Origin of the sequence: Deferrisoma camini S3R1, from assembly GCF_000526155.1 — a bacterium.
In the GTDB taxonomy this organism is placed as follows: Bacteria; Desulfobacterota; Deferrisomatia; order Deferrisomatales; family Deferrisomataceae; genus Deferrisoma; species Deferrisoma camini.
The window spans coordinates 562,501-677,843 of record NZ_JAFN01000001.1; the positions used below are offsets into that span (position 1 = coordinate 562,501).

General features: G+C 71.6%; 102 protein-coding genes and 1 riboswitch (2 of these 103 only partly in view). Of the genes, 76 read left to right on the forward strand and 26 right to left on the reverse strand.

Features of this window, described 5'->3' with window-relative positions; all coding sequences use genetic code 11:
* Positions 1-73, forward strand: partial view of a DNA integrity scanning protein DisA nucleotide-binding domain protein gene (locus tag DEFCA_RS0102385; protein WP_025321442.1) — the end only. Its footprint begins 866 nt before the window's first position; 73 of the gene's 939 nt are visible here — the last part of the coding sequence; the start codon falls outside the window, past its left edge; its stop codon occupies positions 71-73.
* A 320-nt stretch (positions 74-393) separates the two neighbouring features.
* Here the strand turns inward: DEFCA_RS0102385 and DEFCA_RS0102390 are convergent, their stop codons facing one another.
* A complete protein-coding gene (locus DEFCA_RS0102390; protein ID WP_025321443.1) occupies positions 394-1,620 on the reverse strand; it encodes a uracil-xanthine permease family protein in 1,227 nt (408 codons plus the stop codon).
* Positions 1,621-1,651: 31 nt separating this feature from the next.
* On the reverse strand, positions 1,652-2,278 hold the full coding sequence (gene upp, locus DEFCA_RS0102395) for a uracil phosphoribosyltransferase (RefSeq protein ID WP_025321444.1): 627 nt from the start codon (positions 2,276-2,278) through the stop codon (positions 1,652-1,654).
* A 156-nt stretch (positions 2,279-2,434) separates the two neighbouring features.
* Here upp and DEFCA_RS0102400 point away from each other — a divergent pair, with 156 nt between their 5' ends.
* Positions 2,435-3,415, forward strand: coding sequence for an HDOD domain-containing protein (locus tag DEFCA_RS0102400; protein WP_169709408.1), 981 nt, complete (start codon positions 2,435-2,437; stop codon positions 3,413-3,415).
* On the opposite strand, the gene speB is transcribed toward DEFCA_RS0102400, so the two are convergent.
* Genes speB through DEFCA_RS0102425 form a run of 5 tightly spaced genes read right to left on the reverse strand, consistent with a single transcriptional unit; the run spans position 3,405 to position 6,546 of the window.
* A complete protein-coding gene (gene speB, locus DEFCA_RS0102405; RefSeq protein WP_025321446.1) occupies positions 3,405-4,250 on the reverse strand; it encodes an agmatinase in 846 nt (281 codons plus the stop codon). The two genes, DEFCA_RS0102400 and speB, sit on opposite strands and share 11 nt — an antisense overlap.
* Positions 4,247-5,098, reverse strand: a complete 852-nt coding sequence (gene speE / locus DEFCA_RS0102410) for a polyamine aminopropyltransferase (protein WP_025321447.1) — start codon at positions 5,096-5,098, stop codon at positions 4,247-4,249. The genes speB and speE overlap by 4 nt, the downstream gene beginning before the upstream one ends.
* Positions 5,095-5,571 (reverse strand): pyruvoyl-dependent arginine decarboxylase, encoded by a 477-nt coding sequence (locus tag DEFCA_RS0102415; RefSeq protein ID WP_051463178.1) that lies wholly within the window; start codon positions 5,569-5,571, stop codon positions 5,095-5,097. The genes speE and DEFCA_RS0102415 overlap by 4 nt, the downstream gene beginning before the upstream one ends.
* 5 nt (positions 5,572-5,576) lie before the next feature.
* On the reverse strand, positions 5,577-5,972 hold the full coding sequence (gene speD / locus DEFCA_RS0102420) for an adenosylmethionine decarboxylase (protein ID WP_025321449.1): 396 nt from the start codon (positions 5,970-5,972) through the stop codon (positions 5,577-5,579).
* A gap of 28 nt (positions 5,973-6,000) precedes the next feature.
* Positions 6,001-6,546 (reverse strand): helix-turn-helix domain-containing protein, encoded by a 546-nt coding sequence (locus DEFCA_RS0102425; protein WP_025321450.1) that lies wholly within the window; start codon positions 6,544-6,546, stop codon positions 6,001-6,003.
* Between the two features lie 285 nt (positions 6,547-6,831).
* Here DEFCA_RS0102425 and DEFCA_RS0102430 point away from each other — a divergent pair, with 285 nt between their 5' ends.
* The 23 genes from DEFCA_RS0102430 to DEFCA_RS0102540 all read left to right on the forward strand — a co-directional run bounded on the left by DEFCA_RS0102430 (position 6,832) and on the right by DEFCA_RS0102540 (position 35,343).
* Complete coding sequence (locus DEFCA_RS0102430; RefSeq protein ID WP_169709409.1) at positions 6,832-7,836, forward strand: glucosaminidase domain-containing protein; 1,005 nt, start codon at positions 6,832-6,834, stop codon at positions 7,834-7,836.
* The gene (locus DEFCA_RS0102435; RefSeq protein WP_025321452.1) at positions 7,833-8,921 is read left to right on the forward strand and encodes a polysaccharide deacetylase family protein; all 1,089 of its coding nucleotides are present in this window, start codon (positions 7,833-7,835) and stop codon (positions 8,919-8,921) included. Before DEFCA_RS0102430 ends, DEFCA_RS0102435 begins: the two co-directional genes overlap by 4 nt.
* 431 nt (positions 8,922-9,352) lie before the next feature.
* Positions 9,353-9,937 (forward strand): peptidylprolyl isomerase, encoded by a 585-nt coding sequence (locus tag DEFCA_RS0102440; RefSeq protein WP_025321453.1) that lies wholly within the window; start codon positions 9,353-9,355, stop codon positions 9,935-9,937.
* A gap of 359 nt (positions 9,938-10,296) precedes the next feature.
* Positions 10,297-11,694: a sigma-54-dependent transcriptional regulator gene (locus tag DEFCA_RS0102445; RefSeq protein ID WP_025321454.1), complete on the forward strand. Its 1,398-nt coding sequence runs from the start codon at positions 10,297-10,299 to the stop codon at positions 11,692-11,694.
* A gap of 432 nt (positions 11,695-12,126) precedes the next feature.
* Positions 12,127-12,690 (forward strand): polysaccharide biosynthesis/export family protein, encoded by a 564-nt coding sequence (locus tag DEFCA_RS0102450; RefSeq protein ID WP_025321455.1) that lies wholly within the window; start codon positions 12,127-12,129, stop codon positions 12,688-12,690.
* Complete coding sequence (locus DEFCA_RS0102455; RefSeq protein ID WP_035802867.1) at positions 12,687-14,192, forward strand: porin family protein; 1,506 nt, start codon at positions 12,687-12,689, stop codon at positions 14,190-14,192. The genes DEFCA_RS0102450 and DEFCA_RS0102455 overlap by 4 nt, the downstream gene beginning before the upstream one ends.
* A 29-nt stretch (positions 14,193-14,221) precedes the next feature.
* Complete coding sequence (locus DEFCA_RS0102460) at positions 14,222-15,094, forward strand: CpsD/CapB family tyrosine-protein kinase (protein WP_025321457.1); 873 nt, start codon at positions 14,222-14,224, stop codon at positions 15,092-15,094.
* Between the two features lie 53 nt (positions 15,095-15,147).
* Complete coding sequence (locus tag DEFCA_RS0102465) at positions 15,148-16,530, forward strand: TIGR03013 family XrtA/PEP-CTERM system glycosyltransferase (protein WP_029733428.1); 1,383 nt, start codon at positions 15,148-15,150, stop codon at positions 16,528-16,530.
* Between the two features lie 19 nt (positions 16,531-16,549).
* Positions 16,550-18,226, forward strand: coding sequence for an XrtA/PEP-CTERM system-associated ATPase (locus DEFCA_RS20165; protein WP_025321459.1), 1,677 nt, complete (start codon positions 16,550-16,552; stop codon positions 18,224-18,226).
* A 45-nt stretch (positions 18,227-18,271) separates the two neighbouring features.
* On the forward strand, positions 18,272-19,969 hold the full coding sequence (locus tag DEFCA_RS0102475; protein WP_025321460.1) for a GspE/PulE family protein: 1,698 nt from the start codon (positions 18,272-18,274) through the stop codon (positions 19,967-19,969).
* 46 nt (positions 19,970-20,015) lie between these two features.
* Positions 20,016-20,396, forward strand: a complete 381-nt coding sequence (locus DEFCA_RS0102480) for a four helix bundle protein (protein ID WP_025321461.1) — start codon at positions 20,016-20,018, stop codon at positions 20,394-20,396.
* A 64-nt stretch (positions 20,397-20,460) separates the two neighbouring features.
* Positions 20,461-21,345 (forward strand): XrtA system polysaccharide deacetylase, encoded by an 885-nt coding sequence (locus tag DEFCA_RS0102485; RefSeq protein ID WP_029733430.1) that lies wholly within the window; start codon positions 20,461-20,463, stop codon positions 21,343-21,345.
* 84 nt (positions 21,346-21,429) lie between these two features.
* On the forward strand, positions 21,430-24,141 hold the full coding sequence (locus tag DEFCA_RS0102490; RefSeq protein ID WP_025321463.1) for a 2-oxoglutarate dehydrogenase E1 component: 2,712 nt from the start codon (positions 21,430-21,432) through the stop codon (positions 24,139-24,141).
* 22 nt (positions 24,142-24,163) lie between these two features.
* A complete protein-coding gene (gene odhB, locus DEFCA_RS0102495) occupies positions 24,164-25,429 on the forward strand; it encodes a 2-oxoglutarate dehydrogenase complex dihydrolipoyllysine-residue succinyltransferase (protein ID WP_029733432.1) in 1,266 nt (421 codons plus the stop codon).
* A 1-nt stretch (position 25,430) separates the two neighbouring features.
* The gene (gene lpdA, locus DEFCA_RS0102500) at positions 25,431-26,825 is read left to right on the forward strand and encodes a dihydrolipoyl dehydrogenase (protein ID WP_025321465.1); all 1,395 of its coding nucleotides are present in this window, start codon (positions 25,431-25,433) and stop codon (positions 26,823-26,825) included.
* A 172-nt stretch (positions 26,826-26,997) separates the two neighbouring features.
* Entirely contained in the window at positions 26,998-27,915 is a 918-nt protein-coding gene (locus tag DEFCA_RS0102505; protein WP_025321466.1) for a TIGR01777 family oxidoreductase, read from the forward strand.
* A 186-nt stretch (positions 27,916-28,101) separates the two neighbouring features.
* Positions 28,102-28,290, forward strand: a complete 189-nt coding sequence (locus DEFCA_RS0102510) for a CooT family nickel-binding protein (RefSeq protein WP_025321467.1) — start codon at positions 28,102-28,104, stop codon at positions 28,288-28,290.
* A gap of 7 nt (positions 28,291-28,297) precedes the next feature.
* Positions 28,298-28,402, forward strand: a riboswitch (TPP riboswitch).
* 62 nt (positions 28,403-28,464) lie between these two features.
* Positions 28,465-29,109, forward strand: coding sequence for a thiamine phosphate synthase (locus tag DEFCA_RS18985; RefSeq protein WP_025321468.1), 645 nt, complete (start codon positions 28,465-28,467; stop codon positions 29,107-29,109).
* A gap of 286 nt (positions 29,110-29,395) precedes the next feature.
* Positions 29,396-30,763, forward strand: a complete 1,368-nt coding sequence (gene thiD / locus DEFCA_RS0102520; protein ID WP_029733434.1) for a bifunctional hydroxymethylpyrimidine kinase/phosphomethylpyrimidine kinase — start codon at positions 29,396-29,398, stop codon at positions 30,761-30,763.
* A 3-nt stretch (positions 30,764-30,766) separates the two neighbouring features.
* Positions 30,767-32,047, forward strand: a complete 1,281-nt coding sequence (gene thiC / locus DEFCA_RS0102525; RefSeq protein ID WP_025321470.1) for a phosphomethylpyrimidine synthase ThiC — start codon at positions 30,767-30,769, stop codon at positions 32,045-32,047.
* A gap of 594 nt (positions 32,048-32,641) precedes the next feature.
* A complete protein-coding gene (locus DEFCA_RS0102530) occupies positions 32,642-33,892 on the forward strand; it encodes an MFS transporter (protein ID WP_025321471.1) in 1,251 nt (416 codons plus the stop codon).
* Between the two features lie 156 nt (positions 33,893-34,048).
* Positions 34,049-34,336 carry a hypothetical protein gene (locus tag DEFCA_RS0102535; protein ID WP_025321472.1) on the forward strand — a complete coding sequence of 96 codons (288 nt, stop codon included), beginning with the start codon at positions 34,049-34,051 and terminating at the stop codon, positions 34,334-34,336.
* Positions 34,337-34,797: 461 nt separating this feature from the next.
* Complete coding sequence (locus DEFCA_RS0102540; protein ID WP_025321473.1) at positions 34,798-35,343, forward strand: MaoC family dehydratase; 546 nt, start codon at positions 34,798-34,800, stop codon at positions 35,341-35,343.
* Positions 35,344-35,376: 33 nt separating this feature from the next.
* On the opposite strand, the gene DEFCA_RS0102545 is transcribed toward DEFCA_RS0102540, so the two are convergent.
* The 4 genes from DEFCA_RS0102545 to DEFCA_RS0102560 form a co-directional block, all read right to left on the reverse strand.
* Positions 35,377-36,135, reverse strand: a complete 759-nt coding sequence (locus tag DEFCA_RS0102545) for an SDR family oxidoreductase (protein WP_025321474.1) — start codon at positions 36,133-36,135, stop codon at positions 35,377-35,379.
* Positions 36,136-36,145: 10 nt separating this feature from the next.
* Positions 36,146-37,210, reverse strand: coding sequence for a class III poly(R)-hydroxyalkanoic acid synthase subunit PhaC (gene phaC, locus DEFCA_RS0102550; RefSeq protein WP_025321475.1), 1,065 nt, complete (start codon positions 37,208-37,210; stop codon positions 36,146-36,148).
* Between the two features lie 3 nt (positions 37,211-37,213).
* The gene (gene phaE, locus DEFCA_RS0102555; protein ID WP_025321476.1) at positions 37,214-38,419 is read right to left on the reverse strand and encodes a class III poly(R)-hydroxyalkanoic acid synthase subunit PhaE; all 1,206 of its coding nucleotides are present in this window, start codon (positions 38,417-38,419) and stop codon (positions 37,214-37,216) included.
* A gap of 100 nt (positions 38,420-38,519) precedes the next feature.
* A complete protein-coding gene (locus tag DEFCA_RS0102560) occupies positions 38,520-38,984 on the reverse strand; it encodes a hypothetical protein (protein ID WP_025321477.1) in 465 nt (154 codons plus the stop codon).
* 715 nt (positions 38,985-39,699) lie between these two features.
* Between DEFCA_RS0102560 and miaB the strand changes: the two genes are divergently transcribed.
* The 15 genes from miaB to bamA all read left to right on the forward strand — a co-directional run bounded on the left by miaB (position 39,700) and on the right by bamA (position 65,016).
* Positions 39,700-41,079, forward strand: coding sequence for a tRNA (N6-isopentenyl adenosine(37)-C2)-methylthiotransferase MiaB (miaB, locus tag DEFCA_RS0102565; RefSeq protein WP_025321478.1), 1,380 nt, complete (start codon positions 39,700-39,702; stop codon positions 41,077-41,079).
* Positions 41,064-41,567: a bifunctional nuclease family protein gene (locus DEFCA_RS0102570; protein WP_025321479.1), complete on the forward strand. Its 504-nt coding sequence runs from the start codon at positions 41,064-41,066 to the stop codon at positions 41,565-41,567. The genes miaB and DEFCA_RS0102570 overlap by 16 nt, the downstream gene beginning before the upstream one ends.
* A 19-nt stretch (positions 41,568-41,586) precedes the next feature.
* On the forward strand, positions 41,587-42,579 hold the full coding sequence (locus DEFCA_RS0102575; protein WP_051463179.1) for a methyltransferase domain-containing protein: 993 nt from the start codon (positions 41,587-41,589) through the stop codon (positions 42,577-42,579).
* A 7-nt stretch (positions 42,580-42,586) separates the two neighbouring features.
* A complete protein-coding gene (locus tag DEFCA_RS20170) occupies positions 42,587-43,351 on the forward strand; it encodes an energy-coupling factor transporter transmembrane component T family protein (RefSeq protein ID WP_051463180.1) in 765 nt (254 codons plus the stop codon).
* Entirely contained in the window at positions 43,348-44,121 is a 774-nt protein-coding gene (gene truA, locus DEFCA_RS0102585) for a tRNA pseudouridine(38-40) synthase TruA (RefSeq protein WP_035803152.1), read from the forward strand. The genes DEFCA_RS20170 and truA overlap by 4 nt, the downstream gene beginning before the upstream one ends.
* Positions 44,118-47,075 carry a DUF4175 family protein gene (locus tag DEFCA_RS0102590; protein ID WP_025321480.1) on the forward strand — a complete coding sequence of 986 codons (2,958 nt, stop codon included), beginning with the start codon at positions 44,118-44,120 and terminating at the stop codon, positions 47,073-47,075. Before truA ends, DEFCA_RS0102590 begins: the two co-directional genes overlap by 4 nt.
* A 108-nt stretch (positions 47,076-47,183) precedes the next feature.
* Positions 47,184-48,785, forward strand: a complete 1,602-nt coding sequence (locus tag DEFCA_RS0102595) for a peptidase MA family metallohydrolase (protein ID WP_169709410.1) — start codon at positions 47,184-47,186, stop codon at positions 48,783-48,785.
* Between the two features lie 549 nt (positions 48,786-49,334).
* Complete coding sequence (locus tag DEFCA_RS0102600; protein ID WP_025321482.1) at positions 49,335-50,345, forward strand: AAA family ATPase; 1,011 nt, start codon at positions 49,335-49,337, stop codon at positions 50,343-50,345.
* Entirely contained in the window at positions 50,338-51,252 is a 915-nt protein-coding gene (locus tag DEFCA_RS0102605) for a DUF58 domain-containing protein (protein WP_025321483.1), read from the forward strand. The genes DEFCA_RS0102600 and DEFCA_RS0102605 overlap by 8 nt, the downstream gene beginning before the upstream one ends.
* Positions 51,240-53,261 (forward strand): vWA domain-containing protein, encoded by a 2,022-nt coding sequence (locus DEFCA_RS0102610; protein ID WP_025321484.1) that lies wholly within the window; start codon positions 51,240-51,242, stop codon positions 53,259-53,261. The genes DEFCA_RS0102605 and DEFCA_RS0102610 overlap by 13 nt, the downstream gene beginning before the upstream one ends.
* Positions 53,251-54,018, forward strand: coding sequence for a DUF4159 domain-containing protein (locus DEFCA_RS0102615; protein ID WP_025321485.1), 768 nt, complete (start codon positions 53,251-53,253; stop codon positions 54,016-54,018). Before DEFCA_RS0102610 ends, DEFCA_RS0102615 begins: the two co-directional genes overlap by 11 nt.
* A complete protein-coding gene (locus DEFCA_RS23945; protein WP_025321486.1) occupies positions 54,015-56,222 on the forward strand; it encodes a hypothetical protein in 2,208 nt (735 codons plus the stop codon). Before DEFCA_RS0102615 ends, DEFCA_RS23945 begins: the two co-directional genes overlap by 4 nt.
* A 247-nt stretch (positions 56,223-56,469) precedes the next feature.
* Complete coding sequence (locus DEFCA_RS23950) at positions 56,470-57,510, forward strand: DUF7309 domain-containing protein (RefSeq protein WP_169709411.1); 1,041 nt, start codon at positions 56,470-56,472, stop codon at positions 57,508-57,510.
* A 61-nt stretch (positions 57,511-57,571) separates the two neighbouring features.
* Complete coding sequence (locus DEFCA_RS23955; RefSeq protein ID WP_169709412.1) at positions 57,572-62,314, forward strand: translocation/assembly module TamB domain-containing protein; 4,743 nt, start codon at positions 57,572-57,574, stop codon at positions 62,312-62,314.
* A complete protein-coding gene (bamA, locus tag DEFCA_RS0102635) occupies positions 62,311-65,016 on the forward strand; it encodes an outer membrane protein assembly factor BamA (protein WP_025321489.1) in 2,706 nt (901 codons plus the stop codon). The genes DEFCA_RS23955 and bamA overlap by 4 nt, the downstream gene beginning before the upstream one ends.
* A 34-nt stretch (positions 65,017-65,050) precedes the next feature.
* Here bamA and DEFCA_RS0102640 read toward each other — a convergent pair whose 3' ends face one another.
* Together DEFCA_RS0102640 and DEFCA_RS20180 are read right to left on the reverse strand one after the other, a co-directional pair.
* Entirely contained in the window at positions 65,051-65,449 is a 399-nt protein-coding gene (locus tag DEFCA_RS0102640) for a hypothetical protein (protein ID WP_025321490.1), read from the reverse strand.
* A gap of 104 nt (positions 65,450-65,553) precedes the next feature.
* Positions 65,554-66,429, reverse strand: coding sequence for a helix-turn-helix transcriptional regulator (locus DEFCA_RS20180; RefSeq protein WP_025321491.1), 876 nt, complete (start codon positions 66,427-66,429; stop codon positions 65,554-65,556).
* A gap of 186 nt (positions 66,430-66,615) precedes the next feature.
* On the opposite strand from DEFCA_RS20180, the gene DEFCA_RS0102650 reads away from it, so the two are divergent.
* Positions 66,616-67,074, forward strand: coding sequence for a cytochrome c3 family protein (locus DEFCA_RS0102650; RefSeq protein WP_169709413.1), 459 nt, complete (start codon positions 66,616-66,618; stop codon positions 67,072-67,074).
* A 94-nt stretch (positions 67,075-67,168) separates the two neighbouring features.
* Here the strand turns inward: DEFCA_RS0102650 and DEFCA_RS0102655 are convergent, their stop codons facing one another.
* The 10 genes from DEFCA_RS0102655 to DEFCA_RS0102700 all read right to left on the reverse strand — a co-directional run bounded on the left by DEFCA_RS0102655 (position 67,169) and on the right by DEFCA_RS0102700 (position 78,411).
* Positions 67,169-68,497 (reverse strand): histone deacetylase family protein, encoded by a 1,329-nt coding sequence (locus DEFCA_RS0102655; RefSeq protein ID WP_025321493.1) that lies wholly within the window; start codon positions 68,495-68,497, stop codon positions 67,169-67,171.
* Positions 68,498-68,635: 138 nt separating this feature from the next.
* The gene (locus DEFCA_RS0102660; RefSeq protein WP_051463181.1) at positions 68,636-70,294 is read right to left on the reverse strand and encodes a hydantoinase/oxoprolinase family protein; all 1,659 of its coding nucleotides are present in this window, start codon (positions 70,292-70,294) and stop codon (positions 68,636-68,638) included.
* A complete protein-coding gene (locus DEFCA_RS0102665) occupies positions 70,291-71,412 on the reverse strand; it encodes a DUF362 domain-containing protein (RefSeq protein ID WP_025321495.1) in 1,122 nt (373 codons plus the stop codon). Before DEFCA_RS0102665 ends, DEFCA_RS0102660 begins: the two co-directional genes overlap by 4 nt.
* Positions 71,409-72,266: an aminotransferase class IV gene (locus tag DEFCA_RS0102670; protein ID WP_169709414.1), complete on the reverse strand. Its 858-nt coding sequence runs from the start codon at positions 72,264-72,266 to the stop codon at positions 71,409-71,411. Before DEFCA_RS0102670 ends, DEFCA_RS0102665 begins: the two co-directional genes overlap by 4 nt.
* Positions 72,263-73,651 carry an aminodeoxychorismate synthase component I gene (gene pabB, locus DEFCA_RS0102675; protein WP_025321497.1) on the reverse strand — a complete coding sequence of 463 codons (1,389 nt, stop codon included), beginning with the start codon at positions 73,649-73,651 and terminating at the stop codon, positions 72,263-72,265. The genes DEFCA_RS0102670 and pabB overlap by 4 nt, the downstream gene beginning before the upstream one ends.
* 11 nt (positions 73,652-73,662) lie before the next feature.
* Positions 73,663-75,657, reverse strand: a complete 1,995-nt coding sequence (locus DEFCA_RS0102680; protein ID WP_169709415.1) for a penicillin-binding protein 1A — start codon at positions 75,655-75,657, stop codon at positions 73,663-73,665.
* Positions 75,654-76,637 carry a PhoH family protein gene (locus tag DEFCA_RS0102685; RefSeq protein WP_025321499.1) on the reverse strand — a complete coding sequence of 328 codons (984 nt, stop codon included), beginning with the start codon at positions 76,635-76,637 and terminating at the stop codon, positions 75,654-75,656. The genes DEFCA_RS0102680 and DEFCA_RS0102685 overlap by 4 nt, the downstream gene beginning before the upstream one ends.
* On the reverse strand, positions 76,634-77,071 hold the full coding sequence (locus DEFCA_RS0102690) for a secondary thiamine-phosphate synthase enzyme YjbQ (RefSeq protein WP_025321500.1): 438 nt from the start codon (positions 77,069-77,071) through the stop codon (positions 76,634-76,636). The genes DEFCA_RS0102685 and DEFCA_RS0102690 overlap by 4 nt, the downstream gene beginning before the upstream one ends.
* Before the next feature lie 9 nt (positions 77,072-77,080).
* Positions 77,081-77,929: an HDOD domain-containing protein gene (locus DEFCA_RS0102695; protein WP_025321501.1), complete on the reverse strand. Its 849-nt coding sequence runs from the start codon at positions 77,927-77,929 to the stop codon at positions 77,081-77,083.
* Positions 77,926-78,411, reverse strand: a complete 486-nt coding sequence (locus tag DEFCA_RS0102700) for a chemotaxis protein CheD (protein ID WP_025321502.1) — start codon at positions 78,409-78,411, stop codon at positions 77,926-77,928. Before DEFCA_RS0102700 ends, DEFCA_RS0102695 begins: the two co-directional genes overlap by 4 nt.
* Before the next feature lie 166 nt (positions 78,412-78,577).
* Here DEFCA_RS0102700 and DEFCA_RS0102705 point away from each other — a divergent pair, with 166 nt between their 5' ends.
* From DEFCA_RS0102705 to DEFCA_RS0102720, 4 genes are all read left to right on the forward strand, one after another.
* Positions 78,578-79,282 carry a cytidylate kinase-like family protein gene (locus DEFCA_RS0102705; RefSeq protein ID WP_025321503.1) on the forward strand — a complete coding sequence of 235 codons (705 nt, stop codon included), beginning with the start codon at positions 78,578-78,580 and terminating at the stop codon, positions 79,280-79,282.
* Between the two features lie 98 nt (positions 79,283-79,380).
* Positions 79,381-79,725, forward strand: a complete 345-nt coding sequence (locus DEFCA_RS0102710) for a hypothetical protein (protein WP_025321504.1) — start codon at positions 79,381-79,383, stop codon at positions 79,723-79,725.
* Positions 79,726-80,193: 468 nt separating this feature from the next.
* Positions 80,194-80,808: a transcriptional repressor LexA gene (lexA, locus tag DEFCA_RS0102715; RefSeq protein WP_025321505.1), complete on the forward strand. Its 615-nt coding sequence runs from the start codon at positions 80,194-80,196 to the stop codon at positions 80,806-80,808.
* A gap of 11 nt (positions 80,809-80,819) precedes the next feature.
* Positions 80,820-81,119 (forward strand): hypothetical protein, encoded by a 300-nt coding sequence (locus DEFCA_RS0102720; protein WP_025321506.1) that lies wholly within the window; start codon positions 80,820-80,822, stop codon positions 81,117-81,119.
* On the opposite strand, the gene DEFCA_RS0102725 is transcribed toward DEFCA_RS0102720, so the two are convergent.
* The gene (locus tag DEFCA_RS0102725) at positions 81,096-82,742 is read right to left on the reverse strand and encodes an ATP-binding protein (RefSeq protein WP_025321507.1); all 1,647 of its coding nucleotides are present in this window, start codon (positions 82,740-82,742) and stop codon (positions 81,096-81,098) included. The genes DEFCA_RS0102720 and DEFCA_RS0102725 overlap by 24 nt on opposite strands.
* Positions 82,743-82,745: 3 nt before the next feature.
* On the reverse strand, positions 82,746-83,516 hold the full coding sequence (locus DEFCA_RS0102730) for a substrate-binding periplasmic protein (RefSeq protein WP_025321508.1): 771 nt from the start codon (positions 83,514-83,516) through the stop codon (positions 82,746-82,748).
* Positions 83,517-83,688: 172 nt separating this feature from the next.
* On the opposite strand from DEFCA_RS0102730, the gene DEFCA_RS0102735 reads away from it, so the two are divergent.
* The 31 genes from DEFCA_RS0102735 to rnc all read left to right on the forward strand — a co-directional run bounded on the left by DEFCA_RS0102735 (position 83,689) and on the right by rnc (position 114,586).
* The gene (locus tag DEFCA_RS0102735; RefSeq protein WP_025321509.1) at positions 83,689-84,840 is read left to right on the forward strand and encodes a deoxyguanosinetriphosphate triphosphohydrolase; all 1,152 of its coding nucleotides are present in this window, start codon (positions 83,689-83,691) and stop codon (positions 84,838-84,840) included.
* Position 84,841: 1 nt separating this feature from the next.
* Positions 84,842-85,732: a lysophospholipid acyltransferase family protein gene (locus DEFCA_RS21905; protein ID WP_025321510.1), complete on the forward strand. Its 891-nt coding sequence runs from the start codon at positions 84,842-84,844 to the stop codon at positions 85,730-85,732.
* Positions 85,729-86,289 carry a D-glycero-alpha-D-manno-heptose-1,7-bisphosphate 7-phosphatase gene (locus DEFCA_RS21910; RefSeq protein ID WP_169709416.1) on the forward strand — a complete coding sequence of 187 codons (561 nt, stop codon included), beginning with the start codon at positions 85,729-85,731 and terminating at the stop codon, positions 86,287-86,289. Before DEFCA_RS21905 ends, DEFCA_RS21910 begins: the two co-directional genes overlap by 4 nt.
* Positions 86,286-87,449, forward strand: coding sequence for a glycosyltransferase family 9 protein (locus DEFCA_RS0102750; protein WP_025321512.1), 1,164 nt, complete (start codon positions 86,286-86,288; stop codon positions 87,447-87,449). Before DEFCA_RS21910 ends, DEFCA_RS0102750 begins: the two co-directional genes overlap by 4 nt.
* The gene (locus DEFCA_RS19000) at positions 87,446-88,012 is read left to right on the forward strand and encodes a methyltransferase family protein (RefSeq protein ID WP_025321513.1); all 567 of its coding nucleotides are present in this window, start codon (positions 87,446-87,448) and stop codon (positions 88,010-88,012) included. The genes DEFCA_RS0102750 and DEFCA_RS19000 overlap by 4 nt, the downstream gene beginning before the upstream one ends.
* 47 nt (positions 88,013-88,059) lie before the next feature.
* Entirely contained in the window at positions 88,060-88,233 is a 174-nt protein-coding gene (locus DEFCA_RS21225) for a Trm112 family protein (protein ID WP_084318691.1), read from the forward strand.
* Positions 88,234-88,275: 42 nt separating this feature from the next.
* Positions 88,276-89,118, forward strand: a complete 843-nt coding sequence (locus DEFCA_RS0102765; protein ID WP_051463182.1) for a glycosyltransferase family 2 protein — start codon at positions 88,276-88,278, stop codon at positions 89,116-89,118.
* Positions 89,115-90,125: a lipopolysaccharide heptosyltransferase II gene (waaF, locus tag DEFCA_RS0102770; protein ID WP_025321515.1), complete on the forward strand. Its 1,011-nt coding sequence runs from the start codon at positions 89,115-89,117 to the stop codon at positions 90,123-90,125. The genes DEFCA_RS0102765 and waaF overlap by 4 nt, the downstream gene beginning before the upstream one ends.
* Positions 90,122-91,234 (forward strand): glycosyltransferase, encoded by a 1,113-nt coding sequence (locus DEFCA_RS0102775; RefSeq protein WP_169709417.1) that lies wholly within the window; start codon positions 90,122-90,124, stop codon positions 91,232-91,234. Before waaF ends, DEFCA_RS0102775 begins: the two co-directional genes overlap by 4 nt.
* The gene (locus DEFCA_RS0102780) at positions 91,231-92,235 is read left to right on the forward strand and encodes a glycosyltransferase family 9 protein (protein WP_025321517.1); all 1,005 of its coding nucleotides are present in this window, start codon (positions 91,231-91,233) and stop codon (positions 92,233-92,235) included. The genes DEFCA_RS0102775 and DEFCA_RS0102780 overlap by 4 nt, the downstream gene beginning before the upstream one ends.
* The gene (locus tag DEFCA_RS0102785; RefSeq protein ID WP_025321518.1) at positions 92,232-93,293 is read left to right on the forward strand and encodes a glycosyltransferase; all 1,062 of its coding nucleotides are present in this window, start codon (positions 92,232-92,234) and stop codon (positions 93,291-93,293) included. The genes DEFCA_RS0102780 and DEFCA_RS0102785 overlap by 4 nt, the downstream gene beginning before the upstream one ends.
* On the forward strand, positions 93,290-94,444 hold the full coding sequence (locus DEFCA_RS0102790; protein WP_025321519.1) for a glycosyltransferase: 1,155 nt from the start codon (positions 93,290-93,292) through the stop codon (positions 94,442-94,444). Before DEFCA_RS0102785 ends, DEFCA_RS0102790 begins: the two co-directional genes overlap by 4 nt.
* A gap of 34 nt (positions 94,445-94,478) precedes the next feature.
* A complete protein-coding gene (locus tag DEFCA_RS19005) occupies positions 94,479-95,546 on the forward strand; it encodes a glycosyltransferase family 4 protein (protein ID WP_281173803.1) in 1,068 nt (355 codons plus the stop codon).
* Between the two features lie 3 nt (positions 95,547-95,549).
* A complete protein-coding gene (locus tag DEFCA_RS20185; protein ID WP_025321521.1) occupies positions 95,550-96,443 on the forward strand; it encodes a glycosyltransferase family 9 protein in 894 nt (297 codons plus the stop codon).
* A 184-nt stretch (positions 96,444-96,627) separates the two neighbouring features.
* Positions 96,628-97,368, forward strand: coding sequence for a polysaccharide pyruvyl transferase family protein (locus DEFCA_RS0102805; protein WP_342672963.1), 741 nt, complete (start codon positions 96,628-96,630; stop codon positions 97,366-97,368).
* Positions 97,365-98,372, forward strand: a complete 1,008-nt coding sequence (locus DEFCA_RS0102810) for a glycosyltransferase family 9 protein (protein WP_025321523.1) — start codon at positions 97,365-97,367, stop codon at positions 98,370-98,372. The genes DEFCA_RS0102805 and DEFCA_RS0102810 overlap by 4 nt, the downstream gene beginning before the upstream one ends.
* Entirely contained in the window at positions 98,369-99,466 is a 1,098-nt protein-coding gene (locus DEFCA_RS21915; RefSeq protein ID WP_025321524.1) for a glycosyltransferase family 4 protein, read from the forward strand. The genes DEFCA_RS0102810 and DEFCA_RS21915 overlap by 4 nt, the downstream gene beginning before the upstream one ends.
* A gap of 163 nt (positions 99,467-99,629) precedes the next feature.
* Entirely contained in the window at positions 99,630-100,616 is a 987-nt protein-coding gene (locus DEFCA_RS0102820) for a polysaccharide deacetylase family protein (protein ID WP_025321525.1), read from the forward strand.
* Between the two features lie 55 nt (positions 100,617-100,671).
* On the forward strand, positions 100,672-100,905 hold the full coding sequence (locus DEFCA_RS0102825; RefSeq protein ID WP_025321526.1) for a hypothetical protein: 234 nt from the start codon (positions 100,672-100,674) through the stop codon (positions 100,903-100,905).
* Complete coding sequence (locus DEFCA_RS0102830) at positions 100,905-101,321, forward strand: type II toxin-antitoxin system VapC family toxin (RefSeq protein ID WP_025321527.1); 417 nt, start codon at positions 100,905-100,907, stop codon at positions 101,319-101,321. The genes DEFCA_RS0102825 and DEFCA_RS0102830 overlap by 1 nt, the downstream gene beginning before the upstream one ends.
* Positions 101,322-101,324: 3 nt before the next feature.
* Entirely contained in the window at positions 101,325-102,479 is a 1,155-nt protein-coding gene (locus DEFCA_RS20190; RefSeq protein ID WP_025321528.1) for a glycosyltransferase family 4 protein, read from the forward strand.
* Positions 102,469-103,476, forward strand: a complete 1,008-nt coding sequence (gene rfaE1 / locus DEFCA_RS0102840) for a D-glycero-beta-D-manno-heptose-7-phosphate kinase (RefSeq protein WP_084318706.1) — start codon at positions 102,469-102,471, stop codon at positions 103,474-103,476. Before DEFCA_RS20190 ends, rfaE1 begins: the two co-directional genes overlap by 11 nt.
* Entirely contained in the window at positions 103,460-104,170 is a 711-nt protein-coding gene (locus DEFCA_RS0102845; RefSeq protein ID WP_025321530.1) for a lipopolysaccharide kinase InaA family protein, read from the forward strand. Before rfaE1 ends, DEFCA_RS0102845 begins: the two co-directional genes overlap by 17 nt.
* Before the next feature lie 61 nt (positions 104,171-104,231).
* The gene (locus DEFCA_RS0102850) at positions 104,232-104,789 is read left to right on the forward strand and encodes a DUF4416 family protein (protein WP_025321531.1); all 558 of its coding nucleotides are present in this window, start codon (positions 104,232-104,234) and stop codon (positions 104,787-104,789) included.
* Entirely contained in the window at positions 104,786-105,670 is an 885-nt protein-coding gene (locus DEFCA_RS0102855) for a YicC/YloC family endoribonuclease (RefSeq protein ID WP_025321532.1), read from the forward strand. The genes DEFCA_RS0102850 and DEFCA_RS0102855 overlap by 4 nt, the downstream gene beginning before the upstream one ends.
* 390 nt (positions 105,671-106,060) lie before the next feature.
* Positions 106,061-109,555: a DNA polymerase III subunit alpha gene (dnaE, locus tag DEFCA_RS0102860; protein WP_025321533.1), complete on the forward strand. Its 3,495-nt coding sequence runs from the start codon at positions 106,061-106,063 to the stop codon at positions 109,553-109,555.
* Positions 109,556-109,622: 67 nt separating this feature from the next.
* Positions 109,623-109,961 (forward strand): hypothetical protein, encoded by a 339-nt coding sequence (locus DEFCA_RS0102865; RefSeq protein WP_025321534.1) that lies wholly within the window; start codon positions 109,623-109,625, stop codon positions 109,959-109,961.
* The gene (locus DEFCA_RS0102870; protein WP_025321535.1) at positions 109,958-111,151 is read left to right on the forward strand and encodes a cysteine desulfurase family protein; all 1,194 of its coding nucleotides are present in this window, start codon (positions 109,958-109,960) and stop codon (positions 111,149-111,151) included. Before DEFCA_RS0102865 ends, DEFCA_RS0102870 begins: the two co-directional genes overlap by 4 nt.
* A gap of 375 nt (positions 111,152-111,526) precedes the next feature.
* Positions 111,527-112,573 (forward strand): tRNA 2-thiouridine(34) synthase MnmA, encoded by a 1,047-nt coding sequence (gene mnmA, locus DEFCA_RS0102875; RefSeq protein WP_025321536.1) that lies wholly within the window; start codon positions 111,527-111,529, stop codon positions 112,571-112,573.
* Entirely contained in the window at positions 112,566-113,882 is a 1,317-nt protein-coding gene (gene mtaB / locus DEFCA_RS0102880; protein ID WP_025321537.1) for a tRNA (N(6)-L-threonylcarbamoyladenosine(37)-C(2))-methylthiotransferase MtaB, read from the forward strand. The genes mnmA and mtaB overlap by 8 nt, the downstream gene beginning before the upstream one ends.
* Before the next feature lie 5 nt (positions 113,883-113,887).
* Complete coding sequence (rnc, locus tag DEFCA_RS0102885; protein WP_029733457.1) at positions 113,888-114,586, forward strand: ribonuclease III; 699 nt, start codon at positions 113,888-113,890, stop codon at positions 114,584-114,586.
* Positions 114,587-114,805: 219 nt separating this feature from the next.
* Here rnc and DEFCA_RS0102890 read toward each other — a convergent pair whose 3' ends face one another.
* Positions 114,806-115,343, reverse strand: partial view of an NAD(P)/FAD-dependent oxidoreductase gene (locus tag DEFCA_RS0102890; protein WP_025321539.1) — the 3' portion only. 668 nt of this gene lie beyond the right edge of the window; 538 of the gene's 1,206 nt are visible here — the last part of the coding sequence; the start codon falls outside the window, past its right edge; the stop codon is at positions 114,806-114,808.

Sequence of the window (115,343 nt, forward strand, 5' to 3'; positions counted from 1 at the left end):
GCCGATCGGTGCCTGGGGCCCCCGGGAGGACCGGCTGTTCCCCGGGCTCCGCCGGTCGGGAGGCGGAGAGTGAGCCCAAAAGGCTTTTCGCTTTCCAGCCTTCTAGCTTCCCAGCCTTCCAGCCTTTCATACCAAGTCGCGTTCAAAGCTATTGCCCCCCCTGCCCAGAGGGGCAAGGGTCCTGTCGGAGAGCCGGGCGCGGCCCCTTCGCTCGCCGCGCAGTGCCTCCGGCGTCTAGACTGCGAAAGGGTGCGGATTCCAACGGGTTGTCATGAAGCCAACTCCCCCGCCCCGTGCCTGCGCGGCGAATCTCAATGCCTGGCTTCGCGCCCGGCCGGAGGCAGGTCCCTTGCCCCGCCCCCGGCTGGGAATCCTATGGATGGCAACTTGGTATCAGAGGTCCGTGAACTCACCAGCCTCCTCAGGGGTGTCCACGATGTGGCTGGGGGTCTCCTCGTCGGGGGCGCCGGGCAGGATGAGGTGGAGGAGCACACCCACGACGCCGCTCAGTCCGATCCCCCCCAGCTTGAACGCTCCGGCCTCCAACGTGACCCCGCCGATCCCCACGATGAGCACCACCGCCAGGATGGTGAGGTTTCGGGTGGCGCTCAGGTTGGGCCGGGCCGACACGAGGGTGCGCACGCCCACGGCGGCGATCATCCCGAACAGGAGGATCAGGATCCCGCCCATGACCGGGGCGGGCACGGTTTTCAGCAGCGCCCCCAGTTTGCCCACGAAGGCCAGCACCACCGCGGCGACGGCCGCGATGGCCATGAGATGGGGCTTGAACACCTTGATCAACGCGAGGGCACCGGTCACCTCCGAATAGGTGGTGTTGGGCGGGCCCCCGAACAGGGCCGCCACCGAGGTGGCCAACCCGTCCGAGAACATGGTCCGGTGGATGCCCGGATCGATGTGGTAGTCCCGGCCGGCCACCTTGCCCACGGCGAAGATGTCGCCGATGTGCTCGATCATGGGAGCGATGGCCACCGGCAGCATGAACAGCATCGCCTCCCATCGGAACTCCGGGAGGGTGAAGGCGGGCACGGCGAACCAGGACGCCTCCCGCACCGGCGTGAAGTCCACGTGGCCCGTAAACAGGGCCGCCAGGTATCCCACCGCCGCCGCCACCAGGATGGGGATCAGGCCGAGCAGGCCCCGGCCCCAGACGGCCACCACGATGGCCGTGGTGAGGCTCAGGAGGGCGAGGAACCAGTTCTGCTTCGACATGTCCACGGCCACCGGCGCGAGCGCCAGCCCGATGTTCATGATGACCGGCCCCACCACCACGGACGGGAGGACCCGGTCGATGAACTCCACCCCCTTCCACCGGATCACCTGGGACATGGCCATGTGCACGAACCCGGCCGCGAACAGACCGCCCAGGGCCACCGGGATGCCCCACTCCTTGGCCGCGATCTGGATCGGGGCGATGAACGCAAACGAGCTGGCCAGGAACACGGGAACCTTGCGCTGGGTGATGAAGTAGAAGATCAGCGTGCCCACGCCGGCCGTGAACAGGGCCACCGAGGGATCGAGCCCGGTGAGCAGGGGCACCAGGGTCAGGGCGCCGAACGCCACGAACAGCATCTGCACGCCGAGGATCAGGTCGCGGAGCATCGATCTCCTCCCGAGCGAGAGTGTGGCCGTCCTACTTGGTCCCGAAGAGCCGGTCGCCCGCATCTCCCAGCCCCGGCAGGATGTACCCCCGATCGTTGAGCCGTTCGTCCATGCTGGCCGCGAACACCTCCACGTCGGGGTGGCTGCGCTCCAGGTTCCGGATCCCCTCCGGGGCGGCCACCAGGCAGATGGCCCGGATGTCGGCGCACCCGGCTTCCTTGAGCATGTCGATCGTGGCGATGAGGGAGTTGCCGGTGGCCAGCATGGGATCGAGGATCACGGCGAGCCGCTGGGCCAGGTCCTGGGACAGCTTCCGGTAGTACCGGACCGGCTCCAGCGTGTCCTCGTTGCGGTAGAGCCCCACCACGTTGACCCGGGCCGCAGGGATGAGGTCGAGCACTCCCTGGAGCATGCCGATGCCGGCCCGCAGGATGGGCACCACCGCCACCTTCTTCCCCGAGAGCTTCTCCACCTCCACGGGCCCGGCCCACCCTTCCACGGTGATCCGCTCCATCTCCAGGTTCCGGAACGCCTCGTAGGTCAGCAGGTTCGTGATCTCCCGCGTGAGATCGCGGAACTTCGACGTGCTGGTGTCTGCCCGGCGCAGCAGCCCGAGCTTGTGGCGGACGAGGGGATGGTCGACGACGCGAAACGGCATGGAGTCCTCCTTGAAAGTCTCGGAGCGTTTGACCGCGGCAAACTATCACAGCGGTTCCCGCCGAGCCAAGACCGGTGTGGCCGTGGGAATCGTAAAGATTCCCCTGGCCGGGGACGATCAAGAACCAAACAGGCTTTCCAAGATCGGGGGTGCGTTGTGTGGAACTGGGTCCGCAGGTTGCTCTTTGGCAGGCCGAGAGAGGTTCAGGGTGCCCGGGCCGGGCACGGGGGGGAGGCTCCTTGTGCCGGCCGGGACGGGCCGAACGAGAAACGGGACGCCGCAGGCGCGGGGTGGGACGCGGCCGAGGAAGGTGAGTTCCTGACCCTGCTGGACGATCCGGGGGATGCCGTGGCCCTGGACGACCTGGGGCCGGACGACCGGCTGTTCCTTTCGGGGGTGTTGCGGCTGGTGCGCGAACGGAAGCTCGAGATCCCGGTGCTTCCCCAGGCCGCCATCGAGGTGTCGCGGCTTCTCGCCCAGGGCGATCCTCCGATCGGCCGCTACGTGGAGGTGCTGGAAAAGGATCCCGGCCTGAGCGTGGAGGTCCTGCGCACCGCCAACTCGGCGTTCTACGGATTCCGCCGCCCGGCCAAGGGGCTGCGGGAGGCGGTGGTCCGGCTGGGGTTGCACCCCGTGAGGGGGCTCCTGGTGATGGCCCACCTCCGGTCACGGGTGCTGCGGGGTGGGCCGTTCCAGGAGCAGGCGGGATGGCTGAACGACCTCTCCCTGGCCCTGGCCCGGGTGTTCCGAACGCTGGCCCCTGATCTGGGAATGGACCCGGACGAGGCCTCCACCCGGGGGTTGCTGTTCCATGTGGAGCACTTCGTGATCCTGGGGGCCCTGGGCGCGATCCAGACCGCAGCGCGTCGTCCCCTGAACCCCTCGAATCGCGCCCTGGCCGAGGCGTTCCGCCGGTGCGGCACCACGGTGCGGGAGCTGGCGGCGGCCGCATGGAAGCTGCCGGTGCTCCGGCCCGATCCGGACCTGGACCTGCGGCTCCGGGCGGTACGCCGCGCGGTGGTGCGGTCCTGGCTGGGGCAGCCCGGAGGGGAGGTGCCCGGGGTGGACCCCGCCCGGCTCTCCGAGGCGCTGGCCAGAACCGCCCGCCCGGCCGGCGCCGAGGCCGCTACCGGGTAGCGCCCATCAGCACCAGAATCTCCCGGGCCACCTTGGCCGCCACCACCGCGCTCGCGCCCGTGGGGTCCCACCCGGGCGAGAGCTCCACCACGTCCGCCCCCACCACCGTCCGCCCGGTGTCCGCGATCTCCCGGAGGCAGTTCTCGAACTCCCGGTAGCCGAGCCCCCCGGGCTCCGGCGTACCGGTGCCGGGGACCACGGAGGGGTCGAACACGTCCAGATCCACGGTGAGGTAGATCGGACCCGTCGTGCGCGACAACGCGTCCCGCACCCCTTGCCGGGTCGCCGGCCCCAGGGTGCCGTGGGTCCGCATCCAGCGGAACTCCTCGCGGGTGCCGGAGCGGATGCCGATCTGGACGAGCCGCTCCGCCGGCACCGAGTCGAGGCACCGGCGCACCGCACAGGCGTGGGATCGCGGGTCGCCCAGGTACTCCTCCCGGAGGTCGGCGTGGGCGTCGAAGTGCACCAGGACCAGACCCGGGTGGCGCCGAGCGTGGGCCCGGACCAGGGGGGGCGTGATCGAGTGCTCTCCGCCCAGGGCCAGGATCCGGTGCCCCCCGGCCAAGAGCCGTTCGGCAGCCTGCTCGATCAGACCCCACGGGTCCAGGGGGGGCAGGTCCAGGTCGCCCAGGTCGGCCACCAGCGATCCGTCGAGTTCCGCGTCCAGGGCCGGGGAGTAGGTCTCGAGCACCCACGACGCCTCCCGGATCGCGGCCGGGCCGAAGCGGGCGCCGGGCCGGAACGAGCAGGTACCGTCGAACGGCAGGCCCAGAAGCGAAAAGGGCGCGCCGGGCGCGCCCTCACACTCCAGGAATCCCCGGGGTCTCAGGTTCATGCCCGGAGTGCCTCCTCGAAGTACGTGGGAAGCACGAACGAGGCCGTGTGGATCCGCGGGTTGTAGTACTGGAATCCGCCGGACACGGCAGCCACCCGTTTGGGATCGGGGCCTGCCATGGGATCCGGTCCCTTGCTCCCGAACCCGAACGCCCAGAACCCGCCGGGGTAGGTGGGCACCGACGCGGTGTAGGGTCGGGCGATGGGGAACGAGGCGGCCAGGTTCCCGAGGATGTCGCGGATGTCGGGCGCATCGAAGAACGGCGACCCGATCTGGGCGCTCAGAACGCCGTCCTCCCGCAGGGCCCGGTGGCAGTCGGCGTAGAAGGATTCGCTGAACAGGCCCAGGGCCGGCCCGATGGGGTCGGTGGAGTCCACGATCACGGCGTCGTACTCCGCGGTCTTGCCCTTCACGAACTCGATGCCGTCGGCGTAATGGATGGTGAGACGCGGGTCGTCCAGGGCGCAAGTGAGGGCGGGGAAGTGCTCCTTGCACACCTCCACCACCTTTTCGTCCAGCTCCACCATCTCGACCCGCTCCACCGTGGGGTGGCGCAGCACCTCCCGGGCGCTGCCCCCGTCGCCCCCGCCGATGATCAGGACCGAGCGGGGGTTGGGGTGGGTGAACAGGGGGATGTGGATGAGCATGTCGTGGTAGATGAACTCGTCCTTCTCGGTGAGCATGAAGATGCCGTCCAGGAGGAGCACCTTGCCCAGCAGGGCGGTCTCCACCACGTCGATCTTCTGGTAACGACTTCGGCCGGAGTAAGGATAACCGGTCACCCGGACCCCCACGGCGTAGCCGTCCCGATGGACTTCCCGGAACCACAGGTCGAAAGGCTGGTTCATTGGCTCTTCTCCCATAGCACGACGCCGGCGAATGCGGCGCCCTTGTTCTCCACCTTGTGTTCCGCCTCGGCGGTGTGAATCTCCCGCACCGCGACCCCCCGGGCCCGCATGCCCTCCTCGGCCATCCTCACCACGATCTCCCGGCTGATGTCGGCCCGGCCGTAGGCCGAGTACTCCATGATCAGACCGGGTCTCCCCTCGTCCTCCGGCACGGCCACGGCCACCGCGGCCGAGATGATCTCTCCGGGCACCGAGCAGGTGATCGCGGCGTAGGCCACCGGCACCAGGGCTCCGGCGGGCAGGGGCACCGGGGCGGTGGGCCGGCACCCCGGGGGCAGGATGCTCGAGATCTTCACCAGGTTGGTGTTTCCCACTCCGGCTCGGAGGAGGGCGGCGTCGAAGGCGTTGAGCTCCATGTATCCCTCGGCGTCGCCCGCCACGAGAAAGTAGTGGGTGGGGGTGCGGATCAGCACGGTCCCTACACCGCCACGGCGACCGGTTTGTGGCGAAGGGGGCCGTCCACGTCCAACACGCCCCGCGGCACCTCGCGGGTCTCGGTGCGTTCGGCGCCGAGATTCTCGGCCAGGTAGTGGTGGGCCGTCCACGGGTTGACGGAGTCCCCACAGGTGAACAGGTCCACCGCGGCATAGCCGTACTCGGGCCAGGTGTGGATGGCCAGATGGCTCTCGGAGATCACCACCACTCCGCTGACCCCGTGGGGGCTGAACCGGTGGAACACGCTCTGGACGATGGTGGCGCCGCTCACCACCGCCGCCTCTTTCATCAGCCGTTCCACCCGCTCGGGGTCGTTGAGGACCTCCGGGTCGCAGCCGTAGTACTCGCCCAGGATGTGCCGGCCAAGGTTTTGGACCAACGTACTCACCTCCTCGCCCAAGGACGGATCAAAAGCTCGGGGGGCTGGCCACCCACAAAACCGTGACGGGCCGTTTCCCGGAGTTCTTCAGCCAGTGCCTCCGGTCGGCCGGGTAGTAGAAACAGTCGCCCTTCCGGGCCCGGTGCACCCGATCCCCCAGGTGGAGGTCCACCTGTCCGGCGAGCACGAACCCGAACTCCTCCCCTTCGTGGCCGCCGATCGGTTCGGTGGATGCGCCGGGTTCCAGTTCGACCAACACCGGCTCCATGAGGTGCCGGTGGGCCCGGGGGATCAGGAAGCTCAGCAGGAACCCCGGCTCGGACTCCCCGGACGGCACGCGCTCCTCCCGCCGGAACACCACCGGGTCCTCACGGTCCCCGTCCTCCCGGAAGAACTCCCCGAGCGTCACCCCCAAGGCGTTCAGGATGTCCTCCAGCGTGGCGATCGAAGGGGACGTGGCATCGTTTTCCAGCTGAGAGATGAACCCCTTGGTCAGGTCGGCCCGATTTGCCAGGTCCTCCTGGGTGAGGCCGGCCTGGAGCCGAAGTCTGCGAAGTCTCTTCCCAATCTTCAAAGCGGACCTTCCAGACGTTTAGAATGTCTAAACCTTGGGTTCGTTTACGAAGCCTAAACCCAAGGTTTATCACGGGGGCGCCTACATACCGGAGTCACCCCAGGGAGTCAAGCGCTTTTTTCGGGAGGGCGAAAATTTGACACGACGCCCCCCGAAGACTATGTAGAAGCGCTGTACCACTCTCCACGCGGCCGCGGGCCGCGTGGCCCCACGAACCCGAGGGCCCCGGGCCCCTGGGGGAGGAGAATGACCATGGAGTCGGGTGATGCCCAACCTCCGAGTCCCTTGTTTTCACTTCGCGCGTTCCTGAAGACCTCGGTAGCCGTTCTCGGCCTGCTTCCCCTGCTCGTCTCGCTTTCGCCTCCGGACCGGGCGCGGCCGGACCCGGCAACAGGGTCCGGCCCCGCATCGGAAGGGGGGCTGGTCCTGTTCCGTCCCGCCTCCGCCCAGGAGCTGGCAGCGGTGTTGGATCGGGTGTGGGCCGAGGTCGGGGATGGAGGGGTGCCCAACGTGGCCCCCGCCACCCTGCCTCCGGGGCTGGACCGGTTCCCGGTGTCCCGGCGAAAACAGGTGTTCGTCCGGGCCGTGGTGCCCCACGTGGTGGCGGCGAACGAGCGGATTCGAGCCCAGCGCGATTCCCTGGAGGCGATCGCCCGGAATCTAGAGCGTGGTGGTCGCACATCGGAGGTGGACCTCCTGTTCCTGCTCGATCTGGCCCGGCGGTATCGGGTGAAGGTCGATCCCGCGGGGGTGCGGGCCGACCCCCGGGCCGTGCTCGATGCGCTCTTGAAGAGGGTGGATGTGGTGCCGGTGCCCCTCGCCGTGGCCCAGGCCGCCCTGGAGTCGGCATGGGGTACCTCGCGGTTCGCGCTGGAGGGTAACTCGCTGTTCGGCCAGTGGGTGTTCCGGGGGGGCGCCGGTATGGCGCCCCGCGACCGTCCGGCCGGGGCCCGGTACGCCGTGGCGGCGTTCCCGGGCCTGGCCGAGGCCGTGGACGGATACCTCCGAAACCTGAACACCCTGTGGGCCTACGAGGAGTTCCGCCGGTTGCGGGCCAGGGCCCGCGCCGAAGGCCGCCGGCCGGACCCGCGGGAGTTGGCCTGGGGGCTCCTGCCCTACTCGGTGAGAAGGGAGGCGTACGTGCAGGAGGTGCTGGACGTGATGCGCCAGAACCGCCTGGGGCGGTATCAGGGGGTGCGGCTCGTTCGTCTGGCCCCCGAACGGATCGAGGCGGCCCTGGGCGGCATCCGCTTGGCCTCCGGCCGGGAAGCGGCGGCCCCGGACGCATGATCCCGGCGTGGCTGGGCCGGGCCGGGCGGCGGGGCGCCCGGTGGGCGGGGGCGCTCGCGGCCCTGCTGATGGTGCTGGGAACCCCGGGCCGGGCGCGGGCGGACGCGCCGGAGCCGGTGCGCATCCTCCTGTACCATCGGGTCGGCGACAGCCGCTACCCCTCGACCAACGTTTCGGCGGAGGCGTTTCGGGCCCAGATGGCGTGGCTGCGGGACGCCGGTTACACCGTGGTGTCGACCCGTGCCCTGGAGGACCACCTGCTCAGGGGCCGGGCTTTGCCCCCGCGGCCGGTGGTGATCCAGTTCGACGACGGGTACCGCAGCGTGCTGGAGAACGCCTGGCCGGTGCTCCAGGAGTTCGGATACCCTGCCACCGTGTTCCTCGCCACCCGCGCCTTGGATCGGGGGTACTCGGACTTCGTCACGTGGGACGAGGTGGAGAGGTGGGCCCGGCAGGGCATGGAGTTCGGGGTGCACGGCCACGCCCACCAGCGGCTCGGACGTGCCGATCCGGGGGAGTCGGCCGAGGGGTACGCCCGCCGGGTACGCGAAGAGTTCGCCTTGGCGGCGGAGCGGTTCCGTTCCCACGGGCTCCCGGTCCGGTGGGTGGCGTATCCCTACGGGGAGTACAGCCCCGAGGTGGTCGAGGCGTGCCGGGATCTGGGGTTCCGGCTCGGGTTCACCCAGGATCCAGGGGCCGTTCCGGAGGGGGCGGACCGGCTTCTGCTCCCCCGGTTCGCGGTCGTGGGGAGCCTGGGGGACCAGGCCCGCTTCCGGGAACGGCTGGGGTACGGGGCCTTGGCTCTGGCGGACCGGTGGCCCGAGCCGGGGCCTCTGGCGTCGGCCGAGGTGGAGCGTTTCGGGGCCAGGATCGTGGAGCCGGCCCGGTACGGCCGCGTCGTGAACCTGTTCGTGAGCGAGCTGGGTCGGGTCGAGGCCCGCTACGACCCCGCCACCGGGCGGGTGGAGGCTCCGGGAGCGCGGCTGAGGCGGCGCATCAATCGGGTCTTGATCTCGGTGCGGGAGAAGGCGACAGGCCGCTTCGCCCTGGCCTCGTGGCTGCTGGTGGGGCCGGGGGACGAGTGAGGACGGTGGCCCTCCCTAAGGCCCCTGGGGGCCGGGCAACGTGCGGCGTAACAGGAGGCCCTCGCGCCCCCGGTTTGACGAGAGCCACTTGCCCAGGGGGGCCAGAAGCCCCTCGACCGGCGACCGAAGTTGCTGGAAAGCCCCATCAGGCCCCTGCGGGGCCGACAGCGGGGAGGGTAACTTTCATTGGTCCGGGGCTCATTGCCGGCGGCGGGCCATGGGTTTCAGGAGCCAGAGTTCAGGGGACAGAAGCCAGAAACAGGGCAAAGGCAATGTGGCCAAACCGACGTCGTGGGACCACGACCCGTCCCCTGACATCTGTCCTCTGACCCCTGGTCCCCATGCCCCCCGACTCCGATGTCGAGACGAACTTTCGACCGACGACCAACGACTGACGACCAACGACCGGAGTTACTGGGAAGGAGACAGTCATGAGAACCGCGCTGGCGATCGTTCTCGCCGTGGGCCTGGTGTCGGCCGCGGCGGCGGCCGACAACCCCAGGGTGGCCCTCAAGACGACCAAGGGCACGATCGTGGTGGAGCTGTATCCGGACAAGGCGCCGCGTACGGTGGAAAACTTCCTGCGGTACGTCCGGGAGGGGTTCTACGCGGGCACGGTGTTCCACCGGGTGATCCCGGGGTTCGTGATCCAAGGCGGGGGGCTCACCCCGGATCTGCAGCCCAAGCCCACCCGTGCGCCGATCCCCAACGAGGCCAAGAACGGGCTTTCGAACCGCCGCGGCACCGTGGCCATGGCCCGGACCATGGTGGTGGACAGTGCGACGTCCCAGTTCTTCGTGAACCTGGCCGACAACACCTTCCTGGACCACCGGAACGAGACCCCCCAGGGGTACGGGTACGCGGTGTTCGGCCGGGTGGTCGAGGGAATGGACGTGGTCGACGCGATCGCAGCGGTGCCCACGGGCACGGTGAAAGGGTTCCGGGATGTGCCGAAGGAGGCCGTGGTCATCGAGTCGGCCGAGGTCCTCCCGGCCGGCCCGAGGACGAACCCCTGAGGCCTTGGGCGACCGGGGAAAAGGTTGCCCACCCACCCTGCAGGAGGAACTTTTTTTCCCACCCTGTAACCTGAATGTCCGCTTCCGGCTCCTTCCCAGGCCCACGAGGGTAGTTCGATTCCCTCGTGGGCCTGCTTTTTTCGGTCTTCGGCCGGCACACCGGCCCCTGTCCTCCGACGGGAACGGGCTCGCGCCCATACCCTCCGGCTGCCCGCGCCGGACGAGCCGCCTGCCGGACCCGGGCTCCCTTCCCGGGCATGGCGCGGGAAGGTGAGCCGAAACTTGGCACAGCGCTTGCTTCTCACGTGCCCGTTTCTTTCGTTCCCCCGTCTTCCCCCCCAACCAACGAAACGATACGGATGAACCCCTGCTGCATCCTGGTGATCGAGTCGGACGGCCTCACCGCCGACCATCTGCGAGCCCTGGCTCGGGAGGATGGGTTCCAGGTGCACCACGCCGCCAACGGCTCCGAAGGGATCGGTATGCTGGCGGCCCTGCGGCCCGAGGCGGTTTTCGTCGACGTGAACCTCCCGGACATGGACGGCCGGAAGGTGCTCTCCGAGATCCGCACCCACGGGTTCGGGAGCCTGGTCCTCATGCTGCTCAACCGCCGGGATGTGAACGCCGTGGTGGAGTGCATGAAGCTCGGCGCTTTCGCGGTGCTGGAGAAACCCTGCGACCCCGACGAGCTCGACGCCACCCTGCACCGCCTGCGGGACCGGATCCGGCTCGAGGAAGAGGTCCAGACGCTCCGCAGCCGGGTGGAAGAGGGGTCGCCCTACCAGCTCCTGTTTGGGCACAGCCGCCGCATGCGCGAGGTCCAGGCCATCGTGGACCAGATCGCGGACACGGACATCACGGTGCTGATCCGCGGGGAGAGCGGCACGGGCAAGGATCTCCTGGCCCGGGCGATCTACGAGGGATCGGCGAGGGCCAAGAGGGCGTTCGTCAAGGTGAACTGCGCGGCCCTTCCGCGCAACCTCTTGGAGAGCGAGTTGTTCGGGTACGAGGAGGGAGCCTTCACCGGCGCCCACCGCACCAAGAAGGGCAAGTTCGAGTACGCGGACCAGGGCACCATCTTCCTGGACGAGATCACCGAGATGCACGTGGACCTGCAGGCGAAGCTGCTCCACGTGCTCCAGGACAAAGAGATCTCCCGATTGGGGGGCAAGGACCCGATCTCGGTGGACGTGCGGATCATCGCGGCGACGAACCGCGAGATTGAGGAAGAGGTTCGCCAGAAACGGTTTCGCGTGGACCTGTTCTACCGGCTCAACGTGGTGAACATCGTGCTGCCGCCCCTCAGGGAGCGGGCCGAGGAGATCCCGTTCTTGGCCGAGCAGCTCTGTCGGAAGTTCGCCCGTCAGTACGGCCGGCCCGATGCGCAGATTCCCCGGGACCTCCTCAAGGAGATGGAGACCTATCCGTGGCCGGGGAACGTGCGGGAGCTGGAGAACTACGTGAAGCGCATCGTGATCGTGGGCGACGTGGACGGCGTGCGGCGGGAGATGCTCTACCACCGCAGGGTCCACGAACGAAACGCAGTCGACCTGCAACAGGAAGAGATTCCAGACTTTTCCGAGTTCCAGGGCAGGACCCTCAGGGACGTGTCCCGGGAGGCGGCACGGGACGCGGAGCGGCGCGTGCTCCGCCGGGTGCTCGACCACACCCGCTGGAACCGGAAGAAGGCGGCGCAGTTGCTGGACATCAGCTACAAGGCGCTCTTGTACAAGATCCGGGAGACCGGTTTGGAGTAGGGGCCCTCCCGCCGTTCATGGGGGGTGTCCAAGGGAGAGCGAGGGCCGGCGACTCATGGTTCTCGGCCAACGACCGGCAACCGAGGTTGGCGGAAGCATCGTCAGGCCCCTGCGGGGCCCTACAACGTGCGGCGTAACAGGATGCCCTCCCGCGGGGCGGGGGGCCTGTTTCCGGCCGTGCGTGAGTGCAGCATTCGACTTGCGCCGCATCCGTCACCCAGCCCGGGGGACGAAGCGTTTCAGCGGATCTGATGGCGAGGCGGCCCGGAAGCGAAGCCGACCGGGGACGCGGTGGCTGAGTGCCGGATGCAGCGACTGTCGGAGCCACGCCCGGCGCTCCAACAGACCCGCCCCCGGGTTGGCGGGAGCCGCTTGCCCTGGGGGTCAGGAGACCGAAGACCGTCGACCGAAGTTACAGGGAAGGAGGCTTCCATGATGCAGCGGATCGGGGTGTTCCTCGCGGCACTGGTACTCACGGCGGGCGTCGCCCTCGGGGCCGGCAACGGGGTGGCGAAGCGGCCGGCCTACCGCATCGGTGTGGAGGATGTCCTGGACATCCAGGTGTGGAAGAACCCCGAGGTGTCCCGCCAGGTTTGGGTCCGGCCCGACGGCCGGATCACGCTGCCGCTGGTGGGCGAGATCTTCGTGGAAGGGATGACCCTGGCCGAGCTGACCGACGAGGTGACGACCCGGCTCAAGGAGTACTTCACGGACCCGGTGGTGACGGTGAGCCTGGTGGAGATCAACAGCTACACCGTGTACCTGCTGGGCCGGGTGAACAGTCCCGGTGCCATGAAGCTCCGGAGCCCCAAGACGTTTCTGCAGGTTCTGTCCATGGCGGGGGGGTTCCAGGAGTTCGCGGACACGGACAGCGTGATGCTGTTGCGCTGGGAAGGGGACAAGGAGAAGCGCATTCCCGTGGATGCCGAGTCGATCCTGAAGCGGGGGGAGGGCGATTTTTTGCTCCGGCCCGGTGACGTGATCGTGGTGCCATGAGGGGGGCGGTGGGCATCGCGGTGGCCGTCGCCTTGGCCGCGGCCCTCCCGGCTCGCGGCGCCGACGGTGCAGCGACCGCGCCCGATCCGTTCGAGCGCCAGCTCACCCGGTATCGGGAGTTCCTGGACTACGGGGGGTACGAGACCTCCGTGGAGGGGCTGTTGCCCAAGGGGTCCGTGTCCCGGTGGAACCTGTCGGTCGGCCTGGGGGCGACCTACACGGACAACCTGGACCAGGACGCCCGCCGGGAAGAGGCGTGGTGGGCCGACGGCTCCTTGGGGGTGGGCTGGGTCCGCCGCACGCCCCGGCTGCTGGGCACGGCGGACTACCGGTTCAGCTCGGGGCTCTACGAGAGCACGGCGGTGGGCCAACGAAACACCACCCGCCAGTCCCTGGTGGGGGGGCTGCGGTGGCAGGCCTCCCCCCGGCTCACCACCTTCGTCACCGGTCATGCCACACAGAACCTCGAAGAGCCCATCGGCGGCGGGCTCTCTGGGGTGGCGGCCGGCTACCGGAACCGTTCCGACGAGTACTCGATCTCCGGGGGCTACACCTGGCGGCTGGCGGCCTCGGTGGTCCAGGACGCCTCGTACGGGTTCTCGTACCGGAACTACGTCTCGGAGGAAGCGACGGGCGAGGACACCCGCTCCCACCAGGCCTCCGCCGGCCTCGCGTGGGGAGGGGGCCGCACGGGCCGGTGGCGCATGAGGTACGGCTACGCCAGACAGGAGGAGGTGAGCACGGGGGACGGCCGCCAGAACCACACGGGGTCGGTGGGGTGGAGCCGGACGTTTCTGCCCCTTGCCGACCCCAGGCCGACGACCGTGGGGTTCGATTACTCGGTGGACCGGGGCCTTCCCTACGACGGGAACCGGTACTGGAACCACTCGTGGAGCGTGAGCCTCGCTCGGTCGTGGTCGCCCCGGACGACCACCTCGGCCCGGGTGGGGTACCAGTGGGTGATGCCGGAAGACGGCCAGACGGAACGTTCCGTCACGTGGGGGGTCGACGCGAGCCACCGCTTCACCGAGTACACCACGGCCTCGTTGGGGGCGTCGGAGGGGTGGTCGTACCAGCCCGCCACGTCCCGCACCTCGTTCACCCAGCTCACGAAGACCCGGAGGGTGAGCGGCTCGGTCTCCACCCGGTGGGGACGCAGCCTGACCTCCCGGCTTCTCGCCTCGGTGGTGGATGCCCAGGTCCAGGGCGGAGAGGGCGTGCACGAGGACGACTACTGGGAGGCCTCGGCCTCGGCCGAGGTGTCGGCGAAGGTGGGACGCGACGGGTTTTGGGGAACGGGGTACCGGTTCTCGCGGCGGATGGCGGACCTGCCCGACGACCGGTTTCGGCGCCACCGCTGGAACGGATTCGTGCGGTGGAGCCTGGGTCGAGTCTGGGACGTGCGGGTGACCCTGACCCACGATCGGCAGACCTACGACGTCGTGCCCGACTCGGACTACCACGAGAACCGGATCACCGCGAGCCTGAGCGCGACCTGGTGAGGCCGGCCGCAGACGAGACGAGGGAGCGCATGAGCAAGATCCTGAAGGCCTTGGAGAAAGCAGGAAAGGAAGGGACCCTGGAGGTGGCGGTGGATCGCAGTCCCGCCGATCCGGTGGCCCCGGCGGATCCGGCCCCGGTTCCCGGCCGGCCGCGCCGACGCCGCAAGGCCGGCGCGGTGGTCACCCAGGCTCCCGACCCCGAGATCCTGCGGCGCGTGGATCCCCACGTGGTGGTGCTCCACAAGCCCATGTCCGTGATCTCCGAGCAGTACCGCGGAATGCGAAGCCGGATCGAGCGGGCCAATGCGGACGGAAGGATCCAGACCCTGGTCATCACCAGCGCGTTCAAGGGTGAGGGCAAGAGCGTGACGGCCACCAACCTGGCCTCCGTGTTCGCCCAGGACGCCACCAAGGCTGTTCTCCTGGTGGACGCGGATCTGCGCAGGCCCCGGATCCACAAGTTGCTGGGGATCGAGGGCACCCCGGGCCTGGGGGACCTGCTCCGCGGCCGGGCGACCCTGGGAGAGGTGCTCCAGACCACGCCGTTCTACGGGCTTTCGGTGGTGACGGCCGGAACCGTGGAAGGGCACCCGGCCGAGCTGCTGGCGAGCCCCGAGTTCGACGACTTCATCGCCCAGGCGCGTTCCCAGTTCGATTATATCGTGGTGGACACCCCGCCGCTGCACCCGATCAGCGACGTGAACTTCCTGGCCGACGCGGTGGACGGCATCGTGCTCGTGGTCCGGGCGCACAAGACCCATCGGGGGCTCGTGCGGCAGGCGGCGGAGACCATCCCTCGGGAGAAGCTGCTGGGCACGGTGCTGAACCGGGCCGAGAGCCTCAGGAGCGGGTACGGCTACGGATACGGAGGAGCGGGTTACTACTACTACAAATACTACTGAGCCGGAACGTCGGGGGGAGCGAGGAGATCTCGAAGCATGGAGGAGGCCAAGGCATGCGCCGCGCTCTAACGGTGCGCCACGTGACGCTGTTCGTGGTGGAGGACGCGCTCATCCTCGGAGCCGTGCTCGCTGCCATGGGCCTTCGGTTCGGAGGGGACGTCCGTTTCCTGTTGGGCGACCCGCTGGAGTGGATGCGGATCGGGCTCGTCGTCCTCGTGACCCAGGTCTGCTTCTACTACCACGACCTGTACGAGCTCAAGGTTCTGAACAGCCGCCGGGAGCTCATGATCCGTCTCCTCCAGGCCCTGGGTGTCGCGAGCATCCTGTTGGCGTTCGCCTACTACGTGTACCCCGACCTGATCCTGGGGCGGGGGATCTTCGTCCTGTTCGTGGCGATCGTGATCGGGGTGGTGGTGCTCTGGCGGCTGGGGTATACCGCGGTACTCTCGACCCGGGGGCTGTCGGTGGGCATCCTGCTCGTGGGGGCAGGAGACCTGGCGCGGAAGGTCTACCGGGAGACGCTGGCGCGCAAGACCCTGGGGTTCCACGTGGTCGGGTGCCTGGCGGCCGAGCCCGACGGGGCGGACGATTGCCAGGGGCTGCCGCCGGTGCTGGGAGGGTACGAGGATCTGCTGGAGGTGGCGGCCCGCCCAGACGTGGACCGGGTGGTGGTGGCCATCGCGGAGCGGCGGGGAAAGTTCCCCGTGCGCGGGCTCCTGGAGCTGCGGCTGTCCGGCAAGCCCGTTCTGGACGGCGCGGCGTTCTACGAGGAGCTCACCGGCAAGATGCTGGTGGAGCACCTTCGACCGAGTCAGCTCATCTTTTCCGAGGGATTCTCCAAGCATCCGGTCACCTTGGCCATCAAACGGTTCGTGGACTTCGCAGCCAGCCTGCTGGGGCTCGTGGTCTCGGCTCCGATCTGGGCGGTCATCCCGCTGGCCATCAAGCTCGACTCGCCGGGGCCGGTGTTCTTCCGGCAGGAGCGGGTGGGGGAAAAGGGCCGAAGGTTCGAGGTGCTCAAGTTCCGCTCCATGCGATCGGACGCCGAGAAACACACCGGGCCGGTGTGGGCCCGGGACAACGACGACCGGGTGACGCGGGTGGGGCGGTTCATCCGGAAGACCCGGATCGACGAGATCCCCCAGCTGGTCAACGTGCTCAAGGGCGAGATGAGCTTCGTGGGCCCGCGGCCGGAACGACCGTTCTTCGTGGAGCAGCTGGCCCGGGAGATCCCCTACTACGTCCAGCGCCACACGGTGAAACCGGGGGTGACGGGGTTGGCCCAGGTAAAGTACAGTTACGGCTCCACCAAGGAAGACGCCCTGGAGAAGCTCCGGTACGACCTGTATTACATCAAGAGGATGGGGTTCTGGATGGACGTGTCCATCATTTTCGAGACCGTGAAGGTGGTGCTGTTCGGCAAGGGTGCCAAGTAACCGCGCGGGGTGACGCGGCATGTACACCGAGTTCTACGGGTTGTCGGGCCGGCCGTTCTCCCTGACGCCGGATCCCGACTTCCTGTATCTGAGCAAGAACCACCGGGAGGCCCTGGCCCATCTCACCTACGGGGTGGAGTCGCGGAGCGGCTTCGTCATGGTTACGGGGGAGGTGGGGGCCGGCAAGACCACCCTGTTGCGGACGCTGGTCCGGAACCTGGGGGACTCCCTGGTGCTGAGCCAGGTCACGAACACCCGGGTGTCGTACAAGGAGCTTCTGGAGCTCATCCTCGAAGACTTCGGGCTGAACCCCAGGGGGCTGTCGAAGACGGCGCTCCTGAGCACCCTGAACGAGTTCCTGATCGAGCGCTACCGCGAGGGCCGCAACTGCGTGGTGATCGTGGACGAGGCCCAGAACCTGGCGGTGTCCACCCTCGAGGGCCTGCGCATGCTCTCGAACCTGGAGACGGAGAAGACCAAGCTCCTTCACCTCGTGCTGTCCGGCCAGCCCGGCCTGAGGGACCTGATCGACAGCCCGGAGCTCGAGCAGTTGCGGCAGCGGATCACGGTGCGCTACCACCTGGGCCCGTTGAGCGTGGGGGAGGTGGGGGAGTACATCCAGCACCGGTTGAGCCGGGTGGTGACCGACCCGGAGCGCGCCCCGGTGTTCCCGGACGAGGTGGTCCCGATCATCCACCAGGCCACCGGAGGCATCCCCCGGTTGGTGAACGTGCTGTGCGACGCGGCCCTTCTCCACGGCTATGTGGAGGAGACCCGGGAGCTGGGGCCGGGGCTGGTGCGGGAGGTGGCGGAGCAGGTTCGCAGGGACCAAGAGGGACGCACCGAGAAGCCCCCTCCCCAATCCGAGGAGGAGCAGGCCCTCAAACGTCGGGTGGACGAGCTGGAGGCCCGGCTGACCGCCGTGGCGTCGGGTCTGGCCCAGGGGGCTCCGGTAGGGGGATCGGAGCGGGCGGCCCTGAGGCGGCTCCGCCAGAAGCAGGCCGCGCTGGCCTCGCTGGAGAAGGAGCTGCGCAGGCGGCTGGCCGAGGTGGAGCGCCGGGAGGCCGAGTTCAACGAGCGGCTGGTCAAGCTCAAGGAGCAGTGGAAGCGGCGGATGCGGCTGCTCGAGGAGGCCCGACGGGGCCTCCTGGGGGGGGAGTGGGAGTTCCCTGCGCCCAAGGTGTTTGTGTTCGATCCCGACCCCCGGGTGCGCAACGCCGCCTGCGAGTGGCTCGAGGGGGCCGGGATCGCATACGACGAAGCCGAGAGCACGGAGACCCTGGAGGAGTGCCTGGCCGAGGCCGGGGCGGCGGGGTGGTTCACCATGGCCGTGGTCGGAAGCGGCCCCGACGACCTGGAGAACGTCCGGACGGTCCGGGATCTCGTGGAGGCGTTCCCCCACGTGCCCCTGATTTACCTGAGCGACGTGGACCTGTCGCCGGTCCGGCGCCGCATCCTGGAGGGGGGCGCCAGCTCGTTTCTGGAAAAACCCCCGGCCAACGGGTTGTCGTTTGCGGCCCACCGGGAGGCCATGGAGCACCTCCGGGAGGACCTGCTCCGGGTGGTGGAGTTCCTGTACCGGCAGCATCGGGCCGTGTTCGAGACCTTCCGGCCGGCCGGCCGCGGGCCGACCGGCGACGCCGAGGAGGAGGCCTCCCGTCTCGGGGACGAAGAGGGTGCGGCGGCCGAAGGGTAGCGGGAGTCGTCGACAGTTCTGACCCAACGAACCGGGATCACTGCCATGCGAAAGAAGCTCGGGCAACTCCTGATCGAGTTCAGGATCATCACCAGCGAGCAGTTGGCGGAGGCCGTGGCCGACCAGCGGCGCACCGGGGAGCGGCTGGGCTCGATTCTGATCAAGAAGGGGTACGTGACCGAGGAGGACCTGGAGTACCTCCTGTCGCGCCAGTTGGCGGTGCCGGCCATCAACCTGGCCAAGTACCAGATCCCCCGGGAACTGGTGAGCCTGGTGTCCGAGCGGTTCATGAAGAAGAACTACGTGGTGCCGGTGGAGCGGGACGACAAGACGCTCACCGTGGCCATGGCCAACCCCCAGGACTACCGGGTGATCGACGAGCTGCGGTTCATGACGGGGCTGCGGATCGCGCCGGTGGTCTCGTCGATGTACGGCATCAAGCAGAAGCTGCGGCAGCTGTTCCCCAAGTCCGAGAAGTGGGAGGACGCCCTCGACCTGAAGGCCCAGAGGGAGCTGGAGATCATCACCCCCCAGGAGGAGCAGCAGAGCCGCGAGGAGAACCTGGAGGACGCCCTGGAGTCGGCCTCGGAGGCGCCGATCGTCAAGATCGTGAACTCGATCTTGCTGGCGGCCCTGGACAAGAAGGCCACCCACGTCCACATCGTGCCCGAGGAGACCGCGGTGCTCGTAAAGCTCCGGGTGAACAGCCACCTGGAGACCCTGGTCACGCCGCCCCGGGAGTACGCCCAGAACCTGGTCAACCGGCTCAAGATCCTGAGCGGCATGGACATCCTGCAGCGCCGGCTGCCCCAGGAGGGGTACTTCCGGGTCCGCAGCGAGGACCAGTTCTTCGACGTGGACGTGGCCACGTTCCCGGTGCGCAACGGCGAGCAGGTGGTTCTCACCTTCCAGCAGCCGTTCTCCAAGGAGGAGCTCCGCCTCGAGAACCTGGGCATGACCCCGGAGATGCTCGAGGCGTACCGAAGGGTGATCGCGGCGGACCGGGGGCTGGTGCTGGTGGTGGGTCCCCCGGACAGCGGAAAGACCTCCACCATCTACGCAAGCCTGAACGCCCTGAAGAGCCCCAACCGGGTGACCTTCACCTACGAGAACCCCATCAAAAACCGGCTGGCCGACATCAACCAGGCCGAGCCCAACGAGCGGGCCGGGCTGAGCTTCGCCCAGGGCCTGCGCGCCCTGGTGAAGCAGGATATCGACTACCTCATGGTGGGCGAGGTCCCCAGCACCGAGGTGTTCTCCACCGTGGTGGAGGCCGCCCTGGGCCGGACGTTGGTGTTCGCCCGCATGGTGTTCAACAACACCCTGGGGGTGATCCCCCACGTGCTCGAGCAGGGGGTGGCGCCGTTCATGCTGTACTCGGCCCTGTCCGCGGTGATGGGCCAGCGGCTGGTCCGGCGGCTGTGCCCCGAGTGCCTCGAGTCGTTCGAGCCCCCCGGCCCGGTGCGGGAGGAGCTTCGGCAGGCCACGGGCCGGGATAACCCCCGCCTGTATCGGGCGGTGGGGTGCCGGGCCTGCGGCGGCACGGGGTACCGCGGCCGGATCGGTGTGTTCGAGCTGCTGGTGCCCGATGATCACATGCGACAGCTCATCCTGGCCAGCGCCCCGGCCGAGGAGATCGCCCAGGCCGCCCGGGACAACGGCTTTCGCACCCTGATCGAGGACGGCCTCACCAAGGCCGTGGACGGCATGACCACTTACGAGGAAGTCCGGGGCATCAAGTAGGCGGTCTCTGGTCGTTGGTTGTTGGTTGTTGGAGAGGGCGGGGCGGGTGAACGATTTCCGAGATCTGAGAGTCTGGCAGGGGGCCCATGACGTGGCCGTCGAGGTTTACCGGGTCACCTCCGGGTTCCCATCGGATGAGCGTTACGGCCTTACCCAGCAGATGCGCCGTGCTGCGGTTTCGATTCCGGCCAACATAGCGGAGGGATGCGGGCGCAGATCAGGTGCCGAATTTGGACGGTTTCTGGAGATCGCCATGGGGTCTGCGGCCGAGTTGGACTATTACTTGATCCTTTGTGAGAATCTGGGGTACCTGCCGAAAGAGGCGGCGGCGCACCTGGCTGCTCGCCTTCACCAGACCATGCGGATGTTGAATGTTCTCTCGCAGCGGGTCCAGGGACGAACGGGCGGCCGAAAAGGGGGGGCGTGAGTGCCGCGATGAAAGCGTGAGCCTAGGACCAACAACCAATCACCAACGACCGAACTGTTTCACCGTGGACGTGGAGGACTTCTTCCACGTGTCCGCGTTCGAGGCGGTGTGCCCGCCCGATACCTGGGACCGGTGGGAGCTGCGGGTCGAGCGCAACACCGAGCGGATGCTGGCCCTCCTGGACGAGCACCGGGTTCGGGCCACGTTCTTCGTGCTGGGGTGGGTGGCGGAGCGGTGCCCCGGGCTGGTGCGCCGCATCCACGGGGCCGGCCACGAGGTGGCGTGCCACGGCCACGGCCACCGCCGCGTGAACACCCTGGACCGGGAAGAGTTCCGGCAGGACGTGCGGCGGGCCAAGGCCCTCCTCGAGGACCTCGTCGGCGAGGCCGTGCTCGGATACCGGGCGCCGAGCTACTCGATCGGGCCCACCAGCCTGTGGGCGTTCGACGAGCTGGTGGAGGCGGGGTTCGCGTACGACTCCAGCGTGTTCCCGGTGCGCCACGACCTGTACGGCCTGTCCGAGTGGCCCCGGTTCCCCTTTCGGCTGGAGCGTCTCGACGGCGAGGGCGCGGGCAACTGGGTGCCGGCGGGAGGCCGGGGCCCGAACGATGCTCCCTCCCTCCTCGAGGTCCCGATCACTCCCGTTCGGCTGTGGGGCCGAAACTGGCCGGCTGCCGGCGGCGGGTACTTCCGGCTCCTGCCCTACCCGGTGACCCGGTGGGCCCTGAGGCGGATCCGCGAGCGGGACGGCCGGCCGTTCGTGTTCTACGTGCACCCGTGGGAGATCGACCCCGCCCAGCCCCGGATCGAGGGCGCCGGCCTCAAGAGTCGGTTCCGTCACTACCTGAACCTCCACCGGACCGAGCCCCGGCTGCGGCGCCTGTTGAGCGAGTTCCCCTTCGGCCCGATCCGGGACGTGGTGCCCGGTCTGGCCCCCCCGTCTCCGTGAGCTTCGCCCCGGCCGGCTTGCCCTTTGGCCCCCCGGGGGTACCCTAGGGGCTTTCTACCCGAGCCCGAGGAGGAAGGAGCCGGGATGCCCCTGCCGTTCCTGGAGAGTTCCGCGTATCTGGAAGAGCAGTACCGCCGGTACCGTTCCGACCCGGCCGCGGTCACGCCCGAGTGGCGGGCGTTCTTCGAGGGGTTCGAGCTCGGGGCGGCGGGCCCCGCGCCGGAGGCGACGGACCTCGTGTGCCGGGTGCTGGCCCTGGTGGAGCGCTACCGAACCCTGGGGCACCTGCTGGCGTGCCTGGACCCCCTGGCCCCGTGCCCCACGGAGCACCCCCTCCTGACCCCCTCGGCCGTGGGGCTGGCCCCCGGCGACCTGGACCGGTCGGTTCGGGTGCCAGGGTTTGCCGACGCTCCGGTCCCGGTGGCCGAGGTGGTGGCCCGGCTCCGGGCGATCTACTGCGGTCCGGTGGGGTACGAGCTCGCCCAGGTGTCGGACCCGGCCGAGAAGGAGTGGCTCCGGGCCCGGATCGAGGGGCCCAGGCCCCCCCTGGCCCCGGCTGAGCGGCGGCACGTGCTGGACCTGCTCACCCGGGCCCAGGCCTTCGAGGAGTTCCTCCAGAAGCGCTACCCGGGCCAGACCCGGTTCAGCCTGGAGGGGGCCGAGAGCCTCCTGCCCCTGCTGGCCGCCGCGGTCCTGCGCCTGGGGGCCCGGGGGGTACGCCACGTGGTGCTGGGCCTGGCCCACCGGGGCCGGCTGAACGTACAGGTGAACCTGCTCGGCCGGGAGCTGCGCGACGTGTTCTGCGCCTTCGAGGCCAGCTACGACCCCCAGGCCGTGCCCGGTGGGGGCGACGTGAAGTACCACGAGGGGTTCCGGGGCCGGGTGCGGTACGGAGACCGGGAGGTGCGGGTCACGGTGCCGGAGAACCCCAGCCATCTGGAGGCGGTGAACCCGGTGGTCGAGGGGATCGTGCGGGCCCTCCAGGACCGGCAGGGCGGCCCGTCGGCCACGGCTGCCGTGCTGGTGCACGGGGATGCGGCGTTCGCGGGCCAGGGGATCGTGGCCGAGACCCTGAACCTCTCGCGCCTGGAGGGGTACGCCACGGGCGGCACCCTGCACGTGGTGCTCAACAACCAGATCGGATACACCACCCCGCCCGAGGCGGCCCGGTCCACCCGCTACGCCACCGACATCGCCAAGATGCTCGAGGCCCCCGTGTTCCACGTGCACGCCGAGCACCCCGAGGCGGCGGTGCGGGTGGCCCGGATCGCGGCCGACTACCGGGCCGCGTTCGGAAAGGACGTGGTGATCGACCTGGTGGGGTACCGCCGCCACGGCCACAACGAGGGGGACGAGCCGTACTTCACCCAGCCCCTGATGTACCGGCGGATCCGGGACCGGCCGCCCGTGGCCCGCCTGTACGCGCAGGAGTTGGTGGGGGTCGGGGTGGTCCCTGCGGAGGAGCCCGAAGCCGCGCGCCGGGCGTTCGACGAGGTCCTGGACGAGGCCCACCGCTCCGCCCGGTCGGAGCCGTGTCGGTGGACCGTGCCCGAGCCCTGGGAGGGGTGGGAGGGGATCGGCAGCCGGTACACCCCCGATCCGGTGGAGACCGGGGTGAACGAGGAGGTCCTCCGTGACCTGGGCCGGCGGCTCTGGACCGCGCCCGAGGGGTTCCGGCTCCACCCCATCCTGGCCCGGATCCTGGACCGGCGACGTAAGGCCCTGGAGGAGGGCCGCACGGACTGGGCCGGGGCCGAGGCCCTGGCGTTCGCCTCGCTCCTGACCGAGGGGGTGCCCGTGCGGCTGAGCGGCGAGGACAGCCGGCGGGGCACCTTCAGCCAACGCCACGCCGTGTGGTTCGACCGCGAGACCGGCCATCCGTACTGCCCGCTGGGGCACCTGGCCGAAGGCCAGGCCCCGTTCCGGGCGTTCGACAGCCCCCTGAGCGAGGCCGGGGTGCTGGGGTTCGAGTACGGCTACTCCCTGGTCCAGCCCCGCAGCCTGGTGATCTGGGAGGCCCAGTACGGCGACTTCGCCAACGGCGCCCAGGTGATCGTCGACCAGTTCGTGGCGAGCGCCGAGGCCAAGTGGCGCCGCCGGAGCGGCCTGGTGCTCCTGCTTCCCCACGGCTACGAGGGGCAGGGGCCCGACCACTCCACGGCCCGGCCCGAGCGGTTCCTCCAGCTGGCGGCCGAGGACAACCTGCTCCTGGTCCAGCCCACCACCCCGGCCCAGTACTTCCACGCCCTGCGGCGCCAGGTGAAGGCCCCCTACCGCAAGCCGCTGATCGTGCTGACCCCCAAGAGCCTCCTGCGCCACCCCGACGTCGTATCTCCACTGGGGGACCTGGCTGACGGGGGTTTCCGGCCCGTTCTGGACGATCCGGGCGTGGAGGCCCCCCAACGGGTGCGAAGGGTGTGTCTGTGCACCGGCAAGGTGTACTACGAGCTGGCCGCGGCCCGGGCCAAGGCCGCGGACCCGGGGGTGGCCTTGGTTCGACTGGAGCAGGTCTATCCGTTCCCGGCGCAGGAGCTGGCAGACGTGTTGGAGCGTTACCCGCGGTCGGCCGAGCGGGTCTGGGTGCAGGAGGAGCCCCGGAACCAGGGGGGCTGGGGGTTCGTGGGGTCGATGTTGGCGGAGCTGTGGGGCGCGCCGCCCGTGTACGTGGGAAGGCCCCCGGCCGCGAGCCCGGCCACCGGGTTTTCGTTCATCCACCGGGAGGAGCAGAAACGGCTGGTGGAGGAGGCCCTGACTGCCGGACGGGAACCGGTCCCTGCCGGCCGCCCGGCCGCCTGACAGCCCAGCGAGGGAGACGCCCATGCCGATCGAAGTCCGAATCCCCGAAGTGGGGGAGTCCGTGCAGGAGGCCGTGCTGGCCGAGTGGTTCAAGGCCGACGGCGACCGGGTGGAGAAGGACGAGCCCCTGTTCCTGCTGGAGACCGACAAGATCACGCTGGAGGTGGTGGCCGAGGGGGCAGGGGTCCTGCGCATTCTGGTCGCCGCCGGAGCGGCCGTGACCGTGGGCCAGGTGGTGGGCCGGATCGAGGAGGCAGCCGGGGCCGCCCGGGCGGAAGGCCCGGCGCCGGAGCCCCGGGGGCCGGCCGACGAAGCGGCCCCCCCTCCGCCTCCCCCGGAGCCGCCGAAACCGCCGCCCCCCCCGCGGCCCGGGCCCCCGGCCCGCGAGCCGGAAGGAGAGCTCTCGCCGGCCGTTCGTCGGCTGGTGGCCCAGCACGGGCTGGACCCGGGCGAGATCCGGGCCACCGGCCCGGGGGGCCGGATCACCAAGGCGGACGTCCTGGCCCACCTGGGGGGGCGGCCGGCCCCGGAGGCCGGCCCCCAGGCCGCCGGGCCGGGGGCCGGGACCCCGGCCCCGGAAGGACCGGCCGGGGGCGAGCGCCGGGAGCGGTTGAGCCCGATCCGCCGCCGCATCGCCCAGCGCCTGGTCGAGGTCAAGCAGGTCACGGCCATGCTCACCACCTTCAACGAGGTGGACATGGGGCGGGTCATGGAGCTCCGGGCCCGGTACAAGCAGGCGTTCCGCGAGAAGTACGGCGTGGGGCTCGGCATCACCTCGTTCTTCGTCAAGGCCCTGGCCGAGGCCGTGGCCGAGTTCCCCCAGCTCAACGCCTTCATCGACGGCGACGAGATCGTGTACCACGACCACTGCCACGTGGGCGTGGCCGTGGGGTCCCCCAGGGGCCTGGTGGTGCCGGTGGTGCGCCACGTGGAGCGGCTCACCCTGGCCGAGATCGAGGGGGCCGTGGCCGGGTTGGTGGAGAAGATCCGCACGAACCGGCTGGAGCTGTCCGACCTGGAGGGCGGCACGATCTCGGTCACCAACGGGGGGGTGTTCGGCTCACTCCTGTCCACCCCGATCCTCAACCCTCCCCAGAGCGCGATCCTGGGCCTCCACAAGGTGGAGGAGCGGCCGGTGGTGGTGGACGGGCAGATCGTGGCCCGGCCCATGATGTACGTGGCCCTGACCTACGACCACCGCATCGTGGACGGCCGGGAGGCCGTGCAGTTCCTGGTCCGGGTGAAGGAGCGGGTGGAGGACCCGGCCCGGCTGCTCCTGGGGGTGTGACATGGCGGGATACGACCTGGTGGTGATCGGCGCGGGCCCGGGCGGGTACACCGCGGCCGCCCGGGCCGCGGAGCTGGGGCTCCGCACCGCGTGCGTGGAGCGGGAGGAGCGGCCGGGCGGGGTGTGCCTGCGGGTGGGGTGCATCCCGTCGAAGGCCCTCTTGGACTCGAGCCTGCGGTTCGCCGAGCTCCGGGCGGGTCTCGGCGCGCACGGGATCGGGGTCGAGGCCGTGACCCTGGACCTGCCCGCGATGATGGCCCGCAAGGACGCCGTGGTCCAACGGCTCACCGAGGGGGTCCGCAGGCTCCTGGAGCGGGCCGGGGTCGACCTGGTTCGGGGAACCGCCCGCCTCGCCGGCCCCGGCCGGGTGGGGGTGACGCCTCCGGACGGCGGGGAGGCGACCGCCCTGGAGACCCGGGCCGTGCTCCTGGCCACGGGCAGCGAGCCCGTCCCCATCCCTGCCGCGCCGGTGGACGGCGACCGGATCGTGGACTCCACCGGAGCCCTGGTCCTGGACGAGGTGCCGGAGCACCTGGTGGTGGTGGGCGGCGGGTTCATCGGCCTGGAGCTGGGCTCGGTGTGGGCCCGGCTCGGCAGCCGGGTCACGGTGGTGGAGCTCCTGCCGACGGTGGCCTCGGGGCTCGACGGCCAGGCGGCCCGGGCCTTGGGGCGGAGCCTCCGGAAGCAGGGCCTGGAGATCCGGACCCGCACCCGGGTTTTGGCCACCCGGGCCGAGGGGGAGCGGGTGTGGGTCGAGGTCCAGGCCGAGGGAAAGGAGCCCGAGACCCTGGAGTGCGACCGGGTGCTGGTGGCCGTGGGCCGTCGGCCGCTCCTGCGAGGCCTGGGGCTGGAAACCGTGGGGGTCGACCCGGACCCCTCCACCGGCCGGATCCCGGTGGACGAGGCGTTCCGGACCCGGGCCCAGGGGGTGCTGGCCGTGGGCGACCTGGTGGACGGGCCGATGCTCGCCCACAAGGCGGCCATGGAGGGGATCGCAGCGGTGGAGAACCTGGCCGGGATCGCGGCCAGGGTGAACCCCGCGGCCATCCCGGCCGTGGCCTACACCCACCCCGAGGCGGCCGGCGTCGGGCCCACCGAAGAGGATCTGAAGCGCGCGGGAACCCGGTACCGAAAAGGGGTGTTCTCGTTCGGGGCATCGGGCCGGGCCCTGTGCAGCGGTGAGGCCGAGGGGTTCGTGAAGGTGCTGGTGGACGAGGCCACCGACCGGGTGCTGGCCGCGCACATGCTGGGGCCCCGGGTGTCGGACCTGATCGCCGAGGCGGTGCTGGCCGTGGAGATGGCCGCGAGCGCCGAGGACCTGGCCCGCACCGCCCACGCCCACCCCACCTTTGCCGAGGCCCTGTGGGAGGCGTGCCGGATGGCCACGAGGGATTGACGGCGGTCGCCGGTCTACGGTCGTCGGTCGGGGCGGATCCCGAGCCGGGGCAAAAGCTAGAAACTAGAGACTAGAGACTAGAGACTAGAAACCAGGTCGGCTTTCAAGCCTTCTAGCCTCCCAACCTCCTAGCCTACCAGCGGGCCGAAGGCCCAAAATTACCTGGAGCCCCATGCGCATCTTCTTCACCGGCCCCACGGGATTTATCGGAACCCGCCTCGTGCCGTTCCTTCGCGAGGCGGGCCACCAGGCCGTGGTCCTGGTCCGGCCCCTCGAACGGGTCGGCGGGATCCCCGAGGCCGACCAGGTGGTCACCGGAAACCCGATGGAGTGGGGGCCGTGGTGGAAGCCGGTGGCAGAGTGCGATGCGGCCGTGAACCTGGCCGGTGAGTCGATCCTGGGCAAGTGGACCCCGGAGAAAAAGCTGGCCATCCGGGAGAGCCGGATCCGAACGACCCGGAACTTGGTGGACGCGATCCCGAAGGGCCGGGTCTTCACTCTTGTTAGCACCTCCGCTGTCGGCATCTACGGGGATGCTGGAGACCGAGTCCTCGATGAGGACGCTCCCCTCGGGCAGGACTTCCTGGCCAGGGTGGCCCAGGACTGGGAGGCCGAGGCCTGGCAGGCCAGGGACCGGGGGGCGCGCGTGGTGATCACCCGGTTCGGCGTGGTGCTGGGGCCGGGCGGGGGGCCGTTGACCCGGTTGGCCAAGATGACCAAGCGGTTCCTGGGCGGGCCCGTGGGCGCGGGCCGGCAGTGGATCTCGTGGATCCACCGGGAAGACCTGTGCCGGGCGATCCGGTTTCTGCTGGAGCGGCCGGATCTGGAAGGGGTGTTCAACCTGTGCTCGCCCAACCCGGTGCGCCAGATCGACCTCGCCCGCACGCTGGGCCGGGTGCTCGGCCGGCCGGCGTTCACCCCGGCGCCCGCGTTCGCCGTGCGCTTGGCCCTGGGGGAGTTCGCTTCCACGATCGTGGCGAGCCAGCGGATGATGCCCAAACGGCTGCTGGAGGCAGGGTTTGAGTTCCTCTTCCCAGGCCTGGAGGATGCTCTGCGAGATATTCTCAAAAATAAACAGATTGAAATGTGAAGACGCGGAGCCATGTCTTACCCCAGGGAAAGCCGAGTGTCCGGAGCTCCGAGGCTTCGTCGGAGAGGGACTGACCGCCTGGGCACCGGAAAGGGCGGTGGTGAACCGGCGGTCCCCTGTGCCCATTGACTCCTACCCTGGTTTGGCGTACCAAAGGTTCTTGCTTTGGCAAGGGAGGTAGCCTCGATGTGTGAGTCCAACGCCTTCCTGGTACGGGGGGACGAGGAGGAGCTGGTCCTCGAGGAGGTGACGTTCATGGAGCCCGTGGAGGGCGGGTACCGGCTCCGGAACCTGTTCGGCGAGGAGACGGTGGTCACCGGCCGGCTCCAGGAGGTCAATCTCATCAAGCACAAGATCGTGTTCCGCGACGAGTAGCGTTAACGGCTGCCTGCGGGGGAGCGAGAGCTGAGACCCCATCCGCGAGATGGGGAACCCCTCGAACCTGAACTGGGTAATGCCAGCGGAGGGAAGCAGGACCGGCCGAAAGCCCGCCTTTCGACCGATCTGTCCCCGCCCCTTACATCGCCCCTTCGACGCGCCCGGAGCACCATGCCGGCCCTTCCGTTTCCCGTCGTGGCCATCGCAGACCATGAAACCCTGGGCCCGGAGCTGGTGGAGACGGCGACCCGGGTCGCCGGGGCCGGCCTGCGGTGGGTGTGCCTGCGGGCCAAGGGCCCGGACGTGGGGACTCGTCAGCGGGTGGAGTGGGGCCGCGACCTGCTCGAGCGCTGCCCCCGGGTGTTCCTGACGGTACACGGCGACCCGGCGGCGTGCGCGGAGCTCCGGGCCCCGGGGCTCCACCTTCCCTCGGGCCGCCGGGACCTGGAGGCTCTCCGGAGACGATTCCCGGGGGTGCTGCTCGGGGTCTCGTGCCACGATCGTGCGGACCTGGAGGCCGCCGCCCGCGCGGGGGCGGACTATGCGTTCCTCAGCCCGGTGTTCCGGCCGAGCTCGAAGCCGTTGCGGGGCGAGGCCCTGGGGCTGGAGGGGTTCCGGTGGGCCGTGAGGGGCGTGTCGTTGTCCGTGCTGGCATTGGGCGGGATCACCCCGGAGCGGCTCGCCGCGGTGGCGGCGGCCGGCGCCGCCGGCGCGGCCGTGCTGGGCGGGGTGTTCCGTGCCCCCGACCTGGAGTCCCGGGCCCGGGCGTACCGTCAGGAGGCGCTCCGGGTTTTCGCCAGCCCGGCGACGAAATAGACGTGCCGTCTTGGCAGGCGGGGCAAGGGACCTGCCTCCGGCCGGGCGCGAAGCCAGGCATTGAGATTCGCCGCGCAGGCACGGGGCGGGGGAGCTGGCTTCATGGCAACCCGTTGGAATCCGCACCCTTTCGCAGTCCAGACGCCGGAGGCGCTGCGCGGCGAGCCAAGGGGCCGCGCCCGGCTCTCCGGCAGTCCCTTGCCCCTCTGAGCAGGGAGCGATAGCGCCTGTTTATCCGACAGATTCATCGTAACGGTTCCACCGGACGAACGACGAGGAGTCCTTCATGAGAGCAGACACCGCTCCCCCCCGGGTGCTCACCGTGGCCGGGTCCGACTCGGGGGGAGGCGCGGGCATCCAGGCCGACCTGAGAACCTTTGCCCTGCTCGGGTGTCACGGCAGTTCGGCCGTGACCGCGGTCACCGCCCAGAACTCGGTGGGGGTCCAGGGGGTGTTCCCCGTGGACCCAGAGGCCGTGGGGGCCCAGATCCGCAGCGTGCTCTCGGACATCGGGGCCGATGCCGTGAAGACGGGCATGCTGTTCTCAGCGGAGATCGTCCGGTCCGTGGCCCAAGCCCTGGGGGAGCACGGGGTGGAGCGGTTGGTGGTGGACCCGGTGATGGTGGCCAAGGGCGGGGCGCCGCTCCTGCGGGAGGACGCCCGCGAGGCGTTGGTGCGGGATCTGCTGCCCCGGGCGCTCCTGGTCACGCCTAACCTTCCCGAGGCCGAGGTGCTCACGGGCATGGCGATCCGTTCCGAGGCCGATCGCTACCGGGCCGTGGACCGGCTCCTGGCGCTGGGCCCCCGGGCGGTCCTCCTGAAGGGGGGGCACGGGCAGGGGGCCGTGGTCCTGGACCTGTACGCCGACCGGGACGGCCGGCAGGAGGCGTTCCGCTCACCCCGGGTGGACACGCCCCACACCCACGGCACCGGGTGCACCCTGTCGTCGGCGATCGCCGCGTTCCTGGCCCGGGGGGAGGACCCCGTGGCCGCGGTGCGCCGGGCCCGGGCGTTCCTGCACGAGGCGATCCGGCACGCCTATCCCCTGGGGGCCGGACACGGCCCCACCAGCCCCTGGCACGGGTCGCCCCTGGTGGCCCGTGCCGGGGTGCTCGACGACCTGTGGGAGGCGTGGGAGATCCTGGAGGCTGAGAACCCCGTGGACCTCGTGCCCGAGGTCCAGTCCAACCTGGCCCAGGCCGTGCCCGCGGCAGCGGACCCGGAGGACGTGGCCGCGTTTCCCGGCCGGATCGTGCGGTGCGCCGGGCGGGTTCGCCGTCTGGAGGGACCCCGGTTCGGGGCCAGCCGCCACATGGCCAAAATTCTGCTGGCGTCGGCCCGGTGGGGAAGCCCGTTCCGGGCCGTGATGAACGTCCGGTACGGGCCGGAGGTGGTGGAGGCGTGCCGGGCCGCGGGGCTGCGGGTCGAGGGGTTCAGCCGGGCCGACGAACCCCGGGAGGTGAAGAGCAGGGAGGGGTCCACCCTGGAGTGGGGGACCCTGCAGGTGCTGGAGCGGTGCGGGTACGCGCCCGACGCCATCTACGACACGGGGGACCTGGGCAAGGAGCCCATGGTGCGGATCTTCGGGGAAACCGCCCCGGACGTGGCGCGCCGGGTGGCGGCCGTGGCCCGGGAGCTTACGAACGCGAGGTGACACATGACGATTCTGGAGGCCTGCCGTGCCGGCCGGGTGCCCGAGGAGGTGGCTGCGGCAGCAAAGGCGGAGAACGTGGACCCGGAGGCCCTCGCGGCCTCGATCGGCCAGGGGGAGGCGATCGTGTGCCGGAACCGGAACCGGCGCAACTGCCGGCCCCTGGCCATCGGCAAGGGGCTTCGGACCAAGGTGAACGCCAACATCGGGACCAGCAAGGACCAGATGGATCCGGACCTGGAGATGGCGAAGCTCCGGGCGGCCCTCCAGGCCGGGGCCGACACCGTGATGGACCTCTCCACGGGGGGGCCGCTGCGGGAGATCCGGCGACGGATCCTGGAGGAGTGCCCGGCGCCGGTGGGCACGGTTCCCATCTACCAGGCGGCCGTGGACACGGTGGAGTCCGGCCGTTCGATCACCGAGATGGACCCCGACCGGCTGCTGGGCGTGATCGAGGACCAGGCCAAGGAAGGGGTGGACTTCGTCACGGTGCACTGCGGCATCACCCGGGAGGGGGTGCGGTTCCTGGAGAGCCAGCCGCGGCTCCTGGGCGTGGTGAGCCGGGGCGGGTCGTTCACGGTGGCGTGGATGCGCCACAACCGGGCGGAGAACCCCTTGTACGAGCGGTTCGACCGGCTCCTGGAGATCTGCCGGGAGCACGAGGTGGTTCTGAGCCTGGGCGATGGGTTCCGGCCGGGCGCCCTGGCCGACGCCACCGACCGGGGCCAGATCCACGAGCTCATGGTGCTGGGTCAGCTGACGCTCCGGGCCTGGGAGGCCGGGGTCCAGGTCATGATCGAGGGGCCCGGCCACGTGCCCCTGGACCAGATCCAGGCCAACGTGCAGCTCCAGAAACGCCTGTGCCACGGCGCGCCGTTCTACGTGCTCGGTCCCCTGGTGACCGACGTGGCCCCGGGGTACGACCACATCACCTCGGCCATCGGCGGCGCCCTCGCGGCCTGGGCCGGGGTGGACATCCTGTGCTACGTGACCCCCTCGGAGCACCTGGGGCTGCCCGACGTGGAGGACGTTCGCCAGGGCGTGATCGCCGCCCGGATCGCGGGCCATGCCGCCGACGTGGCCAAGGGCGTGCCCGGGGCCCGGGCCTGGGACGACGCCATGGCCGAGGCCCGGGCCGACCTGGATTGGAAGAGGCAGATCGAGCTTGCCGTGGACCCCGCCCGGGCCCGGCACGTGCGCGAGCGCTGCCTGCCCGGCGACGAGGAGGTGTGCTCCATGTGCGGCGAGTTTTGCGCCGTGAAGGTGTTCTCGGGCCGGGGGGGATGAGGCGGCCTGGGGTTCAGTGGACAGATTTCAGCTTCGGTAGGCCGCAAGGCAGCCTGTTTGCGGGGTACAGACTTTGTGTACGTCTCGGTCCGAGCGGTGCGTGCGGGGCATGGGGTCTACCTCCGGCCGGGCGCGAAGCCGAGCATGAGATTCGCCGCGCAGGCATAGGACACGGGAGTTGGTTTCATCACGGGTGCGTGCGAAGGGTACCATTTCGCGGTCCAGGCGCCGGAGGCGCTGCGCGGCGAGCATAGGAGCCGCGCCCGGCTCTCCGGCAGACCCCATGCCCCCTAGCCCGCATTATTCATGAAGCCTTCTGCTGCAACCGCCGATTGCACGCCATCTCGGGGCGTGCTCGCGCCTCGGGGCTCGACGTACCGTCCAGTACGCCTGCGCCCCTCGTTGCTGCGCTTGCCCCGATCTGACGCACACTCGACGGTTTCGCGACGAACGCTCATGAATAATGCGGGCTAGGCTTTGATTCTGGCCCCTGACCCCCATGCCCCCGAGATTTGGCGCGATTCGAGAGCCGCCTAGCGGGCCGAAGGCCCCCGACCGACGACCAACGACTGACGACCAACGACCGAAGTTACCATGGCGACCAGGGACCGGGCGGTATGGGGGTGGGCGCTGTACGACTGGGCGAACTCCGCGTTCGCCACGGTCGTGATGGCTGGGCTGTTCCCGGTGGTGTTCCGCGACGTGTGGAGCACCGGGGTGGCACCGGAGGTGGGCACCTTTCGCCTCGGCGTGGTGAACTCGGCGGCCAGCCTCGTGGTGGCCGTGGCGGCCCCCTTGCTCGGGGCAATGGCCGATGCGGGCGGGCGCCGGAAGCCGTGGCTGGTGGGGTTTGCGGCCCTGGGGGCGGCCGGCACCGGGCTGCTGGCCCTGGTGCCGGGCGGGGGGTGGATCGCCGCCGCCCTCCTATACGGAGGGGCCACGGTGGGGTTCATGGCGGCGAACGTGTTCTACGACGCGCTCCTGATGGAGGTGGCCCCGGCGGAGCGTCGGGACCGGGTATCGGCCCTGGGATACGCCTTGGGGTACCTGGGAGGCGGCCTGGCGTTCCTGGGAACGCTCGCGGTGGTCCTCGATCCCCCGCGGTTCGGCCTGCCGGACGCGGCCGCGGCGGTGAGGGTGTCGTTTCTGGCCGTGGCGGCGTGGTGGGCGGTATTCACGGTGCCCCTGGTGCGGTGGGTGCCCCGCGGCTCGGCCGGTACGCGGCTGGACCTCTTGGAGGGGGTCCGGCGGCTCGCCGACACGCTCGGCAGGCTGCGGGCCCACGGCCCGGCCGTCCGGTTCCTGATCGCGTACTGGCTGTACATGGACGGGGTGGACACCGTGGTCCGGATGGCCGTGGACTATGGGATGGCCCTGGGCCTGGGGGCCGCGGACCTGATGAAGGCCCTGCTGGTCACCCAGTTCGTGGGGTTTCCGGCCGCCTTGGTCTACGGGAGGCTGGGGGAGCGCGTGGGGCCCCGCGCGGCGATCCTGGCGGGCTTGGCCGTATACGCCGGAGTGACCGTGTGGGCCCGCGGTATGGACTCTGTGGGGGAGTTCTACACGCTGGCGGTGGTGGTGGGGTTGGTGCAGGGCGGGGTGCAGGCCCTGAGCCGCTCCTTGTTCTCGAGGCTGGTACCCGTGGGCCGGAGCGCCGAGTTCTTTGGGTTCTACAACCTGATGGGAAAGTTCGCCGCCGTCTTGGGGCCGGTTCTCATGGGCGCGGTGGGGCTGTGGACCGGAGATCCCCGTAACGGGGTGCTGGCCGTGACCGGGCTGGTGGTGGCGGGGGGCCTGGTGCTTCTCGGCGTGCCGGCGGGGGGAGCCAGCCGGGATGCTGCATAGCCGCATTTCGCCGGCCGGCCCTAACGTCGTGATTTTGTGGCAAGAGTCGTGTATCCCATCGGCCACCAGATCTATCCCTTCGGTCATTGACGTTGCAGTGCAGCATCACTAGACTCGGTGCCGAGACGAAACCCACGGTACGAGGAGGTGAGAGCCATGCCCGCACGCGAGACGTTGTTGGACCGAACGGCCAACCTCTGGGCCCAGCAGATGGACCGGTGGATCGAGTCGGTCAATCTCTGCCAGAACCAGTACGAGCGCATGATGAGCCTCTGGATGGGCCAGATGACCGAGGCCCAGAAGGAGGGCCAGAAGTTCTGGAAGGAGTGGATGGACTGCTGCACCAAGGGCCAGGCCGACTGGCTCAAGACCGTGCAGACCGGGTTGAAGGAGACGGCGGAGCTGTTCCGGTTCGAGCCGCCGTCCCAGGGCGCGAAGGGTTGACCTGCCAAAGGGGCGGGGCGAGACGCCCCGCCCCTTTGTTGCTACTACTGTTCCGGTTCGTAAAAACGTATGCAGATTGCGTCGGTGGGGCTGGGGGCTCCGACGAAGCGCGACGGCCGAGCAGCTCGGGCCGCCCGGCGCCAGGGGAGCGGCCGCGGCGCGTGCTCTCACGCGCCGCAGCGGACCGCGCCGCGGCGGCCCCTGCGAGGCCGTTCAGCGAAGGAGGGGCCCCCAGCCCCACCCCCTGGGAACACGACGAGATTTCGGAAACGATACACTACTGACCAGGCGACAAAACAGGAGCGCCACCCCGGAGGGCGGGGCAAGGAGAGAGCGGATCCGCCTTCCCCGAGGGTGGACGCGGGTGCCGGGCCGGCCTCGTTGACCCGGGGGCGGCCTCCCGGTAGGCTGCAGATGGGCCGAGGGTACGCTCTCACCAGCGCACGAAAGGAGCCACCCAGATGAGAACCGTCAACGAGATCCGGGTCGGAGATCGGGCGAGTCTGGTGCGGGAGGTGACCGAGGCGGACCTCGCCCTCTTCGCCGCGGCCAGCGGCGACACGAACCCGATCCATTTTGACGAGGCCTACGCGGAGTCCACCTTCTTCAAGGGGCGCATCGCCCACGGAATCCTGTGTGCGAGCTTCCTCTCGGCCGTGATCGCGGGAAAGCTGCCGGGGCTGGGCACCATCTACGTGAGCCAGACCCTGAAGTTCCGGGCACCCGTCAGGATCGGGGACCGGATCACGGCCGAGGTGGAGGCGCTGGAGGTGGACCCGGAGAAGAACCGGGTGCGGCTTCGGACCACCTGCACGAACCAGGAAGGGGTGGTGGTGCTCGACGGCGAGGCGGTCGTGATGCCGCCCCGCCGAAAGATCCCGGCCGAACGGCTGGAGGAGATCGCCCGTCGGCGGGAGGCCCTCGAGCAGAGTTTGTGGGAGTATCGGAACTCCGTGCTCGAGCGCAGGCGGGCGGCAGAGGAGGCGATCCGCGAGTCGCTGGAATAGACCGGCACCAAAAGAGGCGCACTTCAGCTCCCCTCAGATCCTCAGCCCTCCGTCCACCTCGATGACCCGTCCGTGCACGTAGTCGTTCTCCAGGATGAACCGCAGGGCGTGGGAGATCTCTTCGGGGCGAGCCATGCGGCCCAGGGGGATCATGGCCTCGATCTTCCTGCGCACGTCCTCGCGCATCTGGGCGGTCATGTCCGTGGCCACGTACCCCGGGGCCAGGGCCGCCACCCGGATGCCATAACGGGCGAGCTCCTTGGCCCACACCACGGTCATGGCGTCGATGCCCGCCTTGGTGGCGGAGTAGTTCGTCTGCCCGATGGCGCCGGAGCGGTTGACCGACGAGATCGACACGATCACCCCCCCCGTCCCCTGCTCGGCCATGCGCTTGGCCGCCTCCCTGCCGCACAGGAACACCCCGGTGAGGTTCACGTCCACGACCTCGTTCCAGTAGGCCGTGGGCATCGTCTGGACGGCGCCGTCCTTCTTCTTGACGAACAGGGCGTCCCGGGTGATCCCGGCGTTGGCCACCAGGGCGTCGATCCCTTCGAACCGCTCCACGAACCGGTCGAACAGCCCCTGCACCTCCGCCTCGGAGGCCACGTCGGCCCGGTGGGTCCAGATCTCCACACCGTCCTGCCGGGCCTCTTCGGTCAGCCGGGCCAGGCGCTCCTCGTTGGTGGCGCACACCCCCACCCGGGCCCCGGCCCGGGCCAGGTCCAGGGCGAACCGACGGCCCAGGCCCCGCGCGCCCCCGGTGATCAGGATCCGGGATCCCTCGATCCTCATGGGGCTCCTCCTACACCCGTTCCTTCACCCACCGGGCGATGGTCGGGGCCAGCTCCCGCTGGGACCGGCTGCTCACGTAGATGCCGATGTGCCCGCCGGGGAACGACAACGTGGTGAAGTCCTGGGTGCCCACGACCTTCTCGAGGGCCTTGGAGGAGGAAGGGGGCACCAGGTGGTCCTCGTTGGCGAAGATGTTCAGCACCGGCATGGTGATGTTCCCCAGGTCCACCCTGCGGCCGCCGAGCTCCACCTCGCCCCGGATCAGCTTGTTGCCCTGGTAGAACTCCTTGATGAACTCCCGAAACGCCTCACCGGCTTGGTCCGGGCTGTCGAAGATCCACTTCTCCATCCGCAGGAAACTCCGCAGGTTCTCCTCGTCGTCCAGCACCGACACGAACCCGACGTACTTCTGCACCATCAGCTGCCACGGCTTCAGCATCAGGAACCCCCAGTTCATGAACTCGCCGGGCACGTTCCCGAACGCCTCCACCATGGTGTCCACGTCGAGATGCTGGGACCAGATGTTGAGCAGGCCGTCCTTCACGTGGAAGTCGACCGGGGTCACCATGGTGATCAGGTTCTGGATGTTCTCCGGATGCAGCGCCGTGTAGCAAAGGCTGAACGTTCCCCCCTGGCAGATGCCCAGGAGGTTGATCCGGTTCAGGCCGTGGCGCCGCTTGATCACCTCGACGCAGGAGTGGATGTACCCGTTGATGTAGTCGTCCAGCGTGAGCCAGCGCTCGGCCCGGTCCGGGTAGCCCCAGTCGACCAGGTACAGATCCATGCCCTGGTCCAGCAGGTTCCGGACCATGGACCGGTCCTCCTGGATGTCCACCATGTACGGCCGGTTCACCAGGGCGTACACGATCAGGATCGGCACCTTGCAGGGCCGCTTTCGGCGGGGGAGGTAGTGGTAGAGGACCACGTCGTCCTCCCGGTACACGGCCTCCTTGGGCGTGGGGGCCACGTCGATCTCCCGGATGTCCACGATGGAGTCGAGGCCGCGCACGAGCTTTCGGTGGAAGTCCACGGCCTCGCGCATGGCTTGGTCGGGCGTGATCTGGATCGGAAACACGGCTCACCCCTCCTGTTCGGGCCCGGCGTCCGCCGGGGTGGTGGGCTCGGTCTGCGCCTCGTTCGAGGTGGTCTTGGCCGCCGCGGCCTTGGCCCGGCCCCGGCGGGACCGGCCGCCGGCCGCCGGCTTCTTCGGTGCGGCCTCTCGGGCCTCGTGGGCCTCACGGAGCGCGTCGAGCTCGCGTCGCAGGGCCTTCACCTGCCGCCGAAGCTCGTGCATGTGCCGGTAGGCGTCGTCGAGCTCGGTGCGGGTCGGCAGGTGCATGGCCCGGGCGAACTCCTCCACGACCTGGCGCTCGTGCACCCGGTAGTGCATGGCCGCGTTCACGAACCGGCCCTGGATCTCGGCGAAGGACTCGGTGCTGGCCACCTCGAAGTAGGCCTTCTCGGCGCACGAGACCCACAGGTCGAACAGCTGGCGGGCGCTGGTGATCGGCTTACCCTTCTCGGCCCGCTCGACCAGCTCCCGCAGCAGGGTCTCCATGGCCCGGACCCCCGCGTTGGTGACCTCGGCCTGGAACTCGGCCTGGGCCTTCTGCACGTCCACCCAGGTCTCGTAGGCCCGGGTCACCTTCTCCTGGAACTCTCGGGTGTAGCCGATGGCCGGCGCGGCCAGGAACCGGCCCAGGGTGGACTCGTAGGTGTCCCAGAACACGTTCATCATCTTGAGCACGGCTCGCCGGTCGCCGGCCATGGCCTCGCCCAAGTGGCCCCCCGCCTCCCGCGTGGACTCCATCCATGGAGCCATCATCTTCTGGGTCTCTGAGGCCCACAGGCGCCACAGCTCGGGCAGCTCCTCGGCTACGGCCGCGGTTCCCTGGGCCGTGGGGAACCACCGAAGCGGGTTCTCCTCCAGGTCCTTCTTGATCTGGTCCACGTACCTCCGCAGGAGGTCGACCCAGTCCTCCCCGGCCTCGATCTGGGGAGCCAGGCTCTGGAGCATCTGGGACACGAACGCCACGAACCGAAAGAACACCTCCTCCCCGGCGAACAGCGACCGCACCACCTGGGGAGGCAGCCCGGGCCGGCCCCGGGCCCACGCCTCGAGGGACCGGGCCATCTGCCGGCGCCAGCCCTCCATCCACTGGGACCAGGGGCCGTCTCCGGTGCCGCCGGTCTCTCCCCCGGCGGGCATCCACCGTTCCCACCAGGTGCGTTGCAGGTCGGTCCACGCCTTGGTCGCCTGCTGCATCTGCTCGTTCCAGTTCATCGCAAGACCCTCCTTTCGGCTCGGGCCGGAGTAACTTCGGTCCACGATTGCCGGTCTTCGGTCCACGGTCGATCGGTCGAAAAGCCCAAACCCACCGCGGTTACTTAGGCTTGTCGCCGGGGCCGGTCTTCGCGGGGTCGAGCCAGGCGCGGGCCCACTCCATCTGGGCCTGGAGCGTCTTCTCCGTGAGCTCGGCCCACCGGTCCAGGGCGGCTCCCGCCTCGGCAGGCCCCCCCTGCTCCCTGAGAAGGGTCCGCAGGTGCCGGACCGTGTCCTCCGCCTCCTCGAGGCGGGCCTTGAGCTCCTCGTAGCGCCGGGCGAGCTCCGCGTACCGGTACCGGGGTACCACCCCCAGCATGTCCCACCAGGCCTCCAGCACGTTTCGGAGGCTCTGGGGATCGGTCCGGCCGGCCCCTTCGGGCATCCACAACTGGGCCCACCGGGTCAGATCCTCGGGCGCGGGGGGCTTGGCCCCCAGGGACTCCATCGCCTTGCGGAACGACTCGGTGCCCTCCAGGGCGTCGGCGGCGAACCGGAGCCACTGCCGCATCAGATCGGTTTGCACGGGATGACCTCCTCTCGCGGGCCGCGGGGACTCGGCCGTTGGGCGGTGTGGGCTGGGGGGCCGGCATCGGGCGGATGTCGGCCCGGGCGGATGAGATCACCTGAATAATCGCGCTGCTGCAGCGCGTCAACGGAACGGCAGGATAAACTCTTCTACCCGAACGGGTATTTCCCGGATCCGCCGGCCGGGAACGGGTGCCGGCCGCAGGGGCCGCCGGGGTTTCCGGCCCGCGGCCGGCGTGATAGTCTGAAAGTTCCCAGGGACCGGGGGCGGGCATGGGGTTCAGGAGACAGATTTCAGCGGACAGAAGACAGGTGTTCAAAAATGCTCCCCCGACTGCCGGGGTGGTCCCTCTCTGTCCACTGGCATCTGAATTCTGGCACCTGATACGGCCGCGCCCGGCTCTCCGGCAGACCCCATGCCCCCCGGGCTTTGACCGCCGGGTCGAAAGCCAGTTGGAAGCGGACAGAAGACAGGGAATCCCGAAAAGCAGCTTGGGTCCCCGGGGGATCCTCTCGGAGCACCGAAGAGCCTTTTCCCCGTCCACCGACTTCTGGATGCTGGCCTCTGAAACCTATGCTCCCCGAGACTGTGAGGTGGCGCCAAAGAGGCGGGGCCATGCTTGGAACACTCTGGAATCAAGGTAGGTTTTCATGCGTCCTAGCGTCCTAGCCTCCCAGCGTCCTAGCGGAAGTTACTCATTGCAGGTACCAATATGGATTCCTTGCGGTTCTACGTTCAGACGTTTGGATGCCAGATGAACGACCACGACTCGGGGGTGCTGGCCCGCCTGCTGGAGGAGGCCGGTCACCTGGAGGTGGCCCGGCCGGACGAAGCGGACCTGATCGTGGTGAACACCTGCGCCATCCGGGAGAAGGCCGAGCAGAAGCTGTTCTCCCAGCTGGGGCGATACCGCTTGCTCAAGGACCGGCGCCCCGATCTGACGATCGCGGTGGGTGGATGCGTGGCCCAGGATGCGGGCCGCCGCCTGTTCCGTCGGGCCCCCTACGTGGACCTGGTGTTCGGCACCCACGCCCTCCAGGACGTGCCGGACCTGGTGGCCCGGGTTCGGCGCACCGGCCGACGGATCGCGGCCACCCCCGAGGAGCAGGACCCCGAGCGGCTCGAGGCGTTCTACGCCCACCACCGTGCCCGGGCGGTCACGGCCTACGTGACCGTGATGCAGGGGTGCGACAACTACTGCGCCTACTGCATCGTTCCCTACGTCCGGGGCCGGGAGCTGTCGCGGCCCGCCGACGAGGTGGTGGCCGAGGTGGAGCGGCTGGTGGCGCAGGGCGTGGCCGAGGTGTCCCTGTTGGGGCAGAACGTGAACTCCTACGGCCTCAAGCCCCGGGGAGAGACCGACTTCCCGGCGCTGGTGCGGCGGCTCGCCCGCATTCCGGGGCTCCTTCGGATCCGCTTCACCACGAGCCATCCCAAGGACCTGTCCGACGATCTGATTCGCTGCTTCGGCGAGGTGCCCGCGCTGATGCCCCACATCCACCTGCCCCTCCAGTCCGGGTCGGACCGGGTGCTGGAGGCCATGCGGCGGAGATACACGGTGGGCCGGTACCTCTCGCTGGTGGAGCGCCTGCGGCAGGCCCGGCCCGAGATCGCGATCACCTCGGACATGATCGTGGGGTTCCCGGGGGAGACCGAGGAGGACTTCCGGGCCACGCTCGAGGTGATGGAGCGGGTGCGGTTCGACGGGCTGTTCAGCTTCAAGTTCTCTCCGCGGCCGGGCACCCTGGCGGCCCGCCTGCCAGAGCCCGTGCCGGAGCCGGTGAAGGAGGAGCGGCTGGCGCGGCTGCAGGCCCTGCAGCAGGCCCACACCCTCGAGCGCAACCAGGCCTTGGTGGGGGTGGTCCGGCCGGTGCTGGTGGAGGGTCCCAGCAAGGCCGGAGGGGGCCAGGTGAGCGGCCGAACGCCGGAGAACAAGATCGTGAACTTTCCGGGCGACCCGGCGTGGGTCGGCCGGGAGGTGGACGTTCGGATCACGGCGGCGGCCGTGAACTCCCTTCGGGGAGAGGTCCCGGCCGCCCCGAGCGTCGGGCCGGACCATCGGCCGGGAGGCGTGGCGTGTACGTTCAGATGAAGATCGAGGCCGTGGCCCTGGACCCCCGGTCCAAGGGGCCGGTGGTACTCCTCAAGGACACCGAGGGCCGGTACACGCTGCCGATCTGGATCGGCGTGCCCGAGGCGGCGGCCATCGCGTACGCGATGGAGGGGGTGCGGCCCCCGAGGCCCATGACCCACGACCTGCTGCGCATGGTGCTGGAGGAGGTGGGGGCCTCGGTGCACCGGGTGGACATCGACAGCCTCGAGGACAACGTGTTCCACGCCAAGATCCACCTGGAGCTCCCGGGCGGGGTCAAACGTCTGATCGACAGCCGGCCCTCGGACGCCATGGCCTTGGCGCTTCGCACGGGTGCCGCGATCTTTGCCGAGGAGTCCGTGCTCAAGCGGGCTGCGGCCGTGGAGGTGAAGGAGCCGGGCGGCGGGGCCGGCGAGGGGGACGACGACCCTTGGAAGGAGTTCCTGGAGAGCCTCGACCCCGAGGCCTTTGGCAAGTACAAGATGTGACCGTCGAGGGAGGTCCGTTATGTGTGCGAGCGAAGCCTCTCCCTGGCTACCCCGGGAGCGGTTCGGAAACGCCCTGACCCTCTCTTCGGCCGACACCGGACCCGAGCCGCCGGTGCGGCTGCGGCAGATCATGGCCCGGCTGCCCCGGGAGGTGGTGGAGCGGTTCACCGGGTGTGGGTCGCCGATCCCCGAGGCCATCGAGGGGCGCAGGGTGTTGGACCTGGGGTGTGGCACCGGCCGGGACGTGTTCCTGTGCGCGGCCCTGGCCGGCCCCACGGGCTTCGTGATGGGCCTGGACCGGGATCCGGACAACCTGGAGGTGGGGCGGCGCAACGTGGAGGCGGCCATGCGGGCCTTCGGCCACCCGGAGCCGAACGTGGCCTTCCGCCAGGGCAACATCGAGAACTTGGAGGCGGCCGGGGTGGAGGACGAGGGGTTCGACGTGGTGATCTCGAACCGGGCCCTCAACCTGGTGCGGCCGACCCTGCAGGTGCTCCGGGAGGTGTACCGGGTGCTCAAGCCCGGCGGGGAGTTCTACTTCGCCGACGTATACACCGACCGGCGGCTGCCCGAGGAGGTGGCCTCTGACCCGGAGGTGGTGCACGAGCACCTGGGCGGGGCCGCCTACGTGGGGGACTTCGTGCGCACGGCCCGCCGGGCCGGGTTCGTGGACCCCCGCATCGTCGGGCGCCATCCCCTGCGGCTGGCAGACCCCCACCTGGAGTCCCGGCTGGGGGGGGTGGGGTTCTGGGCGGTGACCTTCCGGCTGTTCAAGGTGCTCGACCTGGAGGACGGGGAGGAGGACTACGGCCAGGCCGCCCGGTACCAAGGAACCATCCCCGGCTGCGCCCACCACTTCGCGCTGGACGCCGAGAACCGGTTCGAGGCCGGCCGGGTCGTGCCGGTGGGGGGGAACACGGCCCGGATCCTGCTCCAGTCCCGGTTTGCCCCCCACTTCGACCTGATGGGTGACTTCTCCCGTCATTACGGGCCGTTCGGGGCCCGCCGGTAGCCCGGCCGTGGGGCCGCTCTCCGGGGCGCGGCCGCGCCCCTCGGCCCTGGTCCAGGCGGATCCCCGGGCCAAGCTGGCCGCCTGCACGGGCGTGCTGGCCGGGGCGCTGGGGGCCGGATCGGCCGGGCTGGCCCTGGCGGCGGCGGTGGTGACCGTCGGGTGGTACGGCGCCCGGTTGGGGGTGCGGCCGCTCGTGCGGGGGGTGCGGCCGGTGGGGGGGCTTCTGGCGTTCACCCTGCTGTTCCATCTGTTCGCCACCCCCGGCATGCCCCTGCCCGGAACCCGGTGGCTGCCGGTGCCGCCCACCGTCGAGGGTCTGGTCGCCGGCCTGGGGGTGTGCGCCCGGCTGGGCCTGGCCGTGGTGGCGGCCCGGCTCCTCACCGCGGTCACCCCGCCCCGGGATCTGGTGGACGCCCTCCTGTGGGTTCTCTCGCCGCTGGAACGATGGGGTCTGCCCATGGCCGAGGCGGGCCTGAGCCTGTTGGTGGCGCTTCGGGCCGCACCGCTGGTGCTGTCGGAGGCCCGGGCGCTCGCGGCCGCGGTGTCGGCGCGGTGCCCGACCGGCCGGACCCGCCTGTGGCTCCTGTGCCACGGCACCGAGGCGTTGACGAGGCGGGTGCTCACCCGGGCCCGGTGGACCGCCCGGGCCCTGGCGAGCCGGGGGTGGACCCCGGGCCGGATCGGGTCCGACCGTCGGGTCCGTCGGAGGGGGGTGGACGCGGTTCTCTGGGGCCTGGGGGGAAGCCTGTTCGTGATGGGGATCGTGTGGTGAGCGGGTCGGAGCGAAACATCGCCCTGGTTCTCGAGTACGACGGCACCGGGTACGGCGGCTGGCAGGTGCAGCCCAACGCGCCGTCGATCCAGGCCGAGGTGGAGTCGGCCCTGGAGACGCTGCTGAAGAGCCGGGTCCGGGTCACCGCCTCGGGCCGAACCGATGCCGGGGTGCACGCCCTGGGCCAGGTGGTCCACTTCCGGACCCGGGGCCGCATCCCCCTGAAGGGGCTGTTCCACGGCCTGAACAGCCTCTTGCCCCCGGCCGTTGCGGTGCGCCGGGTCCACGAGATGCCCCCGGAGTTCGACGCCCGCCGCAGCGCCCGGGAGAAGACCTACCGGTACCGGATCCACCGGGCCGCCGCTCCGTCCGCCTTCGCCAGACCCTTCAGCTGGCGCCTCACGGGGCCGCTGGACCTGACCGCCATGGCCGAGGCCGGGCGGCGGCTCGTGGGAACCCACGACTTTGCCGCCTTTCGGGCTGCGGGGTGCGGAGCCGTCACCACGGTGCGAACGGTCACGGCCGTGGACCTGATCCGGCGAGGGGAGTTCCTGGAGATCGAGGTCACGGGGAACGGGTTCTTGCGTCACATGGTCCGGATCATGGTGGGAACGCTGGTGGAGGTGGGCCGGGGCCGGATGACGGTGGGGGACGTCGCCGATCTGCTGGCCCGGCCGGACCGGGAGCGGGCCGGGCCCACCGCGCCGGCCCGGGGCCTGGTGCTCGTGGGCGTGCGCTACGGCACGAGCCCCTTGGGGTCGTTTCCGTGAACCCGGCGACCCAGGTGCTGACCCGGATCGCCCGGGTGCAGGCCCGGAGCCGCAGGGTGGCCGCGGTGCGGGCCGGGGCCGCGTTCCTGGTCGGGGCGGGCTCGATGGTGCTCGCGTCCGTGGCGGTGCTGGCCTGGGCTCCGGCCGAGGCCGGTCCCGGGATCGCGGCCGTGTTCCTGGCCGGTGCGATCGTGACGGGCGTGGGGGCGGCACGCCGGGCGTGGCTGGCCGCCCGGCCGATCGGTTCGCCCCAGGAGGCGGCCGAGGCGATCTCCGTTCTGTGCCCGGACCGGAGGCGGGACCTGGAGGCCGCGGCCGATCTCGCCCGGTGGGGCCCCGAGGGGGCCCGGGCCCGGGGGGCGAGCCCCGAGCTGGTGGAGGCGGCGGTGCGGGCCGGGGCCGAGGCCCTGGGGGGCGTGGCTCCGGAGAGGGTGGTGCCCTCGGGCCCTGCCCGGCGGGCGGCGGGATGGGGGGTGGCCGTGGCTGTGGCCGCGGTACTGGCCCTGGTCGGGGGGCCGGAGCGCGCCCGCACCGGTTGGGCCCGACTCGTGAGCGGAGGGGAGCCGGCCCCGGTGTCCGTCGGGAACCTGGTGCTCGAGCTGTTCCCCCCGGGGTACACCGGGCTCGCCCCCCAGCGGATCGAGGGGTCGGACGGCTCGTTCGAGGCCTACCCCGGCACCCGCGTCGTGCTCTCGGGCCGGCTGTCCCGGTCCGTGGGCTCGGGGCTGTGGGAGGGGCCGGCCGGCGAGACGGCGGCCCTGGATCTGGCGGGCCGGGGGTTCCGGGTGTCGTGGCTGGTCTCCAAGGCCGGCGGCTACCGGTTGCGGTTTTGGGATGGCAAGCGGGAGGTCCCCTCGGACTTTGGGACGGGGTCGGTCGCGCTCCGACGGGACCGGCCGCCCGTGGTGGAGCTGGTGGAGCCCGAAGGCGATCTGGAGCGGTTCCGGGACCAGGAGATCCGGGTTCGGTTCCGCGCCCGGGACGACTTCCGGGTGGAGTCGGCCGAGGTGGTCCTGCAGGGGGATGCGGAGGTGCGGGTGCCGGTTCGGCTCCGGCCGGGTCCGTCGGTGGAGGGCGAGGCTCGGATCCTTCCCCTGGCTCACCCCGAGCTCGGTGCCGGCGCCCATCTGCGGGTGGAGGCCCGGGACGGGGACACGGTCTCCGGCCCCAAGGTCGGGTTGAGCCGGTCGGTGTACGTGTCGTTCCTCGACGCTCGCAAGCTTCGGGGCGACATCGAGAACCTGGAGGAGCGGCTCCTGGACGGGGTGCTGGACGTCCTGGCCGACCTGCTCGAGGCCGCGCCGGACGCCGACCCCACCCCGGTCCGGGAGAAGGCCCGGGCCCTGCTCACCCTGCTGGACGAGCTGGCCGAGCGGGTGCGGCTGGCCGCGGAGGACGGGGCGGCCGGGGCGGTGGCCGTCCTCGGGGTGGAGGCCGGGCTGCGGACGGCCCTGGGGCCGTTCGCGGCCGGGGGCCCGGGGGGGGAGGCCCTGGTGGAGGAGCTGGAGCGGGACGCCCTGTTCCTGGACCGGCTCCTCCGGGACCTGCGCATGGAGGAGGCCCTGGGGCTGGGGGACGAGATCGCGGCCCTTCAACGCAGCCTGTTCGACGACCTCCAGCGGGGGGCCGACCCCAAGGACCTGGTCGAGCGGGTGGAGCAGATCCAGGACCTGCTGGCCCGGATGGCCCAGCAGCTCGGCCGCAGCGCCCGGGAGATGCCCGATGCCTTCGCCAACGCGGACGCCGTGGCGAACATGCCCCGCAGCGAGCTGGAGGAGCAGCTCCAACAGCTTCGGGCCGCCCTGGCCGCCGGCGATCAGGAGCGGGCCCGGGCCCTGGCCGCCCAGATCCTCGAGACCCTGAGCCGTTGGCTCTCGGCCCTGGAGGAGGCGGCCCAGGGCGCGGCCCGGCAGGAGGTGGATCCGGTGCTGGCCGAGCTTGGAGAGGCCGAGGCCGAGCTGGGAGAGCTGGCTGCGGACCAGGAAAAGCTGCTGGGCCAGACCCGGGACGTGGGTCGGAAGGTATCGGCCCGGGCCTGGGAGGAGTTCCAACGGTCCGCACGCGAAGGGTTCCTGGCCCGCCAGGAGGAGCGCCTCCGAAGGGTGGAGCAGGCCGCCCGCCAGATGGCCCGCGAAGCCCCCCGGACCGGGCTCCACGGCGCGGCCTCCCCGGGGATGAGCCCCCTGGACCTGTTCGAGAAGGAACGGGCCGTGACCGGCGCCGCGAGGGAGCTGCGTCAGGCCCTGGCAGAGGACTGGGCCTCGGCCAGGACCGCCCTCGAGGCCCTGGAGGCGGCCGTGGAGGACCTGCGGCGGGGAGTGGAGCAGGGGGTGGACCCCGACTCCCCGGCCCGGCCGCGGATCGGCCGGTCGGCGGACACGGCCCGGGAGAACCTGGAGGCGATCCGGCGCGACCTGGACGCCATCGCCCAGGAGCGGCTGCGGTCGGTGAGCCCGGAGGAGGCGGCCCGCCTGGCCGAGGCGGCCCGGCGGCAGGCCGAGCTCCGGAACCGGGCCGGGGACCTGGCCCAACGCCTGGAGGAGCTGGGCCGCCAGACCCCGTTCCTCGGCCCGGAGGCTGCCGAGCGGGTTCGTTCGGCGGGCGATCGCATGGGTCGGGCCGGAGGCCGGCTGGGCCAGGGGGACCCGTTCGGCGCGGTGCCGCCCCAGGTGGGGGCCCTGGAGGACCTCGCCGGCGCGGCCCAGCGGCTGCGGCAGGCCCGCCAGCGCCTGGAGCAGGCCGGGCAGGGGGGCGGCATGGCCCTGCTGCGCCGGCCCGGGGGCCGCGGCATGGGACGGGACGTGGACCGGGGGCCGGTGGAGATCCCCCGGGACACCCAGGCCCAGGAGCTTCGGGCGTTCCGCCAGGAGGTGCTGCGGGCCATGCGGGAGGGCCGGCCGCCCCCGGGGTACGAGGAGGCCGTGGAGCGCTACTACGAGCGCCTGATCCGGTGAGGCACGGGGAACGGGCCGAACGGCCCTAGAGAATCGAGGGCCCACATGATCCTCCGTTCGTTTGGGTCGGCATCGCACAGGGCGGCGAAGGGGGGCTGGCCGGCGGTCGTGGCCGCACTGCTCCTGGGTGCCCTGTGGGTCGGGGCGGCGCGGGGCGCCGAGGTGTACGGCGTGTCGGCCCGAGACCTGGGGCTGTACCTCGGCAGCAACCTCCTGGCCTCCTGGAGGGTGGCCGAGGCCCGGCAGTGGGTGGACCGCCTGGCCGCCGAGCGGCCCGACGACCCGCAGGTGCGGGCGCTGGAGGCCCGCGTGCTGTTCTTCGAGGGGCGTTACGCCGAGGCACGGGACCTGCTGGAGGAGGTGGGGGCCGAGGGGCCGTTCCGGGACCTGGTGGAGACCACCTGGGCCCGGACCCGGTCCATGCGGGCCCGGGCCGGCGGGGGGTTCCGGGTGTTTTGGGACGATCCCAAGGACGAGATCCTGGTGGACCCGGCCCTGGAGGGCCTGGCCCGGGCCCGGGAGGCCGTGGCCGAGCGGCTGGGGTTCGATCCGGCCGGGGAGGAGGTGCGGGTGGAGATCTACCCCACCGCGGCCGCGTTCACCGACGTGTCCACCCTGACCCGGAAGGAGGTGGAGACCTCGGGCACCATCGGGCTGTGCAAGTTCAACCGGATCATGATCACGAGCCCCCGGGCGACCCTGTGGGGATACCGGTGGCGCGACACCCTGTGCCACGAGTACGTGCACCTGGCCGTGTACCGGTTGAGCCGGGGCCAGGCGCCCATCTGGGTCCACGAAGGGGTGGCCAAGTACCTGGAGGGGGCGTGGCGGGGGGAGGCGGGGGAGGTCGGGCCCGCGGGCCGGGCGCTGCTGGCGCGGCGCATGCGGGAGGGGACGCTGATCTCGCTGGAGGAGATGAGCCCCTCCGTGGCGAAGCTGCCCTCGGCCGAGGACACGGCCCTGGCCTTCGCCGAGGTGGGCACCATGATGGCGTTCCTGGTGCAGCAGCGGGGGCCGGACGCCCTGCAGCGCCTGGTGGAGGGCATCGGGGACGGGCTGGGGGACCGGGAGGCCCTCGCGGCCGTGTGGGGCGGGCCGTTCGACGCCTTCGACCGGGCCTGGCGGGAGTGGGTGGAGGCGCAGGGGTTCTCGGAGGACCCGGTGGAGGTGCTTGGGCTGCACCTGGCGGATCGGGGGGGCGAGGGGGAGGAGCCCTCGGACGCTCCCGATCCCCAGGCCCGGGACTACCTGCGGCTGGGCGACCTGCTCCGGGGCAAGGGGCGGATGGCGGCGGCCGCGGTGGAGTACGAGAAGGCCTACGCGTCCGCGCCCCGGGCCCCTGGCGTGGCGTCGCGCCACGTGCTGGGGCTCTTGACCCGGGGCCGGTTCGACGAGGCCGTGTCCGTGGCGGACCAGGCCCTGCGCCTCTACCCGGACCTGGCGGTCCTGTGGTACCGAAAGGCCCTGGCCCTGTGGGAGCTGGACCGGCCCGGCGAGGCCCTGGACGCCCTGGACGAGGTGCTGGAGATCAACCCCTTCCACCTGCCCACCCGCCGGCTGAGGGCCCAGGTGCTCGATCGGCTCGGGCGGCCCGACGCGGCCCGGGCCGAGGCCGAGGTGGTGGCGCTGCTGGAAGGGGGCCCCGCCGAGCCACGGCCGCACGGCCGAGTGACCCGGCGCTCCACGAGGCCCCTGCGGGGCAGAGACTAGAGACCAGAAACTAGAGACTAGAATCTTAGGGATCTCGTCCCGTTCGTTCGATGGGCAAGCTCTCCAGCAGACCCCATGCCCCCCGACTCCGATGTCGAGACGAGCTTTCGACCGACGACGAACGGCTGACGACCAACGACCGAAGTTACATGGAAGCCCCCTTCGGCCCCTTCGGGGCCCTACAACGGGAAAGGTAACTTTCGTTGGCCCGGGTCCATTGCCGGCGGCGGGGCAGGGGGCCTGCTTCCGGCCGCGCGCGAAGCCAGGCATTGCGATTCGCCGCGCAGGCACGGGGCACGGGCGGTGGTTTCATGACCGTTCGGCGGGGCACGAACAGGACTCATGATACGAGCGTAGGAGGCGCTGCGCGGCGAGCTGAGGAGCCACACGCGGCTCTCCAGCAGGCCCCCTGCCCCCCGAGGCCTTGGCGGCGGTTCGGGGAAGCGGCCTGGGCGCCTAGCTGCCTAGCCGCCCAGCGGGCCGAAGGCCCCCGACCGACGACCGTTGACCGTAGACCGAAGTTACTAGAAAACGGGAGGATCGTGGCCGATGCATACCCAGCCCGCCCCTGTGGAGGGGAGTGACATTCAGTGGGTCGCCGAGGCGGCCCGGGCGCGGGACGCCGTGCGCTCCGAGATCGCCAAGGTCATCGTGGGCCAGCGGGAGGTGGTGGACCTGCTGCTGGTGAGCCTGTTCAGCCAGGGGCACGGTCTGTTCATCGGGGTGCCCGGGCTGGCCAAGACCCTGCTGGTCCACACCCTGGCCGACACCCTGGCCCTGGAGTTCAAGCGGGTCCAGTTCACACCCGACCTGATGCCCAGCGACATCACGGGCACCGAGGTGCTGGAGGAGGACCGGTCCACCGGGAGGCGGGAGTTTCGGTTCCTGCCGGGCCCGGTGTTCACGCACATCCTGCTGGCCGACGAGATCAACCGGGCCTCCCCCAAGACCCAGGCGGCCCTGCTCCAGGCCATGCAGGAGGGCAAGGTCACGGTGGCCGGCCAGGACCACCCCTTGCCCCGGCCGTTCCTGGTGTACGCCACCCAGAACCCGGTGGAGCAGGAGGGCACCTATCCCCTCCCCGAGGCCCAGCTCGACCGGTTCCTGTTCTCCATCGAGGTGGATTATCCCGACGCGGACGAGGAGGTGGAGGTGGTCCGCCGCACCACGGCCGGGCCTCCCGAGCCGGTGGCCAAGGTGCTGACCCCCGAGCAGATCGCCCGCCTCCAGGACCTGGTTCCCCGGATCCCCGTGCCCGACGTTACCCTGGCCTATGCGGTCCGGCTCGTGCGGGCCACGAGGCCGGGCCCCGAGGCCCCCCGGGCGGTCAACGAGTTCGTGGCCTGGGGGGCCGGCCCACGGGCGGCCCAGCACCTGATCTCGGGGGCCAAGGCCCGGGCCATGCTCGACGGCCGGTTCGCGGCCGGGCCCGACGACGTCACCGCCCTGGTGGGGCCCGTGCTCAAGCACCGGATCGTGACCAACTTCCGGGCCGAGGCCCAGGGCGTGGGCGTGACGGAGATCCTGGACGAGGTGGTGAGGTTCGTCCCCCGTGCTTGACCGGGCCGACCTGTACGACGCCGGTCTGGTGGCCCGGTTGAGCCGGTGGGGGGTGCCGGGGCCGCCCAGCCCCTACCCCCAGCGGGGGGTGCACCGGAGCTCCCGCCGAGGGGTGAGCCTGGAGTTCTCGGAGCACACCGAGTACGCGGCCGGCGACGACCTGCGCCACCTGGACTGGCGGGTGTACGCGAAGACCGACCGGTTCTACGTCAAGCGTTACGAGGACGAGCGCCTCCAACGGGCGGTCTTGGTGGTGGACGCGAGCGGGTCCATGGCCTACGGGGCCGAGGCGGGGGAGGTGCGGGGAACCAAGTACCACACGGCCGCCCGCTGGGCCGTGGCCGTGGCCGCCTGCCTGCTGCGGCAGGGGGACACGGTGGGGCTGGTGCTGATGGGGGGGCAGGGAGCCCCGCCGGCCCTCTCGCCCCGGGGCGGCATCGCCCACCTCTCGGCCCTGATCGAGGCCCTGGCCGGCACCCGTCCCCACGGCCGGGCCGGGTTGGGCGGGGTGTGCTCCGCCCTGGCCGACCGGCTCGGCCGATCGGCCGCGGTGTTCGTGTTCTCCGATCTCCTGGACCCTGAGGACGAGGACCTCGAGCCCCTGCGCCTGCTGCGGGCCCGGGGCCTTGCGCCCCGCGTGGTCCACCTCCTCCATCCGGACGAGCTGGATCTCCCCTTCGAGGACCCCACCCGGTTCCGGGACCTGGAGGGCCCGGCCGAGCGGGTCCTGGATCCGTTGGCGGTGCGGCGGGCCTACCGGGAGGAGATCCGGTCGTTCCTGGACCGGGTGTCCCGAAAGGCCCTGGCCCAGGGGGTGCCGTACGCCTTCGTCCCCACCCACGGGGACCCGGCCCCGGCCCTGGCCGGGCTGGTCCGAACGGCGAGGAGGGGCGGTTGGACTTCCTGAGACCGTGGTTCCTGTGGGGGCTCGCGGCCGCGGCGCTGCCGGTGCTCCTGCACCTGCTGGGCCGGCGGAGGGTGCGCACCGTGCCCGTGGGCACCCTCCGGTTCCTTGAACGGGCGGCGGCCCGGGCCCAGGCCCGTTGGAGGATTCGGCGGTGGCTGCTGCTGCTCGCCCGGATGCTCGCCCTCGCCAGCCTGACCCTCCTCTACGCGGGACCGGGGTGCACCACCGGAGGCGACGGCCGGGGGCCGTCGGGGTGGGTCCTGGTCCTCGACACCTCCCCCAGCATGGCCGCGGTACGGGACGGTCGTTCGGCCCTGGACCGGGCGCGGCAGGCCCTGCTGGCCGTGGTGGACCGGGCCGGGCCCCAGGATCGGTTCTGGTTCCTCGGCACCTCGGCCCGGGACGAGATCCAGGGCCCCATGGATCCGGCCGGGGCCCGCCAGGCCCTGGAGGCGGCCCGGGTGCGGGCCGGTGCCCACGACCTGGGTCGGGCCCTCGCGGCGGCCCGGGCCGCGGCCGGGGGCGATCAGGGGGCCGTGATCGTGGTGGCCTCGGACCTCCAGGCCCGGGCCTGGCCCCGACAGCCGGTGCGGTGGGACGGGCCTCGGGTTCCGATGTTCCTGGTGGACTGCGGATGGCCCGACCCCGTGAACGTGTGGATCGGCCGGGTGGCCGAGACCCCGGAGGGGCTGGACGTGGGGGTGGGACGGGTGGGCACCGATGCCACGGTCACCCTTCGGCTGGTCGAGCCGAGTCGGCCGGCCCGCAAGGCGTTCGTGGAGCCCGGCCGGGCCGGGGCCCGGTTCTCCCGCGAGGCCCGGCCGGGCGTTGTGGAGCTGACGGTGGCGCCGGGGGGCGAGCTGGCGTGGGACGACCGGCTCCGGCTGCCCTCGCGCCGGAGCGGAACGCCCCGGGTGCTCCTGGTCAACGGCGACCCCCAGGGGTTCGAGCTGCGCGACGAGCTCCTGTTCGTACGCAAGGCCCTCGCGCCCGACGGCGCGCTGGCCGGCCGGTTTCGGGTGAGCGAGGTGCGGCAGTCCGACCTGCGGCCCGGCGACCTGGAGGGGGTGGAGGTGATCCTGGCCGCGAACCCCCGGCCGTTCTCCGAGGACCTCGTCCGGGCCCTGGCGGAGCGGGTGGCCGGCGGCGCCACCCTGGTGGTGTCCGCGGGGTCCCACCTCGTGCCGGGCACGGACTTCGGCCCGCTGTTGCCGGCCCCGCTCCGCGACCGGGTGGAGGTTCCGGCCGAGGACCCCTCGCGGCCGCCCTACGAGACCCTGGATCCGGCCGGGTTCGGGGGGTTCATGGACGTGTTCCAGGATCCCGGCCGGGGTGATCTGGCGGCCACCAAGGTCCGTCGTTACTGGGTCCTGGACATCCGGTCCGCCGACGGGGTGCGGGTGCTGGCCCGGCTGTCGGGAGGGGCGCCGGTGATGCTGGAGCGCCGCCGGGGCCGCGGCCGCCTGATCTTCGTGGGCACCACCCTGGACCGAGACGGGGCGGACCTGTGCCTCCAGGCCGGGTTCGTTCCGTGGTTGGAACGGCTGGTCCTCTACGGCGCGGGTCGGCTGCGGCCCCGGGTGCCCCCGGTGGTGCAAGCCGGGGTTCCCCTGGACCTGCCCTATCCGGGCACGGTCACCATCGAGGGTCCGGACGGGTTCCGGGTGCTGTGGGCCCCGGGAGACCCCGCCCCGGTGCCCGAGGCGGTGGGGCTGTATCGGGTGGTAACCCAGGCCGGGACCGAGGACCGGTTCTTCGCCCGCATCGATCCTGCCGAGTCGGACCTGGCCCGGCTGGAGCCGGCCGAGGCGGCCCGGCGCCTGGGAGAGGGTACCGTGTGGGTGCGGCCCGGCCGGGGACTGCCGCTGACCGGCCGGGGGCTGCCCGGCCGGGTCGACGCCTCGGCCTGGGCCGCCGGGGTCGTGCTGGGGGCGCTGCTGGCCGAGGCCCTGCTCTCCGGTCGGTGGCGGGGCTGGGCGGGCCGGAGGAGGGTGGATCGTGGCGCGTGACCCGGGCCTGTGGACCCGCCGGCGGTTCCTTGCCGCGCTGGGGGCGGCGGCGCTGGGGCCCGGTCTGGCCCGGGGATACGGGCTCCGGTCCTACTTCACCTGGACCCAGCTGCGGTACCCGGGGGCCTGGGACCCCAACCCCCGGGCGGCCGGCCGGTTTCTGCGGGAGCTCGCCCGACGCACCAGCGTGGAGCCCGCGGGTCGCCGGCGGGTGCTCGACCCGGGTGACCCGGCGCTGTTCGAACTGCCGTTCCTGTACGTGGCGGGCCGGTTCGGGCCGCCGGAGCTCGGCCCGGCCGGCGAGGAAGCCTTGGCCCGCTACCTGGAGCACGGGGGGTTCGTGCTGTTCGACGACGCCACCGGGGTGGCGGACTCGGGGTTTGCCGAAGGGGTGGAGGATCTGCTCGGTCGGGTGATGCCGGGCCGCCCCCTGACCCCCCTGCCGGCCGACCACACGGTGTACCAGAGCTTCTACCTCCTGTCCGGAGCGCCGGGGCGGGTCTTGGTAAGGCCGTTTCTTTATGGTGTGGATCGTGAAGACCTGACCCCGGCCGTGCTCAGCGTGAACGACCTGTCCGGCGCCTGGGATGCGGACCCCGTGGCCGGGTTCACCCACCCCTGTGTGCCCGGCGGGGAGCGTCAGCGGGAGCTGGCGTTCCGGCTGGGGGTGAACCTGGTGCTCTACGCGCTCACCGGCAACTACAAGAAGGACCAGGTCCACATCCCCTTCATCCTGAAGCGGAGGCAGCGAAGGTGAGCCCGGCCGCCGGATGGGTGTGGAAGGCGGCCTCGGCCGGCTGGCTCCTGGCGCTGGCAGTGGTCGCGGCCGCCGCGCTGGCGGCCTGGGTGACCACCTCGGGCAGGGCCCGGGGATGGAGGCGCTGGGTGCTCGTGGCCGTCCGGCTGGCGGCCCTGGCCGCGGTGGCGCTGGCGGTGCTGCGGCCCGCCCGGGAGGTGGCCCTGACCCGGGTCCGGCCCGTGCCGCTGGCCGTGGTGGTGGACACGTCGAGGAGCATGACCCTGGGCAAGGAGCCGCCGGCCGAGGGGGTACGGGCCTGGGTCGGTCGGTGGGAAGGCCGGCTGGAGGCCTTGGGTCGGGCCTACCACGTTCGGTTCTTCGGGCTGGGGGATCCGCCGCCCGTCCTGTCGCCGGGCGAGGTGCGTTTCGGCCGGGACACCACTCCCCTGGGTCGCACGTTGGAGGCCGTGGCCCGGGCCTCCAAGGACACGGCGGCCGTGATCCTGCTCTCGGACGGCCGGGACACCGAGCGGCCGGGCCGGGTGCCCAACGGGCTGCCGTTCCCGGTGTACCCGGTGGTACCGGCGGGCACCGCGGCGGCCGACCTCTGGGTGGACGCCGTGGACGTGCCGCCGGTGGCGTTCATCCGCACGCCCACCGAGGTGCGGGTCCGGCTGGTGGCCCAGGGCATCCCGGACGGGCCGGTGACGGTGACCCTGAGTGAGAACGGCTCGCCCCTGGCGGCGGAGCAGGTCCGGCTGGAGTCCGGGGCGGCAGAGGTCGTCCTCTCGTTCACCCCCCGTCGCACGGGCCGGAGGGCCTACCGGGTGGACGTGTCTGCCGTGGCAGGGGAGGAGACCGTCCGGAACAACCGGGCGTTCTTCCGCCTGAACGTGATCCGCGACAAGACCCGGGTGCTCCTGGTGGCGGGAACCCCCACCTGGGACGTGCGGTTCCTCCGCCGCCGGCTCCGCCAGGATCCGGGGGTGGACCTGATCACCTTCCTGATCCTGCGGACGCCCCGGGACCTGGCCCTGGTTCCCCAGGAGGAGCTGAGCCTGATTCCGTTTCCCACCCGGGAGCTGTTCGGCCAGGAGCTGCCCAGCTTCGACGCCGTGATCTTCGCCAACTTCGACTACGCCCCCTACGTGCCCCGCCGGTACCTGGAGAACCTGGTCCGCTACGTCCGAGACGACGGGGGCGGCTTCGCCATGCTGGGGGGGGACCGGTCCTTCGGCCTGGGAGGGTACCGGGGCAGCCCCCTGGAGGCGATCCTGCCCGTGGACCTGTCGGGCATGGTGCCGGGCCAGGCATTCCTTCCGGGCCGGTTCCGACCCCGCCTCACCCCGGCCGGCGAGGCCCACCCCCTGATGCGTTGGAGCCCCGACCCGGCCGAGAACCGCCGGCTGTGGGAGAGCCTGCCGCCGCTGGAGGGCATGAACTGGGTGCTCCGGCCCCGTCCGGGGGCCGTGGTCCTGGCCGAGAACCCGGAGCGACGCAACGAGTACGGCCCGTTGCCCCTGGTGGTGGCGGCCGAGGTGGGGGCGGGTCGGGTGCTCACGATCGGCACCGACAGCCTGTGGCGCTGGACCCTGCCCCGGGTGGGGGCCGGGGAGGACGAGGGCGCATACCGGGACTTCTGGACCCGGGCCCTGCGGTGGCTCGTGCACGACCCGGACACCGAGCTGGTGCGCCTGGCCCTGCCTGCCGGGCCGGTGCGGGCCGGCGCGGCCCTGGAGCTGAAGGCCCGGGTGCTGGATCCGTCGTACCGACCGGCCACCGGCGCCGAGGTGTCGGGCCGGCTGAGGGACGAGGCCGGTGCGGAGCTGCCCCTCTCGTGGGCCGAGACGGCTCCGGGCGAGTACGCGGCCCGGCCGGTGGTGCCGCCGCGCTCAGGGGTGTGGACGGCCGAGGTCGAGGCCCGGCTGGGCGGTGCGGTCCTGGGCCGGGACCGGCTCGGCATCCCCGTGGAGGAGCCGAGCTCCGAGCCCCTGCGGGTGGGGGTGGACCGGGCGTACCTGGAGGCCCTGGCCCGGGCCACCGGGGGGCGGGTCGTCGATCCCCGGGACGACGGGGTGTTCCGTGACCTGGAGGACCAGGCCCGGCGCCGCACCGAGGTGGTGGGCCGCCGGGTGGACGAGGTCTGGGCCCGGTGGCCCCTGTGGGCCCTGACCGTGGCGCTCATGGTCCTGGACTGGGGGCTGCGGCGGCTGTGGACCTGAACCTGGTTTCGCCGGACGGGCATCGATATGATTCCCGAACCCCCGGGCCCCTGCGGGGGAGAAACCGGAAACTAGAGACTAGAGACTAGAATTTGGGGGGCCTGGCCCGTTAGCCGAAGTCAGACCCCATGCCCCCGAGCCGGGATGCCGTGACGCAGCTAGGGGGATGGAAGATGTTTCTGGCCTCCCAGCTCCCTCGCATCCTAGCGGGCCGAAGGCCCGAGGTGACTCAACGCGGGTGAGATCCATGGCAGAACGACGCGACGACGATGTGTGGGTCCGGCTGATCCGGGCTGCGGTCCGGATCAAGGAGCTGGCCCCCTGGCGGTGGATGGACGAGGCCCAGGTGTTCGGGGTGGTGGACCCCGAGACGGGCGAGCACGGGTACGTGAGCGTGATGGGGACCCAGGGGCAGCACCTGGCCGTGGCGGTGTACCGGGGGCCGGTGGGGCTGTTGGGGTTTTCGCGCATGCAGGCCGGGGAGCTGGAGGAGCGGCCCGAGCTCTTTTTCGAGATCCCCCAGCTCCAGGTGTCGTTCGAGGATCGGAGCATCCTGAGCCGGCAGGACTGGGAGCTGCTGAGGCACAGGGGGTTCCGCTTTCGGGGCCGTCAGGCCTGGCCCCTGTTCCGGGCCTACCGGCCGGGGTGGGAGCCGTGCCTCCCCGACGAGGCCGAGGCCCGGTTCCTGGCCCTGGCGGTCGAGCAGCTGTTCGACGTGGCCACGCGGCTCGAGCAGGATCCCACCATCCTGTTCGGTCCCGCGCCCGACGCCCTGCTGCACCGGGTGGCCCGGGGGCGGGGGGGTGCGTGGCGGTGGTCCGATCGGTACATGCCTCCGCCCGAGTTCCCGGACACCCGCATCCCCATCGCCATCGAGGGGAGCCTGGTGGAGCACGTGGAGGGGCTTCCGGTGGGCATCGGATGCGTGGAGGTGGAGGCAGGGCTGGCCCCCCTGCCGGTGGGGCCCCGGCGGGGCGAACGGTTCTTCCCCGTGATGCTCCTGGTGGCCGACGAGCGCACCGGCGCCGTGGTCCACATGGAGACCCTGGAGCCCATGGAGCCCTACGAGTACACCTTTGGCGAGATCCCCCAGGCCCTCCTCGAGGGGTTCGCCCGGGCAGGCCAGCGGCCCCGGGCCGTGCGGGTGAGGCCCGGGCTGGTGGCCGGCGTGTTGAAGGCGGTGGAGCAGGGCATCCCCTGGCTGCGGGTCGAGGTGGTGCCGGCCGTGCCGGCGGCCCAGGCGGCGAGGGAGTCGCTGTTGGCGTTCCTGGAGGAGGAGCGGCGGTGAAGGGTTGTCCCGGCCGGGCCGGGCCGGGCCGGCCGCCGGGCCTTGGTCCGCGGGGTTTGCGGTGAGGCGCGTGCTGTGGGGGATGCTCGGCGTGGTGGGGGCGGTGGTGGCCGGGCTGTGGGCCTTGGGCCTGCCTCCGGTGGAGCGGGCCGTGGTGGGGTGGGCCCAGGCCCGTGCCGGCCGTGCGGGCATCGACCTGGAGGTCGGATCCTTCGACTTCGATCCGTGGAAGGTGCGGGTCAGAGTGCAGGCGCTCCACGTGCGGGGTCCCTCGGGCCGGTGGCGGGTGGACCTGGACGCGGGCGAGGTGCGGCTCCACCCGGGCCGGTCCCTGGCGGGCCGGCCCCGGCTGACCCTGCGGCTGGTGCGGCCCCGTGTGCGGGTGGCGGCCGGACCGGGGAGCGGGGGGGGCGGCCCGCGGCAGGGACCGTCGGAGGGAGCCCGTCTCTGGCTGGCCTCGGTGGAGGAGCTGGAGATCGTCGGCGGCGAGGTCTCCTGGGCCGACCCGCCCCGGGATCTGGAGGTGGTCCTCCGGTCGATCGAGGGCCGCTGGAAGAACGACCGGGGGGAGGTGCGGCTGGGCCGGGGCGAGGTGCGATGGGCCGGCCGGGCGCAGGCCTTGGAGGCCGTGTTCCGGGGTTCGCGCCGGTGGGGCGTGCTCCGGATCGACGAGGCGTCCCTGAAGCTGCCGTGGGCCTCGGTGGGCCTCGACGGCACGTGGGCGGGTCGTGACCGGCTGGACCTGACCCTGCGGATCGGGCTGCGGGCCGGCGAGGTCCCGGCGGAGTGGATCGCGGCGGCCCGCTTGGGGCGGTTCGCGCCGCTGGCCGGAGAGGTCTCGGTGGTGGGCCGGGTCGGGGGCACCGTGTCCGAGCCCGCGGCCAAGGGCACGGTTCGCCTGTCGGGCGGGCGGTTCGGCCCCGTGACCGGGGCCACCGCCCGGGCCTCGTGGAAGGCGGACGGGGGCGGCCTTCGGTTCACCGGGCTGCGGGTCGCGAGCTCGGTGGGCGGGGTGGACGCCATGGAGGGCGGGCTGTACTGGGACGACGGGCTCCGGCTGGAGGCGGCCGGCCGGGTGGAGGGGTTCGACCTCAGGCCGTTCATGGGCCTGTTCGTGCCCCGGTGGTTCCCCGTGGGCCTGCGGGCCACCGGCCGGGTGGAGGCCCGGGGCCCCCTCCGGCCGCGGCTCGCGCTGCGTTACCGGCTGTCCTGCGGGGTGGAGGGGCTGGACGTGACCGTGCGGCCGGGAGAGGCTCCGGTGTACGCCCTGGCCCGGGCCCGGGTGGAGGCCGAGGGCACGGTGGGAACCCGTGACCTGACGGTGGACCGGGCCGACATCCGGGCCGACTCGGCCCGGGTGCGAATCTCCAAGGGCCGGGTGGAGTACCGCAAGGGCTTGTGGTTCGACACCGAGCTTTCCTTCGAGGATCTGGCCCTGGCCGGTCGGTGGGCCCCCGCCGGCCTGCAGGCGCGGGGCACGGCGCGGGGCCGGTTCGGCGGTCCGTACCGGAACCTGGAGTTCACCTACGACGTGGGGGCCCGGGTGAGCTATCGGAACGTGGATCTGGGACCGGTGGAGGCCCGGGTCTGGCTGGACTACCGGGGGCTGCGGATCGAACAGGGCCGGTGGACCCCCCCATGGGGCCGGGTGGAGGTGGAGGGGGCGCTGGGGTGGGCCCCGGACCGGCCCACCGAGCTGACCGTGCGGGCTCGGGAGGCGGACCTGGCCGGCTTGGCAGGGGCCGTGGGGGGGATGGGTTGGCCGGTTCCGGTGGAGGTCGGGGGCACGGCCGGGGTCCGGGCCCGGCTGAGGGGCGGCCCGCGGGATCCCCGGTTCGAGGCCCGCATCGAGGGGCAGGGGGTGACGGTGGGCCGGCTGCGGATCCCGGACCTGACCGCCACGGTGCGGGCCCGGCCCGGGCATTGGGAGGTGGAGGAGCTCCGGGCCCAGGTGTACGGGGGCACCGCCCGGGGGGCAGGCCGCGGAGACCGGGTCGGGCTGGAGGCTCGGGTGGACCTGGGGGGTGTGGATCTGGACCGGCTGGCCCGGGCGTTCGGGGCGCGCCTGGGGCCTCGGCTGAGGGTCGGCGCGTTCCGGGGACGGCTGGACGTGGCAGGCCTGTACTCCTCGCCGCGGGTTCGGGCCGAGGGCACGGTGACCGGAGCGGTGGTGGCCGGCCGCAGCCTCGGCCCGGCGGACGTGACCGCCGAGTGGCAGAAAGGGCGGGTGCGGGCCCGGGCCCGGGCGTACGGAGGCGCGGTGCGGGTGGAGGCCCAGGTCGTGCCCCGGCCGGCCGGCCGGCTGCGGGTGGCATGGACGCTGGAAGGATGGGACCCGGGGGAATGGGAAGGTCTGCTGCCCCGGGGGCTCCGGCTGGGGCGGCTGGACGGCAGCGGCACCGTGGAGGGCCGCATCGGGGCCCCGCTCCCCACCTGGACCGCCGAAGGGGAGGTGGAGGCCGGGGCCGTGGCCTACCTGGGCCGGTCGGCGGGGTCGGTGAAGATCCGCGCGGACGCCGGAGGCAAGGGGATCGGCTTCCGGGTTTGGGTGCCCGAGCTGGGCACCCGGGCCGAGGGCCTGTGGTCCCTGGAGCCGGGCTGGCCCCTGGAGCTGGAGGTGCACGCCTCGGATCTGCCCCTGGCCCGGGTGGCCGGCGGGGGGTGGGACGGCCGGCTCTCGGGCAACCTCCGGGGGGTGGGAGGGGTGCGGGGGGTGTTGCAGGCCCGGTCGCCGGCGGAGGTGGTGTCGGCCCTGGCCGAGGTGCGGGGCGAGGTCTCTTGGAGGAACCTCCGGATTCCCGGCGGGGGGGCGGTCCCCGACGGAACCGCCCGGCTGGAGACGAGCGAGGCGCTGCCGCTCGTGGAGGTGTCGGCCGGCCCGGTGGCGGGGACGCTCCGGCTGTTGGATCGCCGCCGGCTCGCGTGGCGGGCGAGCGCCCGGCTGCGGGACGCGCGGCCCGAGCTCTACCTGGGGCCCTGGATTCCCCCGGGCTGGGGAGGCCGGGTGAGCGGCACGGCCGAGGCCGAGGGTCGGGCCGAGCGGTTGGAGGCGGCTTCGATCGAGCTCCGGGTCGAGGACCTGGCGGGGCCGGGGCTCCGGCCCTCGCGGTGGGAGGTGGCGGCCCGGCTCGCCGGGGGGCGGTGGGAGGCCACGGCAAAGGGGGGGGAGACCCTGTGGGCGGAAGGAGCCTGGTCCCCGGCGGAGGGCGGGGCCGGCCGGGTGGTGCTCCGGGGGTTCGACCCGGCCGAGTGGGTGGCGGAGGGCCGCTGGCCGAAGGACGTGGAGGTCCGGGTGGACGGGGAGGTCGCGTTCCAGGTGGCGGCCCGGGGAGCCCTGTCGGCCGAGGCGGACCTGTCCCGGGTGACCGTGTCGGTGCCGCCGGTCCGGTTGCGCAACCACGGGCCGGTGCGGGTGCGCTGGGACGGCGGGACGCTCCGGTTCGACCAGGTGTGGCTCGAGAACGGGGAGTTCACCGTCACCCTTTCGGGCCGGGCCGACCTCGAGGAGGGGTGGGCGGTTCGGGGGAAGGTCCGGTGTGACCTTGCCGCGCTGGCCCGGTTCCTGCCACCGGTGGAGTCGGCCCGGGGCGTCCTGTTCGCCGACCTCGAGGTGGTGGGCCCCTGGGCCTCCCCGGCCCTCAGGGGGCCGATCAAGGTGCTGCCGGGGGCCGAGGCACGGCTGAGGGCGCTGGCGCTGCCCATCACCGAGGCGGAGGCCTCCGCCTACCTGGATCCCCAGGAGGGGCTGCTGCTGGAGTGGTTCGACGCCGCCCTGGGCAGCGGCCGGATCCACCTGGAGGGCCGGGTGCCGCTGGACGGGATCCGGCCCACGGACCTGCGGCTGTGGGCCGAGGTGCGCGACGTGGCCCACGAGCAGCCCCCCGGAGTGAGCTACCAGGTGGACGCGGACCTGCTGGTCTCCGGGCTTCCGCCGAACCTGCGGATCGGCGGCGAGATCCGGCTGGACCGGTTCCGGTACACCCGGCGGATCTCGTGGAAGACCATGCTCCTGGACCTGCTCCAGCGCCGGCCCCGGCGGGTCGAGGCGGCCGCGGCCGGGGGCGGGGTGGTGGTGGATCTGGCCGTTCGGGGCGAACGGGACCTGCGGATCGAGAACAACCTGGCCCAGGTGGACCTGGCGGTGGACCTTCGGGTCCGGGGAGCCCTGCCCCGCCCCCTGCTCTGGGGCCGGGTGGAGTTCACGGGAGGCGAGGTGCGGTTTCGAAACACGGTGTACGAGGTGCGGCGAAGCGCGGTGGAGTTCCTGGGGGACGCCGGCCCGGCCCCCCTGCTGGACGTGCACGCCCGCGCCCAGATCTCGGGGTACCTGGTGAACGTGGACCTCACGGGCCCCCTCGACGACTACCAGGTGTTCCTGTCGAGCTCTCCCCCCCTGGACCGCACGGACATCGTGTCGCTGCTGACCCTGGGGGCCACCTCCGACACCCTGGCCGGCGGCCAGGGCGTGTCGGCGGCCGAGGCGGCCAGCTTCCTGACCGGCAAGGTGCAGGACACCCTGGAGTCCGGGGTGGGCGAGATCCTGGGGTTCGACCAGTTCCACATCGACCCCGCCTACTCCCCCGCGGCCCAGAGCACGGTGCCCCGGATCACCATCGGCAAGGCGATCACCCGCGACCTGTACGCCCGGTACGCGGCGACCATCGGCGCCGAGACGTCCCAGGATCTGGAGGTGCAGTACCGGCTCAGCCCCCACGTGTCCGTTCTGGGTACCTGGTCCGACCGGGGCTCCGAGACATCGGGGTCCCTGGGTGGAGAGGTCCGGTTCCGGTTTTCGTTCCGATGAGGCGGCTGGTTGCCCTTCTGCTGACGCTGGTGCTGGCGGCGGCCGCGGCCGAGGCCGGCCAGGGCGGGGACGTGGTCTCCCGGCTGGTGATCGAGAACCGCACCCGGGTGCGCGACAAGGAGGTCCTGCGGCTCCTGGGATTGCGCGCCGGAAGGCCGCTGGACCGCCGGGAGATCGAGCGGGGCCTGGGGCTTCTCGCCCGGAAGGTGGAGGTGGGGGAGGTCCGGGTCGAGGCCGAGCCGGGGGCCGGGGGCGAGACGGTGACCGTGACGGTGCTGCCGAGGCTCCTGGTACGGTCGGTGGGGGTGCGGGGCGGGCCCCGCCGCGTCCGGGAGCGGGCCGAGGCCCGGTTGCGCACCGTGTCGGACCGGCCGGTGGTGTGGGCCCGCCTCGACAAGGACCGGGCGGAGATCCGCGAGGTGTTCCGGAGGGAGGGGTACCCGCAGGCCCGGGTCACGCCGGAGGTCCGGCCCGACGGTTCCGGCCAGTGGGCCGAGGTGGTGTTCCGGGTGGAGCCGGGAGAGCCCCGCCGGATCACCGAGGTGAGCTGGCCCCCGGACTTTCCGGTGGAGCCGTGGCGGCGGGCGGCCCTGCTGAGACTGGGGAGGGGGGATCGGGCGAGCGAGCCCGACTTGGAGACCGGGGTCCGGCGGCTCGTGTCGTTCCTGCGGCGCAACGGCTACCCCGAGGCCCGGGCCGGCAGCAGCCGGTTCGTCCCCGCGGACGGGGGCGTCCGGCTCACCGTGGGTGTGATCGCCGGCCGGCCGATCCGCTTCCGTTTCGAGGGGGTTCCGGAGTGGCGCAAGGGGGCGCTGCGGGCCGCGCTCCGGGAACGGTTCGGCCAGCCCGTGGACCGGGCCTGGCTGGACGCCGCGGCCGGGGCCGTGGCCGAGGTGCTCCGGGCAGACGGGTACCGGGACGTGCGGGTCAGCGTGCGCCAGGAGGAGCCCGGAGACACGGGGCCGCAGGTGGTCACGTTCCGGATCGAGCCGGGGCCGCGGGTGGCGGTGAAGCGGGTGGAGTTCCGGGGGAACGAGACCATCTCGGCTCGGCGGCTCCGGCGGTACATGGCCCTGGTGCAAGGGGGGCTGCTGAGACCCCCCCCGTTCACCCAGCAGGCCCTGGAGCGGGATCTTCGGGTCCTGACCGAGTACTACGCCACCAAGGGGTTCTGGGACGCGAGGGTGTCCCTGGAGGAGATGACCGTCGACCCCGCCGGCGCGGCGTCGCTGACCCTCCGGGTTGATGAGGGCACGCGGTACCGGTGGGGCGAGGTGTCCGTGCGGGTGTCGGGGGACGAGTCGTTCCGGGCCCCGGTCGACCGGGTGCGCTCGGGGGCGTGGGCCGACGCGGGGCATCTGGAGGAGGTGCGCCGGGATCTGATCCAACGGCTCGCCGCGGCCGGGTTCCCGGAGGGGCGGGTCACCTACGAAACCCGGGTACGGCGGGGGAGCGGGGTGGTGGACGTGGCGTTTCGGGTGCAGACCGGCCCCAGGGTCCGGTTCGGCAAGGTGGTGGTCAGCGGCAACGCCCGCACCCAGACCAAGGTGATCCGCAGGGAGCTCACGTTTCGCCCGGGCGACCTGTGGGACCCGGCCGCGATCCGGGCGTCCCGGCAGAGGCTGTACGGGCTGGGCTTCCTTCGAAGGGTGGAGGTGGTGCCGGTTCCCACGCTTGCGCCGGCCGGGGTTCGGGACGTGGAGGTGAGGGTCGAGGAGCAGGACGCGGGCCTCGTGGAGTTCGGGTTGGGGTACGGGACCGAGGAGGGGGTGAAGGGGTTCCTGGGGCTCAGTCACGGCAACCTGGGGGGCTACGGCCGGAGCCTGGGAGGCCGGTACGACTTCGACCGGCTGGAACGGTCCCTGGCGGTGAACTTCCGGGAGCCCTGGCTGTTCAACCATCCCGTGGACCTGCGGCTGAGCCTCGTGGACCGGGTGGCCGACCTGCCCGCGTACCATCTGAACGCCACGGCCCTCCAGGTGAGCCTGGACAAGCGTCTGGGCCCGAGGGCCCGGGGATCGCTCGTGTACACCTTGGAGTCGAACCGGCTGAGCGACCTGGTGCCCGAAGCCGTGGAGGCGGGCGCCCCGGTCACGAGCTATCTGCTGTCCTCGGTGGGGCCGTTCCTCGCCTGGGACTCCCGGAACGACCCCTTCCGGCCCCGCAGGGGGTTCTATCACACGCTCCAGGCCGAGTGGGCCACCGATCTTCTGGGATCCGAGGTCCAGTTCGAGCGCTACACCGGCACCGTGAGCGGATACTTCAGCTCCGGGCGCTTCACGCTGGCCCTGCTGGGGCGGGGGGGGCTGGCGCTCACCCGGGGCAAGACCGCCGAGTTGCCCGTGAACAAGCGGTTCTACTTGGGGGGCCGGAGCACGGTGAGGGGGTTCCACCGGGACGCCATCGGCCCGCGCTCAGCCGACGGGAGCCCCCTGGGGGGCGACGTCATGGTGAACCTGCGGGCCGAGCTGAGGTATCGGTGGAGGGGCGCCGTGGGGTTCGCCGTGTTCTGGGACGCCGGCAACGTGTGGAACCGATCCGTGGAGCCCCCCCAGTACACGGCGCTGCGCCAGGGGGCCGGGGTGGGGTTCCGGTACGAGACCCCCGTGGGCCCCCTGGCCTTGGACCTGGGGATCAACCTCTCCCCCCGGGAGGACGAGGACCGCACCGTCTGGCACTTCACGGTGGGAAACGTGTTCTGACGACGCGGTCGGCTCGGGGTCGAGGCCGGCGTGCCTACGTGTTCGGAACGAGGCGCAGGCGGATCTTCGACGGATCGAAGCTGACGACCTGGACCGGCATCTCCTGGCTTGACAACTGCTGGATCGCATCGGCCAAGGTCTGCGCCGTGCCCACGTACTCCACCTGCAGCTGACTCACCGCGTTGGCATCGAAGGACTGCTGGTAGATCCCCTTCACGCCGGGAACCGAACGGAGCTTCTGTTTGAACAGGGAGAGGGTCTGGTAGTCCACGCCTTCGATCTCCACCGAGAGCAGAGCCGTCGCAGGGGCCCTTTTTTGCAGCGATGCGGCCTTCGGGCGTTCGGGGCCCTTGACGGCCTTGTTCGAGCTCCCCACGCAGCCGAACAACGTCAGTGCTGCCGAGGCCAAAACGATCGCCTTCCACTTCTTCATAGCGCCCTCCTCGTACTTGTGAGATCTGCTTCGTGTGGCCGAATCCCCTACCAGAAACGAAGGAAAGGGTCAAGGTCGCGCGACGTGCTTCGACGAGGCCGGGGTCAGGGGCGGCCGGGGGTCGCAGGCACGAACCCGCCCTTCTCCTCGTCCCACTCGTACTCCCCCGCCCCCCACAGGGCTCGCAGGTCTCCGGCCGAGAGCCCCAGGCCGGCCACCGCGTCCAGCCGTTCCAGCGCGCCGAGAACCTCCGCGTCCGAGATCTCGAAGTCCGCGTCCTGGTCCGCCCAGTGCACGTACTCCAGGTCGGTCCGCACCTCTCCCCGGATCGGTTGCCCGTCCCCCCGGGCACGGGTGACCACCCGCCCTCGGAACCGGTGGGTGCTGCCCTCGGGGCCCTCCGGAGCCCGAACCACGTATCCGATCCGGGCGGTGCCGCCTGAGACCGTGAGGATCCAACGGACCACGCCGTCGTCGCCGGGACCCTGGGCGGGGGGTGGCACCGCCCCCTCGAAGGCCCACCCCCGGGGCAGCTCCTCCCGGACCACGACGCGGACCGGGCGGGTGCCGGCCGCCTCCACCTCGATCACCACCGGGATCCTGGTCCCCGGGGGGCAGTAGGGGGGAAGGAGCCGCCGGGCCTCCACCTCTCCGCTGCCGACCCACAGCCACCACCCGGCCGCGAGGACCAGGGCCGAGGCCACGGCCCCCACCATCCAGGCGAGGCGCCCCCTCTTTCGGTGCGGGCCGGGCCGGGTCGCCGGGAGGATCTCCTCGAGCTCCACCTCCAGGGCCCGGGCCAGGGCCTCGGCGTTCTCCCGCCGCACCGACGCGGTCCGGTTGTTCTCCCACCGGCTCACGGTGTCCACGCTGACCCCGACCACCTCGGCCACGTAGAGCTGGGTGAGGCCCTTGGCCTCGCGGATGCTCCGCACCCGTCCGCCGTCGAGGCGCAGGGTGGGGGCGTCGGGCCGGCTCATGCCGGGGCCCCCCGGGCCGGGCCCACGCCGGGCCGACGCGAGACAGGCCCGACCCGACATCGGGCCCCATGCGGCCCGATGTGGATGGTGCCGGCCCGATTCCGGCCGTATAGACGGGGGGAGAGCCCGGCGCGAGGCGCCACGCCGGACCACCGCCCCCCCAAAAACCAGGAAGGAGGATCTGCCATGAGAAATCCAGCTGTGTTGACCCTGGTGCTCGTCGCTGCCGTTACGGCCGCCCCGACCGCCCGGGCCGGGGACGCGTCAACGCCCGTGCCGGAGACCCTGGAGCTCAACGTCCAGGCGAACCATGCCGAGGTGGCCGGGCTCCCCAAGGACACCAAGGCGGTGCCCGGTTTCTCCCACCGGCGCCACGCCGACGAGTACCTGAAGGGCCGCCAGGCCTTCTCCCGGTTCCCTTACGAAGACTCGTTCACGTGCGCCGCCTGCCACCACACGGCCCAAACCCCGGAACAGGCCGGATCGTGCCTGTCGTGCAAGGACGCGGACCGGATGTTCGCGGCCGTGGGCGGGCCCGGCAAGGTGAAGAACCTGTTCCACGAGGTGTGCCGAACGTGCCACAAGGCCGCGGCCAAGGCCGGGGCGGCCGAGCCCCCCACCCGCTGTTCGGGATGCCACCGGTGAGCCCCGCCGCCCACGGGCCGGTCGGCCCGGGGGTCATTGTTGTTACCCCGGCGGACAAGCAGGCGCTATCGCTCCCTTGCCCCGCCCCATCCTCCTACCCCCCTGCCCGGCGCTTGCGCTCGACCCGGTCGTGGGGCCGGTCGTGGAGCTCCACCAGGGCGTACTCGTCGGTGGTGGCCCGGTGGAAGGCGTCCTCCCCTTGCGCCCGGCAGGCGGGGCAGCACCGCCGGGGCAGCTCCACGGTGAGCACCTTGCGGGCGGGGTTCTCCCAGCTCTCCAGGACCACGGCGCCCCCGCAGTCGTCGCACACCCGCACCCGTTCGTGCTGCTGCTCCCGGATGCCGGCTCCGTCGTAGAACACGCTGCGGGTCTCCTCCAGGTGGGTGCGGCCCCGGACCGCTTCGGCCCGCAGGGCGTCACGCCGCAGGAACTTCTCCAGCATCAGCTCGCACAGCCGTTCGATGTATTGGCGCGATCGTTCCCCCATGCGCAGCAGGTCCGGGTGGTAGTCGGGCTCGACCACCGCGCTGGTGTCCAGGCCCGCCATGGCCAGAAGGATGCCCGTGTTCACGTAGGGCAGCGCGCTCTGCACGGAGTAGCCCCCTTCCAGCACGGCCACGTGGGCACGAAGCCGGCGGGTCAGGGTGGCGTAGCCCTGGGCCGTGATCGCCATGTCGGTGATCGGGTCGGTGAAGTGGTTGTCCTGACCGGCGGAGTTCACGACCAGATCGGGCTTCCACTCCTCGAGCACCGGCAGCACCAGGTGGTCGACCACGTGCAGCAGGCCGTCGTCCGTGGTGCCGGGGGGCAGGGGGATGTTCAGCGTGGTGCCGAAGGCGTTGGGCCCGCCGAACTCATCCGGGAACCCCGAGCCCGGGTAGAGGGTGCGCCCGTCCTGGTGGATCGAGATGAACAGAGTGTCCGGGTCGTGCCAGTAGATGTCTTGGGTACCGTCGCCGTGGTGGCAGTCGGTGTCCACCACGGCCACCCGCAGGTCGCCGTAGTGGCTCCGGAGGTGCTCGATCATGACGGCCTCGATGTTGATCACGCAGAACCCCCGCAGGCCGTGGACCACCCGCCGGGCGTGGTGCCCGGGCGGCCTCACCAGGGCGAACGCCCTCTCCACGTCCCCGTCGAGGACCCGGCGGGCCGCCTCGATGGCCCCCCCGGCCGACACCAGGTGGGAGGGGCTGGTGTGGGTCTCCAGGTCCGGCACCCCGGTGTGGACCCGCTCCACGTCGGCCATCGCGGCCACCCGGGGCGGGTACTCGACCACCCCCTCGATGTCCAGGAGCCCCTCCTCGAAGATCTGGTCCCGGGTGTACAGGAGCCGCTCCTCCCTCTCCGGGTGGGTGGGGTCGATGGCCCAGTCGAACGCCGGAAAGAACACCACCCCCGTGCGTTGGGGCGCGCGAAGCCGCATGACAGACTCCTTGGGCCTTCGGCCCGCTGGAAGGCGCGAAGGCTGGAAAGCCGGAAAGCTGAAAACCTCATCCGCCCCCTGACCCCATGCCCCCGCCGGAAACCCTCCCGGCCCTGGCAGGACGCGGGGAGGGGTTCCTCAATCGACCCGGCTCAGGATGCCGGGCCGGATCTGGGCCCGGAGCCGGTGGATCCGGCCCACGGTGGCGAACCCCTCGATCACGTTGAAGCTCTCGACGTCCGCGATGTCCACCGGGGCCGCCGGGTCCAGCTCCCCCTTGGACCTCGCGGCCACGAGCGCGGCCTCGGTGGCCCGGGTCTGGAGGTCTGCCAGGGGGAAGGAGGAAGGGATCTCCTCGTACACGCCGGCTTCGGGAATGGACAGGTACCCGCGGGCCGTGTCCGCCACCGCGTGGACCTCGGCGTTCACCCGGGCCACGGCAGCGCCCACGGCGTTGGCCACGTCGAAGTGGTTGGGCACGGTCACCGGCAGCCCGATCGCCTCCTCCACGTAGGGCGCGATGGCCCGGGCCGGGCCGCCCACGGCCAGGATGCGGGCGGGCCGCACCCGGTGGCCCTCCAGGAGCTCGTGCAGGGTGTAGACGGGCCGGGCGTTCACCTCGTCCAGGGTGCGACGCACGGCCCGGGCGATCTCGGCGGCCCAGGCCTGCAGGATCCGGCGGGCGGCCTCCTCCGGCAGCACGCCCAGCCCGTCCGCCAGGGGCGCCAGGGCCTCCAGGGCCCGCTGGCGGTTCCCCACGGCCCGGCCCAGCACCACCAGGGCGTCGGTGGGGGTGGGGTGGGTGCCCCCGAGGGCCGCCGGGGGACCGAACCGACGGGGCCCCACCCGGATCTCCCCGTCCTCCAGCCGGACCCAGCTGTCCCCCCCGGCCGGCGCCGACCGGGTGAACAGGGCCCGGATCTGGGTGAGGTACGGGCCGATGGTGGCCCCCTGGGGCTCCAGCAAGGGCGCGCCGGCCGAGAACAGGCAGATGTCGGTGGTGGTGCCTCCGATGTCGAGGCCGACGGTCTCGGCGGCCACGGTGTCGAGGGCCAGGGTGCCCAGGGCGCTCGCCGCCGGGCCCGACAGGGCGGTCTCGGCCGGGTTGGCCAGGGTGCGGGCGGCGTGGGTGCCGCCGTCGGCCCGCAGCAGGTACAGGGGGGCCAGCACGCTGAACCGCCGCAGGGCGTCGGTCATGGACGCCACGAAGGTCCGATGGAGCCGCCACGCGCCCGCCGCCAGGTAGGCCGTGGCGATGCGGCGGGGGAAGTTCAGGGTGCCGGCCAGCTCGTGGCCCAGGGCGACGAAATCGAACCGGTCGCCGGCCAGCTCGGCCAGCCGGCGCTCGTGGGTGGGGTTGCGGGTGGAGAACTTGCCGGCCACGGCCAGCACCCGGATGCCGGCGGCCGCGAGCTCGTCCAGGAGCCGCCGGGCCGCCTCCTCGTCCAGGGGCACGATCTCCCGTCCCCGGTGGTCCACGGCGCCGGGCACCACCCGGAACCGGTCGTCCAGGGCGAGCAGCCGGGGCGAGATGCCCGGCCCGGCCGTCACCAGGGTGCCGGTGGGCTCCAGGTCCCCCTGGACCACGGCGTTGGTCACCAGGGTGGTGCTCAGCACCACCCGGCGCACCGCCCGGGGGTTGATGCCGTCCAGCAGCTCCTCCAGGGCGTCCAGGGTGCACTCCCGAAGGTCGGCGTGGGTAGGGACCTTGACCTTGTGGAGGACCCGTCCCTCCTCCACGGCCACGCCGTCGGTATGGGTGCCTCCCACGTCGATGCCGAGAAAGATCCCCCTCATTCTGGCCTCCTGCGCCCGGGGCGGCCCCCGAGCGAAAGCATCCGCCGCCGGGGCACCCAGGCGGCCCCGGTGGGACACAGCTCCTGACAACAGTAGCACCGAATGCACTGCCGGGGCGAGAAGCGGGGAGGAATGCCGGGCCCCAGGGCCTGGGCCGGGCAGCCTTCCACGCACACCCCGCACCCCGTGCAGGTGGCGGCGTCGAACCGGGGAAGCGGGGCGGTGAGCGCCCGGGCCAGGCTCCGCAGGGGCGCCGGAAGCCGCCAGTCGCAGGGGCTGCCGGGCGCCGGCCGGAACCGGATCGGGGCGGCCGGGTCGCCCACCACCCGGATGCGGTCGGGCGAGATCCGGCCGGTGCGTCGGCTCACCGCCACGGTGGGCACGTCGTCCGGCCGGAACCCCGACAGCCGCGTGGCCACCCAGTCGAGGGCCGGCGCATCGGCCGACGCGAGCACCAGCCCCCGGTCGATGGGACGACCCCGCCCCGGTCCCGGCCCCTCCATGGCGACGATCCCGTCCAGCAGGGTCACGGCGGGCCGGACCACGCCCTCCAGGTCCAGCAGGTGCTGGGCGAACGTCTCCGGAGTGCGGCCGGCCCGGAAGTGGAGGCGGACCTTGCGCCGGCCGGGCACGCACCCGAACAGGTTCTTCACCCCCAGGGTGAGGCCCATCATGGTGTGGGTCTTCCACTTGGCCAGGTTCCACACGCGGTCCGCCTCGAGGACCCGCGCCGACACCGACACGGCCTTGTACACCCGGCCGTGGGCCAGGGCCACGGGACCGTCGGCCAGGTCCACCACCTCCACCCCGTGGCGGCGGCACACCGCGGCCACGCCCGACACCTGGGCGGCCCGGCGGGCCGTGCCCAGCCCGGGGGAGTCGGCCACCACGGCGCGGGCCCCCAGGTCCGCCAGCACGCCGAGCACGGCGTCCACCACGGCCGGGTGGGTGGTGACGGCGGTCTCGGGCTTCCGGGGCGCCAGCAGGTTGGGCTTCACGAGCACGGTGTCCCCCCGGGCCGCGAACCGTTCCGGTCCTCCGAGGAGGTCCAGGGCCCGCCGGACCGCGCCTGCGGCGCCGGCGTAGTCGGGTGCGGCGACCACGGCGACCCGGGTCACGGTCGGCGCGTCTCCGCTTGCACGAGGCGGGCGTACGCCCGTTGAAACCAGCGGGTGTGGGGGCCGGGCTCCCCGGATCCCACCGGCCGGCCGTCCACGCGGACCAGGGGCACCACCTCGACCACCGAGTTGGTGAGAAACGCCTCGTCGCTCCCGGCCAGGTGACGGGGCTCGTAGAACCCCTCGTCCACCCGGAGGCCGGCGTCCCGGGCCAGGCGGAGGATCACCTCCCGGGCGATCCCCGGCAGGCACCCGGTGTCGGGGTGGGGGGTGAACACGCGCTCCCCCCGGATCCAGAACAGGTTCGAGGTGGCCCCCTCGGCCAGGTGGCCCTCGGTGGTGGTCAGAAGGGGCTCGGCGCCGGGGGGAACCCGGCCCAGGGCCAGCACCGAGTCCAGGTAGGCCAGGGTCTTGTGCCCCTGGAGCGGCAGGCCCCGGGCCCGAAGGGGCCAGGGGAGGGTGCGGGCCTCCACCCCCCGGTCCTGGCGATCGGCCAGGTCGGCCGGCAGGGGCCGCAGGGTGGCGAGCAGCAAGGGCCGCCCGGCCGGGCCCGGCCGGGGGCCGGCCGGCAGGGGGCCGCGGGTCCAGGTGAATCGGATCACCCCGTCGGGGCTCCCGTTCGCCGCAACCAGATCCTCCACCACCGGGGCCGGGTCCGGGGGCGGGGGAAGCCCCAGGAACCGGGCCGAGGAGGCCAAACGGGCCCAGTGCTCGGCCAGCCGGAACGCTCGGCCGCCGTAGACCCGCACGGTCTCGAACAGGCCGTCGCCGTACAGGAGCCCCCGGTCCGCGGCCGGCACCGCGGCCTCGGCCTCGGGCACGATCCGGCCGTCGATCCAGGCGTAACGGGTCACGCTCCCCTCCACACTCGGCCCTCGCCCGTGAGCACCTTCAGGAACGACTGGGCCTTGGTCACGGTCTCCTCGTACTCGGCCTGGGGGTCCGAGTCGGCCACGATCCCCCCGCCCACCTGGAAGTAGATCCGCCCTTTGCGGACCACGGCGGTACGGATGGCGATGTTCAGGTCCATCCGGCCCGAGAAGTCGATGTAGCCGATGGAGCCGCAGTACACCCCCCGGGAGGTGGGCTCCAGCTCGTCGATGATCTCCATGGCCCGCACCTTGGGGGCGCCGGTGATCGATCCGCCGGGGAACGAGTTTCGCAGGCAGTCCACCACGTCCCGGTCGGGGTGGATCCGGCCCGCCACGGTGCTCACCAGGTGGTGGACGTTGGCGTAGGACTCGATGATCAGGAACTCGGGAACGTGCACCGAGGTGTAGGTGCACACCCGGCCCAGGTCGTTGCGCTCCAGGTCCACGATCATGACGTGCTCGGCCCGGTCCTTGGGGCTCGCCGCCAGGGCCTCGGCCAGCCTGCGGTCCTCCTCGGGGGTGCGGCCCCGGGGCACGGTGCCCTTGATCGGGCGGGTCTCGATGTGGTCCCCGTCGATCTTCAGGTAGCGCTCCGGAGAGTTGCTGAGCACCGCGAACCCGTCGGGGAACAGGCAGGCCCCGAACGGGGCCGGGCTGGTGGAGCGCAGCCGGTCGTAGAACCCCAGGGGGTCCCCGTCGAACGGCGCGGTGAACCGCTGGGAGAGGTTGGCCTGGTAGATGTCGCCGGCGGCGATGTACTCCTTGGCCCGCCGGATCGCCTCGCAGTAGGCCTCGCGGGTGAAGTTGCTCTCCAGGCGCGCGCGGTCCACCAGCGGGGGAGGAGGTGGCGCGGGCACCTCCCGGCCGGTGAGGGCCTCCCAACGGTCCCGGCTCTCCTCGCGGTCGCCCGGCGGGCCGGCCAGGCACAGGCAGGCCTTGCCCGTGGCCGGGTCGAACGCGGCCACGGCGTCGTAGAACCCGAAGAACAGATCGGGCATCCCCAGGTCGTCCAGGGTGGTGGGCCGCACGGCCTCCAGGTGGCGGAACAGATCGTAGGCCAGGTACCCGATGGCCCCGCCCGGAGCCATGGGAAACGGGCCGGGGGGCCTCCGGTGCTGGAGGAGCAGCTCCCTCAGGAGCTCGAAGGGGTTGCCCTCCCAGTGCTCGGTGCGACCGGCGCGGAGCCAACGGAGCTCGGCCCGTCGGCCCTTGGCGTGCACGACCAGGAAGGGGTCCGACGCCACGAACGACCGGCGGCCCAGGGGCCCCGGCGCGGCGCTGTCGAGAAACGCCGGGTAGGGCCGGCGGGCCAGACCGTAGAAGGCCCGCTCGGGGGCGGGCGCCGGTTGGATCTCCACGATGTCCATTGCGGTTCCGTTCAGGGGGTGGGCGGCATCAGGGTCAGGCGGCCGGCCAGGCGGGGCCAGCGCAGGGTCCGATGGTCGCAGGGACGGGTCGGTGCGGAGCCCCGGGCAAAGGCGGCGTTGGCGGTCTCGGGGCAGTCGGGCCCGGCCCTCCGACCCGTGCGGGTGTCGATCTCCACGAACACCACCCCCGGCGGCACCGGCCACGGTGGGGGGAGCTCGGTCCCGGCCGCCGCGGCCATGGTGGCCTTCCAGATGGGGAGGGCGGCCCGGGCCCCGGTCTCCCCCCGGCCCAGGGGCGTGTTGTCGTCGCACCCCACCCACACGGCCAGGGCCAGCCGGCTCGAGAACCCCACGAACCAGGCGTCGCGTTGGTCGTCGGTGGTGCCGGTCTTGCCGGCCACCGGAAACGGGAGGTCCCGGGCCCCGCGGCCGGTGCCCTCCTGGACCACGGCCCGGAGCATGTCGGTGATCAGGTATGCGGTCACCGCATTGAGGACCCGCCGGGGCGCGGGAGGGCGGGGCCAGAGGTTGCGGCCGTCGGGGCCGTAGACCGCTCGGACCCAGTGGGGCTGGGGCAGCATCCCTCCCGAGCCGGCCGCGGCGTAGGCCCGGGCCAGCTCCAGGGGGCTCACCCCTCCGACCCCGAGGGCCTCGGCCGGCCCCTGCCCCAAGGGCCCCGTGAGGCCCAGGCGGCGGGCCGTGGCGTCCACCCGCTGGCGACCCAAGGCCTGGAACAGCCGCACGGCAGGCAGGTTGCGGCTGCGGGCCAGGGCCCGGCGCAGGGTCATCTCGCCCTCGAAGGTGCCGTCGTAGTTCGAGGGCTTCCAGGGCCTGAGGGGATGGGCCCCCGGAAACGAGCCGGGCGCGTCGATCAAGGTGTCGGCCTGGGTGTACCCTTGCTCCAGGGCGGTGAGGTACACGAAGTACTTGAAGGCCGATCCCGGCTGCCGCCGGGCCTGCAGGGCCCGGTCGAAGGGGCTCTCGGACCAGCTCCGGCCTCCCACCTGGGCTCGCACCGCCCCCGTGCGCAGGTCCAGGGCGATCACCGCGCCCTGTGCGGGGCGCTTGCGGCGGGGATGCCGCCGGTCCACGGCCCGGAGCCCCTCGGCCAGGGCTGCCTCGGCCGCCTCCTGCACCGCGGACGACAGGGTCGTATACACCCGGAGCCCGCCCTCGTACACGGGATCGAGGCCCAGGGTCTCCACCAGGCGACGGCGTACCGTCTCCACGAAGTAGGGCGCGCGCACCTTGGGCCGGCCGGCCGGCCGGGGCAGGGGCTGGGCGCGGGCCCGGGCCACGGCCTGGGCGTCGCCCCAGCCGAGGTCCTGCATCCGCCGCAGCACCAGGTCGCGCCGGGCCCGGGCCCGGTCGGGGTTGCGGAACGGATCGTACCGGGACGGGGCCTTGGGCAGGGCCGCGAGCAGGGCCGCCTCTGCCAGGCCGAGCTCCGAGGCCGGCTTACGGAAGTACACCTGGGCCGCGGCGCCCACCCCGTACGCGCCGTTGCCCAGATAGATCTGGTTCAGATAGAACTCCAGGATCTCCTGCTTGGTGTACCGCCGCTCGATCTCCAGGGCGAGCAGGGCCTCCCGGAGCTTCCGGGCCAGGGTGCGCTCGGGGGTGAGAAACAGCACCTTGGCCAGCTGCTGGGTGATGGTGGACCCCCCCTCCACCACCCGGCCCTCCAGCACGTCCACGGCGAGGGCCTTCAGAATCCGGCCCACATTGAGCCCGAAGTGCTCGAAGAACCGATGGTCCTCGATGGCCAGGAACGCGCGGATCACGTGGGGAGGGAGCTCCTCCAGGGTCACGGGGATCCGCCTCTCCACGCTGAACTCGGCCAGCAGGCTGCCGTCTGCCGCGTACACCCGCGTGGCCGCCGGGGGCCGGAAGGTCTCCAGGCGCGACACCTGGGGAAGCCCCTGGGCGAGGAGCCACAGGGCCGACACGACAAAGCCCAGGCCCGCGCCGGCCGGCAGGGCCAGCAGCAGCACGAGGCGTCTCAAGGCGGGTTCTCCGCCCCCGCCTCCCGGTCCCGGGCCTCGTAGGCCTCGATGATCTCCTGCACGAGGGGGTGGCGCACCACGTCGTCCCGGGTGAACCGGCAGAACCGGATGCCCGGGATGTGGGCGAGCAGTCCCTCGGCCTCGACCAGGCCCGACACGGTGCCCGGCGGCAGGTCCACCTGGGTCACGTCGCCCGTGATGACCGCCTTGCTGTCGAACCCCAGGCGGGTCAGGAACATCCGCATCTGCTCCGAGGTGGTGTTCTGGGCCTCGTCCAGGATCACGAACGAGTCGTTCAGGGTGCGGCCCCGCATGAAGGCGAGCGGCGCCACCTCGATCGAGCCCCGCTCGATCAGCGCGGAGGCCTTCTCGAAGTCCATCATGTCGTGGAGGGCGTCGTAGAGGGGGCGCAGGTAGGGGTTCACCTTCTCGTAGAGGGTTCCGGGCAGGAACCCGAGCTTCTCCCCGGCCTCCACGGCCGGCCGGGTCAGGATGATGCGCTTGACCTGGCGCTTGGCGTGGGCCGAGATGGCCATGGCCATGGCGAGGTAGGTCTTTCCGGTGCCCGCCGGGCCGATGCCGAACACGATATCGTGGGTGCGGATCGCCTCGATGTACTCCTTCTGGGCCAGGCTCTTGGGGCTGATCACCCGGCGGTCGGCGGCGATGTAGACGGCGTCGAGAAAGATGTCCTTGAGGCGTGCCCGGCGGTTGGCCCGGAGGATGCGCACGGCGTGGTCGATATCGGCCCGGAACAGGGGATACCCCTCCTCCACCAGCTCGTAGAGCTGCTCCACCACCGCGGCGGCCAGCTCCACGCCCACCGGATCTCCCCGCACCAGGACCACGTTGCCCCGGCACGACACCGAGATGTCGCGCACCACGTGGGCCAGCTCCCGGAGGTGGGCCTCCCGCTCCCCCACCAGGGCCTGCACGTGCCGGGGGTCATCGAGAACCACGCGTTGGATCGCCTCGCTCATGGTTCCGTCTGCCCGGGGGTGCCGATCACCTGCACCTCGATCCTGCGAGTACGCGGCCGGTTGTCGAAGTCGCACAGCACGAACTGCTGCCAGGTTCCCCTGACCAGCCGCCCGTCCCGGACCAGGAACGACAGGGAGGGGCTCACCAGGGCGGCGCGCACGTGGGCGTACCCGTTGCCGTCGCCCCATGCCCGGTCGTGGTGGTAGGGAACCCCGGCCGGGGCGGCGCGTTCCAGCGCCTCGGCCAGGTCCCGGACCACGCCGGGCTCGAACTCGATGGTGGTCAGGGCCGCCGTGGATCCCGGCACGAAGCACACCCCGTTGCCCTGCCGTACCCCCCACGAGGCGATCACCCGCTCCAGATCGGGGGTGAGGTCCAGGGTGTGGCCCCCTCCCCGGGTCTCGTAGGTAAGGGTCGCGTTCCAGATCCGCACGGCCGTCGGTTACGAGAGGGTGAACAGGTCCTGGGCGGCGCGGACCCGCTCGGCCAGCCGGGCCAGCACCTCCTCCACGTCGGCCGTGTCCTTCAGGCCCAGGGAGGCCAGGCTGGCCTCGTCGAGGCGATAGGCCAACCCGTCGGCCCCGACCCCCTGGCCCAGGGTCATGGTGAACGCGTCGGCCAGGTGGGAGATCTGTGCCAACGTCGGGTCGATCCGGGCCTCAGCCGGCCGGTGGTGGTACCGGACGGACTCCACCAGGGTGTCGGGGAAACCCCAGCGTTCCAGGAGCCGGGCCCCGACCTCCGGGTGGGGCACCCCCACCACCCGCCTTTCGGCCTCCTGCCAGGAGATGCCTTCCTCCTCGGTCAGCCGCCGGATCTCCCGGATGGACGGGGCCACGAACTCGGCGAGCACGATCTTGCCGAGGTCCTGCAGCAGCCCGGCCGTGTACGCGGTGCCCGGCGCTGGGTAACGGATCCGTTCGGCCAGCAGCTCGGCGGCCAGGGCCGAGGTGACGCTGCTTCGCCACAGGTCCCCGGCCGCCAGGGCATACCCCTCCTGGGCCGGGGTGAGGTAGCGGCTCGCGAGAACCGTGAGCGCGATCTGCACGATCTTGCGCAGGCCGAGCAGGCCGGTCGCCTGGCGCACCGAGGTGACCCGGGCCCGCAGCCCGTAGATCGGGGCGTTGCAGGCCCGCAGCACGTTGGCGGTCATGGCGGGGTCCCGTTCGATCCAGCCCGCCACCTGACCCAGGTTGGCATCGGGGTCCTGGGCGGCGGTGAGCAGACGAACCGCCACGGCCGGCATGGGAGGCAGGGCCTCCAGTTGGCTCAGGATCTGCTGGACGTTCAAAGGACCTCCTCCCCCACCCCCAGAAGCCGGACCCGGACCTGCCCGTCGGTGAGGCGCAGCTCCATCGATCGTCCCACGGTGCCGCCGAGGCTCGTTGCGACGATGGGAATCCGTTCCAGGCGGCACAGCCCCACCAGCGCCTCGGCGTTGCGGCTGCCGATGTCGAAGATGGCGGTCTGCCCGAGCATGTTGGCGCCGCCGGCCAGCTTGGCCACCAGGTCGGCCTTGCGGGCACCGGCGTCCTCCAGGGCCCGAAGCAGCTCGTAGAAGCCGCTGTCCGCATACATGAACGGGTTGAACTCCCGGCTGGAGGAGCGGTACCGGGAGTCTGGGAGCATCACGTGCACCAGGCCTCCCACCCGGCGGGCGGGGTCGTACAACGTCAGGCCCACGCAGGACCCGAGGGCGTACGTGATCACGGTGTCATCGGCGTCCGCGCTGACCTTTGCGTCCGAAATCCCTACCACGAGCGTCTCGGCCATGGGTCCTCCTGGGATCGTAGAGTCGAGCATAGCAAAACGTGAGTGGAAAGCGAAAGCATCGGCCGACCTCCCAGCCGTCGCCTTGAAGCCCCCCCCGCCCTTTGTTATAAAGGGCGCCGAATTTTGGCCGGCCTCCGGGGCCGGCCCTGTCCGCTGAGGAGGAGCGATGCCTGTCATCACGATTTCGAATCAGTTCGGGGCCGGCGGGCCGGAGATCGGGCGAGAACTCGCCAAACGGTTGGGGATCGACTACCTGGACAAGGAGATCCTCCACCGGGTGGCGCTCGAGGTGAACGTGCCGGACGAGGAGGTGGAGGAGTTCGAGGAGGAGCACCACAGCAAGTTTCGCAGTTTCTTCTCCACGATCTTCGATCTGGACGCCCTGAAGAAGAAGGCCAAGGCCCCGCCGGAGGAGTTCGCCCAAGGATACGACGATCGGGACAAGATTCCGTTCCATTACCGGGTGGACGGCTGGATCGACAGCGACATCTACAAGCAGATGATCGTCAAGGTCATCACGGCCTTGGGGCGGCGCCGGGGTGTGGTGATCGTGGGCCGCGGCGGGCAGGTGGTGCTCCAGGACAACCCCCGCACCGTGCACGTGCGCATCGTGGCGGACGAGGAAGACCGGGTCGCCTGGACGGCCCAACGGCGGAACCTGTCGTCGGAGGAGGCCCGGGACTTCGTGCACCTGGTGGATGCGCGCAGCCACGACTACCTGCGGTTCTACTTCGATGTGGACCCGGACCAACCCACCCTGTACCACGCGGTTCTGAACACGAGCCGCATCCCCCGGGAGCGGTGCGTGGAGATCATCGAAGGGCTGGCCAGGGATCTGGCAGCCCAGGAGGAGCCCACCGGCGAGGGCTAGCCCGTACCCCCCCCGCCCCGTCGGCTCAAGAGACCGGTGCCCTCGGCCGATCGGACGACCTGAGAGGGTCGTGGATCGGGCGAGCCGAGGAGGTCCCCATGGCTTTCGGACGCGCGGTGTCGCTGGGGGCGGTTGGGGTCCTGCTCTGGACCCTGTGTGGCGGCGCATGGGCCGGAGGGGTTTCCCAGTACCTGGTCGAAGGTCGGGTCTACGTGGCCGTGGTGTTCGGTCCGGACGGTCGAGCAGGGGAGGTGGCCTGGACCGACACCGTCACGGGGAAGCGGGGGGATGCCCCGTTCCGTCTGGACGAAGGGGGTCGCCTCGTGGTCCGGTTGCCGCGCGGCGAGACCGCCCGGGTACACGTGCTGCCCCGCCTGGCCCTGGTGGTGGAGTCGCCGCCCTGGGGCGGTGACGAGCCTGCCCTGGGGGTGAGCCTGGACTGATCCCGCCTGACGTTGGGCCTTCGGCCCGCTAGGACGCTAGGAAGCTGGGAGGCTAGGAGGCTTGAAAACCTCCTTGATCTCCGAGCATTCCAAGCACAGCCACGCCTCTTTGTTACCACCTCACAGTCCGGGGGGCATGGGGTCTGCCGGAGAGCCGGGCGCGGCTCCTATGCTCGCCGCGCAGTGCCTCCTGCGTCCGGACCGCGAAATGGTACCCCTTGCACGCAGCTGTGATGAAACCAACTCCCCTGTCCTGTGCCTGCGCGGCGAATCTCAACGCCCGGCTTCGCGCACGGCCGGAGGCAGACCCCATGCCCCGCCGCCGGCAACGGCCCCGGACCCCATCAGTTACCTTCCCTTGTTGCCCGGCCCCGCGGGGGCCTGAGGGGGCTTCCTCGCCTCCCAGCTTCCCAGCCTCCTAGCCCTCCATCCTTGACTTACGCAAAACTTACGCATATGCTCTCCGCCATGGCGACCCCGAGACTCACCCCGAAACAGAAGCAGGTTCTCGACTTCATCCGGCAGTACTGGGACCGACACGGCGTGGCCCCCACCCAGCAGGAGATCGCCCACCGGTTCGGGTTCCGCTCGTTGGGTACGGTGCAGAACTACCTGAAGCGGCTCGAGGCGGAAGGGGTGCTCGAGCGTCGTTGGAACGGGAAGCGCTCCCTGCGGGTGGTGGAGACCCAGCCCGGCCGGTCGGCCGCTGAGCTGCCGCTGCTGGGCACCGTGGCGGCCGGCCGCCCCATCGAGGCGGTGGAGGTGCCCGACACGTTCGAGGTGCCCGCGCCCATGGCGGCCGGGGGCGAGCGGTTCGTGCTGCGGGTGCGGGGGGATTCGATGGTGGAGGACGGCATCCTGGACGGGGACTACCTCGTGGTGGAACGCCGGCCCACGGCCCGGCCGGGGGAGACGGTGGTGGCCCTGGTGGACGGGGAGGCCACGGTGAAGCGCTTCCACCCGGTGCCGGGGGGGGTGGAGCTCAGGCCGGCCAACGCCGCCATGGAGCCGATCCGGGTGGAGCCGGACCAGGAACTGCGGATCGTGGGCCGGGTGGTGGGGGTGATCCGGTTTTGCCGGTGAGGAGGTGAGCGGTGGAGCGATGGACCCGGACGGCCCAGGGGGTGGCGGCGGGGCTGGGATTCTTTGCGGGATTCCTGTGGGCCCTGGAGCAGTGGGCCCCCGGCCTGGCCCCGGTGTTCGCGGCCGCCGTGGCCCCGGGGCTGGTCCTGGCGGCGGGGTACGGCGCGGGGGTGGGATGGTTGTGGAGGCCGGCGTGGGCCGCAGCGGGCGGTGGGCTACGGGTGGTGATCGCCCCCGTGGGGTTCGGGGGATCGTTCGCCCTTGCTGCCACGTTAACGATCGGGCTCCTACGGCTGGCGGGGGGGGGATAGGCGACCTTCCTCCCCGCGGCGCGAGCCCGAGGCCGGCACCCCGGCCGGGGGAGTGCCGGAGGCCAAGGGAAGGCGGATCCGAAACTCGGTGCCGCGGCCGGGCCGGGAGTCCACCTCGATCTCGCCCCCGTGGAGGTGGACGATGCGCTCCACCATGGCCAACCCCAGGCCGGTGCCGATCCCCGGTGGTTTCGTGGTGAAGAACGGCTGGAAGATGTGGGGAAGAACGTCCGGGGGGATGCCGGGCCCGTCGTCCGCCACCGCCACCACGGCCCATCGCCGGCCGTGGTCGTCTTCCGCCGTGTCGACCCCCAGCCAGATGGTGCCCCGTTGGCCCAGGGCGTCCTTGGCGTTCATGATGAGGTTCAGCAGGGCCTGCTGAAGCTCGCCCGGGGCGGCGTCGACCGTCGGGCGGGCCCGTATCGCCAGTTGGAGCCGGACCCCGGACCCCAGTGCGGGCCGGGCCAGGGTCGCCGCCTGCTCCAGAACATCGGCCACCGACACGGCCGAACGGGGGATGTCGGTCCGGGCGAGGGCTAGCAGGCTCTGGAGGAGCCGGGAGGCCTGGTCCAGGCCGTCGCGGGCGGCGGGGAGGCACCGCTCCGGCGGGAGGCCCTGCTCCAACAGGTCCAGGTGGCCCCGGACCACATGGAGAAGGTTGCGGAAGTCGTGGGCCAGCCCGCTGGCCAGCCGCCCCATGCTCTCCATGCGCTGGGCGTCTGCCATCTGACGCTCGAGGGACCGCCGTTGCTCCGCCGCCCGACGGGCCTCGGTCACGTCGGCCACCAACCCGAACACCCGGCGGCCCTGGGGCCGGACCCAGTCGCGCACCCACAGCACCTGGCCCGAGGGGCCGGTGATGCGGTACTCGCGGGAGCCGGGCTCGCTCGCCGTCACCCGTTCGCGGAACCACCGCAAGGCGGCGGGCCGATCCTCGGGCAGGATCCAGTCGCCCCACCGGCCGCCGTCGTTCCCTGGAGCCACCAAGGGGCCACGCCGGAACAGGAGCCGGCCCTCGGGGGTCGCGAGATAGGTGGACACCCCGAGGGACCCGAGGATCAGGTCGTTGTGGATCTCGTGGCGGGCCAGACGTCTCGAGAACCGGCGGTTGCGCACCCACTGGGCCACCAGGACCTGGATGTAGGCCAGGAGGCCGGCGGTTCCCAGACCCACCGCGAGAAGGGCCAGCACGGCCCCCGCCAACAGCCGCCGTCTGGGGCGGCGGGGGGAGAGCACCAGCCGCAGGGTGCCGATGGGTCTTCCGCGATGGACGATCGGCCGTTCGAAGGTGACGAACCCATCGGACTCGGTGGGGAAGGTCGCGCCGGCAGGGCCTTCCCATCGGGCCGCCACCACCCCCCCGGCGTCCCGCACCTCGACCCCCACCACGTCCGGATCCAGGAGCAGTGCGTCCAGGCCGGCGGCCAGGTCTTCCATCTCCAGGTTCCATAGGGGACGCTGGAGCAACCTGGCCGCCACGGCCGCACCCCGGTTGCCCTTCTCCTGGAGCAGCCGTTCTTCCCGGAGGTGGTCGACCCAGAGGACCGCAGCGGCGGCAACCCCCGCCAGGAGGGCGGCGTAGGGGATCCACAGTCGTCGGATCCAGCGCCCCCGCCGCGGCACGGTTCAGCGCTCCGGTTTCTCGGCCGTGGGGTCGGGGAACGACGGCAACGGCGGGATGCTTCCCCGGGCCCGCAGGGCTTGCAGGGCGGCCTCCACCCGGTCCAGGTCCTGGCGGGAGCAGGTCTTCCGGGAAAGGGCCAGACGGGCCCACCCCATGAAGACCGCCTCACCCACCGGGACCACCCGGCCCTGCAGGCCGAGGGCTTCGATCTCCCGGAGGGTGGGGTCCCTCATGTCCACGAAGGCGGCGATCCGGGCCGCCAACAGCTTGTGGATGTTGGTGCGGGTCGAAGCCTCCTCCTCGGCCAACCCCCTTTGCCGTAGGCGATCCCGAATGCCGTCGAGGCGATCGCCGAAGGTGAACCCCCGGATGAATCCCACCGGCCGTCCGAGGTTCTCGAGGTCCTCGGGGCGGTCGAGCCGCAGGTCCGGGGGGCCGAACACCTGGGCCACCTTGGCATGGATCGGGGAGGTGAACCACAGGATCTCGGCCCTCTGGGGGGTGCGAGCGGGGCCGGTGAGCACGTCGAGCTCGCCCGTACGGATCTCGTGGAACACCCGAGCCGGGGGCCGGATACAGAACTCCACCTCGTACCCCGCCTCCTCCAGCACCAGTCGGGCCAGGTCCACGTCCAGCCCGGAGACCCGCTGGCCCTCCACCACCATGTACGGCCGGTGGTCGAACACCCCCACCCGGAGCACCCGCCGGGGTTGGGCCGCGGCGGAAGCGGCACACAGGCATCCCAGAACCGTGAGCAGGATGCGTGTTCCCATGGCGTTCTCCTGTACGGAAAATGTAACGGTGGCCACAAAAATATACGATTTGTGCATTAGGGGAAAAGGGGGGGCGGGTTTGGGAGGGCGGCCCCGGGTCGGTTGCTCCGGACCGGGGCGTCTGCTAGGGTATCGCGCCGCCCGAGGGGCAGCGGGGGGAAGGAGGCGGAGCATGGCCGGCACCGGCCGCGGAGAGAGACCCGACCTGGCACCCTATGCCGCCCGAAGTGCCCAGAGCCGGGGGCGGGCCCACGAAGAGCCGTTCAAGGACGACCGACCGGCGTTCGAGCGGGACCGGGACCGGATCATCCACTGCGAGGCGTTCCGCAAGCTCGAGTACAAGACCCAGGTGTTCCTGAACCACGAGGGCGACTACTACCGGACCCGGCTGACCCACAGCCTGGAGGTGGCCCAGATCTCCCGGGGGTTGGCGCGGCGCCTGGGCCTGAACGAGGAGCTGGCCGAGGCCCTGGCTCTGGCCCACGACCTGGGCCACACCCCCTTCGGCCACACCGGCGAGGAGGTGCTCCATCGGTTGGCCTCCGACGAAGGGGGGTTCGAGCACAACCTTCAGGGCCTGCGGGTGGTCACCCGGCTCGAGGAGCGGTATCCGGGCTTCCCGGGGTTGAATCTGACCTGGGAGGTGCGCGAGGGAATCGTGAAGCACGCCTCGAGCTGGGACCGGCCCCTGACGGAGGGGCTCGATGAGTACGAGCTCCCCCTGCAGCCCACGCTGGAGGCCCAGCTGATCGATCTGGCCGACGAGATCGCTTACAACAATCATGACATCGACGACGGGCTGGAGGCCGGGTACATCACTTTGGACGAGCTGGACGGGGTCGAGGTCTGGCGCGAGACCCGGGCGCGGGTGCGTCGGAAGTTCCCCGGGATCTCCGGGCGTCGGGAGATCTACCAGACCATCAGCCACCTGATCGGCCGCATGATGTCGGACGTGGTGGAGGCCACGACCCGAGAGCTGACCGAGGCAGGGGTCGAGACCCTCGACGACGTGCGTCGGGCCGGCCGGAGGCTCGTGGTTCGCTCGCCCGAGATGGAGCGCCGGAACCGGGAGCTCAAGGAGTTCTTGTACCAGAGGCTGTACCGCCACCCCAAGGTGGAGGCGATGAGGGTGAAGGCCGAGCGGTTCCTCACGGAACTGTTCCACGCCTACGTGGACAACCGGGGGCTCTTGTCCCGGGTCGACCAGGAGCGGGCCGAGCGCGAGGGGTTGAAGCGGGTGGTGTGCGACCGGATCGCGGGCATGACCGACCGCAGCTGCCTGGAGGAGTACCGCCGCCTGTTCGACCCGTTCCAGAAGGTGTGAGGTGGGCGCGGCCGAGCCCCTGGAGCATGCCCTGGTGCGTCTGGGCGCCGCCCTGGCGGGACGGATCGCCTGGGAGACCCGGCTGGCATGGGGGCGCCGGCTGGGACGCCTGTGGTGGGGGGTGGACCGCCGGCATCGCCGGATCGCCCAGGGGAACCTGACCCAGGCGTTTCCGGACCGACCGCAGGAGTGGGTGCGCGAGATCGCCGTGGCGAACTTCGAGCACCTGGGGATCACGGCGGTGGAGTTCGGTGGGATGTTCGCCGAGAGCCCCGAGAGCCTGCTGGCGCGGTACCGGTTCGAAGGCCGCGAACGGCTGGACCGTGTTTTGGAGGAGGGACGGGGGGCGCTGCTGCTCACCGCCCACCTGGGAAACTGGGAGCTGGCCGGGCTCGCCATGGCCGCGCTGGGGTACCCCGTTCACGCGGTGGGGCGCCGGCTCCGGAACCCCAGGATCGACGCGTGGGTTCGCTCGATGAGGGAGCGCTTCGGCGGGCGGGTGATCCCCCACCGCCAGGCGGTGCGGCCGGTGCTGCGGGCGCTGCGCTCGGGCGGGCTGGTGGCGTTCCTGCTGGACCAGAGGGCCCTGTCCCGCGAGGGGGTGCCCAGCGTGTTCTTCGGGCGGCCGGTCTCCACGAACCGGGGGCTGGCGACCCTGGCCCTGCGCACCGGGGCTCCCGTGCTGCCCGCGTTCGACCGGAGGGAGGGGGCCGGCCATGTGGCGTGGTGCGAGCCTCCGCTGGAGCCTCCGCCGGACGGGCCGGCCGAGCAGCGGATCCGGGAGCTCACCCGCCGGTTCGACCGGGTGATCGAGGAGGCGGTCCGCCGCGTTCCGGAGCAGTGGTTCTGGGTGCACCGGAGGTGGCGGCTGCCGAAGGGAATGACGCGGTGAGGCCGGCCGTGTTCCTGGATCGGGACGGGACCCTGATCCGGGAGACCGACTACCTTTCGGACCTGGCCGATCTGGAGGTGCTGCCCGGGGTGGACCGGGCCTTGGTCCGGCTGCGCCGGGCCGGGTTCGCCCTGGTGGGGGTCACGAACCAGTCCGGGGTGGCCCGGGGGTACTTCGATCTGGGGTTCGTGGAGCGCGTCCACCGGGAGATCGACCGCCGGCTCGGGGCCGCCGGGGGCCTGGACGCCTGGTACGTGTGCCCCCACCACCCGGAGTTCACGGGGCCGTGCGGCTGCCGGAAGCCGGCTCCCGGCCTGGTGCTTCGAGCCGTCCGGGACCTGGGGATCGACCTGGCCCGGTCGTGGATGGTGGGTGATAAGGCCTCGGACGTGGAGCTGGGACGTCGTGCGGGGTGCCGGTCGGCCTTGGTGCGCACGGGGTACGGCCGGGAGACCGAGGCTTCCCTCGTGGGAACGGGGTCGCGGCCCGAGGTGGTCGCGGACGATCTCTCCGCCGCGGTGGAGGCGATCCTGAACCGAACCGAGGATGCGAGATGAGCCGTTCCGAGTGGCCCGTGGTGGAAGGGTTCGGGCCGTACGCCGCGGACTGCCGGTACTTTACCGGGTACAAACCCTGCCGGTTCCGCCGGCTGTGCGACGGATGCCCGGAGTACCGCCCCCGGGGCACCCGGATCCTGCTGATCAACCTGGACGCCATGGGCGACGTGGTGCGCACCACCGCGCTGCTCCCGGCCCTCAAACGGGTCTATCCCCAGAGCTTCGTCTCCTGGGTCACTCTGAAAAATGCGGCCCCGATCCTGGAGCACAACCCCTACGTGGACGAGGTGCTCCTCTACGGCCCCGACACGGTCCTGGAGCTGGAGCCGCGGCGGTTCGAGCTGGTGCTCAACGTGGACAAGACCCGCCGCTCGGCAGCCCTGGCCCAGCGGGTGCAAGCGGCCGAGCGGCGGGGGTTCGGGGTGAACGAGCACGGGGCCATCGTGCCCCTGACCCCTGAGGCCGGGTATCAGTACTGGACCGGCCTGGACGATGATCTCAAGTTCCACCGCAACCGGAAGAGCGAGCAGCAGATGTTGGCCGAGACCATGGGCCTGGAGTTCCGGCGGGACCCCTACGTGCTCGTGCTGGGCCCGGAGGAGCGCTCGTTCGTGGAGCGGACGCGGCGGGCCTGGGGGCTCGGGGGCGAGGTCGTGGTCGGGCTCAACACGGGCTGCTCCACCTTGTTCCCTTACAAGAAGCTGCCGGTGGAGTACCAGGCCCGGCTGGCCGAGGAGCTCGTCGACCGGTTCCCCGGGGTCCGGGTCCTCCTGCTGGGGGGGCCCGAGGACGCGGAGCGCAACCGGGAGATCGCCCGCCTGACGCGGGCGCCGGTGCTGGAGACCCCCTGCACCGAGGGGCTCCGACGGGGCATCCAGTACATGGACCTGGCTGACGTGGTGATCACGGGCGACTCCCTGGGCATGCACCTGGCCATCGGGCTGGGCAAGCGGGTGGTGGCCTGGTTCGGGCTTACCTGCGAGCAGGAGATCGATTTTTTCGACCGGGGCGAGGCGGTGCTGGCCCGGGTCGACTGCCGGCCGTGCTGGCGACGGGCCTGCAACCGGCCGGTCAAGTGCTACGAGCGCGTGGACATGGAGGAGCTGCTGGGGGCGGCCGGCCGCCAGATCGAGGCGGCGCACAGGGAGAAGGCGGGGTGAGCGAGGACATCGGTCGGGTCGACGAATCGTCGTGGTTCTACCGGACGTTCGTGAAGAAGCGGGTCACCTGGGGGTTCGTGGCCGGGGCGCTGTTCGTGCTGTTCGCCGAGCCCACCCGGCAGAGCGTGTTCTGGGGGTTCTGGATCGCGCTCCTGGGTGAGGCCATCCGGACCTGGGCCTCCGGAACCATCGTCAAGACGAAGCAGCTCACCACCCATGGGCCCTACGGCCTGGTGCGCAACCCCCTCTACTCGGGCAGCTTCTTGATCGGGCTCGGGGTCTCGATCATGGGGGGGCGATGGTGGTTCGTGCCGCTGTTCCTCGTGGCGTTCGTGCCGGTGTACCGTGGGCTGGTGCGCAAGGAGGAACGGGTCCTGCTGGAGCGTTACGGCGATGCCTTCCGCGAGTACTGCCGACGGGTGCCCCGGTTCGTTCCCCGCCGGCTGCCCGGCCCCGGGGACCGGGCCCCCTACGACGCCCGGCGCATGTGGAGCAAGCACAAGGAGTGGCAGGCCTGGCTCGGCCTGTACGCGGTGACCCTGTATCTGCTGCTCCGGGCGTAGAACCGGGGTATACTCACTGCGCCTTTCCGAGGACCGAGGAGGAACCCATGGCCCTACCGCAGGATCTTCTTGACATCCTGGCCTGCCCCCAGTGCAAGGGCGAGCTGGAGTACCGGGAGGCGGAGAACGCGCTGCTGTGCCACGCCTGCCGCCTTCGGTACCGGGTGGAGGACGACATCCCGGTCATGCTGATCGACGAAGCCACCCCCCTGGAAGACTAGCCCCAGCGCCGGTCCACCCCCACCACGCCCCCCGGAACCGCCATGCCCCGAGCCCGCCGGCCCGTGCCCCGGCTCTCCGCCACCGTGATCTGCCTGAACGAGGCCGAGAAGATCCGCGGCTGCCTGGAGAGCGTGCGGTTCTGCGACGAGGTGGTGGTGGTGGACTCGGGCAGCACCGACGGCACCGTGGAGATCGCCCGGCAGCTGGCGGACGTGGTGATCGAACGGGACTGGCCGGGGTACGTGGCCCAGCAGAACTTCGCCAAGGATCAGGCCCGGGGAGAGTGGGTCCTGTCGATCGACGCGGACGAACGGGTCACGCCGGCGTTGGCCCGGGAGATCCAGCAGGTCCTCGCGCGCGAGCCGGCCGAGGACGGGTTCCGGATCACCCGGCACGTGCACTACCTGGGCCGGTGGATCGACCACTCCGGATGGTATCCGGAGCCCAGGGTGCGGCTGTTCCGGCGGAAGAAGGGGCGGTGGGAGGGGGTGGACCCCCACTACGACGTGGTGGTCCCGGGCGGGGTCGGACGTCTGGGCGGCGAGATCGTCCACTACACCTACGACGACATGGCCGACCATGTCCATACCCTGAACCGGTTCAGCTCGATCCTGGCCCAAGAGCATCACCGGCGCGGTCGCCGGTTCTCGTGGGGGAGCCTGCTACTTCGTCCCCCTCTGGAGTTCCTGAAGAAGTACGTGCTCAAGAGGGGGTTCCTGGACGGCCCCCAGGGGTTCTACGTGGCATCGCTCTCGGCGTTCTACGTGTTCCTGAAGCTCGCCAAGCTCTGGGAGCTCGAGCGGGTGGGGCCGGAACGACCCTGGCACCGGGAGGGGGCCGGGAGCGGGTCCCGTCCCCCCCTTCGCCGCGATCCGGGCCCGTGAACCGCGTCCTCGTCATCCAGACCGCGTTCCTGGGGGACGTGGTGCTGACCACCCCGCTGTTCCGGGCCCTGCGGAGGCGGTTTCCCGACGCGCGCCTCGACGTGCTGGTGACCCCGGCGGCCGCGCCGCTGGTCGAGGAGGACCCCCACCTGGACGAGGTGCTGCGCTACGACAAGAAGGGGGGAGAGCGGCTGGGCTCCGTGGCCCGCAGGCTCCGGGGCCGGGGGTACGACCTGATCGTGGCTCCCCACCGGTCCCACCGCACGGCCCTACTGGCCCGGTGGATCGGGGCGGTCGTGCGGGTGGGGTTCCGGGATGCCGGCCTTTGGTGGCTCTACACCCGAAGGGTGACGAGGCCGGCGGCCCTGCACGAGGTGGACCGGAACCTGGAGCTCCTGAGGGGCCTGGGGCTCCACCCGGAGCCCGAGGATCGGGTCCTCCACGTAGGGTATACGGAGCGTGAGGTCGAAGAGGTGGAGCGGGTGCTGGCAGAGGCGGGGGGGGAGGCCCACGAGCCCCTAGCCGCCTTGGCGCCGGGGTCGGTGTGGGCCACGAAACGCTGGCCGGCCGAGCGGTTCGCCGAGGTGGGGCGCGGTCTGCAGGCGCGCGGTTTGCGGGTGGTCGTGCTCGGCGGGCCCGACGACCGGGCGGTGGCCCAGGCGGTGTGTGCGGCGGTCGGGGCCGGGGCCGTGAACGCGGCCGGGAAGACGTCGCTCAAGGCCCTGGCCGCGTGGATGGACCGCGTGAGGCTTCTGGTGACCAACGACTCGGCCCCGCTCCACGTGGCCGCGGCCCGGGGCACGCCCACGGTCGCGGTGTTCGGCGCCACCACCCTAGACCTGGGGTTCGGCCCGTTCCACGCGGCATCCCGGGTGGTGGAGGCGGAGGTGGAGTGCCGCCCGTGCGGCCTCCACGGGGGGCGCAGGTGCCGAAAGGGGCATTTCCGGTGCATGCTGGAGGTGACCCCCGAGGAGGTGCTGGCGGCGTGCCGGGAGCTGGTCCGTTGAGACCGGCAGAGGGGCTGCGGGTGCTCCACGTGGACACCGGCAGGACGTGGCGCGGCGGCCAGCGCCAGGTGTTCCTGCTCCACCGGGGCCTGCGGGAGCGAGGGGTGGACAGCCTGCTGGTCTGCTCGGCCGGCGGGGTCCTCCACGACCGGGCCCGGGCGGCCGGGCTGCCGACCCGGGGCATGGGGCTGCGGGGCGAATGGGACCTGGTGTCGGCCTGGCGGGTCTCCCGGCTCGCGAGGCGGTGGGGAGCCGGGGTCCTCCACGCCCACTCCTCCCACGCCCACACCCTGGCCCTGCTGGCTCGCGTGCTCGGCGCGTCGGCCCCGGTGGTGGTCACCCGGCGGGTGGACTTCGTGCCCCGGCCCCACCCGTTCAACCGGTGGAAGTACGGCCGGGCCGACCGGATCGTGGCCATCAGCCGGGCCGTGGAGGGGATCCTCCGGGAGATCGGGGTGGCCCCGGATCGGATCCGTCGCATCCCCAGCGGGGTGGAGCCCCATCCCGTGGAGCCGGGGGACGGGCAGCGGTTCCGCAGGGAGATCGGGGTGGCCCCGGACGAGATCCTGGTGGGAAACGTGGGCCACCTGGTGGACCACAAGGGGCAGCGGTACCTGGTGGACGCCGTGCCCCGGGTGGTGGAGGCCGAGCCGCGGGCCCGGTTCGTCATCGTGGGCGAGGGCGAGCTGGAGGGCGACCTCCGGGCCCAGGCGGAGCGGCTGGGGCTGGGCGACCGGCTCGTGTTCGCCGGGCTGCGCACGGACATCGGCGCGGTCCTGGACGGCCTGGACGTGTTCGTCATGTCGTCCCACCTGGAGGGCCTCGGAACCTCGGTGATCGACGCCATGCTGGCCGAAAAGCCCGTGGTCGCCGCGGCCGCCGGAGGGATCCCGGACATCCTGAGGGACGGGGTGGACGGGGTGCTCGTGCCGCCCCGGGATCCCGAGGCCCTGGCCCGGGGGATCCTCCGGGTCCTGGGGGACCCGGCCGGCGCCGCGCGAATGGCCCGGACCGGCCGGGAACGGGCGGCCTCGGAGTTCGGGGTGGACCGCATGGTGGACCGGTACGTGGCCCTGTACCGGGACCTGGCGGGGAGGGGGCCGGGGTGAGGGTCCTCTTGATCCGGCTCTCGTCCCTGGGAGACGTGGTGCTGGCCACCGCTGCCGTGGAGGCCTTGGCCGAGGACCGCCTGGACGTGGAGATCCACGTGCTCACCAAGCCGGCGTTCCGGGAGGTGTTCCGGAACCACCCGGCCGTGGCCCGGTGCTTGGAGTGGGAGCCCGGCGAGGGCCTGGCTTCGCTGGCCGACCGGGTTCGGCGGGGCGGGTACGACCGGGTGGTGGACCTCCACGGGAACCTGCGCACCCGGGCCCTGCGGGCGCTGACGCCCAGGGTGCGGTGGAGCCGGTACCGCAAGGGCAGCGTTCGGCGCAGGGTGGCCGTGTGGCTGCGAAAACCGGCCCTCCTGGACCGAACGCACGTGGTGGACCGCTACGTCCGCGCCCTCGCCCCCCTGGGGGTGCGGCCGGTCCGGCGCCTGCCCCGGGTGTTTCCGGCCGAGGCCGATTACGGCCGGGTCGAGGCCCTCCTCCGGGCTTCGGGGTGGGCCGGCCAGCCCCTGATCGCGTTGGCGCCGGGGGCCCGGTGGGCCACCAAGGTGTGGCCGGAGACCCACTGGATGGATCTGGTGTCCCGGATCCGCGGAGAGGGCCGGGGGTTTCCCGTGGTGATCGGCGGAGCCGGGGACCGGGACCTGGCCGCGCGCGTCCTCGCCGGAGGGCCGGGCGCGAACCTGGCCGGCGAGACCTCGATCCTCGAGACCGCGGCCGTGCTGGAGCGCTGCGAGGTCCTGGTGACCAACGACTCGGCCCCCCTTCATCTGGCCACCGCCGTGGGCACCCGGGTGGTGGCCCTGTTCGGCCCCACGGTCACCGGGTTCGGGTTCTACCCGCTAGGCCCCCTCGACCGGGTTCTCGAACGGCCCGAGCCGTGCCGGCCGTGCAGCCTGCACGGGGGGGATCGTTGTAGGCTGGGAACCCTCTCGTGCCTCGAAGGCGTGTACCCCGAGACGGTGTGCGAGGAGCTGGCGCTCGGGGAGGGGGCTCCGTGAAAATCGCCTTCGTCAACTCCACCCGGAAATGGGGGGGCGTGAAGTCCTGGACCCTCACGTTCGGGCGGGCCCTCGCCCAGAGGGGTCACCGGGTCCTCGCGGTGGTTCGTCGGGAGAACCCGTTCGAGGCGGCGTGCCGGAAGGCGGGGTTTCGGGTCTACCCCGTGCGGTTCGGGTTCAAGTACGATCCCGTGGCCACGGCGCGGTTGGTCCGGGTGTTCCGGCGGGAGCGGCCCGACGTGGTGGTGGTGAACATCTCGCGGGATCTGGAGGTGGGGGCGGTGGCGGCCCGTCTCTGCGGGGTGGCGGTGGTGCGACGGGTAGGCCTGGTGGAGGATCTCCGGGGCACCGCCGAGGAGAGGTTGCAGCACCGTTGGCTCGTGAACCGGGTGGTCGTGCCGGCCCGATGGATGGCCGATGCCCTGGTGTCTGCGCATCCCTGGGTTCCCCGGGGGGCCGTGCGGGTGGTCCTGAACGGGCGGAATCTCGAGGCGTATCCACCCGCAGGGGGCTCGGGAGAGGGGGCGGTGGTGTTCGGGGTGACGAGCCAGCTGAGCCCGAGCAAGGGACACGGGGTCCTCCTCGATGCGGCAGAGCGGTTGGCCAAGGAAGGGACTCCCTTCCGGCTGAAGGTGGCCGGCACCGGAGGGCTCCGCGCAGAGCTCGAAAACGGGGTCGCGTCCCGCGGCCTGGGTGAGCGGGTGGAGTTCGTCGGGTTTCTCGGAGACGTCCGGCCGTTCTTGCAGGGGGTGGATGCGTTCGTGCTTCCGAGCCTCAAGGAGGGGCTCCCCAACGCGCTTCTGGAGGCCATGGCCACGGGCCTGCCGTGCGTGGCGTCGGACCTGCCGGGCACCCGGGAGGTGGGGGGCGATGCGGTCCTGCTGGTCCCCTCCGGGGATCCGGGGGCCCTGGCCGAGGCGATGGCCCGGGTGTCGAAGGACCCTCGGCTTCGCCGGACCCTGGGGCCGAGGGCCCGGGCGCGCGTGGGCACGGTCTTCGCTCTCGAGGGCCAGGTCTCGGTGCTGGAGCAGGTGTTGCAGGAGGTGGCCCCGCGGTGAGGCCGATCCGGGTGGTGCGGGTGTACAAGCGGGTCGGGGGCGGCGGGGTGGCCCGGCGTCTGGTGGAGCTGCTTCCACGCCTCCGCGAGGAACTGGAGGTGCGGGTCCTGTGCTACCGGGGTCGGGGAGACCTGGCCGGGGTCCTGGAACGGGACGGGATCCCGGTGGACGTGATCCCGATGGGCTCGAAGTGGTCGCCCTGGAACGTGTGGCGGTACGTGGCCTACTTCCGGAGGATCAGACCCCACGTGGTCCACACCCACGAGTACACGGCGAACACGTTGATGATTCATGCGGCGTGGATGGCTCGGGTACCGGTTCGGATTCGGCACCTCCACAGCATGGCCCCCTGGGGGTGGAATGGACCGGTGCGAACGCGACTTCGGGTCTTGGCCGACCGACGAGCCGCCAGGCGGGCTCACCTTACCCTGGCCGTGAGCGGGGCCGTGCGACAGGTGTTTCTGGAGACGAGCGGGCTCCCGCCCTCGTCCTGCCGGGTGTTGTACAACGGGGTGGACCTGGCCTCCTATGCCGAAGCCAGGGAAGAGGGCAAGAGGTTTCGTGCGGAGATGGGGATCCCTGCGGATGCCCCGGTGGTGGGGGTTGTAGGCCGGCTGTCACGCGGCAAAGGGCACGAGAATTTCCTTCGGTCCGCGCGGTGGATCAGCCAGGAGGTGCCAGGAACGCGGTTCCTGGTGGTGGGGGAAGGGGGAAGACGGTCGAAGCTGGAGACTCTGGCGGAAGATCTCGGTCTCCGGGATCGGGTGGTGTTCACGGGCCACCGGCAGGATGTGCCGGCGGCCCTCGGGGCCATGGACGTCTTCGTGTTTGCCGGAGAGGCCGACTCCCAAGGCCGGATCCAGGACGGGCTCCCGGGAGTCGTGATCGAAGCACTGGCCGCGGGGACCCCAGTGGTGGCGTTCGATCTGCCGATGATGGGGGAGATCCTGGGGCCAAGCGTGCCAGGCTTCGTGGTACCACGCGGAGACGTGGACTCGCTGGCCCGGGCTGTGGTGGGTTTTCTGGATGGAAGAGGGCCTGACACTGAGGTGCGAGAGGCGGCGAGACGGGGGGTATCGCGTTTTTCCCTGGATCGATGTGTGAAAGAGACCGTTAATATTTACAAGACGTTATTGGCCACTGCCGAGTGAGACTCCTTTGGAATCCAGGCTGACCATCGTCCAGGTGACGAACTCGTCAAATCAAAGCGGCGGTACCCGCCAGGCAATTCTGCTGACGCAGGGGCTCGTGGAACGGGGCCACCGAGTGGTGTTCTGTGCCCCATCGGGATCCCACGCTCTCCGTGGGGCCGGGGCCGCTGGTGCAGAGCCGCGGGCTCTCGAGTTCGGGGGACTGGCGGCGCAGTGGCGGGCCTCCCGGCAGCTTCGGAGGATCGTTAGGGAAGCCGAGGCCCAGGTGGTCCACGCTCACCACACAAAGGGCCACAACGTGGCACTTCTGGCCACGTTCGGGGGGAGGTTCCCGCCCGTGGTGGTGAACCGGGGGGTGCTGTTCCGGCCGGAGTTCCCGGTGAAGTTCCGAACCCGGCGAACCGCGGCGATCATCACGAACTCACGGAAAGTGGCCGGAGTCTTGGAAGGATGCGGCGTGGATCCGAAAAAGATCCACGTGGTGTACAACGCGCGGGTACCGGCGGACCGGGAGAGCCTGCGCCGGGCCGGCACCGCCCTCCGGGAGGAGCTCCGGCTCGGCAACGGGCCGGTGGTGGGGGCGGTGAGCAGTGCGAGGCCGGAGAAGGGCATGCAGTTCCTGGTGGAGGCCGCGCCCCAGATCCTTCGTCACCATCCCGGGGCGCAGTTCGTGTTGGTGGGGGCGGGCACGGACCGGTTCGTCCCCCGGCTCGAGCAGCTGGGGGTTCGCGATCGGTTCCGGCTGCCCGGGCATCGATCCGACGCCGTGGCGATCATGGCGCTGTTCGACGTGTTCGTGCTCCCTTCCGTGGACATGGAGTCGTGCCCCAACGTGCTGCTCGAGGCCATGGACGTGGGGGTGCCGGTGGTCGGGTCGGACGTGGGGGGGGTGGGAGAGATCGTCGAGCACGGTCGCACGGGCCTCGTGGTCCCGAGGGGGGACCCCGGTGCCCTGGCAGACGCCGTGTGTACGATCCTGTCGCTCCCGGACAGGGGGCAGGCGATGGGCGAGGCGGGCCACCGAAAGATCTCCGAGCATTTCACCCCGCAGGACAAGTGCCAAAGGACCCTCGCGGTGTACGAGCGGGTCCTGGGGAGGTGATGCGTGGTGCGGGTGGCGTGGGTCCGTGACTTCGTGCGCGCCGTCCCTTACCTTCTGACGCCGAGGACCGTGGTGCTGCGGAGGTTCTCTCGTGCGTTGGGAGACAACCTCATGTTGACCCACCTGGCCCGCCGGCTGAGAGCCAGATGGCCCGGCCTGCGCATCGTGGTGGAGACGAACTGGCCGGAGCTGTTCTGGAACAACCCCCACGTGGCCGTGGCGGTCCGCTCCAAGGTGGCGCCGCGTTACGTTCGCCCGGCGTACCGGATCGACAGGGCCACCCAGGATCACATCCTCGATCAGCTGGCCCGGAGCATCGGTCTGCCCGACGACGACGGTGAAAGGGCGGTGGAGGTGTATCTCAGCCAAGAGGAGCGGGAAAAGGCCCTCGAAGGCCTCCCCCGGAGCTATGTCGTGATCTGCCCGGTCGGAAAACGGACGGTGGCCGGGAACCGGAAGGACTGGGGGTTCGAGCGGTTCCAGCAGGTGGTCCGTTCCGAAAGGGGTGTGAGGTTCGTGCAGATCGGCTCCCGGTCGGATCCCCTGCTCGAGGGGGTGATCGACCGGAGGGGCCTCCCCATCCGGGCAAGCGCCGCGGTGCTGGAGGGGGCGGAGACCGCCCTGTTGCTGGAGGGCGGGTTGATGCACCTGGCTCGCGCCGTGAACACGTCGGCCATCGTGATCTACGGTGGGACCGTGGCCCCCGAGGTGAGCTGTTACCCCGAGCACCTGAACGTGGCGGTGCGCGCGCCGTGCGGGCCCTGTTTTCGATCCCACGGCCGGGTCGGGGACTGCCACCGCCACGAGTGCATGGCCAAGATCCGTCCGGAGCTGGTTCAGGAGCTGCTGTCCCGGGTGCGGAGCGGGGTGAAAGGCGTGGTCGAGATCCCCTGGTAGCGGGTTGGGGGAGCCGTGGATTCGCCGTCCCTGGGGCGTGACCCCGCTAGGCGGCAGAAAAGGAGACCGAGGAGGCAAGGGGCCGCCCGTGATACTCTATTCCGTCCGTCGGCTGGATCGTCAGAATGTGGGAGATCTCTACTGTTCTCCGTTTACGTATTTTTCCTTCGGGGGAACGGAGGTCGTGGAGGTCGATATCGACGTCAAGGGGTGTTTTCGAGAGATACCGAAAGGAGAGACGGTCATCGTCGGTGGGGGAGGGCTCCTGAATGCTAGAAATAAGTGGAACAACAATCTAAAAAAGATTTTTGCCAGGAACAGGGTGGTCGTTTGGGGGGCTGGGTTTAATAGGCACTATGATAGATCGGTTCGGAAGCCTCTGGACCTGATGGATGTGTTCCTGCTTGGGATTCGGGATTACACGGCGAAGTACAACTTCGTCCCTTGTCCGTCCTGCATGTTGCCGTTTCTGGAGGACCGTTACGAGGTGCGCCGTGAGATCGGGGTGTACGAGCACAAGAACGCGCCCATCTCGGACGAGAGCCTTGCCGGCTTCGAACGGATGAGCAACAAGACCCAAGACGTGGAAGGGGCGATCCGCTTTCTGGGGGAGTCGGGGGCCGTCGTGACCAACACTTACCACGGAGCGTACTGGGGGCTGCTCTTGGGGAAACGGGTCGTTCTGTACCGAAAGTTCTCGACCCGCTTCGACGGGTTCCCGTTTCCCCTGGCCGAGTTCAGCGGGAACCTGGACCGCGACCTCTCCCGAAGCGCGCCGGCCCACGGGTACCTGGAGGCGTGCCGGAAGGCCAACGAATGGTTCGCCGGCCGGGTGGCCGAGGCGTTGAGCTGCCCGGTCTCCAGCCGGCCGTTCCCAGGGCAGCCCCGTCTGGGATCCGTGGAGAGAGAGGACGACACCGCGTGAGAGCCCTGGTGATCCAACTGCGCCAGATCGGGGACGTGGTGCTCACCACCCCGGTTCCCCGGATCCTCAAGGAGGCGCGGCCGGGGTGCCGGGTCACGTTCCTGACGGAGCGGCCGAGCGACCAGCTGCTGGAAGGGAACCCCCACATCGACGAGATTCTGCTGAACGACCGCAGGGCGCCCTGGTGGCGGACCCTGCGGCTCGGCCTTGCCTTGCGGCGGCGCCGGTTCGACGTGGTGCTCGACTTCATGGGCAATCCCCGGTCGGCCATCCTCGCGTTTCTGTCGGGCGCGGGCACCCGGGTCTCGTACCGGGCGCCGGGACGGGGCGTTCTGTACACCCATCGGGTTTCCGGTGCCGGGAACTACGCCGTCGAGATCAAGAAAAACCTCCTGGAGCCGCTCGGCATCCGGTCGGAGTGGGACCGGCCGGAGATCTTCCTCACGCCCGAGGAGCAGGAATGGGCGCGTTCGGAGCGAAGGCGGCTGATCCGGGAGGGGTCCGACCGGCTGGTGACCGTGGATCCTTCCCACCGGCGGGTCACCCGGCGCTGGCCGTCCGAGCATTACGGAAGACTCTGTGTTTGGATGGCCGAGCAGGGCTGGACCCCGGTGGTGCTGTGGGGGCCCGGCGAGGAGGGGGTGGCCCGGGCGGTGGTGGAGGCCTCCGGGGCCCGGGCGGTTCCGGCGCCGGCCACGACCCTTCGGCAGATGGCCGCCCTGATCGGGGCGGCGGACCTTCACGTGGGGAACTGCTCCGCGCCCCGGCACATCGCCGTGGCCGTGGGCACGCCGTCGTTCACGATCCTGGGGTCCACCAGCGTCGGCTGGACCCATCCGGCGCCCGAGCACACCCAACTCGCCCTGGGGCTCGACTGCCAGCCGTGCAACCGGAACCGCTGCAGCCGGGACGACCTGGCCTGCCTCCGGGGTCTCACGCCGGAGCGGGTGGCCGGGGCGATCGGCGAGTGGGTGACGGGCACCCTGGGTTGGAGGACGGCGTGAGGATCGCGGTGGTGCAGCCCAAGGTGGACCGGTCCGGCGGGGCGGAGCGGTACGCCCTGGCGCTGGTGACCGGTCTGGCCGCCCGCGGCCACGAGGTCCACGTGTTCGCACGCCGGGCCGAGGGACTCCCCGAAGGGGTGCGGCTCCACCGGATCCCGTCGGTTCCGTTCGGCCGGGCTTTGAAGACCTACAGCTTCTGGCGGCTCACGGCCCGGCGGATCCGGCCCCACCACTACGACGTGGTGCACGGATCGGGCAAGACCACCTGCCAGACGGTGCACCGGGCCGGTGGGGGGGTGCACCGGGCGTACCTGGAGCGGACGGCCGAAGCCGGGCGGCCGACCGGCTATGATCGGGTCGTCCTCGGGATCGAGCAGCGGCTCTTCTCGTCCCCCCACCTGCGGGCCGTGATCTGCCCGTCCCGCTGGGTGGCCCGGGAGGTGGAGCGGTTCCACCCCGAGGTGGTCTCCAAGATCGAGGTGATTCCCAACGGAGTGGACACGGAGCGGTTCCGGCCCGAGGGGCGCGAGGGCGACCGCCGGAGCGTGGGGGAGAGCCTGGGGATCCCCCCGCAGGACCCGTTGCTGCTGTTCGTGGGAACGAACTTCCGGCTGAAGGGGCTGGAGGCAGCCCTTGGAGCCCTGGCCCGCTTGCCCGGGGCCCATCTGGTGGTGGTCGGGGGCGACGACCCCGACCCGTTCCGGGAGCACGCCCGGTCCCTGGGGTGCTTGGATCGGGTTCATTTCGTGGGGGCCCGAGACGACACTCCTCGGTGGTACCGGGCGGCGGACGTGCTCGTCCATCCCACCGAGTACGACCCGTTTGCCAACGTCTGTTTGGAGGCGCTGGCCTCGGGAACCCCGGTGGTGACCACCCCGGCCAACGGCGCGGCCGACGTGCTGGAGGGGGCCCCGCTGGCGGGCGCCGTGGTGGAGGCGGAGCCGGAGGGGCTGACTCAGGCCATCTCGGGGCTCCTGGCCGCGGGACGGGCAGCCCGAGAGGCGGCTCGGGCGTTGGCGGAGGCGAGTTCGTTGGATGGGCACGTCTCGGCGGTCGAGCGAGTATACCGGCGGACGAGGGAAGGGGCATCATGAACGGGTGCACAGCCCTCGGGGAGGCGGGAGGGGGCGGGGGCACCGCAATCTCGAACCGTGGTGCTGGTGCCCCATGATCTCGATCCCGGTCCTGACTTATCACAGCGTAGATCCTGGGGAGCGGATTTCTCCGGCTTGCCTCGCCGGGCACCTCGAGACCCTCGTGCGGTTGAGTCTTCCGACCCTCCTGCCGAGCGAGCTCGATCGCCCCAGCAGGGGATGTCTTCTCACCTTCGACGACGGGTTCGCAGACCTGTGGACACACGGGTTGGAGGTTCTGGAGCGCCACGGGGTGCGGGCGGTGGTGTTTGCGATCCCGTCCCGTGCGGGCGAGGGGCCGGTACGGCCCCGGGGAAGGCCCGCTTGGGCGGGCCGGGCCGAGGGGGCCCATGCGGAGGCGGCTTGCGACGGCGGCCCGCACCCGGGGTTCCTGCGTTGGTCGGAACTGGCCGCCCTGGAGGCGAGCGGCCTCGTGGAGGTCCAGTCCCACTCCTGGGGGCACGCCATGGGGTGGGTCTCGAACGAGATCGTGGGGTTTCACCTGGGCCGGTTCGGCCGGGCCCACTGGTCGCTGCCCCAGTGCACCGGCGGGGACCTTCGGCTGGGGGTCCCGCTCTATCGCCGGGGCTCGGCCCTGGCCCACCGGCTTTACCGGGACGACCCGGCCCTCCGGGACCACCTGGCCGGGTGGCTCGATGCCCGAGGGGGCGAGGGGTACGTGGCCGAGCGGGGGGCCGAGGCGGTGACTCGGGAGCTCCGGGAGGAGCTGGATCGGTACCGGAGCCGGCACGGCGACCGGGGTGGTTGGGAGAGCGAAGGGGAGCGGGAGCGCCGCACCGTGGAGGACCTGGCCCGCGCCCGGCAGGCGCTGGAGTCGCGCCTGGGCGGACGGCGGGACCACCTCGCCCTGCCCTGGGGGCAGTACGACGCCGTGACCCTGGAGTGCGCGAGGCGGGCCGGGGTCCGGCGGGTATTCACCCTGGACCGTCGGCCGAACCCGGCGGGCCGGGTGGGGTTCCTGGTGCACCGGTTCGAGCCCCGGCCCAAGGGGGCGTGGTGGCTGCGCACCCGGCTGTGGATCTACCGCTCCACCTGGCGCACCACGATCTACGGCATCGTGTCGGGGCGGCGCAACGCGGGGAGAAGTTGATGTTTTCGGGGGGAGATGTATGATGTATGTGCGGCATCGAAGAGGAGGCCTCGCCATGCACCGGACCCAGATCCTCCTGGAAGAGACGCAGTACCTTGCCCTGCGGGAGCGGGCCAGGCGGGAGGGAAAGAGCATCGGGCAGCTGATTCGGGAGTTCGTGGACCTGGGGCTGTCCGGCGCTGGGGGGAAGGGGGCCCGTGAGAGGGCCTGCCTACAGAAGCTCGCGGGCCTGTTCGGCGACGGCATGGACCCGAGGGATCATGACCGGGTCCTGTACAGGGACCCGTGATGGCCGAGCTGTTCGTGGATACGAGTGCGTGGTTTGCGTTTTTCGACCGGGACTGCCGGGAGCACTCTGCAGTGGTCGATGTCTTGTCGTCTTGGGACGGGAGACTGGTTCTCACGGACTACGTCTTGGACGAGCTCCTGACCCTCACCCGGGTGCGGGTCGGACATTGGGCTGCCGTGCGGGTGGGGGAGGGGCTCCTGTCCGGAGAGGCCGCCCTGGTCGTGGAGGTGGAGGCCCGGGATTTCCGCGCCGCATGGGAGCTGTTCCGCAGCCATGCGGACAAAGAGTACAGCTTTACCGACTGTACATCCTTCGTGGTGATGCGCCGGCTGGGGATCCGGAAGGCGGCTGCCCTGGATCGGCATTTCGCCCAGGCCGGGTTCGAGGTTCTCCCCCGCGGCGGCCACGCCTTCTGAACGATGGCGGCTGCGCACTCCCCCCCCCCTCCCCGCATCCTCCACCTGGCCCATGTGCGGTGGTTCAACGCGGAGGCCCAGTACGCCCTGGACCTGGCCCGGGAGATGGCCCGGCAGGGCGTGGAGGTGGGGTTGCTGGGGCTCACCGGCTCCCCTGCCGTGGCCCGGGCCCGGGCCGGGGGGCTTCCGGTGTACGAGGAGGCCGGGTTCAACGCGAAGGGCATCGGTGCCTTGGGGAGCGTTCCGGCCGCGCTCCGGCTGGCCCGGATCCTGCGGCAGGAGCGGTTCGACGCGGTGGAGGTCCACCGGCCGGAGGGACTGCCACTGATCGCCTGGGCCTGCCGAAGGGCCGGGGTGCCGGTGGTCCGGGTGCGCGGCGACATGCGCCCCGTTCGGGCGGACCCGCTCAACCGGCTGGTGTACACCCGGGTCCTCTCCGGCGTGGTCGCCTCGAACACGGCGATCGAGCGATCGCTCCGGCAGCGCCTGGGACGGACCGTCCGGGTCACCACCATCCCCGGCGGGGTGGACCCCGACCGGTTCTCCCCCGAGGGGCCGGCGGCCGACGTTCGGGGGGAGCTGGGGTTTCCGCCGGACGCGTTCCTGGTGGGGATCCTGGGCCGTCTGGGCCGGGTGAAGGGGCACGCCGACTTCCTGGCCGCGGCCCGGCAGGCCGCGGGCCGGGCCGAAGGGGCGCGGTTCGTGATCCTGGCCAAGGAGGAGGGCCCGGCCCTCGAGGCGCTCCGGCGGCAGGTGGCGGCAGACCCCGTCCTGCGCGACCGGGTGGGGTTTGTGGGCCACCGGCACGACCTGGCCTCGGTCCTGCGGGGGTTCGACCTCGCCGTGGTGGCCAGCACGGGCAGCGAGGCCAACTGCCGCGTGGGCCTGGAGTGGATGGCCTCCGGCGTGCCGCTGGTGGCCACCCGGGTGGGGGTGCTGCCGGACCTGGTGGCCGAGGGCGAGACCGGGTTTCTGGTGGAGCCCGGCGAGGCTTCCGCCCTGGCGGAGAGGATCGTATACTTGGCCCTTCGTCCAGAGCGGGCCCGGGCCCTGGGTCGGGCGGCCCGGCGCCGGGTCGTCGAGCGGTTCACCGCGGAGCGGTGCGCCCACGCCCACCTTCGTTTCCTCTTCCCGGAACGGTTTGCGAATGGCTGGTGACGAGCAGTTGGACCGATGGGCCCGGGCCGCCCTGGAGCGGCTGGACGGGGGAGCCCGGCCGCCCCGGATCGGGGTGGTGGGCGACGTGATCCTGGACCGGTTCGTGTACGGCGACGTGGACCGGATCTCCCCCGAGGCCCCCGTGCCCGTGGTGGAGGTGCACCGGGAGGTGGTGCGCCTGGGGGGCGCGGCCAACGTGGCCCACAACCTGAAGGCCCTGGGCGCGGAGGTGGACCTCCTGGGGGTGGTGGGGGCCGACTCCATGGCGGGGGAGCTCACCGCGGAGCTCGAGGCCATGCGGATCTCCCCGGAGCTCCTGGTGACGAGCCCCGACCGGCCGACGGCCGTGAAGACCCGGGTCATCGCCCGGCACCAGCAGGTGGTGCGGTTCGACCGGGAGCGCAGGGGGCCCCTGCCCGAGGCGGTGCGGGCGGCGTTCTGGGAGCGGGTGGACCAACGGGCCGCCGGTTGGGACGGGATGATCGTGTCCGACTACGGCAAGGGGGTGGTGGACCGGGGCCTCGTGGAGCGGCTCGTGGGGTGGGCCGCCCGGACCGGGGCCTGGGTGTCGGTGGACCCCAAGCCGGTCAACGTCGAGGCCTACCGGGGGGCCAACGCGGTGACCCCCAACACCAAGGAGACCGAGGCCATGGCCGGCCTGCCGGCCCGGGAGGACGCCGAGGCGGCGGCCGCGGGCCGGGCGCTGCTGGATCGGCTGGGCCTTTCCGCGGTCGTGGTCACCCGGGGGGAACGGGGCATGACCGTGGTGGAGCCGGACGGCCTGACCCATCTGCCCACCCGGGCCCGGGACGTGTTCGACGTGACCGGCGCCGGCGACACGGCCATCGCGGTGTTCGCCCTGGCCAAGGCGGCCGGGGCCGGGGTGGTGGAGTCCGCGGCCCTCGCCAACGTGGCGGCCGGCATCGTGGTGGGCAAGCTCGGCACCGCCACCGTGAGCCGCGGGGAGCTCGAGGACGCCCTTGGGCCGACGCCCTGACCTTGGGACGGCCCCCGGCCGGTGGGTGGCGGTGGCCGGCTCCGCCCCGGGGCTTTCGTCCCTGCTGGAGCGGGGCACGTGGAAGGAGCTCGGCCGCCGGCCCGGCCGGGTCACCTTTCGGATCGAAACCCCCCGGGGACCCCTGTTCGCCAAGCGTTACGCCCCGGCCTCCCGTCTGAGGCTCGGCCGCACCCCCCACCGTGCCTTTGCCCGGGCGCGCCTGCTCCACGCCGCCGGCGTGTCCACCCCGGCGCCGTTGGGGCTGTACGTGAGGGGCCGTCTCTGGCCCCGGGAGGCGGTGCTGGTGACCGGGTGGCTGGAGGATGCGGTGCCCTGGGCACGGTTCCTCCGGGAGGTGGCTTCGGAGCGGGAGAACGGGGCCGCGGCCGTGGCGGCCCTGGTGGCCCACCTGCACCGATTGGGGTGGGCCCACTCGAGCCTGACGGAGCATCTGGTGTTCGCCCGGCACCGGGGGGGATACCGGCCGTTCCTGCTGGGGCCCGAAGGGGTGGTCCGGCCGGCCACGCGGCGGCGTCGGGTGGGCAACCTGGCGGAGCTGGCCCGGGAGGTCTCCCCGGAGACCCTGGGGCTGCGGGAGCGCTGGGCGGGGCTGCGGGCCTACGGGGCGGTCCTCGGCCTGGAGCGGGAGGCGCTGCGCCGGTTGTGGCGGGAGGTCCGGAGGGCCGGGGTATGAACCCGGCGACAAGATCGGCTCGTTTTTCCGGAGATCCCCCGGTCTGGGAGGAGGGGAGCGCGTGAGCCGCCCTAGGCCGCCGGAGCCGGCGTTCGTGGTGATGGGGGTGCTGGTGGCCGCGGCGGTGGACCCGGGCGCCGTGATGGACCGCATCGAGGCCGGGTTCGGACCGGCCCGGTCCTCCACGCCGTGGCTGCCCTTCGACTCGACCCGGTACTACGAGCGGGAGATGGGCCCGGGCATCCGCCGCGCATTCCTCTGGCTGGGGGAGCCGGTGGACCCCTCGACCCTGGCCGACCTGAAGGAGCGCTCCAACCGCCTGGAGGGCGCGTGGACGGACCCGCAGGGGCGACGCCGGGTCAACCTGGATCCGGGCGTCCTGGGGCTCGCGAACCTGGTCCTGGCCACCGGCAAGCCCGCGGCCCACCGCGTCTACCTGGCCCGGGGCATCTACGCCGAGGTGGAGTACCGGTTCGAGCGGGGTTCGTTCCGTCCCCTGCCGTGGACCTATCCCGACTACCGGGCCCCAGAGACGATCGCGTTTTTCAACCGGGTGCGCGAGTCGTACCGCCAATGGCGGGCGCGGCGCGCCCCAAGCGCTGAGGAACGATCCCCATGATCCGGAGCATGACAGGGTACGGCCGGGCCGAGGCCGAGGTGCTGGGAAGGTGGCTCACGGTCGAGATCAAGACCGTCAACCACCGGTTCTTGAACTTCAACGCACGGCTGCCCGGCGATCTGCAGCGGTTCGAGCATCAGATCCTCGGCCGGGTGAAGGAGCGGCTCCAGAGGGGCCAGGTGAACCTGTTCGCCGGCTGGGACGCGGCAGGGGCCGAGTGCCCGCCCGTGGTGATCAACCGCGAGGCGGCCCGGCGGGCGGCCGACCTGCTCCAGGAGGTGGCCCGGCACGTGGGCATCGAGGCCGAGGTTCGGCTGGAGCACCTGCTCGCGTTCCCCGCCGTGACCATGCCCGGGGGGCTGGCCGCGGACGCCGAGACCCTGTGGGAGGGGGTGGCGGCCCTGGTGGATCAGGCCCTGCAGGATCTGCAGGCCTTCCGGGAGCGGGAGGGGAACGATCTGGCCCGGGACATGGGTGAGCGGGTGGACGCCATCGAGGCCCACGTGGCCGAGATCGATCGGCTGCGGCCGGGGGTGCTCGAGGCCTACCGGGAGCGGCTCGCCCGCCGGGTCGAGGAGCTGGCCAGGGAGGTGCCGGAGGGGGACCTCCACGCCCGGCTGGCCATGGAGGTGGCCCTGTTCGCCGACCGGAGCGACATCTCCGAGGAGGTGGTGCGGCTGCGCAGCCACATCGAGAAGTTCCGGGAGCTCCTGGCGGCAGGCGGCGTGGTGGGCCGGAAGCTGGAGTTCCTGCTCCAGGAGATGAACCGCGAGACCAACACCATCGGCTCCAAGGCCTCGGACGCCGAGATCAGCCGCCGTGTAGTGGACATCAAGGCCGAGCTCGAGAAGATCCGGGAGCAGGTGCAGAATGTGGAGTGAGGGCGGTCCACGGTCGCCGGTCCACGGTCCGGGCAACGGCTGGGCCTCCCAGCCTCCCAGCTTCCCGGCCTTCTAGCCTTCTAGCATTCTATTAACCCGGCGGATAAACAGGCGCTATCGCTCCCTGCTCGGCGGGGCAAGGGACCTGTCGGAGAGCCGGGCGCGGCCCCTTAGCTCGCCGCGCAGTGTCTCTGATGCTTGGACCGCGAAATGGTTCGGATTCCACATAGTTGCCATGAAACCAGATCTTCAGTCCCGTGCCTGCGCGGCGAATCTCAATGCCCGGCTTCGCGCCCGGCCGGAGGCAGGTCCCTTGCCCCGCCCTCCAAGGTGACGCGCCTATTTTGTCGCCGGGTTAACTAGCTTTCCAGCCTTCCAGCCGAGAATCCCATGTCCCACGCTTCGTTCGTCCATCTGCACGTCCACACCGAGTACAGCCTGCTCGACGGCGCGATCCGCCTGGGCGACCTCATGGCCCGGGCCCGGGAGCACCGTCTGCCCGCCGTGGCCGTGACCGACCACGGCGCCATGTACGGCACCGTGGAGTTCTACAAGGCCGCCCTCAAGGCCGGCATCAAGCCGGTGTTCGGCTGCGAGGTGTACGTGGCCCCGGGCTCCCGCAAGATCAGGAAGCCCGGCCGTCACGGCGAGACCAACTTCCACCTGATCCTGCTCGCCCGGAACCTGGAGGGGTACCGGAACCTCTGCCGCCTGGTGACGGCCGGGTACACCGAGGGGTTCTACTACAAGCCCCGGATCGACAAGGAGCTGCTGCGGGAGCTCTCGGGGGGGCTGATCGGGCTCTCGGCGTGCCTCAAGGGCGAGGTGGCCCGGGCCGTGCTGCGGGGCGACCCGGAAGGGGCCCGGAGGCTCGTGGAGGAGTACGCCTCGATCTTCGGGGAGGGAAACTACTACCTCGAACTCATGGAGAACGGCATCCCCGAGCAGCGCACGGTGAACGAGGCGTTGATCGATCTCGGCCGGAGCCTGGGGATCCCGGTGGTGGCCACCAACGACTGCCACTACCTGGACCGGGAGGACGCGGCGAGCCACGAGGTGCTCGTGTGCATCCAGACCGGCAAGACCCTGGACGACGAGAAGCGCATGAAGATGTCCACGGACGAGTTCTACCTCAAGAGCCCGGAGGAGATGGCCCAACAGTTCGCCTACTGCCCCGAGGCGGTGACGAACACCGTGGCCATCGCCGAGCGGTGCAACGTGGAGCTCGACCTGAAGACCTACCACTTCCCCGAGTACCGGGTGCCCGAGGGCGAGACCCTGGCCGACTGCCTGGACCGCATGGCCCGGCAGGGTCTGGAGGAGCGGCTGCGGGCGCGGCGGTACGCGGGCGCCGAGGAGGAGGCCGAGGTCCGGCGGCGATACTTCGAGCGGCTGGAGCGGGAGCTGGGAACCATCCGGCAGATGGGGTTCCCGGGGTACTTCCTGATCGTGCAGGACTTCATCAACTGGGCCAAGCGAAACGGGGTGCCCGTCGGGCCGGGCCGGGGGTCTGCGGCCGGCAGCCTGGTGGCCTATGCCCTGCGGATCACCAACCTGGACCCCCTGCCCTACGGGCTGCTGTTCGAGCGGTTCCTGAACCCCGAGCGGGTGAGCATGCCCGACATCGACGTGGATTTCTGCTTCGAGAACCGCGACAAGGTGATCCGGTACGTCACCGAGAAGTACGGCGCGGACAAGGTGGCCCAGATCACCACCTTCGGAAAGATGCTGGCCCGGGCCGTGATCCGGGACGTGGGCCGGGTGATGGGGCTGCCCTACGGCGAGGTGGACCGGATCGCCAAGCTCGTGCCGGCGCGGCTGGGCATCACCCTGAAGGAGGCCCTGGACGAGGAGCCCCGGCTTCGCGAGGCCATGGACTCGGACCCCCGGATCAAGGAGCTGGTGACCCACGCCCTCAAGCTCGAGGGGCTCAACCGCCACGCCTCGACCCACGCCGCCGGCGTGGTCATCGGCAACCGGCCCCTGGTGGACTACCTGCCGCTCTACAAGGGCCAGAACGGGGAGCTGGTGACCCAGTTCGCCATGAAGAGCGTCGAGGCGATCGGGCTCGTGAAGTTCGACTTCCTGGGGCTCAAGACCCTGACCGTCATCACCGACGCCGTGCGCATCGTGAACGAGGGCCGGCCCGAGGGCGAAAAGCTCGACATCGACGAGGTGCCCCTGGACGACCCTCAGACCTACGAGCTGCTGTGCCGGGGCGAGACCACGGGGGTGTTCCAGCTGGAGAGCTCGGGCATGAAGGAGCTGATGGTCAAGCTCCGGCCGAGCACCTTCGAGGACATCATCGCGCTGGTGGCGCTGTACCGGCCGGGGCCCCTGGGCTCGGGCATGGTGGAGGACTTCATCCGCCGCAAGCACGGTCAGATCCCCATCGAGTACGAGCTGCCCGAGCTGGAGCCGATCCTCAAGGACACCTACGGCGTGATCGTGTACCAGGAGCAGGTGATGCAGATCGCCCAGGTCCTGGCCGACTACACCCTGGGCGAGGCGGACCTGCTGCGCCGGGCCATGGGGAAGAAGATCGCCGAGGAGATGGCCAAGCAGAAGGACCGGTTCCTGGACGGGGCGCGAAAGAAGGGGATCGACCCCAAGAAGGCCGAGAAGATCTTCGACCTCATGGCCAAGTTCGCCGAGTACGGGTTCAACAAGTCCCACTCGGCGGCCTACGCCCTGGTGGCGTACCAGACCGCGTACCTGAAGGCCCACCACCCCGTGGCGTTCATGGCGGCCCTGCTCACGAACGATCGGGCCAACACGGACAAGGTGGTCAAGGACATCGCCGAGTGCCGCGAGATGGGCATCGCGGTGCTGCCCCCCGACGTGAACGAGTCGGACCTGCACTTCACGGTGGTGGGCGACGCGATCCGGTTCGGTCTGGCCGCGGTCAAGAACGTGGGGGAGGCGGCCATCGAGAACGTGCTGAAGGTGCGCCGGGAGGACGGCCCGTTCCGGGGCCTGCGGGACTTCTGCCGGAGGGTGGATCTGCAGAAGGTCAACCGGAAGGTGATCGAGAGCCTGATCCGGTGCGGGGCGTTCGACTCCCTGGGGGGCTCCCGGGCCCAGTACCTGGCTTACCTGGACCGGTGCCTGGAGGAGGCCACGTCCCTGCAGCGGGACCGGGCCCGGGGCCAGACCAACCTGTTCGAGGCCCTGGCCGCGGCCCAGGGGGACGAAGGCCCCTCGGCGGTGGACGACGAGCTGCCCGACGTGCCGCCGCTGGCGCCGGCCGACGAGCTGAAGGCCGAGAAGGAGGTTCTCGGCATGTACCTCACGGGCCACCCCCTGGGCGAGTGGGAGGATCTGCTCCGGGCCTCCACCGACGCCCCCATCGGCGAGCTCGGCGAGCGGCCGGATCGGGCCCAGGTGACCGTGGGGGGCATGGTGGCGGCCCGTCGGGTGATCCGCACCAAAAACGGGTCGCGCATGGCGTTCTTCACCCTCGAGGACCTGACGGGCGCCGTGGAGGTCGTGGCCTTCTCCGAGGTGTTCGCCCGGGCCGAGGAGTGGATCCAGGCCGAGGACGTGCCCCTGGTGGTCCGGGGCACCCTCGAGCGCAACGAGGACAACCTGAAGATCCTGGCCGAGGAGGTCCTGCCCCTGGATCAGGCCCCGGAGCGGCTCACCCGCGAGGTGCACATCCAGGTGAACGCGGCCTTCCACGGCCGCGAGGACCTGGAGGCCCTGCACCGGCTGCTCGCCTCGGCCGACCTGCGGGGCCAGACCCCGGCGTTCCTGCGCATCGTGGTGCCCGAGAAGGCCGAGGCCGTGGTCCGGCTGCCCGACCGCTACGCGGTGCGGGCCTCCGGCGAGCTCAGGAGCCGGGTGCGCGAGCTGATGGGCGCGGACGTGGTGCAGTTCCGTTGACGGCTCCCGCCCCGATGGGGCGGCTCTTCGCCTTGAGGGTCGGACGGGCCTGGGGTACGATCCGCACATGACCCGAACGCATCCCCACGTCGATCTGCTCCACGAGTTCCACAGGGGCCGGCTCTCGCGCAACCGGGCCTTCGAGCGGTTCCAGGACCCGGCCGTGCGCCGGACCTGGAGGCTGTACCGGACCCTCTGCAGCCTGGCCCGGGACCTGGCCGAGCCCGGCACCCGGGTGCGGGTGCGCGACCACGGAAACCCGGGCGGCCGGGCCCTGGTGGTGGAGCGGCCGCGCCACCGCTACCGCCGGGTGGTGCTGGTGCCGGACTGGGCCCTGGGGTTCTGGCTCACCCACCTGGCCCCGCGCCCCGCACCCGACCTGCGGACCCTGGTGCCCCGGCCGTGACCTCCCGACCGACGACCCTTTCGACGCCTCCGGTCACGCGCTCGTACCTGGACTGGAACGCCTCCGCCCCCCTGCGGCCCGAGGCCCGGGCGGCCCTGCTGGAGGCCCTGGACCGGTTCGGGAACCCCTCGAGCATCCACGCCGAGGGGCGCGAGGCCCGGGCCCTGGTGGACGGGGCCCGGGACGCGGTGGCCGCGTTCCTGGGGTGCCGCCCCTCCGAGGTGGTGTTCACCAGCGGCGGCACCGAGGCCAACGCCCTGGCCCTTCGGAGCCTGGCCCGGTCGGCGGCCCATCGGTCCTTTGCGGCCGCCCGGGTGGAGCACCCCAGCGTGCTGCGGACGCTGGAGCACATGGAGGCCCAGGGGTGGACGGCGTGCTGGCTGCCGGTGGACCCGGAGGGTCGGGTGGGGGTGGGCGGCATCTCCGGGCCCCTGGGGTTCGGGACCCTCCAGGCCGCCAACCACGAGACCGGCACGATCCAGCCGGTCGGGGAGTTCGCCGAGGCCATGGCCCGCGCCGGGGCGGCCTGGCACTGCGACGCGGTACAGGCCTGGGGCCGGCTGGATCTCCGGGCGGCCGACCTGGGGTGCGCCACGGCGAGCCTGTCGGGGCACAAGCTCGGGGCCCCCAAGGGGGTGGGGGCCCTGTACGTACGGGACGGCACCGAGCTGGAGCCGTTGCTCCGGGGGGGCGGCCAGGAGAGGGGCCGCCGGGCGGGCACGGAGAACGTGCCGGGCATCGCGGCCCTGGGGGCGGCCTGCCAGGCGGCGCTCCAGGACCGGGACGCGGACCGGCGCTGGGTCCGTGGGCTCACCGAGCGCATCCGGGCCGAGGTGCGTCGGATGGCTCCCCTGGGGCGGGTCAACGGCCCCGAGGACCCGGACGGCCGCCTGCCCAACACGCTGAACCTGAGTTTTCCGGGGGTGGAGGGGGAGACCTTGGTGCAGGCCCTGGACCTGGAGGGGGTGGCCGTGTCGGCCGGGTCGGCGTGCACCTCCGGGGCCACCGAACCCTCGCCCGTGCTCCAGGCCATGGGGCTGTCGGCGTGGAGGGTGAAAAACGCGATCCGCGTGAGCCTCGGGCCGGCCACCCGTCCCGAGGACGTGGACCGCTTCCTCTCCGCCCTGGCCACGGTGCTCCGCCGTCTGGGGGCGCTGGGCGAAAGCGATCCCGGCGATCGAGCCGGGTGATCCGCGCCGCGACGCAACGAGGATCCTGTGGGAAAAAGGGTTGCGAGATAGGAAAAAAAGATAGTGCTGCGTCCGACGATGGGACGAAGGGCCGACTTCCCAGTGTCATGGTTCGCAAGTTCGTGCACTTGCCGAGGGGTGGGGCTGGGGGCCCCTCCTTCGCTGAACGGCCTCGCAGGGGCCGCCTCGGCGCGGTTCGCTGCGGCGCGTGAGGGCACGCGCCGCGGCCGCTCCCCTGGCGCCGGGCGGCCCGGGCTGCTCGGCCGTCGCGCTTCGTCGGAGCCCCCAGCCCCACCGCCGAAATGGGTATACTTTTTTGCGTAATGGAACACTAGCGTCCCAGACTCTCAGCTTTCCAGCCTCCCCGCAGATACCATGCGCATCGCCGTGGCCATGAGCGGGGGGGTGGACTCCTCCACCGCCGCGGCCCTGCTCCTGGAGCAGGGCCATGAGGTGGTGGGGTTCACCCTCAAGGTGTGGGACCGCTCCCGGTGCTGCTCCCTCGACGACGTGGAGGACGCCCGGCGGGTGGCGGCCCGGCTGGGCATCCCCTTTTACGTGCTCGACGCCCACGACGTGTTCGAGCGCGAGGTGGTGGAACCGTTCACGGCCGAGTATGCTTCCGGTCGCACCCCCAACCCGTGCGTGTGGTGCAACCGCCGGGTGAAGTTCCGATGGCTCGTGGAGCGGGTCCGGCCGCTGGGGTGCGAGCTCGTGGCCACCGGGCACTACGCCCGGCTGGAGGTGTCGGGGGGCCGGGTGCGGCTCCGCAAGGGCGTGGACCCCCGCAAGGACCAGAGCTACTTCCTCGTGCCGGAGCGCCCTGGGGACCTGGAGCGGGTCCGGTTCCCCGTGGGCGGGCTGACCAAGGAGCAGGTGCGGGGTCGGGCCGAGGCCCTGGGGCTGCCGGTCTCGTCCAAAGCCGAGAGCCAGGACGTGTGCTTTCTGCCCGACGGGGATCTGGCCGGGTTCCTCGAGCGCCGGCTGGGCCCGGCCCGGCCCGGCCCCATCGTGGACCCCGAGGGCCGGGTGGTGGGGACCCACCGGGGCCAGTGGGCGTACACCGTGGGCCAGCGCCGGGGCCTGGGGATCTCGGCGGCCGAGCCCCTCTACGTGGTGCGGCGGGAGGCCCGGGAGAACCGGCTGGTGGTGGGCCCCCGGTCGGCCCTGCTCGCCTCGGAGATGGAAGTGGAAGAACTCGTGTGGTTACATGGAGTAATGGAAGAAGAGCTCGAGTGTGGGGTGAAGATCCGATCCACCGCCCCGGAGGTGCGCTGCATCGTGCGGCCCGGCCCGGGCCGGGCGCGCGTGCGGTTCGCGGAGCCCCAGTTCGGCGTGGCGCCGGGCCAGTTCGCCGCCTTCTACCGGGGCGACGAGGTCCTGGGCGGTGGTTGGATCCGGGAGGCCCGGCCCGATGAATGACCGGCCGCCCCGGGTCAGCGTGGCCACGGTGGGCTGCAAGGTGAACCGGTTCGAGTCCGAGGCCCTGGAGCAGTCCCTCAGACAGCGGGGGTTCCAGGTGGTGGGCCCGGGCGAGGCGGCCGACGTGGTGATCGTCAACTCCTGCACTGTGACCCACCGGTCCGACCGGGACACCCGGGCCCTGGTGCGGCGGGCCCGGCAGGCCCATCCGGGGGCCCGGATCGTGGTGACCGGGTGCTATGCCCAGGTGGCGCCCCAGGATCTGGTGGACGTGGGCGCCGACCTGGTGGTGGGCACCGGCGCCAAGATGTCGGTGCCCGACCTGTTGGAGCGCGGGGCCTGCGGGGTGCACCGGGACGAGCCGGCCGATCCCGTGTCCGGCCGGTTCCCCGAGGTGCGGGGCCTGCGGGGCCGGGCCCGGGCGTACCTCAAGGTGCAGGACGGGTGCGAGGCGTTCTGCGCCTACTGCATCGTGCCCTACGCCCGCGGCCCCTCCCGCAGCCTGCCGCTGGATCGGGTGCGGGAGGGGCTGGCCTCCCTGGGGCGGGCGGGGTACCGGGAGGTGGTCCTGACCGGCGTGCACCTGGGGCTGTGGGGCCGCGACCTCGACCCGCCCCGGCCGCTCGAGGCCCTGCTCGATGCGGCCGAGTCCTCGGGGATCCCCCGGGTGCGGCTCTCGAGCCTCGAGCCCGGCGAGCTCACCCCGGCCGTGGTGGACCGGCTGGCCCGGTCCGATGTGCTCTGCCCCCACGTGCACGTCCCGGTCCAGTCCGGGTCCGACCGGATCCTCGCGGCCATGGGTCGGCCCTACGGGGCGGACCGGGTCCGGGAGCGGGTCGGCGATCTGGCCGGCCGGATCGAAGGGGTGTGCATCGGAATGGACCTGATCGTGGGGTTTCCGGGGGAAGGGGAGGCGGAGTTCGAGGAGACGGTGAGGTTGGTGGAAGAGCTGCCCGTGGCGTACCTGCACGTGTTCCCCTTCAGCCCGCGGCGGGGCACCCGGGCCTGGGACCTGCCCGGCCGGGTCCCGCCGGGGGTGATCAAGCGGAGGGCAGCCCGTCTGCGGAGCCTGTCCCAGGAGAAACGGCAGGCCTTTCGGCGCAGCCAGGTGGGCCGGGTGCTCCCGGCCCTTGCCGAGGGCCCGGCCCGCGGCGGGGCGGCCCTGCGATTTCGCACCCGAAACTACCTGGCCGTCCAGGTGGACTGGCAGGGGCCCCGGCCGGTGGACGAGGTGCCGGTGCGGGTCGACGCCCTGGACGGCGACGTTCTCCGGGGTACGCTCGTTCCGGACGACGCGTGCGAGGAGTGAGCCACATGGACATGGAACGGCGGGAACACCTGCGGGGGCTCGAGGAGGCGCTGGGGTACCTGTTCGAGAACCCCGGGCTCCTGGACCAGGCCCTGACCCACAAGTCCTACGCCAACGAGCAGGGCCGGGGGGTCCGGGACAACGAACGGCTGGAGTTCCTGGGCGACGCGGTGCTGGACCTGGTGGTCTCCCACCTGCTGTTCGACCTGCGGCCGCGCCTGAGCGAGGGCAAGATGTCGAAGGTCCGGGCGTTCCTGGTGAGCGAGACCAGCCTGGCCGAGGTGGCCCGGTCGTTCGGCCTGGGCGGCTACCTGCGGCTGGGCAAGGGCGAGGAGCAGACCGGCGGGCGGACGAAGCCCTCGATCCTCTCGGGCGCGTTGGAGGCCCTGATCGCGGCCATCTACCTGGACGGCGGGTTCGACCTGGCCCGGGAGTTCGTGGACGCCGTGTTCCGGCCCTTGCTGGAGGTGGAGGGGCCCAGCGGGCTCGATCGGGACTACAAGACCCGGCTCCAGGAGCACTGCCAAGGCCGGTACGGCAGCGCCCCCACCTACCGCCTCGTGGGCGAGTGGGGCCCCGACCACGACAAGACCTTCGAGGTGGAGATCCGTCTGGGCAACCGGGTCCTGGGCAAGGGGCGGGGCCGGAGCAAGAAGGAGGCCGAGCAGCGCGCGGCCCAGGACGCCCTGGCGCTGTTGGGATGATTTCCGCTGGGAGGCTAGGCAGCTGGGCGGCCGGGCGGCTCTCGAACCACGCCAAAGCCTGGGGACCTGGGGCCTGGTAACGGATCTGAGGTCCCAAGTTTTCTAGAAACCTTGAAGGGCAAAACTTGTTGCAAATGCGTCAAGTTTTTGCGTGGGAGCGCAGTTCCCTTGCTCCGGTTCCCCATGCCTCGGCGGTCTGAGGCGGAGCCTCGCTAGGTTCTAGTCTCTGCCAGGCCCGGCAGGGGGCTGACGCGGTCCCAGGCCCAGCAGGGCCCGGGCCAGGCCCCAGGGGCTGAACACCCGGTCGGGCGAGGCAGCGCCCCTGAGCACGTCGACGAAGGTCCGGCGCAGGGCGGGGTTTCGGCGGGCCCGTCGGGCGAGCAGGTCGCACACCCAGGGCCGGGCCAGCCATCGCTCGGCCGTCCGGTACGCCCCGTAGGCCGGGGCCAGCCGGCCGGCCACCCACTGCCGGTAGGCCCGGAGGGCGCCCTCCCCGCGCTCCAGGAATCCCACGGCGGCCTCGCCGGCCCGCACCCCCGAGCGCAGGGCCGGGCCGATCCCCTCGGCCGTGAAGGGGTAGGTGGTCCCGAGGGCTTCCCCGGCCCACAGCACGGGGCCGGGGGCCACCGCGGGCCGGTCGGGGGGGCCGCAACGGATCGGGGCGGCCCGCAGGGGGCCTTCGAACGTCCCGGACCGCGCCAGATCGGCCACGGCAGGCGATCGGGCCAGGAACCGGTCGAACACCCGGCCGAGGCTC

Excerpts from the sequence above, each read along its gene's own strand:
- DEFCA_RS0102390 (WP_025321443.1), bottom strand. The coding sequence starts at position 1,620 with ATGCTCCGCGACCTGATCCTCGGCGTGCAGATGCTGTTCGTGGCGTTC.
- upp (WP_025321444.1), bottom strand. The coding sequence starts at position 2,278 with ATGCCGTTTCGCGTCGTCGACCATCCCCTCGTCCGCCACAAGCTCGGG.
- speB (WP_025321446.1), bottom strand. The coding sequence starts at position 4,250 with ATGAACCTGAGACCCCGGGGATTCCTGGAGTGTGAGGGCGCGCCCGGC.
- speE (WP_025321447.1), bottom strand. The coding sequence starts at position 5,098 with ATGAACCAGCCTTTCGACCTGTGGTTCCGGGAAGTCCATCGGGACGGC.
- DEFCA_RS0102435 (WP_025321452.1), top strand. The coding sequence starts at position 7,833 with ATGATCCCGGCGTGGCTGGGCCGGGCCGGGCGGCGGGGCGCCCGGTGG.
- DEFCA_RS0102440 (WP_025321453.1), top strand. The coding sequence starts at position 9,353 with ATGAGAACCGCGCTGGCGATCGTTCTCGCCGTGGGCCTGGTGTCGGCC.
- DEFCA_RS0102445 (WP_025321454.1), top strand. The coding sequence starts at position 10,297 with ATGAACCCCTGCTGCATCCTGGTGATCGAGTCGGACGGCCTCACCGCC.
- DEFCA_RS0102450 (WP_025321455.1), top strand. The coding sequence starts at position 12,127 with ATGATGCAGCGGATCGGGGTGTTCCTCGCGGCACTGGTACTCACGGCG.
- DEFCA_RS0102455 (WP_035802867.1), top strand. The coding sequence starts at position 12,687 with ATGAGGGGGGCGGTGGGCATCGCGGTGGCCGTCGCCTTGGCCGCGGCC.
- DEFCA_RS0102460 (WP_025321457.1), top strand. The coding sequence starts at position 14,222 with ATGAGCAAGATCCTGAAGGCCTTGGAGAAAGCAGGAAAGGAAGGGACC.
- DEFCA_RS0102465 (WP_029733428.1), top strand. The coding sequence starts at position 15,148 with ATGCGCCGCGCTCTAACGGTGCGCCACGTGACGCTGTTCGTGGTGGAG.
- DEFCA_RS20165 (WP_025321459.1), top strand. The coding sequence starts at position 16,550 with ATGTACACCGAGTTCTACGGGTTGTCGGGCCGGCCGTTCTCCCTGACG.
- DEFCA_RS0102475 (WP_025321460.1), top strand. The coding sequence starts at position 18,272 with ATGCGAAAGAAGCTCGGGCAACTCCTGATCGAGTTCAGGATCATCACC.
- DEFCA_RS0102490 (WP_025321463.1), top strand. The coding sequence starts at position 21,430 with ATGCCCCTGCCGTTCCTGGAGAGTTCCGCGTATCTGGAAGAGCAGTAC.
- odhB (WP_029733432.1), top strand. The coding sequence starts at position 24,164 with ATGCCGATCGAAGTCCGAATCCCCGAAGTGGGGGAGTCCGTGCAGGAG.
- lpdA (WP_025321465.1), top strand. The coding sequence starts at position 25,431 with ATGGCGGGATACGACCTGGTGGTGATCGGCGCGGGCCCGGGCGGGTAC.
- DEFCA_RS0102505 (WP_025321466.1), top strand. The coding sequence starts at position 26,998 with ATGCGCATCTTCTTCACCGGCCCCACGGGATTTATCGGAACCCGCCTC.
- DEFCA_RS0102510 (WP_025321467.1), top strand. The coding sequence starts at position 28,102 with ATGTGTGAGTCCAACGCCTTCCTGGTACGGGGGGACGAGGAGGAGCTG.
- DEFCA_RS18985 (WP_025321468.1), top strand. The coding sequence starts at position 28,465 with ATGCCGGCCCTTCCGTTTCCCGTCGTGGCCATCGCAGACCATGAAACC.
- thiD (WP_029733434.1), top strand. The coding sequence starts at position 29,396 with ATGAGAGCAGACACCGCTCCCCCCCGGGTGCTCACCGTGGCCGGGTCC.
- thiC (WP_025321470.1), top strand. The coding sequence starts at position 30,767 with ATGACGATTCTGGAGGCCTGCCGTGCCGGCCGGGTGCCCGAGGAGGTG.
- DEFCA_RS0102530 (WP_025321471.1), top strand. The coding sequence starts at position 32,642 with ATGGCGACCAGGGACCGGGCGGTATGGGGGTGGGCGCTGTACGACTGG.
- DEFCA_RS0102535 (WP_025321472.1), top strand. The coding sequence starts at position 34,049 with ATGCCCGCACGCGAGACGTTGTTGGACCGAACGGCCAACCTCTGGGCC.
- DEFCA_RS0102540 (WP_025321473.1), top strand. The coding sequence starts at position 34,798 with ATGAGAACCGTCAACGAGATCCGGGTCGGAGATCGGGCGAGTCTGGTG.
- DEFCA_RS0102545 (WP_025321474.1), bottom strand. The coding sequence starts at position 36,135 with ATGAGGATCGAGGGATCCCGGATCCTGATCACCGGGGGCGCGCGGGGC.
- phaE (WP_025321476.1), bottom strand. The coding sequence starts at position 38,419 with ATGAACTGGAACGAGCAGATGCAGCAGGCGACCAAGGCGTGGACCGAC.
- miaB (WP_025321478.1), top strand. The coding sequence starts at position 39,700 with ATGGATTCCTTGCGGTTCTACGTTCAGACGTTTGGATGCCAGATGAAC.
- DEFCA_RS0102575 (WP_051463179.1), top strand. The coding sequence starts at position 41,587 with ATGTGTGCGAGCGAAGCCTCTCCCTGGCTACCCCGGGAGCGGTTCGGA.
- DEFCA_RS0102600 (WP_025321482.1), top strand. The coding sequence starts at position 49,335 with ATGCATACCCAGCCCGCCCCTGTGGAGGGGAGTGACATTCAGTGGGTC.
- DEFCA_RS23950 (WP_169709411.1), top strand. The coding sequence starts at position 56,470 with ATGGCAGAACGACGCGACGACGATGTGTGGGTCCGGCTGATCCGGGCT.
- bamA (WP_025321489.1), top strand. The coding sequence starts at position 62,311 with ATGAGGCGGCTGGTTGCCCTTCTGCTGACGCTGGTGCTGGCGGCGGCC.
- DEFCA_RS0102640 (WP_025321490.1), bottom strand. The coding sequence starts at position 65,449 with ATGAAGAAGTGGAAGGCGATCGTTTTGGCCTCGGCAGCACTGACGTTG.
- DEFCA_RS20180 (WP_025321491.1), bottom strand. The coding sequence starts at position 66,429 with ATGAGCCGGCCCGACGCCCCCACCCTGCGCCTCGACGGCGGACGGGTG.
- DEFCA_RS0102650 (WP_169709413.1), top strand. The coding sequence starts at position 66,616 with ATGAGAAATCCAGCTGTGTTGACCCTGGTGCTCGTCGCTGCCGTTACG.
- DEFCA_RS0102655 (WP_025321493.1), bottom strand. The coding sequence starts at position 68,497 with ATGCGGCTTCGCGCGCCCCAACGCACGGGGGTGGTGTTCTTTCCGGCG.
- DEFCA_RS0102660 (WP_051463181.1), bottom strand. The coding sequence starts at position 70,294 with ATGAGGGGGATCTTTCTCGGCATCGACGTGGGAGGCACCCATACCGAC.
- pabB (WP_025321497.1), bottom strand. The coding sequence starts at position 73,651 with ATGGACATCGTGGAGATCCAACCGGCGCCCGCCCCCGAGCGGGCCTTC.
- DEFCA_RS0102685 (WP_025321499.1), bottom strand. The coding sequence starts at position 76,637 with ATGAGCGAGGCGATCCAACGCGTGGTTCTCGATGACCCCCGGCACGTG.
- DEFCA_RS0102700 (WP_025321502.1), bottom strand. The coding sequence starts at position 78,411 with ATGGCCGAGACGCTCGTGGTAGGGATTTCGGACGCAAAGGTCAGCGCG.
- DEFCA_RS0102705 (WP_025321503.1), top strand. The coding sequence starts at position 78,578 with ATGCCTGTCATCACGATTTCGAATCAGTTCGGGGCCGGCGGGCCGGAG.
- DEFCA_RS0102710 (WP_025321504.1), top strand. The coding sequence starts at position 79,381 with ATGGCTTTCGGACGCGCGGTGTCGCTGGGGGCGGTTGGGGTCCTGCTC.
- lexA (WP_025321505.1), top strand. The coding sequence starts at position 80,194 with ATGGCGACCCCGAGACTCACCCCGAAACAGAAGCAGGTTCTCGACTTC.
- DEFCA_RS0102730 (WP_025321508.1), bottom strand. The coding sequence starts at position 83,516 with ATGGGAACACGCATCCTGCTCACGGTTCTGGGATGCCTGTGTGCCGCT.
- DEFCA_RS0102735 (WP_025321509.1), top strand. The coding sequence starts at position 83,689 with ATGGCCGGCACCGGCCGCGGAGAGAGACCCGACCTGGCACCCTATGCC.
- DEFCA_RS0102750 (WP_025321512.1), top strand. The coding sequence starts at position 86,286 with ATGAGCCGTTCCGAGTGGCCCGTGGTGGAAGGGTTCGGGCCGTACGCC.
- DEFCA_RS21225 (WP_084318691.1), top strand. The coding sequence starts at position 88,060 with ATGGCCCTACCGCAGGATCTTCTTGACATCCTGGCCTGCCCCCAGTGC.
- DEFCA_RS0102765 (WP_051463182.1), top strand. The coding sequence starts at position 88,276 with ATGCCCCGAGCCCGCCGGCCCGTGCCCCGGCTCTCCGCCACCGTGATC.
- DEFCA_RS0102825 (WP_025321526.1), top strand. The coding sequence starts at position 100,672 with ATGCACCGGACCCAGATCCTCCTGGAAGAGACGCAGTACCTTGCCCTG.
- DEFCA_RS0102830 (WP_025321527.1), top strand. The coding sequence starts at position 100,905 with ATGGCCGAGCTGTTCGTGGATACGAGTGCGTGGTTTGCGTTTTTCGAC.
- DEFCA_RS20190 (WP_025321528.1), top strand. The coding sequence starts at position 101,325 with ATGGCGGCTGCGCACTCCCCCCCCCCTCCCCGCATCCTCCACCTGGCC.
- rfaE1 (WP_084318706.1), top strand. The coding sequence starts at position 102,469 with ATGGCTGGTGACGAGCAGTTGGACCGATGGGCCCGGGCCGCCCTGGAG.
- DEFCA_RS0102855 (WP_025321532.1), top strand. The coding sequence starts at position 104,786 with ATGATCCGGAGCATGACAGGGTACGGCCGGGCCGAGGCCGAGGTGCTG.
- dnaE (WP_025321533.1), top strand. The coding sequence starts at position 106,061 with ATGTCCCACGCTTCGTTCGTCCATCTGCACGTCCACACCGAGTACAGC.
- DEFCA_RS0102865 (WP_025321534.1), top strand. The coding sequence starts at position 109,623 with ATGACCCGAACGCATCCCCACGTCGATCTGCTCCACGAGTTCCACAGG.
- mnmA (WP_025321536.1), top strand. The coding sequence starts at position 111,527 with ATGCGCATCGCCGTGGCCATGAGCGGGGGGGTGGACTCCTCCACCGCC.
- mtaB (WP_025321537.1), top strand. The coding sequence starts at position 112,566 with ATGAATGACCGGCCGCCCCGGGTCAGCGTGGCCACGGTGGGCTGCAAG.
- rnc (WP_029733457.1), top strand. The coding sequence starts at position 113,888 with ATGGACATGGAACGGCGGGAACACCTGCGGGGGCTCGAGGAGGCGCTG.